The sequence below is a fragment of the Romboutsia ilealis genome (assembly GCF_900015215.1).
GTDB classification, from domain to species: domain Bacteria; phylum Bacillota; class Clostridia; order Peptostreptococcales; family Peptostreptococcaceae; genus Romboutsia; species Romboutsia ilealis.
On record NZ_LN555523.1, the window covers coordinates 403,700 to 519,042 of the forward strand.

A 115,343-nucleotide genomic window follows, 5' to 3' on the forward strand; every position below is an offset into this window, starting at 1 on the left:
TGTTGAATATATGTCCATTAGTAGGCTAATGGATATTTGTGAAAATGCATCAAATAGATTAGCATTTATAACAAATGGTAGATACAATTTAGAATTTGATAAGAAATTAAATTTTATAGTACGAGATAATTTTAATAATAGAGCTATAAGAACAATTGACACATTGTCTGGTGGAGAACTATTTTTAACTTCACTAGCTTTAGCGATAGGGTTTTCATCGCAAATACAGCTAAAAGGAAATTCAATATTAGAGGTCTTATTTTTAGATGAAGGATTTGGAACATTAGATGATAAAACATTAAAACAAACGATAAAGTCATTAGAAGAAATATATAGTAAGAATTTAAGTATTGGAATAATAAGTCATATTAAAGATCTAAAAGAATACATTCCAGCTAAATTAATTGTAACATCTCCTACAGAGAAAGAAGGGTCTAAAATTAAATTAGAATATAATTAAAAAAAGTGGCGTCTACAAGGGGAGTTTGTAGACGCCATATATACTTATTAGGGGGAGAGATATATAATTTCCGCTCTCAATAATAAGTATTAACAAATTATTATTTTATATACATTATAATAAAAAAAACCACCTACGGGGGGGGAAGATAGGTGGTTTAAAATATTGGGAGAATTTTTATTTATATCCGATCACTAAAATATTTACAGGAGTTTTATTTGAAGTTTTGGTTATTAAGAGAAACCTTTAATAAGCTTCTCTTAATATAAGATATGTATATTAATGAAAAATGTGACATATTTCAAGATAAAAAAAGATTTATTGTATATATTTGTCTAAATTTATCATAGATTTAAATTTATCAAAACCTATAGAATCAATATATGAACCTAGGCGTTGTTTACTATTTGCATTACTTGAATATACATTAACTATTTCGTCTACTAATTCTAAAACCTTATCATCAGGAACATTCATTATAAGCCTATCACCAAGTCTAGGAATTGTTCCGCCTTTTCCTCCGACAAATACCGTCCATCCTTTAGGTGTTCCCATTAAACCAATATCACGTGTATGATTATCAGAACAACTATTTGGGCATCCGCTAACACCTATTTTTAATTTATTGGGAAGGTCCATACCGTGGTATCTATCATCAAGCTTTAAGCCCATCGATACAGAATCTTTAAATCCTCTTTTACAAAAAGTTGTTCCAGGACAAGTTTTTATACTTCTTACACATAAACCAATTGCAGCACCAGGCTTCATGCCTAAGTCTTTCCAAGCGCTATCTATATCATCTTCTTTTAGTCCTACTAGAGCTATACGTTGTGCGGCTGTAATTTTTATTGCAGAAACATTATATTTATCTGCAACATCAGCAAGTTTTCTAAGTTGGTCTGATGTAATTATCCCAGCAGGTATATGGGGTGCTATAGCATAGGTTTCTTTATCTCGCTGTAGTACAGCACCTTTTTCAAGTAAATCTTTCATAAAGATACCTCCTTATTTACATATGATAATATTATATGAAAATATTGCATATTTTATCCAAGATAAAATAAACTATGATTATATTAATTTATAAATTAGAATATATATTTATATAAAAGTAAAAATATAATATAAGAAATTATAGGAGTTTATATTATTTACCAAATACAGTTAAGTATGATATAATCTATTACAATTAAAATAAAAAATTAGGAGTGTGGTAAAGGTTGGATTCGACCGGTATTTTGATTCAAACTATAGTGTTAGTGATACTGCTTATAGGATCAGGTTTTTTCTCTGCATCAGAAACATCACTAATGTCATTAAGTAAAATAAGAATAAGGCATATGCAAGAAGAGGGTGTTAAGGGAGCTAAGCTAGTTGCAAGCTTAATAGAAGACTCGAATAAATTATTAAGTACTATATTAATTGGAAATAACGTTGTAAATATAGCAGCTACATCTATATCAACATCTTTATTTATGGCATTGCTTGGAAATCAAGGTGTAGCTGTAGCTACTGCAGTCATGACAGTTTTAGTATTATTATTTGGAGAAATAACGCCTAAAACTATTGCTGCTAATAATTCTGAAAAAGTTGCTATCTTTGTATCAAGACCAATAAAGGTAATTATATTTATATTAAGACCTGTAGTATGGGTATTTAATCTAGTTACAGGAGTAATATTTAAAATATTAGGTATAAAAGATAAGAGTAGTCAACCATATATAACTGAAGAAGAATTAAAAACTATGGTAAATGTAAGTCATGAAGAAGGTGTTCTTGAAATAGAAGAAAGAGAAATAATCAACAATGTATTCCAATTTGGTGATATGCAAGCTAAAGAAGCTATGGTACAACGATTAGATATGATAGCTATAAATAGCGAAGATAAATATGAAGAAATAATAGAGATGTTTAAAAATGAAAAGTTTAGTAGGATGCCTGTATATAACGAATCAATAGATGATATAATAGGTATTTTAAATGTAAAAGATATAATATTTTTAAGTGATGAAGATATAAAAAGCTTCAATATAAAAGACTATATAAGAGAACCATTCTTCACATATGAATTTAAGAAAATAACACAATTACTTGAAGAGATGAAAATAGAAAAAAGTCAAATGGCTATAGTTGTAGATGAGTATGGAGGAACATCAGGGCTTATAACTATAGAAGACTTAGTTGAAGTAATAGTTGGGGATATAGAAGATGAATATGATGAGGAAGAAGAAGAAATACAAGTAATAAAAGAAGATGAATATATTGTAGAAGGAAGTATAAAAATTACAGATGTAAATGAGCTTATAGGTGTAAGATTAGAATCAGAAGAATTTGATTCTATAGGTGGATATATAATAGGACATCTAAGACGTTTACCTGAAGAAAATGAAGTAATTGAGGTAGATAATATAAAATTCTGTATAGAAAGTCTAGATAAAAATAGAATAAAAAAGGTAAGAATTTTCACATAAAATAAAACACTGTATAGTGTTTTATTTTTTTACGCTTAAGGATATTATAATACTTAAAAAAATGTGGATAAATTCTGAATGTAAGTAATATCAATAAACTATTTTTGAGTGTAAAAAAGATTTTAAAATGCTTGCCCCACAGTGGATCAAGTATGGGACGAATTTATCGGCTGCATAAAAAATATCGTCCACACGTGGCTTAAAGTGTTTTGCTTACACGTCGATCAGACGAAGCAAATTTGTTATTTTTAAGAATTATTACTTGATAATAAATAATATAAATAGACTTGATTATTAAAACAGTAAATAATATACATGAGATATTAAAACCAAATATACTTTAATATAGTATTATAATATAATGGTTATAATAAGACGTATATACAAATTTAACAATAGATATAAAGGAAGGGTTGAATATGAGAGAAAAGGTAGTTGAAAGATTTTTAAAATATGTTACTTTTGATACAACTGCAAATCCGAATAACTCAAATTGTCCATCAAGCGAAGGGCAAAGAGTATTTGCTAATTATTTAGTAGAGGAACTTAAATCTCTAGGATTAGAAGATGCACATATTGATGAAAATAGTTATGTTATGGCAACATTAAAAGGCAATACAGAAGGCGTAGAGACTATAGGATTTATATCACATTTAGATACTGCACCAGATATTACTGGTAAAAATGTTAAACCTAAGATAATAAAAAATTATGATGGTGAGGATATAGTTTTAAACGAAGAATTAAATATAACAACATCACCTAAAGATTATCCCGATTTGAAGAAATTTATAGGTGAAGATTTAATTGTTACAGATGGTACAACATTACTAGGTGCAGATGATAAGGCTGGTATATCTGAAATAGTTACTGCAATAGAGTATTTAGTAAATAATCCAGAAATAAAACATGGGGATATAAAAATTGGATTTACGCCAGATGAGGAAATAGGTAGAGGTGCAGACTTATTTAATGTTGAAAAATTTGGTGCAAAGTATGCATATACCATTGATGGTGGAATAATGGGAGAGCTTCAATATGAAAACTTCAACGCAGCAGGAGCTACAATAACTATACAAGGAAGAAATGTACATCCAGGTGCGGCAAAAAATAAGATGATAAATGCTTTACATATAGCCGCAGAAATATCACAAATGTTTCCTCAGAGTGAGAGACCAGAAACTACAGCGGGATATGAAGGATTCTATCATCTGAATGATATAAATGGAAATGTTGAAAATGCAACTATGATTTATATAATAAGAGATCATAGTAAGGAAAAATTTGAACATAGAAAGCAATATATGAAAGATGCTATATCTAAAATAAATGAAAAATATGATGGAAGAATTACTTTAGAACTAAATGATCAATACTATAATATGAAGGAAAAAGTAGAACCTGTTAAGTTTATTGTTGATATAGCAGAGGAAGCTATGAAAGAATGTGATATAACTCCGATAATAGTGCCAATTAGAGGTGGTACAGATGGAGCGAGACTATCATTTATGGGGTTACCGTGTCCAAATATATTTACAGGAGGGCTTAATTTTCATAGTAAAAATGAGTGTATTCCAATAATTGCATTAGAAAAGTGTTCAAATTTAATAGTTAAAATAGCACAAAAATATGCGCAAAGGTAAAAAATATATCAAATTTAAATAAAAAGCAGTCCTACATAGGGCTGTTTTTTTATTTAAATTTAATATTATATTCAGATAAATTGTAACAATTTGTCTAAATAAATAATATATATTATTAAGTAGATAAATTATCTACTTAATTAAATCCCCCTGGAGGCGAATAACATATATGCCAAAACCAAAAGTTGAAACAAGAAGAGTATCCCCATCATCAAATAAACTAGATAATGAAAAGAGAAGACATCTTAAAGAAAAAAGAGAAAAAAGAAAAAAAATGAAAGATGATAAATATTACAAAGAACCAAAACATAAAAATAAAGAAGATATAGATTTAGAGGCTAATATGGATTCACAATCAAAATTAAAAGCAATGCTAGAAGCTGAATTAGAAGCGAAAGCAAAAGCAGAAGCAAACGCAGATGCATGTGCCGAAGCAGATGCTGATGCTGATGCAGACGCAGAAGCTGAAGCCGAAGCAGATGCAGAAGCAGATGCAGAAGCAGAAGCAGACGCATGTGCCGAAGCAGATGCAGATGCCGAAGCCGAAGCAGAAGCTGACGCAAATGCCGAAGCAGAAGCTGAAGCCGACGCAGATGCCGAAGTAGACGCTGATGCCGACGCATATGCAGAAGCAGAAGCAGATGCAGATGCCGAAGCAGAAGCAGAAGCAGAAGCAGACGCTGAAGCAGAAGCAGAAGCAGATGCAGAAGTAGACGCAGAAGCCGAAGCAGACGCATGTGCCGAAGCAGATGCAGATGCCGAAGCCGAAGCAGAAGCTGACGCAAATGCCGAAGCAGAAGCTGAAGCCGACGCAGATGCCGAAGTAGACGCTGATGCCGACGCATGTGCAGAAGCAGAAGCCGAAGCAGATGCAGATGCCGAAGCAGAAGCAGAAGCAGACGCTGAAGCAGACGCTGAAGCCGAAGCAGATGCAGAAGTAGACGCCGAAGCAGATGCAGAAGCAGAAGCCGAAGCCGAAGCTGATGCCGACGCAGATGCCGAAGTAGACGCAGATGCCGACGCATGTGCAGAAGCAGAAGCAGAAGCAGATGCCGAAGCCGAAGCCGAAGCTGATGCAGACGCAGAAGCCGAAGCCGAAGCCGAAGCCGAAGCAGAAGCAGATGCTGATGCAGAAGCAGAAGCAGAAGCAGATGCTGATGCCGAAGCAGAAGCAGAAGCAGATGCCGAAGCTGATGCAGACGCAGAAGCAGAAGCCGAAGCAGATGCCGAAGTAGACGCAGATGCCGACGCATGTGCTGAAGCCGACGCAGAAGCAGAAGCAGAAGCCGACGCTGATGCTGAAGCCGATGCCGAAGCAGAAGCAGACGCATGTGCAGAAGCAGAAGCCGACGCAGATGCAGACGCCGAAGCCGAAGCAGAAGCAGAAGCAGACGCTGATGCAGACGCAGATGCTGAAGCAGACGCTGATGCTGAAGCAGAAGCCGACGCATGTGCAGAAGCAGAAGCCGAAGCAAACGCAGAAGCAGATACAGATGTAGACACTGATGTAGATACAGATGCAGATGCAACAGCTACATCAAATGCTAATAACGATAACCAATCAAATGCAACTAATAACATTGGACCAATAACTGTTCATACTCCTATAAATATTTATGTTACTTGCGGTTGCTGTGGTAAGAAACATAAATGTAAAATAGATAAAATGAATGGAGACTGTGACGAAGAAGATGAAGAAGACGACGATTAATAATATATTAAAGGAGTATAAATATTATGAAACAAACAAATCATTCGCACAATAGTAAAAGTTCCAATGATAGTAAACATTCTCATGTTAATAAGCCGGCTAAAGATAAAAAGAAAATAGTTAAATATAAACCAGTAAATAATAGCAAAAGTAGTAAAGATAGTAAGAGTAGCAGTGATAGTAAAAGTAGTAAAGATAGTAAGAGTGTCCATGATATAAAAACTTCAGATGATTAACAATAAAATAAGGAGTGGTAAGTATACCACTCCTTAAAATTTTCATATATTAGTCAAGGTTTATTATATCTTTAGTATTAATATCTATTAAATTGAAATTCATATCGATTTCGTCTTCACTTTGAATAATATCTATTATAGCTACAGAATGAGTACCATCTTTAGGGATAGAAGTACTTCCAGGGTTTAGAACTACTAAATTTTCATCAAGATACAATTCTTTAACATGCGTATGCCCAAGGATAAGTATATCAGCTCCCATACTCTTAGCCTTATTAATAGTATCTTCTTTAGAATCTGTATAACCATGAGTAGTAACTATTCTAGTTTCACCAAATTGACTCATAACATAAGGACTTTGAATAGGATGATTTATTACCATTTGATCTACATCAGCATCGCAGTTACCTCTAGCTATGATTATATTATCTAATGAATTTATTTTAGAAATTAAACCTTTTGGATTATATCCTTCGGGTATATCATTTCTAGGGCCATGATAAAGTACATCTCCACCATGGATTAAAACATCGCAATCAGATAATGCATCTAATGCTTTTTCAAAATAAGTTAAGCTTCCATGAGTATCACTCATTACTCCAATTTTCATATGTATTTCCTCCAAGATATTATAAAAATTTTTCTGAAACTCTACTCCAAAATTCATAATCTGACATTCTAAGTAGTTTTATTTTTAAATCAGAGATAGATATATCTATATTAGACATCTGATTAAATCTATATTCAATTCCATCTAATACTATTAGTATAGAGTCTTCAAATCTATATTCAGGTATTATTTTTATTATAGACTCACTAGAAAAAATTATGCTAGATGTAAAGCATCTATATGCATTGGTATTTATAGGATAAAGTGGTGTAAGTTGCATTAGATTTAAACTAGGATCTACTATACTTCCACCAGCTGCATAGTTATAAGCTGTAGAGCCAGTTGGGGTAGATATAATCATTCCATCACCACTAAAATTTTGTATATGCTTGCCATTAACGTTTAAACTAAGATGTATAGTTCTAGATTTATCTCCTTTTACTACAACCTCATTCACGGCATACATATTAGAGTTACAATTATTAGTACATATATTAGCTTTAAGTAAAGATATATCTTGCACTAAAAAATTATTATTTTTATAAGATTTAATAAAATTATCTATATGGTTAGGTGATATTTCTGGGAAAAAACCAAGATGACCAGTATTTATTCCTATTATGGGAGTTTGGGTAAAGTCAAAATCATGAACGGTTTTTAAAAATGAACCATCCCCCCCAATTGATATTATAAGTTCGGCATCTTCATAAAACTCATATGTTACTTCAAATCCAGCGTTGATTAATTTTTCTGTTAGTATTTTTTTAGTCTCAATAGATTTATTTACTTGATTTGAGTTTATAGTTATAATTCTTCTCATCTCTGCACCCCTTTATACTTTGTATTATAGCATAATTTAGAAAGGCAATTAGTTACTTTATATTTAAAATAGGTACTATTATATAAATATAATTTTTATATACAAAAAATCCTTATCTATTTTCAAAAAATAGTATAAAATAGATAATGTTATTATTAATGAAGGCAGGTGTAAATTTGTTTAAAAAAGAAGATCAAAAATACAACCTTATATCGTATACAAATGAAGAAGAATTAACTCTAAAGGAAGTTTTATTAGATAAATTAAGTTTTTCTGTAAGATCAATATCGAAGATGAAACGAGAACAGAGTGTATTTGTAAATGGAGTTTTTAAAAAGCCAAGTACAAAGCTTAAAAAAGGTGATTTGATAGAAGTAAAGATAGAAGAGGAAATGGCAAACTTTGAGCCACAAAATTTAAATTTAAATATATTATATGATGATTTCGATATAATAATGGTTAATAAACCACCTTTTATGGTAGTACATCCAACAAAAAGCCATTTTGATAATACAATAGCAAATGGAATTACATATTATATTAATGAAAAGAATGAAAATGTAAAAGTAAGATTTGTAAATAGATTAGATATGAATACTTCAGGTCTTGTTATAGTTGCTAAAAATGCTTATGCACATCATACATTATCTGTTGATATGGGAAATAATGATGTTGAAAAAAAATATATAACAGTAGTTAAAGGTATAGTAGAAAATGATGAAGGAACTATAAATGAACCGATATATAGACCAACAGAAGATAGTGTAAAGAGAGTAGTTGATGAAAGGGGACAAGCATCAATAACACATTATAAAGTTTTAGAGAGGCTAAATGATGCAACTGTATTAGAAGTAAAATTAGAAACAGGCAGAACTCATCAGATAAGAGTACATATGTCATATATTGGTCATGGTATAATTGGAGATGAGCTATATGGATATGTAGATGAAAGTCTTATAAATAGACAAGCTTTACATGCGTATAGTTTATCATTTAATCAACCTAGAACTAAGGAAAATTTAGAGTTTAAAGCAGAGTTACCAAGTGATATAAAAGATTTAATTGAAAAGCTAAGAAAAAATAATTAATTTGAGGTGGGAATTATGATAATACATAAATTTATTGTACATGTTTTAGATAAGAATAGCGATGTACCAATATTAAATGATTTTGAGGGAAAAATTAATCCAGAAGTAGATAAGTTTTTTCAAAAAATTATAAAAAGGGTTGTAAAAGATGATGACTTAAGAAAAGGTGTTTTTAAAAATTATAATGACAATATAGTTAGAAATTGTTGTGAACAAATTATATATGACGAAAATACTTTCTTAGAAAATTCAAAAGAAATAGCAGCATATTTATTTGATATTATGAAAATAAATTCAGAGTTGGAATCTTGCGATTTAGCTATTTGTTTATATACAGTAAAGGACGAAAAATATGTAGCTATATTAAAGTTAGATTATAAAAAATTATATACTCACTCTATAGAATTCATTGATGAAAAATTTAATATACAAATGGTTGCTAATGAAATAGGTATACCAGAGACTGGAAGACAAAAGCAATGTGCATTAATTGGTGTAAGCGGAATGAATGATGAATTTCAGTTAAGGCTTTTAGATAAAGATGCTGAAAAGGCAGAAATAGAATCTAAGTTTATAACAGAATTTTTAAATGCACAAAGGGTTGATGATGATAAATATAAGACTAAAGTATTTAAAAATACAGCTGAAAATTGGATAACGAATGCTTTAAGTGAGGACATAAAGCAAGCAGAGGAAGTAAGAAGTTTATTAAATTATACATTAAAAGAAAAACATGAAATTGATTTAAATGAATTTGTAGAGAACTCTATAAAAGATGATGAACTTAAAGAAAGCTTTAAAGAACATATGGAAGATAAAGGTTTAGATGAAAGTTTTAGTATAGATAAAAAATGGGTTGAGAAAAAGCTTAAAAAAAGAGGTATTAAAACAGATAATGGATTTGATATAAAGGCAGACTTAACAGATTTTGAAGATCCAATGAAATACAGTGTAAGGCAAAATCTAGATGGAAGTGTAGATATAGTTATAAAGAATGTAAGATTCTATGAGGAAAAATAAATTTAAGGTAAGCATTAATATGAAAATATTAATGCTTATTTTTACGCTTAAGGATATTATAATATTTTAAAAAATGTGGATAACTTCTGAATGTAAGTAATATCAATAAATTGGTTTTGAGCGTAAAAAAGATTTTGAAATACTTCGCCCATGCAGTAGCTCAAGCAACGGACGAAGTCGTTGGCGACATGAAGTGTTTCGCCGACACGTCGCTCAAGCGAAGCGAATTTTTTATGTATATATATGATAAAAATTAATATAAATATGATTTAAAATAGCACTAAGGACTTAAAATATATGTAGCAAAATTTTTTATACAAGCACTAAAATATAAATTTGTTCATATATATTATCAATAAACAAATTGTCTACATATCAAGGGGGAGTATATATGGATCAATTAAAGGAGATGTTTAGGGGATTTGACTTCTTTGGCGATAACCCTACGTTAGTATTTCTTATATTAGGGCTGGTTGTTTTATTAATACTTGGCAACGGAGATTTAGGATGTTTTTTTGAGCAAAATAACTCACTAGTTTGGATTATAGCTATAGTATTTATATTATTTTTATTTAATAATAACAATGATGATTGTTATTGTTAATAATAAATAAAACCGAGAATTAATCTCGGTTTTATTTATTGTTTTCTATGAATTTACATATATCACCTATAGTTTTAAAGTGTTCAGCTTCTTCATCTGGTATTTCTATACCAAATTCATCTTCAAGGGCCATTATAACTTCAACTGCGTCTAAAGAATCAGCCTCTAAATCTTCTGTTAAAGAAGTTTCTAAAGTTATAGTATCTACATCATCTATAGATAATTGTTCTGAAATTATTGATCTTACTTTTTCAAACATATTATCCTCCTATAAGTAAATTGATAATTTTAATTGTAGTTTAATATAAGTTTGATAATTTTTCAATATACATTTAAATAAAAAAGTAATAAAGTTATAAAATATGAATATAAATTTAGTATGTAAATTATAACTTAGGAGGAAAATTTATGAAGTACGTAGGGTTATTAATATCATCAATTGTAGTATTTTTAGTCATATTAACAAATCTTTATTATAATTCTATAACACTAGATATGCAAAAGATAAAAGACTATATAGTAGAAAGTAATATAATTTTAGAAGATGTAGTTAAGAAAAAAGAGCAGGTAATGGATAAAAAAGATGAATATGTAACTAGATTAATTAATTTAAAAAAAGGGATAGAAAATTCTAAAACTTCATTTTTAGTAAAAAATTATAAAGAATATAAGATAAAGTCTATAGAAGGATTGATAAATAGTATTTCAAAATCAGATTTAAAATATTTAGAAGAAGTAGAAAAGTATAATAATTTATCAGATGAAGAATTAGATAAAATTTTAAATAAGAATTTAATTGAGGTAACTTCTCTACCAATTAATACATATATTTAACTTAGGAGTAAGCTCAAGGGAGGGAATGTCATGGCAAAGCTAGAAGATACGATATCCCGATTTTTAGGAGGAAAAGATGGTATATTTGGTAATGGATTATTAATAATAATAGTTATAGTTTTTTTACTAATATGTACAGATATACTAGATAATTTTTTTGAAGATGATAGTATGTGGATTTGGATAATATTAATAATTTTATTACTCTTTAATTTTGATGATAGTTGCTATTAATCAATTTGTAAAAAGAAATCTATATGATTTCTTTTTTTTATGCAAAAATATCTGATCTAAAAAGTAATAAAATGTAACAATTTAATGCATAAATACATATTATTTATTAAATAGGTAATAAAAATAATTGCCTATAAATAAAAAAGGGGGCATAAAGATGTCAGAACAACAAGGTATTCAACGTTTCTTTGGGGGATGTGGATGTGGATTTGGAGGAGGTGGATTAATAATAGTATTAATCATAGCAGCTATACTTTTACTAGGAGATGATTTAATAGAATGGTTATTCTGTGATGATATGGCTCTAATATGGATAGTATTATTAATTTTACTTTTAACTAACTTTGGATTTGATGGTGGTTGCTGTTAATTTATATTTTTTTAAGAGGCTAATTTTAGCCTCTTAAAAAAATATAAAAAAATATAAAAAAACAATAACACTTTATAAAGATTTACATAGTATATAATTAGGAGGGTGAAAAGCCCTGTTGGCAGCTAGGTTTTATCTAACTTGTATATATATTCAAGGAGGGGATCTTTGTGAGTGATAAACTAAGTAGAATATTCGGTGGAGACGGATTCTTTGGTGGAGGAGCATGGTGGATAATAGTATTATTTTTCTTATTCCTAGCTTTCCAAGAATGCTGGAGTGAAATATGTATAACAGACTGGATACCGTTCTTAATATTATTACTAATTGTATGCTCATGCGGAGGTATGGATGGAGATTGTGGATGCTTAGATAATGGTTTTGATTGCTAATAAGTTGTATAGTACAAAGAAAAAGGATGCAAAATTGCATCCTTTTTCTTTGTACTATATAATTTTTAATCTATAAAAAATAAAAAAACTAATAAATTTAATATCACAAATTACTTTAATTGCATATTATATGTTAAGAGCGAAAGCTCAACATAAAATATCATCAGGAGGTAGCAAAATGTTAGAAAGATTATTTGGTGGAGATGGATTCTTTGGAGCAGGAGCATGGTGGATAATAGTATTATTCTTCTTATTCTTAGCATTTGGAGATAGTTGGGTAGACATAGATATAATGGCATGGATACCATTTTTAATAGTATTATTAATACTTTGCAGTTGTGGAGCATGCTTTGAGTAGAAAACAAACTTTAGTGTAACACTATAAACACTAAAAGCATAAAATTCTTATATATCTTAAAAAATTATAAGATAAACAAATAAAGGGGGATTTTTATCATGTTAGATAGATTATTTGGTGGATGTGAGGGATTCTTTGGTACAGGATGGTGGATAATAATATTATTCTTCCTATTCTTAGCATTTGGAGAGAGTTGGGTAGATATAGATATAATGGCATGGATACCATTTTTAATATTATTATTAATAACTTGTTCTTGTGGTGGATTATTTGATGATGGATGTTGCTAGAAATAATTAGTTATTGTAAGAAGTACTGGTTTTATACCAGTACTTTTTATTTAGATTGTATAAATTTATACAATAAAATGTATAATTAAGTTAAAGAAGATTTTACAAATAGAAATAAGTGTGTTTACACAATTATATAAGAATAGTATAATTAAAATTTAAATGGAGTATATCGAATCGAAAAATAAATAGTACTATGTAAGGAGTGTCTAAGTATGAAAAACACGATAACTATAAAAGATGTAGCGAAAAAGGCAGGTGTATCTATATCTACAGTATCTAGAGTAATAAATGATTCAAAACCTGTAACGGATGAAGTTAAACAAAAAGTTTTAGATGTAATAAAAGAAACAGGATATATACCAAATCCATTAGCAAGAAGTTTAGTAACTAAAAGAAGTCAATTAATAGGAGTAATAGTACCAGAGGTTTCAGATTCTTTTGTAAATGAAATATTAAATGGAATAGAAGAAGTAGCTAAGATGTATGACTATGAAATACTATTAGCAAATACTTATTCAGATAAAGAACAAGAATTAAAAAGTATAAATTTACTTAGAGCAAAGCAAGTAGAAGGTATTGTTATGGTATGTTGGAAGGTAGAAGAAGATCATATAAATTATATTCAAAACTGTGGTATACCAGCAACATATATAAGTAAAACTGCAAGAGACTATGATATATATACTGTAAGTACAAGTAATAAAGAGGCAACATATGATATGACTAAATATCTTATAGATAAAGGTCATGAAGATATTGCATTTATAATGACAAGTAAAGATGATACTGTTTTAGAAAGAGAAAGACTTTCAGGTTATGAACAAGCATTAAATGAAAGAAATATAAAACTAGATGAAAGCCTAATAAAGTATGGTGGAACTACATATGAAGCAGGATATGAAAGTATGAAAGAATTATTAGATGAAGGAATAGTGCCTCAAGCGGCGTTTGTAACAGGAGATGAAGCGGCAATAGGAGCTATAAATGCAGCTTGTGATAGAGGATATAAAGTTCCTGAAGATATATCAGTTGCAGGATTCAATGACGTAAAAATAGCTAAAATGTATAGACCTAAGTTAACAACAGTATATCAACCATTATACGATATGGGAGCTGTTGCAATAAGAATGGTTATAAAATTAATAAATAAAGAACCTTTAGAAAGTAAAAAAATAGAATTACCTTATAAAATTATAGAAAGAGAAAGTGTAATAACTAGAAAATAAATAAAAAGACAAACTATGCAATTTTATAGTTTGTCTTTTTTATTGTACTAAATAAAAAAATCAAGAATATATTTTTATAAAGATTTAGTAATTAAAGTTTAATATATAACAGTTAATATATGAACATATAAAAATAATAATTGAGGGTGATGGATATGAATAGAGTTTTTATTAATGGAAATAACTTGACGATTGAAGATGTTGTTAATGTTTGTAGAAATAATTATGAAGTGATAATTACTGAAGAAGCTATAATAAATGTAAAAAAATCTAGAGAATTAGTAGACAAGCTAGTAGATGAAGGAAAGATTTCATATGGAATAACTACAGGATTTGGAAGATTTTCTGATGTAGCAATATCTAGAGAAGACTCTAAGCTACTTCAAGAAAATTTGATAATAAGTCATTCCTGCGGAGTAGGCAATCCTTTAAGTGAAGATACTGTAAGAGCAATTATGTTGCTTAGAGTAAATAATTTAGCTAAAGGATATTCAGGGATTAGATTAGAAACATTACAAACTTTAGTTGATATGATAAATAAAGGAGTACATCCAATAATACCTGAAAAAGGTTCACTAGGTGCATCAGGTGACTTAGCGCCTTTATCTCATATGGTTTTAACTATGATTGGAGAAGGTGAAGCTATATATAAAGGTGAAAGAATGCCTTCTAAATGGGCTATGGAAAAATCAGGTATAAGTATTATGGATAGCTTATCTTCAAAAGAAGGTTTAGCACTTATAAACGGAACGCAAGTTATGACGGCAATAGGACTTTTGGCTACATATGATGCAATGAATTTACTTAAAACAGCAGATATAGCATATTGTCTTACTATGGAAGCTTTAAATGGAATTACTTGCGCTATGGATGAAAGAGTTCATAAGGTAAGGCCACATCAAGGCCAAATTAATACTGCTAAAAACATATTAGATATATTAAAAGGTAGTGAAATGACAAGTAAGCAAGGTGAAATTAGAGTACAAGATGCATATTCTTTAAGATGTACACCTCAAATACATGGTGCAAGTAAAGATGCAATAGAATATGTAATGAATAAAATAAATATAGAAATCAATTCAGTAACAGACAACCCAATTATATTTGCAAATGAAGAAGAGATTATATCAGGAGGAAATTTCCATGGTCAACCAATAGCATTAAGTTTTGATTTTTTAGGTATAGCTTTATCAGAGATTGCAAATATATCAGAAAGAAGATTAGAAAAGTTAGTAAACCCAGCCTTAAATCATGGATTACCAGCATTTTTAGTAAATCATGGGGGGCTAAATTCAGGTTTTATGATAGTACAATATAGTGCAGCATCTTTAGTATCAGAAAATAAAGTTTTAACACACCCAGCAAGTGTAGATTCAATACCATCATCAGCAAATCAAGAAGATCATGTATCTATGGGGACAATAGCTGCTAGAAAAGCAAGAGATATAATGGAGAATGCTCGTAAAGTAATAGCTATGGAGATACTAAGTGCAACTCAAGCTATAGATTTAAGAGGAAAGAAAAGACTAGGAATTGGTACAGAGGCTGCATATAGTGTAGTTAGGGAACATACTTCTTTTGTAGATAAGGATAGAATTATGTATATAGATATAAATACTATAGAAGATGTAATAAAGAAAAATCTATTAGTTGAAGCTGTTGAAAATGCATTGGAAAAAGAATTGTTACTCAATTAAATTATAAATTACATATAAGTTATTAGAAATTAGATTTTTAAAATTTAATTATATAGATATTAGGGAGATGAGATTAATAGATGGTAAGAGAATTAAACTTTTTAAATGAAGAAATAGAAAATTGCATGAGTATAAAAATAACCAATATACCAAAAGAAATACCGAAATTTAAAGAAGGAATAAGAAGAGCTCCTAAAAGAGAATCTAAACTATCTAAATCAGATATTAAATTAGCATTAAAAAATGCATTAAGATATATACCAGAGGAGCATCATGAAGAGTTAGCACATGAATTTTTAGATGAACTTATGGATACAGGCAGAATATATGGATATAGGTTTAGACCAGAAGGAAATATAAAAGGAAAGACAATTAATGATTATGAGGGGAAGTGTATAGAAGCTAGGGCTTTTCAGGTTATGATAGACAATAATCTAGACTTTGATATAGCCCTTTATCCTTATGAACTTGTTACATATGGCGAAACAGGTCAAGTATTTCAAAATTGGATGCAGTATGTATTAGTAAAAGAATACTTAAAAATGCTAACAGAAGATCAGACATTAGTAATACAATCAGGGCATCCATTAGGAATTTTTAGATCAAAGCCAGATGCACCAAGAGTAATTCTTACTAATGGTCTTATGGTTGGAATGTTTGATAATCAAGAAGATTATAAAAGGGCATCAGCTATTGGAGTATCTAACTATGGGCAGATGACAGCAGGAGGATGGATGTATATTGGCCCACAAGGTATAGTTCATGGAACTTATTCTACATTATTAAATGCAGGTAGATTAATGCTTAATATAGACAAAGATTCAGATTTAAGAGGAAAGTTATTTGTAACTTCAGGACTTGGTGGAATGAGTGGAGCTCAAGGTAAGGCCGTTGAGATTGCTGGTGGAGTAGGTATAATAGCTGAAGTTGATTATTCAAGAATTGAAACTAGATACACTCAAGGTTGGGTAAGCAAAGTAGTCAATACTTGCAAAGAAGCTTTTGAAGTAGCTTATGAATGTATAGGAAATAATTCTCCATGTGCAATAGCTTATCATGGTAACATAGTAGATTTATTAGAATATGCAGTCAAAAATAATATACATATAGATTTATTATCAGACCAAACATCTTGTCATGCAGTTTATGATGGGGGATATTGCCCTCAAGGCATAACGTTTGAAGAGAGAACAAGATTATTATCTGAGGATAAAGAAGAATTTATTAAACTTGTTGACAAAACATTAAGAAAACATTTTGGATTAATAAAAGAACTTCATAGTAGAGGTGTATATTTCTTTGATTATGGAAATAGTTTTATGAAAGCTATATATGATGCAGGATGTATAGAAATATCAAAAAATGGTGTAGATGAAAAGGAAGGATTTATATTCCCGTCTTATGTTGAAGATATATTAGGTCCACAATTATTTGATTATGGATATGGACCATTCAGATGGGTTTGCTTATCAGGAAAAGAAGAAGATTTAGAGAAAACTGATAAGGCTGCTATGGAAATAATAAATCCTAATAGAAGGTATCAAGATAGAGATAATTGGATTTGGATAAGAGATGCAAAGAAGAATAAACTAGTAGTTGGAACACAAGCTAGAATACTTTATCAAGATGCACTAGGAAGAACAAATATTGCTCTTAAATTTAATGATATGGTTCGACGTGGTGAAATCGGTCCTGTAATGTTAGGTAGAGATCATCATGATGTATCAGGAACGGATTCTCCATTTAGAGAAACATCAAATATAAAGGATGGAAGTAATATAATGGCTGATATGGCTACTCATTGTTTTGCAGGAAATTGTGCAAGGGGGATGAGTTTAGTTGCTCTTCATAATGGAGGAGGAGTTGGAATTGGTAAATCTATAAATGGTGGGTTTGGAATGGTTTTAGATGGATCTCAAAGAGTTGATGACATACTTAGAACTTCTATGCCATGGGATGTTATGAATGGAGTTGCTAGACGCGCTTGGGCTAGAAATGAAAATTCCATAACAACAGCTATGGAATACAATAAAATGTGTCAAGGAAAAGACCACATAACACTTCCGTATATAGTCGATGAAAGTTTAATAGAGAAATTAGTAGGTGATGAAAATTAATTAATTTTATACAGAAGAAGATTATAATTAATAATATTTTAAATAAATTATAATCTTCAATAATTTTAATCATAATTTTTAGGAGGTTTAAATATGCCTATAGTTCAATGTGTACCAAATTTTAGTGAAGGAAGAGATTTAGAAAAGATAGAAAAAATAGTTCAGCCATTAAGATGTAAAGAAGGTGTAAAGCTACTTAATTATGAAGGAGATAAAAATTATAACAGATTAGTTGTAACAGTAATAGGAGAACCTAAAAAAGTAAAAGATGCAGTTTTAGAATCTATAGGTGTAGCTGCAGAGTTAATAGATATGAATAATCACAAAGGTCAACATCCAAGATTCGGTGCTACTGATGTTTGTCCATTTATACCTATAAAGGATATGACTATGGATGATGCTATAAATCTAGCAAGGGAACTAGGAAAAGAAGTATCAGAAAGGTATGGCATACCGGTGTTTTTATATGAAAATGCTGCGACAAAACCAGAGAGAGAAAATTTAGCTACTGTAAGAAAAGGAGAGTATGAAGGTTTAGATGAAAAATTTAGCGATAGTAACTGGGCACCTGATTTTGGTGAAGCAAAAAAACATAGTACAGCAGGGGCTATAGCAATAGGAGCTAGAAGGCCTCTTATAGCTTATAATATAAACCTTGATACAAAAAATATAGAAATAGCATCTAAGATTGCTAAAACAATAAGACACTCTAGTGGAGGATACAGATTTATAAAAGCAGGAGCGGTTGAAGTATCAGAAAGAAATATGACTCAAGTGACTATGAATTTAACTGATTACACTAAAACTAGTATGTATAGAGCATTTGAGGCTGTAAAAATGGAAGCTAGGAGATATGGTGTAAACGTAATGGGAAGTGAAATTGTTGGAATTTGCCCAATGGAAGCACTTATAGATGTTTCAGCATATTATTTAGGATTAGAAAATTTTGATTTAAGTAATGTTTTAGAAACTAACTTAATGGAGTAAAAATATGAAAGTAGATTTAGTGATTAAAAATATAGGCAAATTAGCAACGATGAGAAGTGGAAAAAATCCTAAGGTCAGAGAACAAATGAATGAGATTGAAATATTAGAAAATGCATATGTAGCAATTGGCGATGGAAAATTTGTTGATATAGGGCAAGGAGAGTCTTATAAAAAAATAATTAATCAAAATTCTAAAATAGATGATGCTGATGGACTTTTAGTAACTCCAGGTCTTATAGATGCCCATACACACTTAGTACATGGAGGTTCTAGAGAGAATGAGTTTTCTAAGAAAATTTCAGGGGTTCCATATATAGATATATTAAAACAAGGTGGAGGAATACTTAGTACTGTAAAATCTACTAGAGAATCAGCTTTTGAAGAGTTATACCATAAAGCTAGAAAAAGTTTAGATAGGATGTTAGAGCTAGGTGTAACTACTATAGAATCTAAAAGTGGATATGGATTAGATATGGATACAGAGATAAAGCAATTACAAGTTTCACATAAATTAAGTAAGGATCATCCAATTGATTTAGTTCATACTTTTTTGGGAGCTCATGCTATTCCAGTTGAATATAAAGGTAATAGTGAAAAGTATATAGAAATATTAGTAAATGAAATTATGCCTAAGATTAAAGAGTTAGAGCTGGCGGAATTTTGTGATGTATTTTGTGAAGAAGGAGTATTTTCAATAACCGAAAGTGAGGCTATATTGTCAAAGGCTAAAGAAATTGGATACAAATTAAAAATTCATGCAGATGAGATTGAATCATTGGGGGGAGCTGAATTATCAGCAAGATTAAATTGTATATCATCAGATCATCTTATGGCAGCTAGTGAAGAAGGTATAAAAATGATGGCTAAGAATAATGTTATAGCAAATTTACTTCCAGCTACTTCTTTTAATTTAAATAAATCATATGCAAATGCTAGAAAAATGATAGATTTAGGGGTGCCTATAGCATTATCTAGTGACTATAATCCAGGTAGTTGCCCAAGTGAAAATTTACAATTTGTAATGCAATTAGGTTGTATCGGACTTAAAATGACACCTTATGAAGTTTTAAATGCAGTTACAATAAATGCAGCATATGCTGTAGACAGACAGGATGAAATTGGGTCTATAGAAGTAGGTAAAAAGGCAGATTTAGTAGTATTTGATGCACCAAATATAGAGTACTTGATGTATCACTTTGGTGTAAATCATGCCAATAAAGTATATAAAGATGGCATTTTGGTGGTTGATGATAAAAAGGTATTATAAAAATAAATTTTATAAATTGAAAATTTAGTAAAATTATTAGGAGGAAAGTATGAAATTAGTAGATATGACTATATGTGAATTCTCTGATGAAGTAGACTCTAAATCTCCAGCTCCAGGAGGAGGATCTGTATCAGCATTAGCTGCAAATATAGGAGTGGGGCTCTCTAGAATGATGGCACATTTAAGTTTTGGAAAGCAAAAGTATGAAAGTCTAGATAAGAGTATCAGAGTTGAGTTTTTAAATAGATTTAATCAACTATCAGATATAAGGCAGGAGTTAGTAGATCTTATAGACAAAGATACAGAATCTTTCAATGAATTTATGAAAGCTATAAAGCTTCCTAAAAATACAAAGGAACAAATAAATTATAGAAATAATGCAATACAAGATGCTACTTTATTTTCTATAGATATTCCATTTAAAACCGCAAAAAAATCTTTAAAAGCATTAAATATAATAGATTATATACTTGAGTATGGAAATCAAAATACTATTACAGATCTGGGTGTAGGTGTACTTATGTTATATACAGGTGTAGAGGGCGCAGTACTAAATGTAAAGGGAAACTTAAAGTTACTAGAAAATCAAGAGTTAAAAGAATATTATAATAAAGAGTGCCAATCTATATTAAATCAAGCTATTTTAATTAAAGATAGTATATTATCAACTATACATAATAAATTGTAATAAAAAAGCTAGAGTCTATACTCTAGCTTTTTTTATTATTCACTTTTAGGAACTCTTTTTACCTTTTTAACAACTTTCTTTGTTTTCTTATGTGTATTTGTTTCGTTGGAATTATCACTAGGTGAAGATTGAACATGTTTTGTTGATTTAGTTTTCTTAACTTTTTTTGTATTAGAAGAAGGTGTATCTGAATCATTTGATGGATTATGCTTTTTAGATTTACCTTTCTTGTTTTCTATTTTATCTTTAACTTCAGCATCATATATTTTATCCATAACAGAGTCTAATTTCTTTCTTTGCTCTTCGTTTAAAAAAGCTTTTAATTTAGAAACTACTTGTTCTTTTCCTTCAAGAGTTTTGCCTATTTTAACAAGTTCATCCATTAGTTCTCCTTCAGACTTGCCTTTATATCCATCTGCTATTTTTTCTATCTTGTCTTTGTCTATATTTTTTTCTTTAGCCATTTTTTCTAGGATTTCTGTATCTACTTTTTTCATAAATTTACCCCTTTCTTATAATATAAATTAAATTCTATTCATATTATTTATATATAGAAATAATTTTGAAGTGGTGAAAGATAATTTAATTAAATAAAATTTCTTATAGATAATGTATATGCACTTAGTTAAAAAAAAAGTAACACTAAGATTAAATAAAACATACTTATATATGAGGGAGAAGATAATTTAAGGGGTGACTATGCTTGAATAATCTACTATTGATAATAGGAATGATTGCACTGAGTAATGGAAATATATCTTTAGGTAATTTACCTTTATTTGATAATAAAAACAATCCTAAAGGAGAAAATAGCGATAATAAACGGACTAGAGAAAAAAAAATAAGAGATAACCCAAGAAAAAGAATTAAGAAAAAAATTTCAACTAATAATAGAAGTGAGTTGTTTAAATTTAATATGAATGATATAAATAGGGGTATGAAAATGATGGATTTAAGCGATGAAGATTTAGAACGTGGCATGGAAATCATAACAAGGACTAAAAAGTATATGTCACCAGATGAAAGAAAAATATTAATAAAAATTGAAAGTTTATTAGATTTAGTAAAAGGGATAAAAAAACTTAGTAACATTGAATTTGACGATTATGAAGAAACAAACTTTTTTAGGAGTATGGATGAAGAAGATAAAAAAAATATGATGATAAAAGAAATTTTAGAAGTATTTCCAGAAAAGAGAAAAGATTCTCTTGATAAAGCTATAGATATGAAAAAGAAAATAGATTTATTTGCAGAATTATTCTTACCTGATGATTTTGGAGAAGGTGGATTTAGTTTAAGTTCACTAGTTAATATAAATAATTTAGGAAGTATGAATAATCTTAAATTATTAGGTAGTCTTTTGAGAAGTGATGATGATAAAACATATGAAGAATATGATTGTGATGACGAAGAGTATGACGATGATGATTATGAAGATGAATACGAAGACGATGATGAATAAAATGACATCTATAGTAAATACATAAGTAAAAAGGGAGAAAAAAATGGGAAAATATAATAAAATTGCATTAATTGTCATACGAAACTACTTTAAAAATATTGTTTTTTATTATATAATAAGAATATAAAATCCTGAAGCATTCGATACGGCTTATTTAAATTCAACCGACAAATGTTGAACGGGAGACCGTGTCTACTAAAATATAACATGCCTGTATTTATATAGGAAGTTAAAAGTTAGTAGTAGGTCACCCACCTGGGAGTATCTCGGGTATGAATTTATTGGGCCAACGGTGTTTTGGGATTTTTTTAGTGTTGCGAATATTGCAACACTAAATATTTAAAAACCTATAATAGCTATATCATCATTAACAGTAAAAATGGATGTTAAATTATATGATAAGTCGCCAGAGTAGTTCGATAAAAAATTAGATCTACAAAAATCTTCATCTATACTAGTATCATCTATTTCATGTTCACTCCATGTTTTTCCTAAATCATTTGATATAGAAGTATATAATTTATTATAATTTACCCACATTAAATAAATAGTTGATTTTTGCTTAACTAGACTAGGATATATACAAGTTGATGGTCCAGATACATAAATAGATCTACCTATATCTAACTTATTTTCATTTAAGTAGCCATTCATATACTTTACAGCATATCCATTATCTATGCACTCACAGAATGTTAAATGATAAAAGTTCATACTGTCTTTTAAAACAGATAAATATAATTTGTTTTTATTAGAGTTAGTAATTTGACAAGGATTGGTCCATGATAAAGTGCTAGAATTAAATCTAGAGAAAAATACTTCTTCGCATCCATTTACAAGATTGAAATAAAATACTACAGGAGAGTTTTGAATCCATAAAACTGTAAAATTATCTAATACTATATGATTGATAAAATCAATTTTATTTTCTATCCAAATGCCATTATTATAATAGTGGTGGAATAAAGCACAAGTGTTTGTTGAATTATTATTATAAACATAGTAAAAAATGTGTATAGAATTATTTACTACATTTATATGAGGAAATATAATATCAAATTTTTTAGAGTTATAAGTTAGAATATCTTTTTTAGAAATAATAGAAGAATCTTTAGGAATATGCATCATTTTTAGACCATTATCTTTATATATACCATATATATCATTATTATCTAAACAAAAGGAGCAATTTGTAAAGTCCAATCCCTTTAGTTTATCAAAGATGTCACTTGAAATTAAATTGTTATCTTTATCATAATGATCAATTTTTATATTATCGTTTACATAGAATTTGAAAATTTCTTTATTAGATCTCCTTACAATTGTAGAACACTTATTAATGAAACTCATAAAAATCCTCCTTATAAAAGTTTTTATAATAAATATATATTGGATATAAAAATTTTTATTCTAGTTATATCGGTAGACTACTTGTTTAAGTAACAAATATCAATTTATATGCATATTATTAAGTAAGCAACAAAAGCTGCTTGGTTTTAGAATTCATTTAAGGGGAGGACAATGAAAAATGCAAGACCTTAAAAAAAATAAAAGAAAAATGAATCAATCAATGTTACAACATGAAGCTAAAGAAGACTTAAATGAAGAGTTACAAGGAGATATAGCTAGATCTTGTAAACAAAAAGGATGTGACTGTAATAAACATAACGAGGAGCATGAATTTGAATGCGATTGTGTATGTAAGCCAAAACATAATCATAAACATGATGAAGAGTGTAAACCTTGTGAAGTAGAATCTGATGAGTGTGTAGATAATGTATGTGGTGAAGAATGCTGTACACCTTTAGCATCACATAAATTCTCAACAGCAAATAGTGTACCACTTGCTATAGAAACAAATAGAATATTTGATAGTATAAAATTTCAAGTATTTACAGATGCAGATGCTCCTAATGGAGAAGATTTATTCTTTGAATATGAAGTTGTATCAGTTAATGGTCCTATTCCAAGATCAGGAGTTGTAAATGTAAATATAGATAAAGTATGTATGAACTATACAGATGTAATAATACAACCTGGATGTACAACTTTAGAAGATCATATAGTAAGAGCTATAAAAGAAGCTGAAAAAGAGCCTTGCGAGCAAGAAAATCTTTGTCCAGAATTTGGAGATATAGATGGAGAATTCTGCAAAACTTCTTTTGAATATAATGTTTGTGGAAACCAAAACAGAGAATGTTCTTCTAAAGGAAAAGGTGAAAGAGCAGCATATAAAGAAAAAGGATTAAAGGTTATAGTTAAAAACTTAGTATTAGAATTAAGAGGTAAATGTGGATGTACAGATGTTACAGTACTTGCATATCCAGCAAGAAGAACAGGTAATGGTGATTTAGAGTTAGTTAATAAAGTAGTATTTAATTTTAATACTTTGACAGCTCCTATGTGTGTACCAGCAAATGGAACATCATTTACACTAAGACAAAATTTCCAAACTGCCTTAACTGTTGATTGCATAGGAAAAACATTATTAAAATTAGTAGATGAAAATTGTTGTGAATGCTACTATGATTTCTGCATACCAAATGGAATAGACTTAATACTTTGCTTAGAAGAAACAGTTAGTATTTTAGTAAGTGAACAAATAGTAGTATTAGCATATCCAAATGCAGTAGAACCAAGAATAGTAGATACTTTTGCTAAAGTTTGTGATTTTACAAATAATACAGGAAATAACGACAACGATAATCATGGAAAGAAAAAAGGATGCAATTGCATGAGATAAATATATAGATAAAAGAGGCTATTTTATATAGCCTCTTTTTGATTGATTATAATTTATATTTTATACTATAGCAGTATTCAAATATATCGCTTTTTATATTAGATGAAGTATTTTTTTCATTTAGAGATATTTGATTACTACGAAGTAATGGAGTACTTGTTATCCATTTTCTAGATATACTATTAAATATTATAACATTATCGCATATATCTCTAGATAAAACATCTAGAGTTTTATATTGAAATATTATGTTTGATAATTCATCTATATTTAATTTATATATAGATGAGCTATCTTTAAAAACTTTATCAATTGTATGTCTAAACATATTATAATTTGAGATATTAAAATTTAGGTGTGAGATTTTAAATAAGTTATCATCTAAAGGATATTTCTCAACTACAAAAATATTAAAATAATCATTTAATATATAAAGTCTCATATCTTTAATATTTCTAGCACTATTAAAGCACTTACGTATTATATTTTTTTTCCATACACCATCATTATTGAAAAAATGAATAACTCTACCAATACTATCAATAGCTAATATATGAATATTGTTATCTTTATCGATATTAGCTGAGTAAGCATAAATATTATTAGCTAATCTTTCTGCACTTTCGTTTATATTTTTTATATATAGGAAATTTCTATCTGTGTATATATAAAAAGGTTTAATATTAGTACTCATTTTAACCTCCTAATATTTGAGAATTTAAAAGCTCTATAAAGAACTATAGTATGTAATAAAGATGCTAACATTGCTGTTAATGTTGTAGAATAGACGTATCCATTTATATTTATGCTTGGTATAGGAAGCAGTATATATAGGCAAGCTAATTGGATTAACATAGTAGATATTGTAATTATGCTCGCTTGAACTTCCTTTCTAAGTGCATGAAGTATTCCAGATAAAGTTTGATTTAAAGAAGTAAATAAAGGTAATAAAAACATGGATTTTAAATATATACCAGCTGATTTATTCTTAAATACTAATAAACATAATTTATCTCCGAAGAAATAAAACATAATGGAACATAATCCGCCAACAAACAAAGTTAACAATATGGAATAAGCTATTTTTAACTTTATAGTTTTATAATTTTTTAAAGTAACTTCTTGTGAAATACTAGGAATTAGATTAACAACTAAAGCTGAGCCTAGCGTAAATGGTAGAGATACAAAAGGGATAACCATTCCACTTATTACTCCGTATATACTTAAAGATTGATAATAACTAAGTCCAGATAATGCTAATCTTGATGGTACTATAATAGAGCTGATAGAATTTATTAATATGTTGGACATACGATTACAAGTTATTGGAACTGACATTTTTAATGTTTCTATAGATGAGTTATAGAAATCTTTAATACTTATTGTATATTTATTAGATAGATTTGAATTTTTATATAGACAACAAGTTATAAATAATATGTTAGCAACTTCGCCTATGGATATTCCTAATAAAGCTATATAGCAATTCAAGTAATCCTTCTTTATATGATTAATAAGAATATATACAAATAAGATTCTAAATACTTGTTCTATAACTTGACCTATAGCAGGAACTGTAGCATCTTTTAAACCATAGTAATATCCCCTTAGTATATTAGATATGGTTATTACTACTACAGCTGGACATATTCCCAAAACTAGTAAATACAAATTACTATCATTTAAAAGTCGAAAAGATAAATACTTAGCATTAAAAGATATAATTAAAGAAATAAATAAAGCGATAAAAAATGCTACGTATAATGTTGATATAAATAATACATTTTTACTATGTTTATCTTTAGTAGCATTTTTGTTAGCTACAAGACAACTTAATGTAGTAGGAATACCCGTGGTAGTTAAAGCAATTGATACCATTAAAAAGTTGAATAATACATGATAAATACCTAATCCAGATTCACCAATCACTCTAGATAGAAATATTTTATATATAAATCCAAGAATCCTGACTATGAAGTTAGATACAAATAATATACTGGTAGATAATATGAGATTAGGAACTCTCAATAAATCACCCCCTCATGTTTAAATATATTCATAAGGGGGTGAAAAAATAATTATATCTTTATAAATTGTGGATTCATTTTATCAAATGAACATACATATTTAAATCCAATACTTTTTAGATAAGAATAAATATAATCAAAATTATATGCTATTTGAGCAGGATTATGAGAATCAGATCCAGTAGTTATAATTTCACCACCTAATTCTTTATACATATTTAATATATGTCTAGAAGGTGTTAAATCAGGTAAATTGTATCGATAGCAAGATGTATTAATTTCTATTCCTTTACCATCATATATAGCTTGTTTCAATATTGATTCGATTATATCATTAAATGGTTTATCATCAAGTATTTTGCTATAGTTGCCATATCTTTTTACTAAGTCTAAATGTCCTAATACCGAATAATTTTTATAAACCTTTATAATATCATATAATTCTTTATAATAATATTCATAGGCTTCATGCTGACTCTTATCTAAAAAGAAATCTCCAAAGTATAACTCTGAACGATTTATAGCATGTTGAGAACATATTACAAAATCAAAAGGATATTTATTTATATCATTATTGCATTTATCAATTATTTGTTTTTGTAATCCTATCTCAATTCCTTTCTTTATAGAAATATTATTTTTATATTTATTTTGAAGAAATTGTATTTTATCGAAGTATTTATTATAATCTATGCCCCCGTCATTATCTGAGTCAAGATCGTAGTCAACATGATCAGTAAAGCAAATTTCTTTAAGACCAAGTTCTATAGATTTTTTTATCATATCTTCCATATCCGCTTTGCTATCATTAGAAAAGTTAGAATGCATGTGGTAGTCATAAAACATAAATATTTCCCCTTTTTATAGAAATTTTGGTATTATATATACATACTATATTAACAAATATAAATATAGCCATCAATAAATTAATGTATACGTAAGTGGTGATAAGATGGAAAGATATAATATAAAGTTTAATGATAAAACTAAAAAATATCTACAAATATATAATCATATAAAAGATATGATATTAAAAAAAGAACTTAAAGATCATGAAAAACTAAAACCGATAAGAAAGTTATCTAAATTTATTGGAGTAAACAATACCACTGTAGTAAAGGCATATGAACTTTTAGAAAATGAAGGATATATATATAAGGTTATTGGTAGTGGAACATTTGTATCATCAAAGAATAGAAATGAGGATATTAAAATTAAAAAAGATGGAATAATACATTTTGATAATGGAAATCCATCAACTGATATTTTTCCAATAGAGGATTTTAAAAAAGCTATAAACATAGCCTTAAATAAAGAAGGCTCATCGATGTTTGAATATGATGATGGTCTTGGGTTTGAAAAATTAAGAGTTAAGATGGTTGAATATCTAAAGTCTCTCTATATATATACTAATAAAGAAAATATACAAATAATATCAGGAGCACAACAAGGTATTGATATAGTATGCAAAGGACTTATAAATTACTCTGATGTTGTGTTTATAGAAGAACCTACATATAATGGAGCGATACAAGTTTTTAAGAGTAGAGGAGCTAAAGTAGTATCTATTCCTATGCTAAATGATGGGATAGATATCGGAATACTTAAGTTAAAACTTGAGAAAATAAAGCCAAGATTAATGTATATTATGCCTAATTTCCAAAATCCAACAGGGATATCGTACTCTACATATAAAAAGAAAAAAATGATAGAATTAGCACAAAAATATGATTTTTATATATTAGAAGATGATTTTATAAGTGATTTTAAATTTGAATCTAAAGATAATAGACCTCTTAGAAGTTATGATGATAAAAATAGAGTAATATATATAAAAAGTTTTTCTAAAATATTTATGCCAGGAATCAGGATGGGTATAGTTGAAATACCTAATGAACTGTTAAATACTATTTTATGGGCAAAATATTCATCGGATATATCTACCCCAGGCTTAATACAAAAGTCTATGTATTATTATTTAGAAAACTTTAGTTTAGAAACATATTTAAAAGGTGTAGAAGAAGTATATACGAGAAAATACTTATTTGCAAAAGAATTAATAAATAATAAGCTATGTAATAAGTTAAAAATGAAATCTCTAGACGGAGGCATGAATTTTTTTCTGGAATTACCAAGAGGATATTCTTCTCGTGAATTTACTAGGTATATGTTAAATAAAGGTGTGGCCATATTGCCAGGAACTTATTTTTTTGATAATTTGATAGATGATAGGTTTTTTAGAATAAATATAGCCAACCCAAGTATACAAGAAATAGAAAAGGGAATATCTATAATAAGTGATAATATAGATGATTTTCTAAAAAATTATAAATATAAACTAAATGACAAAAGTGATATATTATTTTACTAAATAACTAAAGAAAGGAGAATACTCAAAGTAGTTTGAGTATAATTAAAACATGTTTGATCAAAATAAATTAGATAGAATAAACGAATTAGCAAAGAAAAATAAATTAGAGGGATTAAGTACTGAAGAACTAGCAGAAAGAGAAGTTTTAAGAAAAGAGTACTTAGATCATTTTAGATCTCATTTTAAATCAAGATTAGAGAATATTAAAGTAGTTTCTCCAGAGGAATATGAACAAGAAATGAAGAATAAAAAGAATTAAACATAAAATCAGGAGGGGTAGTATGAAGTTAAAGTACGAAGCAAAAAATGCTTGGGAATTCGAAAGAGAAAATAATAGACTAGATGATGTAATGGACTACTCAAAAGGATATATGCAATTCTTAAATGTTGGAAAAACAGAGAGAACATCAGCTAGAGAAATTGTAAGAATGGCTAAAGAAAATGGATATATATCAATAGATGAAGCTATTAATAATGGGAAGATAAGCCCAGGAGATAAAATCTATGCAGTTAATAAAGATAAAGCAGTTGCTTTATTTATAATAGGTAAAAATAAATTAGAAAATGGTATGAAAATAATAGGAGGACATATAGATTCTCCAAGAATAGATTTAAAACCACATCCATTATATCAAGAATCAAATTTAGGATTTTTTAAGACACATTACTATGGTGGAATAAAAAAATATCAATGGTCTACAATACCACTTGCTATACATGGTTTAGTAATATTAAATGATGGCCAAAAAGTAGACATTTGTATTGGAGAAGATGAAACTGATCCAGTATTTTGTATAACTGATTTATTACCACATTTAGCACAAAATCAAATGCAAAAGAAGCTTGCAGATGGTATAACAGGAGAGCAACTTAATCTACTAATTGGTAGTATACCATTAGAAGGTTCAGAAAAAGAAGCTATAGAGGAAAATATATTAAAAATACTAAATAGTAAATATGGAATTATAGAAGAAGATTTATTAAGCGCTGAGATAGAAATAGTACCAGCTGGAAAGGCCCGTGATTTAGGCCTTGATAGATCTATGATATTAGCTTATGGACATGATGATAGAGTTTGCTCATATGGTGCAGTAAAGGCTTTAATGGATACTAAAGATCCTGAATATTGTGCAGTTGCTTTATGTGTAGATAAAGAAGAAGTTGGATCTCAAGGAAATACAGGAATGCATTCAAGATTTTTTGAAAATACAGTAGCTGAACTTATAGAACTAGAAGGAGAGCATTCAGAGTTAAAGGTAAGAAGAGCTATGGCAAATTCGAAAGTATTATCTGCCGATGTTTCAGCTGGATATGATCCAAATTATCCTGAAGTATATGACAAAAGAAATTCTGCGTATATGGGACATGGATTAGTTTTAAGTAAGTATACAGGTTCTAGAGGTAAAGGTGGTTGTAATGATGCTAATGCTGAATTTATGGCTGAAGTAAGAAGAATATTTAATCAAGATAATGTAGTATGGCAAACTGCTGAACTTGGAAAGGTTGACCAAGGTGGTGGTGGAACAATAGCATATATACTAGCAAACTACGGTGCAGAAGTTATAGACTGTGGGATAGGAGTATTAAATATGCATTCACCTTATGAAGTAGTTTCAAAGGTAGATATGTATGAAATGTATAAAGGATATAAAGCATTTTTCAATATAAATCTATAATATAGAAAGAGAAATAGACTTTTTTAGTCTATTTCTTTTTCTATATCAAAATATTCACACAAGCTATTTAAGAATTTATTTTCTAGAGGGCTGAATGCTTTTTTCTTAGAATAAATAAAATAAAATTTTCTAGAAAAATCAATACTTTTTACTCTATAAAATTTTATTTTATTACTTTTTATATAGTCTTTTGCTGAATTGTATGAAACAAAAGAAACACCAAGTCCTATTTTAACCATCTCTTTTATGGTTTCATTAGATTCAACGTATGCAAGTATATCTAAATTATTAATATTAAATTTATGTTCTTTCAGTATATTAATAGTTAAATTTCTAGTTCCTGATCCTTCTTTTCTCATTATAAAATTAAGTTTATTTAGTTCATTTATATCTATATATCCATTATCATTATCTATATTTAAATCAATAGGTGCTATAAGAATTAATTCGTCACTTATTAAGTCTATAGATTTTATTTTAGGATTAGAAGTTTTATAACCTACAAATCCAAAGCTTATTCTTCCATTTAAAATTTCAGATATGGCATATTGAGAATCATAATGACTTATACTAAATTTTACATTTGGATATTGATTATGAAATGATTTAATAAAATTTGGAAGAATATAAGTTTCAGGTATCGAGCTAGATGCAATATCAATTAAACCTTCTATTTTACCAGAATGTTCTTTTATATCATATATAGCTTTTTTACAATTATTTAATATAGAAATTGCATTTTCTAAGAGTATTTCTCCGGACTTAGTTAATGTTATACATTTATTATTTCTATTAAATAAAATTGCATCTAATTCTTTTTCTAAATTTTGTATATGTGAACTTACTGTAGGTTGTGTTAAAAATAGTTCTCGAGCAGCCTTTGAAAAACTTTTGTACTTAGCGACAGTTACGAAGGCTTCAAGTTGTTTAACGTCCATTAGCAATCCTCCTTTAAATTATTTGTAGATATCATTAAATTTATAATCTGAGTTAATATTACATCTTATTTACAAAAACATTACAAATTGTGCTTATATATTTATAAAATTTCCATAGATAGTATATAATCTATTATATAGTAATAAATTAAATTAAAGGTAAATTAAATTTTTAAATAATTAATAAGGGGGGATACTATGAACATAAGAAAAGTATTAACAATTAGCCTTATTTCATTTGCCTTTTTTGTTACTGGATGTAGTAGTAAAGATATAGGTTCTGTACAATCAATAGCAGATGAAGCTACTCATCAAAGAACTATGACTAAGGTACAAAATAATGTAAGTGAAATAATTGGGAAAGATTATAAATATGTATTAGAGAATATGGGGCGTCCATACTGTACGACTTATTATATTGATATAGATAAAGTGAAAAATATAAGTAATATAGAAGAACTTAATAGCATAGAAAATATTAGACTGATATATCCAAAAGAAACTAATGTGGACGAGTCAGAAAACAGTGCTTTATATATGCAACTTGATAATTATATAGTAAAGGAAGTTCAAACTTATGAGCTTTTATCTAAAGATGAAAAAGAAGATATTAAATCAAGCGTAGATATAATAGTAGATAGATATAGTGAAGAACCTAGTTTTTCATCAGATAAATTTGAAAATATAAATTTGGATAAATATGTAGGAGAAGATATAGAATTATTTTTAAAAGATATAGGATATATTACATCAAATTTTGAGATTTATGATAATAAAAGAGAAAAAAATATAAAAGTATATTTATTAAATCAAATAAACTCTTTAAATAATAAAATTATGTTAGTATATAACAACTCTGATAAGATAGAAGATATTAAAATCGTGAAAATTAGTGAAGGTTTAGATTTAATAAATGATTTTTCGTTTTTTAAATAATCTGAAAGTAGTTTATTAATAGAAAATAATGTAATTGTTAAAAAAGAATATGAATCAAAACTTTGGATAAATTAATCTTAATAAAGATTTAGAGGAGGATTAATTTTATCATGGATAATAATAAAAATAGACTTAAAGATAGACCTAAATCAAAATCAGAGATGAGAAAAATGTACTTTGAACATGGTTCTGAATTAGGTATAGAAAATGGATTACACATAGGAGCTAAAGATAGTGGGTCCAATAAAACAAAAACACAAAAGTTTTATCATAAAGTAAAAAAAGATGATTAATAGTAAAAAAGAGATTATACTATTTTAAGTATAGTCTCTTTTTAATTATAATATTAATAGATTTCAAGAAATTGATATAATTATAAATAATTAGTTTTATATTAGTTAAATATGATGATTAAAAGGTAGGTAGTATAATGTTTAAAGAAGTACTTATAAGTGGAGCTATTATATTACTTAGTGGATATAGATATTATATTCATAAATTAGAAGATATAGAGTGTGTAAGCTATGAAGTAAAAAATAGCAAAATACCAAAAGTATTTGATAATTTTAAAATAGTTCAAATAAGTGATTTACACAATAGAAGTTTTGGAGTAGACAATAATATTTTATTAGAAAAAATAGATACATTAAATCCAGATATAGTATGTATAACTGGAGATTTGATTGATGGTGCAAATGAGGATTTTAGTATCGCACTAAATTTAATAGATGTTTTAAGTAGAAAATATCCAGTATATCATATAATTGGGAATCATGAACAGAAAGTAATGATGAATAAATATAAAGAATTATATAAGGAGTATTTTAAACAACTATATAATAAAAATATTATCAACCTAGAGAATGAAATAGTTAAAATAGAAAGAGGTAGTACATGTATAAACATATATGGCTTAGTGATTCCATATATGTACTATCCATATTTATTTAATAGAAATTACAAAAATAAGAACTTGGATTTTAATAAATATGATGTAGAAAAAAGATTAGGAAAAATAGATAATAAAGAATATAATATATTATTAGTACATACACCATTTTTCTTTGAAGGATATTCAAAGTGGGGAGCTGACTTAGTATTAGCTGGACATGTGCATGGAGGTATAATTAGGATTCCAATCAAAGGAGGTTTACTTTCTCCAAATAGAGAGTTCTTTCCTAAGTATGATTTAGGAGAATATAGCATAGATAAATCTACCATGATATTAAGCAAGGGGTTAGGTGGATCAAAGGTATTACCTAGAGTGAATTGTAAACCAGAAATAGTTGAAATAACTTTAAAATGCAAATAAACACTATCTATAAATAGATAGTGCTTATAGTGGTGCCGGATGTGGGACTCGAACCCACACTCTATAACTAGAAACGGATTTTGAGTCCGTCGTGTCTGCCATTCCACCAATCCGGCATATTCTATATAAATATTATAACACTATGATAAAATACTAGCAATATATATTGGTATTAATATTCATAATATGTTATGGTAATATTAAATAATATATATTGGTATATAATAGCTATAATTAAATTATATAAACAATAGGAGTGATAAATTTGGATAAAACGTTAGTTATAATAGATGGAAATTCGATAATAAATAGAGCATTTTATGCTTTACCAGAAATGAGTAATAAAGAAGGATTAAAAACTAATGCAATATATGGTTTTACTAATATGCTTCTTAAAATAATAGATACATATAATCCTACACACATAAGTGTTGCTTTTGATAGAAAAGCGCCCACATTTAGGCATATAGAATTTAAGGAATATAAAGCAGGAAGAAAGAAAATGCCTGATGAATTAAGAGAGCAGTTTGAACCGTTAAAAAATCTATTAGATAAGTTTAATATACATAGGTTGGAAATTGATGGATACGAAGCAGATGATATAATAGGTACAGTTTCTAAAATAGCAGAAGATAATGGATTTAAAGTATATATAGTTACAGGAGATAAAGATGCTATACAACTTGCATCCAATAAAACAACAACTTTAATAACTAAAAAGGGAGTAGGGGAAGTTGAAGAATATGATTATGATTCAGTTATTGAAAAATATGAAATGACGCCGACTCAGTTTATAGATTTAAAAGGTCTTATGGGAGACAAATCAGATAATATACCAGGTGTTCCAGGAATAGGAGAAAAAACAGGTATAAAGCTTATAAAAGAGTTTTCTAGTATAGAAGGTATATTTGATAATATAGAAAGTATAAAAGGAAGTACAAAAAAGAAGCTAGAAGAAAATAAAGAACTAGCAATAATGAGTAAAAAATTAGCTACTATTATAAGAAATGTTCCTGTAGAATTTAAGCTAGAAGAGTTAGAGTATGGAAATTATAATACAGATGATGTTTTAGAGATATTTAAATATTTAGGATTTACAAGTTTAATTCCAAGGCTGGGAAATTTAGATGAGAACAGAGAATCAGTTAATGAAGTTAATTTAGAAGTATCAAAGCTAGAGGATATAGATGAATTTATAAATAAGATAAAAGAAAATAATGAATTAATAATAAAGACAGTAACAAGAGAAGGTAACATATTAGATAAAAGGATAATGTATATATTTTTAAGTTTTGATGGTAAAAAAGTATATTATATAGAAGAAAATGATATACATAAGCTAGAATCAATATTTACAAGTAATGAAATAAAGAAATTAGGATATAATCTAAAAGATGACTATATAGCGTTTAGACCATATGGAATAAAATTAGAAAATATATATTTTGATATAACAATTGCGGAGTATTTAATTGATTCAATGTCATCTACATCATATGAATGTAGTGCAATAGCTATGAAATACTTAACTAAAAAGGTAAAAACAAAGGAAGAATTATTAGGTAAAGGTGTAAAAGCTAAAAAATATCAGGATTTAGATTTTGAAGAACTAAGTATACATATATCGCAGATAATTGATACTGTAAAAAATGTTATGCCAGTAATGGAAGAAAACTTAAAAGAAAGTGATATGGATGGATTACTGTATCATGTAGAAATGCCTTTAGTTGAAGTATTAGCAGATATGGAGTATGAAGGAATGAAGGTAGATAAAGAAAAACTAAATGAATTAGGTTTACAATTTAAAGAAATAATAAAAAAACTTGAAAGTGAAATATATGAAATATCTGGAGAAGAATTTAATATAAACTCTCCTAAACAGTTAGGAGTAATATTATTCGAAAAATTAGGTCTTCCAGTAATTAAGAAGACTAAGACAGGGTACTCAACTAATGCAGAAGTATTGGACAAACTAAAAGACCAAAGTCCTATAATTGATAAAATTACAGAGTATAGACAAATAGTAAAACTAAATTCAACTTATGTAGAAGGATTATTATCTATAATAAATCCTATAGATGGAAGAATACATTCATCATTTAATCAAACGATAACGACAACAGGACGAATTTCTTCAACGGAACCTAATCTACAAAATATACCTGTTAAGCTTGAGATGGGAAGAAATATAAGAAAAGTATTTATATCAGATAAAGGATGTAAACTTGTAGATGCTGATTATTCTCAAGTGGAACTTAGAGTACTTGCTCATATGAGTCAAGATGAGACTATGATAGATGCATTTAAGCATAATGAAGATATACATACTAAAACAGCATCTCAGGTATTTAATGTTAGTATGGATGAGGTAACTAGTAAGCAAAGAAGTGATGCAAAGGCCGTGAACTTTGGAATCGTTTATGGAAAAAGTGATTTTGGATTATCAGAAGACTTACATATACCAGTAAAGCAAGCAAAAGAGTATATAGAAAATTACTTTAATAAATACAATAAGATAAAGGAATTTATGGATAATATTATAGATAATGCTAGTGATAGTGGATATGTTACAACAATATTGAATAGAAGAAGATATATACCAGAGATAAAATCTAGTAATTTTATGTTAAGAAATGCAGGAAAAAGAGCGGCGATGAATGCACCTATACAAGGGAGTGCAGCTGATATAATAAAGATAGCTATGATAAATGTATACAAAAAATTAGAGAAAAATAATTTAAAATCGAAGCTTATACTTCAAGTTCATGACGAACTTATAGTAGAAGCTATAGATAGCGAAATAGAAATAGTTAAAAAAATAGTTAAAGATGAAATGGAAAACGCAGTATGTTTAGATGTAAACTTAGATGTAGATTTAAATATAGGCGATTCTTGGTATGATACAAAGTAGGTGTTTTATGATTATATTAGGATTAACAGGAAGCATAGGATGTGGAAAAAGTAGTCTATCTAATATATTAAAAGATAATAATATAAATATAATAGATGCAGATCTAATATCTAGAAAGATTTTTGAAGATAAAAAACTTTTAGCTTTAGTATTTGAACATTTTGGTGATAGTATAAAAAATAAAGATGGAAGTTTAAATAGAAAAGCTTTAGGAAATATAGTGTTTAATGATGATGATAATAAGCTTGTAGAGTTAAATAACTTAACACATCCTAAAATTAAGGAAAAAGTGCTAAAAGAAATAGAAAAAGTTAAATTATATAATAAAGATATAGTAGTAATAGATGCACCTTTATTAATAGAAGGTGGATATTTGGAAATAGTTGATAAAGTAGTAGTTATAACTTGCAATGAGGATATTCAAATAAAAAGAATTCAACAAAGGGATAATTGTAGTAAAGAAGAAGCTTTAAGTAGGATAAGCTCTCAAATGAGTCAAAAAGATAAAGTAAAGTATGCAGATTATGTACTAGACAATTCTGGGGACTTAAAAGAACTTAAAGAGAAAACACATGAATTTTTATTATATATGAAGGAGAACTGGTGTGGCTAAGAAAAAAATATTTTTTGTTTTAGCTATTATTATAATACTATTTACATCATTACTTATAGAAAAGGATATTATTAATAAAATATTATACCCTAGAAAGTATTCTGAATATGTTGAAATATATTCCGAGGAATTTGAATTAGATGAAAATTTAGTATATAGTGTTATTAAGGTTGAAAGCAAGTTTAGAAAAGATGCTGTATCTCATAAAGGCGCTAAAGGACTTATGCAAATAAGTGACATAACTAGAGAATGGGCAAAAGAAGAAATGAATTTAGGAAGTATAGATATATTTGACCCTGAGACCAATATAAAAATAGGTTGTTGGTATTTAAATAAGTTATATAAAGAATTTGGAAGATTAGATTTAGTTGTAGCAGCGTATAATGGAGGTTCAGGGAATGTTAATAAATGGCTAAATGATTATAGCTATAGTAAAGACGGAAAATCGTTAGATTCAATACCATTTGAAGAGACTTCAATGTATGTAAAGAAAATAACTAAGAATTATAAAATGTACAACAAGTTATATAGCAAGGAAGGTTAAATCAATGAATAAGATAAAAATTATGACTGTTATTCTAGTTATTGTAACTAGCTTAGTTGGATGTAGTATGGAAGAACAAAGTGGAGAAGTTTTAGAAAACAAACCTAGTGCAATAACTTCTAAAACTATAAATTTAACTATGATGAAACCTGAAACTATAAATCCGATAACTAATAAAAATAAATCAATCGGTTATATAATGAACTTAATATATGATAGTTTATTTACTATAGACGAAAATTATGATACGGTTCCACAGCTAGTAGAAGAATACAAAATAGAAAATGATGGTATGGTTATAAATATTAAACTAAAAGATATTAAATGGCATGATGGAACTATATTAACTTCTAGTGATGTAAAGTTTACTGTAGATCTAATTAAGCAACATATTGATAGTCCATATAATGCATTAGTTGAAAATATATCATCTATATCAATAATTAATAATAAAGAGTTTAGTATAAATTTTAAGGATAAATATGCTTTTTCTATAGATACATTAATATTTCCTATAGTATCAGAAAAACAACTAGAGAATAATAATGATATAAATAATTATAAAAATAATTTAGTAGGAAATGGGGCATATAAAATAAAAAGTTATGAGGAAAGAAAAAGTCTATCATTAATTATTAATGATAGTTATTATAATCAACTGCCATCAAATGCAAAAAATATAGAAGTTGAAATTGTACCAGATGAGGAAGCGCAAGTATCTATGGTTATATCGTTAGATAGTGATATAGCTAAAATTTCATTAGATGACTTAAGTCAATTCTATGAAAAAGAATTTAAAACAACTACATATGAAAGTAGAGATTATGAGTGTTTACTTTTTAATTATGAGAATGAAGTTTTTAAAGACCTAAATTTTAGAAAAGCTATAGTAAGTTCGATTAACAAGAAGAAGATACTTGAGGAAGGTTATATAAATAATGCGACTTTAGTAGATTTCCCGCTTAATTCTAAGTCAAAATATTATGATAAAGATATAAAGAGTTTAGAGTATAGTAAAGAAAATGCTAAAAAATATCTATCACAAGTAACTTTTGAGACGAATAAAAATATTACTAATGTAAATGAGAATCCAAAGGACACTGATAAAGATGCAGTAGAAGATGTTAATAAATCCAATTTAAAAACAAATAATGAAACAGCTACAAAAGATGATAAAGAGAAAGATATAAAGGAACAAATATCAAAATTAAATTTAAAAATAATAGTAAATAAAGATAATTCTGAAAGAAAAAAATCAGCTTATATAATAAGTGAGGATTTAAAAGATATAGGTATAAAAAATACAATTGAAGAGTTATCAAGTGAAGATATGAGTAAAGCTTTAAATGAGAAAAATTATGACTTAGCATTAGTTGGATGGGAGTTATCTTTAGCACCAGACGCTACTAATATACTTGAGAGTATAGGATATGAAGATGAAAGATTAACTAATTACATTAATTCATTACAAAATGCAACTACAGAATCTCAAATAAGTGATATATATAAATCGATTCAAAAATATGTAAATGAAAATGCATTATTTATGAGTTTAGTTATTAGAGATGATTATATAGTAAATAATAGGAGAATAGAAGGCAAAATAAGTCCTAATAGTTTTGATATATATGAAGGTATTACTAATTTAGATATAGCCAAATAAGTATAAAGGTATCTAATAATTTTATTAGATACCTTTATATTAATATTATATAAAAATATTGAATAATTATCATAAGTTAACTATTCTTATAGTATACTTAAAATCTGCGGAAATGGCGGAATAGGTAGACGCACTATCTTGAGGGGGTAGCGAGTATGTACTTGTGCGGGTTCGACTCCCGCTTTCCGCACCAATATGTTGCTTAAGCGAAGCGAATTTTATATTTTATAATAATTAAAAATCTTATTGATAATATTTAAACTAGAAATAATCGTTATATTTTTAATTTTAACATATATTTAATAAATATTATGATATAATATACCTATATAGGGTATAGGAGGTATATTAATATGAAAAAGAAACTATTAATAGATGGAATGAGTTGTAATCACTGTGTAAATCACTTAAATACCGCTCTTACAGAAGATATAAAAGGAGTTGAAGTTATCGAAATTAGCTTAGAGAACAAATATGCAATAATTGATATGAACGATAATGTAGATACAACTGAATTGAAAGAAGTTATAAACGAATTAGATTTTGAATTAAAAGATATAATAGAATGTTAAAAATAAAGACATCCAAATTAATGGATGTCTTTATTTTTATAAAAAAAGACTTCTATTGGGGGAAAATAGAAGTCTAATGGGGGGAGATTGAGTATGTTTGATTTTACATTAATATTATCTCCATGTTTAATTTATATATACATATAAATTAAACAAATATATAAATTATTTTGATACAGATTTAAAGTTGTTCAAGCATTTAACGCACATTTGAAAATTTATTGAATATAATATAAATAATCAGGGGGGGAGTATCTTGGAAGAGAGGGTATATAAAGAAAATTTAAAAAAAATGATACTAGAAATGGCTCAAGAAGAAATTAGTAATTACTCATCTCAAAAGGGTGTTCAAAAATATTTTGAAGGTAATATAGATAAAATTATAAATGAAAATATAAAAAGCTACTTAGAAGATATAAGTGTAAATAAGATATATTCAAAAATATTGAAAAGAGGTTCTAGTCAAGAAAATATTCAATCTGTGGCTAAAGTAATAAAATCAGAGGAATTGTTTAAATCAAAAAACGAATTGCTTAAATTTGCTAAATATTTAGGAATTAATGTTCATGCAAAAAGTTCATATACTCAAACTTTAAAAAGAATATCTAATTATATATATTCAAATAGAAAAGAATACTCTGAAAAATACGTATCTTATAGAAGAGGTAATGAAGAATATATATTAGAACCAGAAAAGATAAAGCTAGACTTGATAGAAAGTTATAAATCTAAAACAAGAAATGATATGAAATCTATAGCTAGATTGCTAGATATAAATGTAGAAGATGAGGAAGGTGCTGAGGATATAAGACGAAAAGTTATAAATTATATTATGAAAGAAAAACTTACAAAGAAAAAATAAAATCAGAAAATTAAAGATACTTATATAAGTGTCTTTAATTTTTTTTATTCGCATATAATATAAATGAGAGGCAGAAGGAGTTGATATGCTATAAAAAGGGAAAAATTTATTATAATAATTTTGATAATAATTATAATGTCAATATCTTTAATTATAGAGATAAAGTTATTTCCTCCTAGAAGGGAAATTAATATAATAAGTTATAATATACATAGTGGACTTAATAAGAATATGTTTCCTACTCTTTTTGATACGATTGATTTTTTAAAACAATCTGATGCAGATATAATCTGCCTACAGGAAGTGAATGAATCTGCTAGAGCTGGGTTTCAAGTAAGTAGTTTTAAAGAAGAGTTAAAGATGAATTCTCATTTTGGAGCAAATGTTGTAGATTTAGGATTTAATTATGGACTTGTTACGTATTCAAAATATCCAATTAAGGGTGAAGAACATATATATTTAAGTAGTTTTCGTGAGCAACGAGGTATGTTACATACTGTATTAAAAGTTGATTATCAAAAATTACATATAATAAATGTACATTTAGGCTTAGATAATGAAGAACGAGAAATACAAATGAGGGAGTTAGTAGATTTTATAAAAAAATTAGGTGATGAACCTTATATGGTAGTAGGAGATTTTAATCAAGGTGAAGTAACTGTAGATGATGATATATTAAGAGACGTTGCAAAAGAATTAGGAAAAGCAAATATTTTAACTTTCCCAACAGGACTAGATAGAATAGATTATATATTTGTATCATCGGGTATAGAAGTCATAGATTATGATGTTTTTATAAAAGATATGTCAGATCACTATCCTATATTTGCAAGAATAAAAATATAATGACATTAAATTTATATTCATAAATATTAGACAAGTTAAATATACATTAGTAAGAAGATTTTTAGGGGGGAGTTAACTAATGAGTAAAAGAAGAACGATATACAAAGGATTTAATAAAAGAAGAAAAAATAGGATAATAAAGATATATATAATTGGTGCAAGTATATGTCTAATATGTGGGTATGGGTTTATGCAATTTAAAAATAGCAAAATATTTAATAGTATAAAAGAAAATGTTGCATCTATTGAGTTGAAATTACCATTTTTTAATTCAAAAAAATCAGATAATAATAGATTAGAAACTTTTGAGTATAATGATATATCTAAAGAAATAGATGAGATTAAAAAAGAGAATGATGAAGTCAATGAGGATGTGAAAGTTGCAACAGTAAAAGGTTGGAATGTATATACAATACAAGTAGCATCAGTTGAAGATAAAAATGAAATAAGTGAAATAGAAGCGGTATTAAGTAAAGAAAAAGTACCTTTTTCTACTATAGAGATAGATGGAGTAAATAAAGTTCAGACATATGTATCATTTGATAAAGAAAGCATAAGAAATTATTTAGAAAGTATAAGAACGTTATATCCAGATGCGTTTTTAGCAGAAGTAAAAATGCCTGTTTTATCTTTAGAATATACTAGTAAATATTCATATTTAGAAACAATATCAGAACAGTTAAGTAGTCTTATAGATAACTTTGAATTAGAATCTAAATTGTGGACTAATAGCAAGGATAATTTAAATTTAAAAGAGTATAATACTATATTAACTAATAGAAAAACTATGGTTGAAAATATAGAAAAAGAAGTTGAACAAATTGATTATGAAGGAGCAGATGTATTTAAATCTAATTTAATTACATATCTAAATAATGTAGATAAAAATATTGAAGAAGCTTCTAAGTCTGCAAATGAACAAAAGTATAATATAAGTGAGGGTATATTTCTAAATAACTTGCAAGGTTATTTAGCTTTTATAAATTCTATTTAGTAAATTCAAAAGGTTGTTTATACAACCTTTTTTGCTTTAGAATAAATAACTAAAATTTGATAAAAAGCAAAACATGTTAGATTTTGGTTGATACTATAGTATAATAAAAATAAATAGAATAATTATTTATTTTATAGATAGGGGAGAAAAATGAAGTTTTTAACTTTTAAGGGAGGGATACATACTCCATATAATAAAGAGTACTCAGAAAAAAAGCTATAGAAAAAGCAGAAAGTCCAAAAGTAGTATATATACCTCTTCAACAGCATATAGGTGTGCCAGCTAAGGCCATTGTTAAAGTTGGGGATGAAGTTAAGTTAGGCCAAAAAATAGAGGAGCAACAAGGTTTTGTATCTTGTAACATTCATTCATCTGTATCAGGTAAAGCTATAGGAATTAAAGAACATGAATTACCTGGTGGAAGAGGTATTTGTATATTAATTGAAAATGACTTTAAAGATGAAATTCATGAAAACGTTATACCGATTAAAAACGTAGAAAATTTAACTAAAGAAGAAATAGTAAATATAGTTAAAGAAGCTGGAATTGTTGGTATGGGTGGAGCCACATTTTCAACTCATGTTAAGATATCTCCACATCCAGACAAGAATATAGATACTGTTATATTAAATGGAGCTGAATGTGAGTCATATTTAACAGCTGACTATAGGCTTATGTTAGAAAATCCTGAAGATGTAGTTTATGGATTATATATACTTATGAAGGCGTTAGATGTAAAAAAATGTTACATAGGTATAGAGGTAAATAAGCCAGATGCTATAGAATCTATAGAAAAAGAAGTTAAAAAATATGACAATATTGAAGTTGCAAGGCTTGAAATAAAATATCCTCAAGGAGCTGAAAAGCAACTTATATATGCATGTACAAAGAGAGAAGTTCAATCAGGAAGACTTCCTATGGATGCAGGTGTTGTTGTAAATAACGTTGCAACAGCAGCACAAATCGCAAAAACTATAAAAACAGGCATGCCTTTAGTTGAAAGGATAACTACAGTAACAGGTAGCTGTATAACTGAGCCTAAAAACTTAGTAACTAGAGTGGGGACTTTAGTATCTGAAATAATAGAACAATGTGGAGGTTTCAAAGAAGGTAAAACTGTTGGAAAAATTATAATGGGTGGACCAATGATGGGGATTGCACAGTATACAATAGACATTCCTACGAATAAAGGTGCGTCAGGAATATTATGTTTAGATGAGCAGGAGGCAAAAACTCCGAAATCACAAAATTGCTTAAGGTGTAGAAAATGTCTAGATGTATGCCCTGCATTTTTACAACCATTATTCATAAGCGCTCATTCATTAAGAAATGATTATGAAAGTGCAGAAAGTTATAGAGCTTTAGATTGTATTGAATGTGGATCATGTTCATTTATATGTCCGGCAAGGAGGCCGTTACTTCAATCAATAAGAAATGCAAAAAGAGAAATAATAGCAAATACAAAAACAAATTGCTAATAAATAGGTTAAATTAGGGGGAAAATGATGGAAAATAAACTGATAGTATCATCGTCTCCTCATGTGAGAAGTAATCAAGATACATCATATATAATGAAACAAGTTGTAATAGCAACTTTTGTTACTATGGTAGGTATGTTACTTAAGGCATATATACCAGCATTAGGTGACGCATTAGGTTTATTTATACCTTTAATAGTTGTTAACTGCTTAATACTAGCTCGTGCAGAGAGTTTCGCATCTAAAAACACTCCTATAAAATCAGCAGTAGATGGAATTGGAATGGGCTTAGGATTTACATTAGCATTAACAGCTTTAGGGGTAGTAAGAGAAATATTAGGTAATGGTACTTTATTTGGAATGGGTTTATTTGGTGCATCTTACCAACCGGCGCTATTATTTATACTACCTCCAGGAGCGTTCTTATCATTAGGATTTTTACTTGCAGGGTTTAATAAGTTAAAAAATAAAAAGGCATAGGGGGAAGAAATAATGAATTTAATACTTTTATTTTTAAGTATAGTACTTGTAAATAATGTTATAACTTCTCAGTTTATGGGGATATGTCCTTTCTTAGGTGTATCTAAAAAGGTTGATACGGCTATAGGTATGGGGGCTGCCGTTACATTTGTTTTAACTCTAGCTTCTTTTATAACATACTTTGTTCAAAAATTATTAGAAATAACAAATAATCAATTTTTACAAACAATAGCATTTATATTAGTGATAGCATCTATAGTTCAATTTGTTGAGATGGTTATACAAAAGACAAGCCCATCGTTATATCAAGCGTTAGGGGTATTTTTACCTCTTATAACTACAAACTGTGCAGTTTTAGGTATAGCACTTGTTAACGTTCAAAATAACTATAATTTAGTAGAAACAATGGTAAATGGATTTGGAGCAGGAATAGGATTTACGTTATCTATAGTTTTGTTTGCTGGAATAAGGGAAAGACTAGAACTAGCGGATATACCAGAAAGTTTTAAGGGATTTCCAGCAACTATGATAGCGGCTAGTTTAATGTCAATAGCTTTTTTAGGATTTTCGGGTCTTATAAATCTATAAATTAGGGGGTGAATGTAGTGTCGATATTAAGTTCTGTTTTAGTTTTAGGGGCATTAGGGCTGATATTTGGTATGGTTTTAGCATATGCTTCTAAAAAATTTGCAGTAGAAGTAGATGAAAGAGTAGAAGCTATTCTTGAAATACTTCCTGGAGCTAACTGCGGTGGATGTGGATTTCCAGGTTGCACAGGACTTGCAAATGCAATTGTAGAAGGGTATGCTGACTTAAATTCTTGTCCTGTAGGTGGATCGGATTGTGCATCTAAAATAGGAGAAATAATGGGTATATCCTCTGAAAGTGAAGAAAGGCAAGTAGCTAAAGTATTATGTAAGGGAAATTGTCAAAGTGCTAAAAATAAATATGAATATGAAGGGATACAAGATTGTAAATCTGCGAGTATGCTAAATTCAGGTCCAAAGGATTGTAGGTTTGGATGTTTAGGACTTGGAACTTGTAAGGAGTACTGTAAGTTTGATGCTATTTCTATAATAGATGGACTAGCTATAATAGATGAAGAAAAATGTGTAATGTGTGGTAAATGTATAGAAGTTTGCCCTAAATCTATAATAGGTAGAAAACCAGCTAGTAAAAAGGTAGTAGTTGAATGTAGTAGCAAAGATTTTGGTAAAACTGTTAAAGAAAAATGTAGTGCAGGATGTATAGGTTGTGGATTATGTCAAAAATCTTGTCTATTTGGAGCTATTGAATTTGAAAATAAAATAGCTAAGATAAATTATAAAAAATGTGTTGAGTGTATGGAGTGTGTAAGAAAGTGCCCTGCTAAGGTAATAAAGGGAGATATTAGCAAGAAACAAAAGGTAGCAATAAATAAAGAACTTTGTGTTGGATGTACAATTTGCAAAAAACAATGTAAATTTGATGCGATACAAGGTGAATTGAAAGAAAATCATATTGTCGATGAATCTAGATGTGTAGGCTGTCATTTATGTATACAAAAATGTCCTAAAAAAGCTATTAAAACTATATAATATGGATAAAATAAAGGTATGATTTTTCATATCTTTATTTTTTTGTTGTTAACAAATTTTAAATATTACTAAAATGTAACTAATTTTTATTGTTAATTAGCTATATACTATATATAAACGTTCGACATTTGTGTTGAAATTTTTACAATATAATGATAGACTTAATAGGTACAAATTATAAGTACTATAATGAGGTGAATCAATGAATATAATCTTGGCATCAGCCTCTCCTAGAAGAAAAGAAATTTTAGAAAATGCTAGTGTTAAATTTGAGGTAATGGCAAGTTCCATAGAAGAATTAACATTAGATGGTGAGTCTCCTTGTCAAATGGTCATGAGGCTTGCGTTTGAAAAAGGAATGGATATAGCGTCGAGACAAAAAAACGATTTGATTATAAGTGCAGATACTATTGTTGTAATAGACAACACTGTATTAGGAAAGCCTGAAAATGAGATAGAAGCAAGGAAAATGATAACAAGCTTATCTGGTAGAACTCATCAGGTTATAACAGGAATTAGCTTAATAAATTTAGATAACAATAAAAAGATAATAGACTATGTAATTAGTAATGTTAAATTTAAAAATCTATCTGAAGAAGATATAAATGATTATATAAGAACTAAGGAATCTTTAGATAAAGCAGGAGCTTATGGAATACAAGGATATGGGGCACTATTAGTAGATGAAATTCAAGGTGACTATTTCAATATAGTAGGATTACCTATATCTAGATTAAGTGATTTATTAAAAAAACATTTTAACATAAATCTTTTTATGGAGGGCGATGTATCTGAATAAAACTTTTAATGCAAATATGACAGTTAAAGAGATGGCATTAGAAGAAAGACCTAGAGAAAAAATGCTTGCACAAGGTGAAAAAAGTTTGTCTAATGCAGAGTTATTAGCAATTATTCTTAGAACAGGAACGAAGCAGAAAAATGTAATTGACTTAGCAAATTACATAATAAATAAAGATTCTCAAGGAATAAGGTATCTACAAGATATAACTATTGAACAATTATGTGAAATAGATGGCGTAGGATTAACCAAGGCAACTATGATAAAAGCATCATTAGAGCTAGGCAGAAGAGTCGCAAGTTTTAAACCTAATAAGTATAAGGTTAAAAATCCTTGGGACATATATAAATATTATATGGATAGTTTAAGGTATCTAAAAAAAGAAGTTTTTAAGGTAGTTCTTTTAAATACAAAAAATGAAATAATAACCGATGTTGATGTATCCGTAGGAACTTTAAATTCATCATTGGTACATCCGAGGGAAGTTTTTATAGAAGCAATAAAAAGAAGTTCAAATAAAATTATCTTAATACATAATCACCCATCTGGAAGTATAGAACCTTCCCTAGAGGATAAAAATATAACTAAAAGACTTATTAGATGTGGAGAAATAATAGGAATAGAAGTTATAGATCATATAATAATTGGAGATGGAATGTATTTTAGCTTTAAAGAAAATATGGTGATTTAATTTGAAAAAATAGGAAGGATAATAATTATGACTAAAGAAAAGAAAGAAAAAAAAGAGAAAAAAGGATTAATGTCTATGTTTGGATTTAAAAAAATGACAAAAGACATGGGGATAGATTTAGGAACAGCTAATACTTTAGTTTATATAAAAGGACAAGGGATAGTAGTAAGAGAACCATCTGTTGTTGCAATAAGAGATGACAGTAAGGAAGTTTTAGCAGTTGGTGAAGAAGCTAAAAAAATGATAGGTAGAACACCAGGTAATATAGTAGCTATAAGACCTATGAAAGATGGAGTTATAGCTGATTTTGATGTGACTGAATCTATGCTTAGATACTTCATACAAAAAGCAGCTGCTAAAAAAGGTGTTATAACACCAAGAATAGCTATATGTGTTCCTTATGGAGTTACGGAAGTAGAAAAAAGAGCGATAGAAGAAGCAGCAAGACAAGCAGGTGCTAGAGATGCTTATCTTATAGAAGAACCAATGGCGGCGGCTATAGGTGCTGGCCTTAAAGTGGAAGAACCAGAAGGTAATATGGTTGTAGATATCGGTGGAGGTACTACTGAAATAGCTATAATATCTTTAGGTGGTATCGTTACAGCTAAATCAATAAGAATCGGTGGGGATGAATTTGATGAATCTATAGTTAGTTATGTTAAAAAAGAATATAATTTAGCTATAGGTGAGAGAACAGCTGAAGATGTAAAAATAAGCATAGGATCTACTTTTAAGGATGATCAAGAACAAAATATGCAAATAAGAGGTAGAGATTTAATATCAGGATTACCTAAAACAATAGAAATAAGTTCAGCAGAAGTAAGAGATGCATTAAAAGAGCCTATAAACTCAATAATAGATGCAATAAAATCAACTTTAGAAAAGACACCACCAGAATTAGCATCAGATATAATGGAGAACGGAATAATGTTAACAGGAGGGGGAGCATTACTTAGAGGTCTAGATAAACTGGTTAAGCAAGAAACTGGTATGCCAGTACAAATAGCTGAGAATCCTCTAGATTGTGTTGCTTTAGGAACAGGTAAGTCAGTAGAAGATCAAGAAATATTTGAAAAAGTATTAATGATGAATGCTAGAAAGTAATTAAAAGTTGGTGATATCTTTGAGATTCGATAAGAACAAAAAAGAAAAAAAGATTAATTTAAAAGTGATAGCAACCGGTGTAGTTGCTATCACTTTAATTGGAATTGTAGGAATATCTATAGGTAGATATTCAGGAAATAATCCTATAGGAGATAAGTTTGTTTTAGATATAATAGAACCTATAGGAAAGAATTTAAACAATGGGTTTACATTTTTAAAAGATAATATTAAAGACATAATAAACTATAAAAATAACTCTAAAAAGGTTGATAGTTTACAAGATGAAAATGAAAAATTAAAAGAAGAGATAATAGCATTAAATAATCAATTAGATGATGTTCAATCTCTTGATAGTCTAAAAAAAGCTTTAAACTATATAGATGAAAAATACCAAGCAAAAAGTATTTCAGCAAGTGTAGTTGGAAAAAATGATGGAAATTGGTATGATTCATTTATTATAGGTGCTGGCAAAAATCAAGGTGTTAAAGAAGAAAGTATAGTTACAAATGGAAATGGTTTGGTAGGAATTGTATATGAAGTTTCTGATAACTATAGTAAAGCTATATCTTTATTAGATACAAAGTCATCTGTAAGTTTTAAGTTATTAAAAGACTCTAATTTTAAGGGTGTTATAACTCAAAACTCTACGTTAGATGATAAAGAAAATTATAAAAATAAAGGTTACCTATGTGGATATATGTTTGATAGTTCATATAATGTATTGCCTGGTGATGTAATAACAACATCTGGTCTAGGGCTTTATCCTGAAGGAATACCTATAGGAGAAGTTGATAAAGTTATAGATGATAAAAATAAATCTATGAAATATGTAGTAGTTAAGCCGTATGTAAACTTTAAAAATATAGATGATGTTATTATTATTGAACCAAGGAATATAGGGTAAAGGTGTTATAATTATGAAGAAGATTTTACTTTGTTTTTTAGGGATTTTGCTAGCAATAGTTGAAATTAGTATCACTAATTACATAGACATATTTAATGTGAGTTTTAACTTACTTACAATTTACATAACTATAATATCACTTTACTTGGACGAGACAGATGTGAGTATAATAGGTGCTATAATAGGTCTTGTAAAAGATATGAACGTAGGTGGAATATTTGGTGTTAATGCGTTAATCTTATTTACAATAGGATATGGAATTAGCTTTTTAAAAAATAAAATATATAAAGAAAGCAATATAACTATATTTGCATTAGTATTTATAGCTAGTTTGTTTGATTCTATGGTAAATATAGCCACAGCAATACCAGTTTATAATACTTATGGAATATTAAATTTAGTTATAAAAGGCATAATCACTATTCCTTTGATTAACTCAATTTTGAGTGTATTACTATATAACCTATTTAAAACATCGATACTTAAACTTAAAGAAGATTAGTTGGTGATTGAATGGAAGAAAAGAAAAAAGTAGATAGATTATCTATAATAAAGAATCTTATATTAGTAGCTTTTGTAGTTATATTAGTAAAGATATTATATATGACGACTTTTAAATATGAACATTATACTGAGTTAGCTGAGAATAAAACTTATAAGCAACTTTTAATAAAAGCACCTAGAGGTGAAATAAGAGATAGATATGGAAGGCTACTTGCAGGAAATAAAAACTTATTTACAGTTCAAGTATCAGGAGATGGAATAAAAAGAAAAGACTCAAACGGAAAGTCTATGGCGAATGATATATGTTTAAAACTTATAAATTTATTAGAAAAAAATAATGAAGAGTACACAGATGAGTTTCCTATATATATAAAAGATGGAAAGTACTACTATACATTTGATAAAAATATAAGAGAATATAAGAATGATAAGGATAATAATATACCTCAAGAGCTAGATGCTAAAGAAAGTTTTTATTATTTGGTTGACAAGTTAATATCTGAAGGTGTACTTACTCAAGATGATAGAAATTTAGAGCCTAGTAAGCTTCAAAAAAAATTAAATGAAAATGGATATTATCCGCCTATTCTAGTTAGTAAATGGCTATTTACAGAAGAAAAGAATAAACAAGATTGGTTAGAAAGTTATGGCATAACAGATGCCAATATAACTGCAAAAAAAGCGTTTAATAAAATAAGAAATAGCAAGAGTTATCAGATAGATAAAAGCTTAAGTGATTTAGATGCAAGAAAAATATTAGTAGTAAGAGATCTTATAAAGTCTCAAGGATATTCTCAATATAATCCAGTAACTATAGCAAAAGATATAAGTCAAGAGACAATATCACAACTTGAAGAAAGTGCTATAGAATTACCAGGGGTGTCAGTGGCAGTAGAACCAGTAAGATATTATCCAAATACAACTTTAGCATCTCATATATTAGGAAATATGGGTAAAATGCCATCTGGACAAGAAGATATGTATCTTAACAGAGAAGAAGGGAAAACTTATTCTAAAGGAGACATCGTAGGTATATCTGGAATAGAAAAAAGCTATGAAGAACAACTACGTGGAGTTGATGGATACCAAAAAGTACAGGTTGATGCATTAGGAAGGATAACTAAGGAATTAGAAGTATCAGAGCCACAGTCGGGAGATAATGTATATCTTAGTATAGATAAAGATTTGCAAGAAGATACAGAAAATGCACTAAAAGGAGTATTACAAGCACTTAAAGTTGGAGGAACGTATAAAAGTAAATATGGAGATAAAACCTTAAATGCAGCACCAAATGCTGAGTCAGGTGCGGTTGTAGCTATAGATGCTAAAACAGGTGATGTTTTATCTATGGCAAGTTATCCAAATTATGATCCAAATAAATTTGTTAATGGGATATCATATGAAGATTATAACGCATTACAGCCTGAAAATAAAAATGATGTTTTAGCGGCAAATCCACAAGTTAACTTAGCTACACAAGGAGTATTCCAACCTGGTTCAACATTTAAGATGGTAACAGGAATGGCAGCTATAGATAATGGATTAAGTCCAAATTATGCAATACAAGATACTGGAGTAATAAGATTAGGTGGACCATCGAGTAGACCATTTGCTGACCTAATATGGCACAAGTCTAGAAGCAATCATGGATACACAGACTTATATAAAGCAATACAAGAATCTTGTAATGTATACTTCTACACAATAGGATCTGGAAAAAATTACATAGGCGGAAAAGATCCAAGCGTTAAAGTTGGAGCAGAAGGTATAATAGAATATGCTAAGAAATTTGGACTTGATGATTATACTGGATTAATTGAAGAAATATCTGAAAGAAAAGGTAGTGTTCCTAATATGGAAGCTAAGCTTGAAACTACAAAAACTTTATTAAGAGAGTATCTTACAAAAGAAATGGCAAATGATTTTACAGATATAAGTAAATCTAAAGATTCTAAAGAATACGAAAAAAGAATAGAAGAAATAGTTTCTTGGGCAGATGAAACAAAAACTGTAGGTAGAGTAGAAGCTATAAAAAGACTTACTGAAATGAAAGTCAAAGAAGATAGAGTTGAAACTTTAGCAGACGAGATAGTATTTAGTTATTTAAATTTTGCAAAATGGAGTACTGCAGATACATTTAATATATCTATAGGTCAAGGTGAAAACCAATATACACCTGCTCAGATGGCAAGATATGTCGCAGCTATTGGTAACGGAGGAAATTTAGTAGAGTTATCAGTAGTAGATAGGGTTATATCAAATGATTATAATAATGTAGATATAGATGAAAATAAAGTAGAAAAAATAGATTTCAATAATCCTGAAAAATTAAAAGATTTAATAGAAGGTATGAAAAGAGTTTGTACACAAGGTTCAGGAAAAGGAATATTTGGTCCAAGTTATCCAATAAGTGTGGCAGCTAAAACTGGAACTGCAGAAAAAAGTGGTAAAATACCTACAGAAAATGAAGTTGAGTATTTAAAGAGTCATATGTCATCTTATGGAGTTTCTACAGATGAAGCGGTTAGCCTTGCTGAAAAAATGAAGAAAGAAAGAGAAAGAGAGCTAACAGAAGAAAGAATAAAGGAAATAGAAGAAGAGTTAGAAAGAAAAGATTTAAAAGAAGAAGAAAGAAAGTCTTTAGAAGAAGAATTAGAAGATGGTGTAAATGTTAAATTAGAAAATAATGATAAAGTAAATGCATCATATTTAAGAAAGGCAATAAAGGAATTAAATCCTAATATGAATGATGAAAAAATAGATATATATAAAAGTAGTTATGAGCCATTTGCTTGGGCCGTAGCAGTTGCTCCAGCAGATGACCCTGAGATAGCAGTAGTTGCTATGATTCCGCAAGGAGAAAGTAGTAGTAATGCAATGTTACTTATTAGAGAAGTATTAGGTTCATATTTTGATTTAGGTAATAATAAAGACGAAAAAGATAATAAAAATGATGAAAATACTGATACAATAGAAAAAGAAAACATAAATTTTGTATCACAAATGAAAAAATAAAAAGGAATTAGGGATTTTTTAAAGAATATATAACAATGATATATCATTCTGGAGGTTGTTATGTCTTTGAATGAATTTACAACTAGTGAATTAGTAGAATTTAAGGGTAGCAAAAAAGGTATAATTGTAAATATCAAAAGGAAGGCGACTTTTGATGAAATAAAAAGTAGTATAATAGATAAATTAGAATCATCTATTGGATTTTTTAATGGAGCAAAGATTTGTTCTATAAGATGTGAGTATTTAAGTGATATACAGATTTTAATGTTAAAAGATAATATATCATCTAAATTTGATGTAGAGTTTATTGAAGATTACAATAAAAAAGAAGTTATAAGTTTTCAAACTAAATATGTAACGAATTTAAGATCAGGTGAAAATATTGAGTTTGATGGAGATGTAATTGTAATGACTGATATGAAATCTGGATCACAGGTAAGTGCTACAGGCAATGTTGTCGTTATGGGAGATATAAGTTCTGGTTCTAGAGTAGTAGCAAATGGAAATGTTATCGTTATGGGCTCTGTAGCTGGATTTATACATGCTGGAGCAAATGGAAATAAGAATGCATATGTAGTTGCAGGAAATTTAAATCCTAAAGTATTGCAAATATCTAGGAATTTTGCTGAAGCACCAGATGATGAAAGCTATGAAGAGAATAAAAATAATATACCAGAAATAGCATTTGTGAGTAATGATATAATTGTTATAGAGAGTTACTTACCGAAAACGATAAAATAAAGAAGTATTAATTATACAGGGGGTAGTGTTATGAGTGAAGTTATAGTTATAACATCAGGTAAAGGTGGAGTTGGAAAAACTACTACCGCAGCTAACTTAGGAACTGCACTAAGCTTAGAAAATAAAAAGACAGTTATAGTAGATGCAGATATTGGTCTTAGAAACTTAGATGTAGTTATGGGACTTGAAAATAGAATAGTTTATGATATAGTTGATGTTGTTGAAGGTACATGCAGATTAAAACAAGCATTAATAAAAGATAAGAGATTTGAAAATTTATACCTATTACCTGCAGCTCAAACTAGAGATAAAAATGCAGTTACAGTTGAACAAATGAGTGATTTATGTAATAAACTTAGAGAATCATTTGATTATATAATAATAGACTGCCCAGCAGGTATAGAGCAAGGATTTAAAAATGCTATAGCAGGAGCAGATAGAGCTATAGTTGTTACAAATCCAGAAGTATCAGCAGTTAGAGATGCGGATAGAATAATAGGATTATTAGAAGCTAATGAAATAAATGATATAAGATTAGTAATAAATAGAATAAGACACGATATGGTAAGACGTGGCGATATGATGAATAAAGAAGACATTATAGAAATACTAGCTATTAAATTATTAGGTTTAGTACCTGACGATGAAAGTATAATAGTTTCGACTAATAAAGGAGAGCCTGCTATACTTGATAATAAGTCTCTCGCTGGACAAGCATATAAGAATATAGCAAGAAGGATATTAGGAGATGAAGTACCAATGTTAGAATTACAAGAAGAAGCTAATATCTTTACTAAAATAAAGAAAATATTTGGTATGGCTAAATAGTAAAGGAGGATATATCTATGTTAGATTTATTTAAAGTTTTTTCTAATGAATCTAAAACTAGCAAATCTGTAGCGAAAGAAAGATTAAAACTAGTTTTAGTACATGATAGAGTTGATTGTTCTCCTAAGCTTTTAGATTTGATAAAAACAGATATTCTTAAAGTTATAGCTAATTATGCTGAAATAGAAGAAGACGGCCTTGAAATAAAAATGTCAAAGTCTAGAGGGGAAAATGGTGATCTGCCGGTATCTGCATTAGTTGCAAATATACCACTAAGAAATATAAAAGAGAGAAAAATGTAAGGGTAAAGGGGGATTATTATCCCCCTTTATGTTTTTTATTGATTTTAGAAAGACGGTGAGAATATGGCTGAACGTAAATCGATGATTAAATTGATAAAACAACTAGATTGGAAGCTTATAATTATAGTGCTTTGTATATTTTCTTTTGGATTATTAATACTAAGTAGTGCGACTCATGCAAATGAGACAGGTAACTACTTCCAACTTTATAAGCAAGGTTCTGCTTTTGGTTTAGGAGTGTTAATGATAATAGGAATACTAATGTTTGACTATAATTTTTTAGGCAAATATTATAAAGGTTTATATGTTATTAGTTTAATTTTACTGGGTGTTGTTTTGATACCTGGCATAGGTGCTGAAAGAGGAGGGGCAAGGTCTTGGCTAAATTTAGGACCTTTAGATTTTCAGACATCTGAATTAGTTAAACTAACTTTTATATTAAGTTATGCTAAAATAGTAGAGTCTAAGAAGGATAAATTAAATACCTTAAAAGAGATAATACCTGTTGTTATTTATGCAATACCTTTTATAGGTTTGTTATTTGCACAACCAGATTTAGGTACGGCTATAGTATTTTGTTGTATAATTGCGGGGATGTTGTTTACTGCAGGTCTTAATATAAAGCTAATAAAAAGAGTTATCATTATAGCTATAGTGTCGTTGCCAATAATGTATATGATGATGGCATCGCACCAAAAAGAAAGAATAGAAGCATTCTTACATCCAGATGATCCTACATATAAGGGAAACTATCAAGTTATACAGTCTATGATAGCTATAGGCTCTGGAGGTTTAACTGGTAAGGGCTTATATAATGGAACTCAAAACCAAGAAGGTTTTTTACCAGTACAAGAAAGTGATTTTATATTTGCTGTTATAGGAGAAGAATTAGGTGTAATAGGAATGTTTGTTGTAATATTACTTTATACATTATTCTTGATTAGAATGATAATACTTGCAAGAGAAGCTAAAGATTTTTATGGAACTCTTATAGTGATCGGTGTTATGAGTATGTTTGCTTATCAAATTATACAAAATATTGGTATGACTGTAGCTGTAATTCCTGTAACTGGAGTAACACTTCCATTTATAAGTTATGGGGGTAGCTCTTTGCTTACATCATTAGCAAATTTAGGATTAGTATTAAATGTTGGTATGAGAAGGAAAAAAATAAACTTTTAAAATCGGAGGAGAGAATATGAATATAGCATTAATAGCACATGATGAAATGAAAGATACAATGATAGGTTTCTGTATAGCATATGAAAGAATACTAAAAAAGTATGGTTTATATGGTACTGGCACAACAGGAAAGAGAATAATGGATGAAACAGATCTTAATGTAAATAGATTGGCATCTGGACCACTAGGTGGTGATCAGCAAATAGGAGCGCTAATAGTATCTCAAGATATAGATTTAGTTATATTTTTAAGAGATCCACTTACAGCACAAGCACATGAACCTGATATACAAGCGCTTATAAGATTATGTGATGTATATCATGTGCCTATAGCTACAAACTTAGCTTCAGCTGAAATATTTATTAATGCATTGAATAGAGGGGAACTTTCTTGGAGGGAAGTTAGAAAAACTACTAGCCAAAGAGTTTAATTTTAATAAAATACCGATTGAAATTTATATAAAAAAGCATCTGTAATTACAGATGCTTTTTTATATATTATTTTATTAACTTAGCAAATTCTTTACCAAAGTTTACACATTCCTGAAGCGTTTCTTCTGAAGGGAAGAATTTCTTTTTCATAGAAGGTACAGGCATTTTAAAGGCCATAGATTTTATTAAGGTTTCAGCCATAGTTATACCTTCACCACTCCAACCATAAGAACCGAAAACTCCACCTATTTTACCTACATTAGCCATAGGATCTATGACAGAGAATAAATCCCACATTGGCTTAACCATAGTTTTATTAATTGTTGGAGAACCTAATAAGATTACTTTAGACATAACTACTGCGTCATGCATTTCTTTTAAACTCATATTTTCTAAGTCATATAAAGTAACCTTACATCCTTCTTCAAGTAAGCCTTTTTCTATATTTTTAGCCATAACTAAAGTATTAGTATATGCAGATAAATAGAATACAGCAACTTGGTTTTGATTAGTACTATTAACTACTTCTGTAGACCAATCTAAATATCTTTTAACTTGAGCCATAGGATCTTTAGTAAGCATTGGTCCATGTGATGTTAATATAGTATCAAAGTCTAATTTTAAATCAACAACTTTATTGATAGCATTTAGTACATGTTTAGCAAAAGGCTTAACTATACAATCGTAATAGTGTTTAGCTGATTTTAAATAATCTTCACTTTCAACTGCATCAGCATCAACATTTGCAAAATGACAGCCAAAAGCATCACAAGTAAATAATGTTTTATCTTCTTCAACGTAAGTAAACATAGTATCAGCCCAATGTAAGAAAGGAGCAGTTATAAACTTAAGATTTCTTTTACCTATGTTTAAAACTTCACCATCAGTTATAACATGGCATTTGAATGGTTTGTTTATTTGTTCGTCTAAGTACATTTTAGCTGCTTTAGTGCAGAATACTTCTATGTTTGGATTTAAATCTAATATATATTTTAAGCTACCAGCATGGTCCGGCTCAGTGTGGTGTATAACTACATAATCTATATCAGCCACATCCGTAACCTTAGATATATTATTTAAAAATTCATCTTTAAAGTTTGGCTTAACAGTATCGAATAAAACAGTTTTTTCATCCTTTATTATATAAGCATTATAAGTTGTACCAAACTCAGTTTCCATTATGATATCAAAAACTTCTAAATCTTTATCAACAACACCTGTAAAGTAAATATCTTTTTTTACTTCAAATATATCACTCATAAAAAATCCTCCTAAAAATTAACTATATATATTAATATGTACCCATTTAATATAATTTAAAACAAAATAATACTTAAGTAATGTGTTTTATAGTTAAAATCATATGTATAAGTAAAAAGTTTAATTTATATATAAAAGAGATTATTCCTTTATAAATTTTAACAAAATATTAATATTTTTATTCTCTAATTTTGGAGACAATTTTTAATATTACGTTTATTCTTTATACTCATTAGTATAATTTTGTTATAGACTTCATCAACTACTATAAAAATGGTAGTAAATAATCTTTTTAAATTTTATGATAAATGGATATAATATTTATTAAGTTTTGATATCTAGCAAGGATTCATTAGATAAATAGTTATAAATTTAAATTAATAAATTGTTAAATTTTTAATTATAAAAAATTAATTAGGACAATTAGTTAGTTGAATATAAAAATAAAATTGAAAAATTATATTGAAATAAATAAAGTTTTGATACATAATATCATATCGTGTATAATAATATTTATGTTTTAAAATAATACGATTATCGGAGGTTTTAAGATACATGAATAAGGTAGACTTAAAGAAAATTTTAAAGAAGGTTGAAAAGCCTGCTAGGTATCTTGGAAATGAAATAAATTCTATACATAAGGATACATCAGATGAAAATTTAATAAGATATGCTCAATGTTTTCCAGACTTATATGAAGTTGGTATGAGTCACTTAGGAAGTCATATACTATATGATGTAATCAATAGAGAGGAAAAAATATTCTGCGAGAGAGTATTTGCACCTGCTATTGATATGGAAAATATGATGAGAGAAAAAAATATTCCTTTATTTGCTTTAGAGTCGAGAGAACCTATAACTAATTTTGATGTTATAGCATTCTCGCTTCAATATGAACTTTCATATACAAATATATTAAATATGCTAGATTTAGCAAATGTACCTATACTTAGAACGGAAAGAAAATTAGATGATCCATTTATATTGGTTGGAGGGCCATGTGCATATAATGTAGAGCCTATGGCTGATTTTGTTGATATAGTTGTATTAGGTGAAGGTGAAGAAGTAAATGTAGAAATACTAAATGCTTATAAAAAATGGAAGAAAAATAAAACGACTAGAGAAGATTTCTTATATCAAATATCTTCAATAGAAGGTGTTTATATACCTAGCTTCTATGATGTTACTTACAATGACGATAATACAGTTAAAGAAGTTGTACCAAATAGAGAAAATATACCGTCTAAACCTCATAAGAGAATAATAAAAGATGTTGAAAATGTACCGTATCCAGAAAAATTAATAGTTCCATTTATAGATACAGTTCATAACAGAGTTGTACTTGAGTTATTTAGAGGATGTACAAGAGGATGTAGATTCTGTCAAGCTGGTATGATATATAGACCGATAAGAGAAAAAAGTGTAGATAGATTAAAAGAGATAGTAGACAAGTTAGTAAAGAGTACAGGTTATGATGAGATATCTTTATCATCATTAAGTACTAGTGATTATTCTAAGTTATCAGAGTTAACTGATTACTTAGTTGATGAGTATACATCTAATAATATCGGAATATCATTACCATCTCTTAGACTAGATAACTTCTCTATGGAAATCGCAGAAAAAATACAACAAGTAAGAAAATCAGGATTAACTTTTGCACCTGAAGCTGGAACACAAAGACTTAGAGATGTTATAAATAAAGGTGTAAGTGAACAAGATTTACAAAATGCAACTAAAAAAGCATTTGAAATGGGATGGAATAGTGTAAAGCTATACTTCATGATTGGTTTACCAACAGAAACTTATGACGATTTAGATGGAATTGCGAAACTTGCATATGATGTAATTGATACTTACAGAGAAGTTCATAATGGTAAGTTAAAAAAGAGTTTTGGAGTTACAGTAAGTACATCAACATTTGTACCTAAACCATTTACACCATTCCAATGGCATGGACAAGATACAACTGAAGAAGTTGTTGAAAAACAAAGACATTTAATTAAAAAATTAAAAAATAAAGATATAAAATATAACTATCATGATTCTAAAACTAGTTTAATGGAAGCAGTAATAGCTAGAGGAGATAGAAGAATAGGTAAAGTTATATATGACGCATTTAAAGCAGGAGCTAAATTTGATGGATGGTCAGAGTACTTCAATTTAGATACTTGGAAAGAAGCTATGGAAAAGAATAATCTTTCAATAGATTTTTATGCAAATAGAGAAAGAAGTTATGATGAAGTATTCCCATGGGATCATATAGATGTAGGAGTTAGCAAGAAATTCTTAGTAAGAGAAAATGAAAAAGCTAAAAATGACACAGTTACTCCAGATTGTAGACATAAATGTAATGCATGTGGTATAAATGCACATGATATAGGAAGGGGGATGTGTTAGTTATGAAAATAATAAGAACGAAATTTAATAAAGAAGGAGATATGATTTATATATCTCATCTAGATTTACAACAATTACTACAAAGAGCATTTAGAAGAGCTGAAATAGCCTTAGTTCATTCGCAAGGATTTAACCCGCATCCTAAGATAAGTTACGGAAATGCTTTAGCTCTTGGGACGGAAAGTCAAGGAGAATATGTTGATGTTGAAATAGAAGAAGACTTAAGTATAGAAGAATATTTAAACAGAATGAATGCACAATTACCAGAAGGTATAAAATTCATAAAAGCTGAAGAAATAGATAAGCAAGAGCCATCTTTAGCTTCTGTTATAGAGTATGGTGAATATATATTTACAATAGAAACAGAAAAGACTTTAACTAAAGAATTTGTAAAAAGTAAAATATTAGAGTTTATGTCTCAAGATGAAATAATAATAACTAAAAAGAATAAAAAAGGAAAAATTGTAGAATCTGATATAAGACCTATGATTAGAAATTTTGACTTATTAGATATACAAGATGATGTATTAACGCTAGAGGCAACAATAGCTACTGGTTCTAAGGCTAATTTAAATACTAATATATTTATACCTAAAATATTAGATTTATTAGAGCTAGAGATGGATCCTTTAGATGTAGATATATTAAGAAGAGATTTATATAAATTACAGGATGGTCAATTAGTATCTCCTATGTAAAAAAAGGTGGTTTAAGCCACCTTTTTTTAATTATAATAAGATATATAAAAGCAGTAATTTAAGGAGAAATAAATGAAAAAGATCATAGTAGAATGTTTAGTTTCATCTCATAAAACAGCAATATTAGAAGATGATAAATTAATAGAATTATTAATAGAAGATAATAAAAATTCTAAAAAGGTATCAAATATATATAGGGGTATAGTAAAAAAAGTAATTCCAGGTATACAGGCATGTTTTGTAGACGTGGGATTTGAAAAGTTAGCGTATTTGCAATTAGATAAAGATAGCAATATAAAAGCTGGCCAAGATATATTAGTGCAAGTAAATAAAGAGGAAGTAGGAACTAAAGGAGCTAAATTAAATACTGAGATAAGTTTAGCCGGTAGATATTTAGTTTATATTCCTACTAATGATAGAATTACAATATCTAATAAGATATCTGATGAAAAAGAAAGGTTTAGATTAAAAAAAATTGCTAAAAGTGCAAGCGAAGGTGCTAAGGGTCTGATAATAAGGACAGAAGCTGTAGGTTGTACAAAAGAAGACTTAGAAGCAGATATAAATGAGTTAAAGGAAAGATATAAAGAGATACTTAAAGAATATAAATTGGGAATAGGACCAAAACTTCTATATAAAGAATTAGATTTTTCATCTAAGTATATAAAGGATAATGTAAATGAGGATATTGAGAAGATAGTTACAAATGATAAATGTAAGTATGATGAATTAAAAAATATACTAAAATCTATAAAAAGAGAGTATATAGAAAAATTGGAGCTAGAAGAAAATAAAGATATATTTGATTTATATAGAGTAGAAAATCAAATTGAAAAAGCTCTAAATAAAAAGGTATGGCTTAAAAGTGGAGGATATTTAATAATAGATAAAACTGAGGCACTTACTGTAATAGATGTTAATACAGGTAGATTTACTGGAAATTTAAAACTTGAGGAAACAGTGTACCAAACTAATATAGAGGCAGCAATTGAAGTTTGTCGCCAACTTAAATTAAGAGATATAGGTGGAATAGTAATAGTTGATTTTATAGATATGCACAAAGTAAAGTATAAGCAAGAAATAATAAATATATTAAATGAAGAATTTAAAAAAGATAAAAGAAAAACCGAAGTATTAGGAATGACAAGGTTAGGACTAGTGGAGATTACAAGGCGAAGAGAGAGAGATTCTATAGATAAATACTATTTAGAAGAATGTTATATTTGCGAAGGTAAAGGGGCAATAAAATCTATAAGTTTTACTTTAGATAATATAGAAAAAGAGATAATAAGAATTAGTACCCATACATCATATAAAGATGTAACTATAGAATTGAATAGTAGAAATTTAGAACTTATAAAAATGAATTTTATGTATATAATAGAAAATATATCTAAAAAATATGAAATTAAAATAAGATTATGTGAAAATAATAAAATAAATTATGAAAAAATAAATATAATTTATAATAGTTAGTTGACATATGACAAATGTTATAGTAATATTAATAACTGTAATGCCGCACAGAAAAGGTTGAAAACTTCTTAAGTGAAGTACCTATATGGCGAGTTTTGAGACCGAGGAGGTGTATTTAATGTACGCTATAGTTAAAACAGGTGGAAAGCAATATAAAGTTGCTGAAGGTGATGTATTATTCGTTGAAAAGTTAGAAGGTAATGCAGGTGATGTAGTTACTTTAAACGAAGTATTAGCTTGTACTAAAGATGGTGAGTTAGTAGTTGGAGCTCCTACAGTAGAAGGTGCTTCTGTTCAAGCGAAAGTTGTTGAACAAGGTAAAGCTAAGAAAGTTATAGTTTTCAAGTATAAAGCTAAGAAAGACTACAGAAGAAAGCAAGGACATCGTCAACCATACACTAAGATAGTTATCGAAAAGATAAACGCTTAATAATGGTTAAGTAATGATAAAAGTTAAATATTATTACGATGATGACTTTTCAATAAAAGGCTTTTGTCTAAAAGGTCATGCAGATTTCGCTGAAATAGGATATGACATAGTATGTTCTGCGGTTACATCTAATGCAATTGCAGTTATAAACTCATTAGACAAGCTTGCAAAAGTTGAATTTGAGACAGTTATAGGTAAAGAAGGCCATATAGAATGTATCGTAAAAGATGAATATCTAGAGGATTCTAAATTACTACTAAATCATTTTCAATTAGCTATTGAAGAAATTAAAAGGGAATATCCCAAAAATATAAAAATCTTAAAAAAGTAGGGGGTGACTCCATATGTTAAACATGAACTTACAGTTACTTGCATCTAAGAAAGGGGTAGGGTCTTCTAAAAACGGTAGAGATTCTATATCTAAGAGATTAGGTGTTAAGAGATTTGACGGACAAGTAGTAACTGCTGGTAGTATAATAGTAAGACAAAGAGGTACTAAGATACATCCAGGAACTAACGTAGGTAAAGGTGGAGATGATACTTTATTTGCATTAGTTGACGGTGCTGTTAAATTCGAAAGAAAAGATAAGAAAAGAAAAAAAGTTAGTGTATACCCAGTATCAATAGCTGAGTAATACTAAATAAAAGGAGTGTTGATACACTCCTTTTTCTTGTAAATAGATATTTATAGAATGCTATATATCTGTTTTGGAAAAAATAAATAAAAAAGTTTAACCAAGTAGGTGATTAATTTGTTTATAGATAAAGCTAGAATTTTTGTAAAGTCAGGAAATGGCGGAAATGGTGCGGTATCATTTAGAAGAGAGAAATATGTTCCAGCTGGTGGTCCAGATGGAGGAGATGGCGGAAATGGAGCTAGCGTAATATTTGAAGTTGATTTAGGTTTAAGAACATTAATGGATTTCAAATATCAAAGAAAATATATAGCAGAACATGGCGAAGATGGTAGCAAAAAAAGAAAAGCAGGAAGAAATGGAGAAGATTTAATTCTTAAAGTTCCTCCTGGAACAATAATAAGAGATGAGGCTACAGGACTTGTTATAGCAGATTTAAAAGAAGAAGGAGATAGAGCTGTAGTTGCGAGAGGTGGTAGAGGTGGAAAAGGAAACCAACACTTTGCTAATGCAGTTAGACAAGCTCCTGCTTTTGCTAGATCAGGTAGTGATGGTGTTGAAAAATGGGTAGTGTTAGAACTTAAAATGATAGCTGATGTTGGTCTTTTAGGATTCCCTAACGTAGGTAAGTCAACATTTTTATCTGTAGTAACTAAAGCTAAACCAAAGATAGCTAACTACCACTTTACGACTCTAACTCCGAACTTAGGTGTTGTTCAAACGAAATTTGGAGAGAGTTTTGTTTTAGCTGATATACCAGGTCTTATAGAGGGTGCTGCAGAAGGTGTAGGTTTAGGACATGACTTCTTAAGACATGTTGAAAGAACTAAAGTTTTAATACATATAGTTGATATATCAGGTTTAGAAGGTAGAGATGCCTTAGAAGATTTTGATAAAATTAATGATGAATTAAAACTATATAATGAAAAATTATCAACAAGACCACAAGTTGTAGTTGCTAATAAGATGGATATACTAGAAGATGAAAGTGTATTTGATGAATTTAAAAATGAATTAGAAAAAAGAGGATACAAAGTATTTAAAATGTCTGCAGCAACACGTCAAGGTGTAGATGATGTAATAGCTTATGTATCTGAATTATTAAGAGAAGCTGAAGAAATAGAGTTAGTTTCAGAAGAAGAAATGTTTAGACCTGAACTTGATGAACAACAAGATGAAGGTTTACAAATAGATATAGAAGATGGAGTATATGTTGTAACTGGTAAATCTTTAAGAAGAATTATGTATTCTGTTAACTTTGATGATATGGAATCTCTTCAATATTTCCAAAAAGCCATGGAAAGTCAAGGTGTATTCGATAGATTAAGAGAAATGGGAATAGAAGATGGAGATACAGTTAGAATTTACGAAATAGAATTTGAATTCTATAATTAATATATATGAGGTGACATAATGTTAAAAGGTAAGCAAAGAGCGTATTTAAGATCAATAGCAAATACTTTAAAGCCTTCAACTCAAATAGGTAAAGATGGAGTTACTGAAAGCTTTTTAGAACAATTAGATGATATGTTAAGAAAAAGAGAGATAGTTAAAGTAACAATACTTGAAACAGCAGGTCTTGAAACTAAAGAAACTGCTAATGCTATATGTGAAGCTTTAAGAGCTGAGTTTGTTCAAGCTATAGGGTCTAAGTTTACTTTATACAAAAGAAATACAGAAAATCCACAAATAGTATTCCCAGGACATGAACAAGCTAAGGCTAAAGTAAAGGCTGAGAATGTTACTAAAAAAGGAAAAGCTACAAAAAGATCGGTTAGATAATGTTTTAAGCATCTGTAAATATACAGATGCTTTTTTATGTTTAAAGAGATAATATAAAATTAATAATTATAAATTTAAATCATTTATAATATATTAGATAAATAAATTATTATTTAATTATTTAAAAAGTGTGTATATTATATAAATAATAACTATTTATTAATTATATAGAATAATGCAAAAATAAACTAATAAGTTATAGATTTTATAAAATAAAAGTGTTAATATAATAACGAGTTTATAGATAAAAATACTTTTAGAAATAATGTGTTTTTTAGGGAGGAGAATTATAATGAGAGTAATTATAGTAGGTGCAGTTGCAGCAGGAATGAGCGCAGCAGCTAAGTTAAAAAGAATGCAACCTAAATATGATGTTGTAGTATATGAAAAAACAGATGTAGTATCATTTGGTGCATGTGGACTTCCATATTTTGTTGGAGGATTCTTTGATGATGCTAGCAATATGATAGCAAGAAGCCCAGAAAAATTTAGAGAGACAGGAATAAATTTAAATGTATTTCATGAAGTGGTTAAGGTTGATACAAAGGCTAAAAAGATTACAGTAAGAAATTTAGAAACGAACACTGAGTTTGAAGATTCTTATGATAAATTAATGATAGCAACAGGAGCAAGTAGTATAATACCTCCTATAAAAAATGTTAAGTTAGATAATGTTTCAACATTAAAGACTATGGAAGATGGAATAAAAGTAAAAGAATTATTAAATAAAGAAGAAAATCAAAAAATAGCTATAATAGGTGCAGGATTTATAGGACTTGAAGCTGTTGAAGCTGCTAAGCATTTAGGTAAAGAAGTAAGAGTATTCCAATCAGATGGAAGAGTTCTTGCACAAGTATTTGATAAAGAAATAACTGATGTATTAGAAGAAGAAATAAAAAAACATAATGTAGATTTAAGATTAGAAGAACTTGTATCTGAATTAGTTGGAGAAACAAAGGTAGAAAAGATTATAACAAACAAAGGCGAATATGAAGCTGATGTAGTTATTATAGCAACAGGAGTAAGACCAAATACTGCATTTTTAAAAGATACATCTATAGAAATGTTACCAAATGGAGCTATAATAGTTGATGAATTTGGTAGAACTTCAGTAGAAGATATATATGCAGCTGGAGATTGTGCTACTATACAAAATATAGTGACAGGTAAAGATTCATATGTACCTCTTGCTACAGGAGCTAATAAATTAGGAAGAATAGTTGGTGAAAACTTAGCAGGAGCAAATAACTCATTTCAAGGGTCATTAGGTTCAAGTTGTATAAAAGTTATGGATATGGAAGCAGCTTCAACTGGTATGACTGAATCACAAGCTCAAAACTTAGGAATAAACTATAAGGCTAAATTTATATCAGATTTTAATCAAACAAACTACTATCCAGGTAGAGATAAAATATATGTAAAGCTTGTTTACGATGCTGAGACTAAGATTATATTAGGTGGACAAGTTGCTGGATTTAAAGATTCAGTTCAAAGATGTAATGTAATAGCAGCAGCTATATTTGGTAAATTAACAACGAATCAATTAGGAATGTTAGATTTATGTTATGCGCCACCATTTGCTAGAACATGGGATGTATTGAATGTATCTGGAAATGTATGTAAATAGTTAATATTAAATATTAACTAAAATAAAAAGGATGTAGCTTACTTTTATAAAAATTAAGCTACATCCTTTTTTATATAATTAATTTTCAAAATTTAAATTAACACTATATCTATCTTTTCCAACTATAGTATTTTCAAATACATCAGTAGCGTTTTTTATATATAGATTAGGATCTTCTAGAGAAGGACTAAAGTGAGTTAAAAGTAATGCTTTAACATTACCAAGTCTTGCCAAATTGGCAGCCTCTCTAAATGTCATATGCTTATTTTTAACAGCTTTAGATATATCTAAATCATCTCCATACATAGCTTCACATATAAATAGGTCACTATTATTTATAAATTTAGGAATTGAGAAGATTGGTCTTGTATCTGTAATAAAACTAATTTTTACTCCTTTTCGATTATCACCTAAAACCATATCTGGAGAATACTCAATATTTTCAAAAATTATATTTTTTCCACTTTGAAGTTTTTGCCATAATAATTTAGGAACATTGTTTTGAATAGCTTTTTCTATATTAAACTTAGGTGTTCTCTTAAAGTATAAGCTATATCCTAGGCATTCACTTGAATGATCTAGCTCTAAAGTAGAAATTTCTATATCTTTTAATATATCGTTAACTAAAGAGAATGTGCCCTTAGGATTCTCAACAACGATTATTTTATATGGTAAGTATTCTATTAAAGTTTTCATCGCATTTATTATTTCACAAATACCCTTAGGCCCAACTATAGTTAAATCATCAACTCTAGAGCTGTTTCCTATAGTAGATAAAAGTCCCATAAGACCGTAAAAATGATCACCATGAAGATGAGTTATACATATTAGATCTATGTTTTTAAACCCACAATTTTTCATTCTCATAGAGACTTGAGTACCTTCACCACAATCAATAAGTATTTTTCTACCCTTATAATTTATAAATAATGAAGATAAGAATCTATTAGGCATTGGCATATTGCCTCCACAACCTAGCAAAACTAAATCTATCATAAAAATACTCCTTTTATTTAAGACTATCTTGTTTGTAAAGTTTAGTTACATTATATATACCAAGTAAAAAACTTAAGATACCCACAACTAGTTTCATTTATTACCTCCCTACTTAATATTCATATTCATCAAAATTTAAAATTTTATTTAAAACAGATTTTATAGTATCATAACTAAATCCTTTATAAGCGAGATGTTGAGAAAGTTTTTGATATACTTTTCTTTTGTCTTCGTTTTTTATTCTATCATAACGCTTTTTAGCTAGATACATGGCATTTTCAAATTCAACATTAGAATCAATATTAGATATAGCATGAGATATATCTTCAGAATCTATTCCTTTATGGTAAAGATTTTGTTTTATTTTATTTTTACCACATTTATTTAAGTTAATATTAGTATTTACTATTTTTTGAGCTAATAATTTATCATCAATAAATTTATTATTTCTTAAGAAATCTAATACTTTTTCAATAGTACTTTCTTCAAAATCAGAAGAGAGTTTTTCTTTTATTTTTTTCTCTGATTGATCAGCTTTAGATAATATATTTAAGGCTTTATTTTTAGCTTTAATATACATATCATCATCGAGTAGAGATTTTAAATTTTCTTTATTTATCTCCATACCTTTTTTTAAATTAAATGTATAAACAAGCTCAGTAAATACAGACATAAAAAATTCATCATTAATATAAATATTTACTCTATCCGTATTTTTCTTTTGTGCTTCTATTTTTGTAATTATAGCCATTATATTTCTCCTTAATTATACATAATAATATGATTATACACTAAAAACCAATTTATTATATTTAATAAATAAAAAATAATGATACAATAATAATATAATTTAACAAAGGAGATAAACTATGGGAATTGATAATATAGTTGATGAGTCTTTTATAATTAATCAAAAGAAGTTAAAGAAATTCGGAGATAAATGTAATAATGTAAAGATAGGTATAATGGGTGGAACCTTTGACCCCATACATTATGCGCATTTGGCTACGGCTGAATTTATAAGAGATAATTATAAATTAGATAAAATATTATTTATACCATCAGGAAATCCACCTCATAAAAAAGGAAATATAACTAATAAAAATGATAGGTATAATATGGTGTTATTATCTACTATTAATAATGATGATTTTATAGTTTCTGATATAGAAATAAAAAGAGAAAAAAGTACTTATACAATAGATACATTAAAAGATTTAAAACAAAAATATAAAAATATAGAGATATATTTTATAACTGGATCAGATGCTATATGCGACATAGAAACTTGGAAGGATGTTGAGGGGAATTTTAAACTAGCAAACTTTATAGCAGCAACAAGACCAGGAATAAGTCTATTAAAAGCTAATGAAAAAATAAAAGACCTAAAAGATAAGTATGATGCAAATATAGAAAGTGTGTATGTGCCATCTTTAGATATATCATCAACATATATAAGAGAACAATTAAATAAACATAAAACAATTAGATATTTAGTACCTGAATTAGTACAAGAATATATATACAACAAGAAATTATATAGTAGTGGAGAGTAATATATGAATTTAGAATTAATTAATAATAAGATAAAAGAAATGTTACCAGAAAAAAGATACAGACATTCATTAAATGTGGCAAATTGTGCAGTAAAGTTAAGTGAAATTTATGGATGTGATAAAGAAAAAGCTTATATAGCGGCAATAGCACATGACTGTGCGAAGTATTTAAACAAAGAAGAGGTAAAGCATTATGTAGATAAATATAAAATAGTTCTAGATGAATTAGAAAAAGATAATTTAGCTTTATCTCATAGTTTGATAGGGTCATATATAGCAAAATATGAATTTGGAATAAATGATAAAGATATAATAAATGCAATAAAGTATCATACTACAGGTAAAGAAGATATGAATTTAATAGAAAAAATAATATATATTGCAGATTTAATAGAGGAAGATAGAGATTTTCCTGGAGTAGAAGTATTGAGAGATTTAGTTTATAATAAACAATTAGATAAAGCTTTACTTATTTCGTTTAATAATACGATAAAACTTGTAATAGATAACAATCAGTTAATACATAATAGAACAGTAAATGCAAGAAACTACCTTATAAAAAATAAAATTTTATAAATTTATAACATAAAAATAAATTTAATATATTATAACATAAAAATACAATGGTTTATTTACATATTATTTATGGTATAATAATTAAATGTGTTTATAATCATGAAAGGAAGGAAATAATATGACAGTCGAAAATATTACAAAAGTTATATATGATGCAATAGATGATAAACTAGGGAAAGATATAGCAATATTAAACATAGGAGCTGTATCTAGCTTATGTGATTACTTTGTAATAGCTACAGCATCTTCTCAAAGACAAGTAAAAGCTATAGCTGATAATGTAGAAGATGAATTAACTAAGCTTGGTATAGAAGCCAGAGGTAAAGAAGGATATGATAGCCAAGTTTGGGTTTTACTTGATTACGGTGATGTTATGGTTCATATATTTAATGAAGAAAATAGAGATTTCTATAACTTAGAAAAACTATGGAAAGATGCTCCATATGTTGATGTTGACAACTTAGCTTAATGATGTTAACATTATAATTAAAATTTTAAATTATTAAATAGACTAGAGTAGTAAAAGAATATATTTTTTCAGAGAGCTAGTGGTGCTGAGAACTAGTAAAATATATCTTTGAACTTGCTAGGCAAAATCTATTTAGCCGTAGTTGGCATAAAAACTATCTAAGAGAGCCTTATCTTTAGGCTAATTAGGGTGGTACCGCGAAGATAATCCTCGTCCCTAAACATTGCGTTTAGTGATTGAGGATTTTTTTATATTATTAACTTAGGAGGAAATTTTGATGAACGTTTATAAGCCAAATGAAATTGAGTCAAAGTGGCAAAAAACTTGGGAAAAAAATGAACAATATAAAACAGATACTAATGATAATACAAAGCCTAAGTATTATGCATTAGAAATGTTCCCTTATCCATCAGGAAAATTACATATGGGACATGTTAGAAACTACTCTATAGGTGATGTAGTTGCGAGATTTAAGAAAATGCAAGGGTACAATGTTCTACATCCAATGGGATGGGATTCATTTGGACTTCCGGCAGAAAATGCGGCTATAAAGCATGGAATACATCCAGACAAATGGACTATGGAAAATATAGCGGACATGAGAGAGCAATTAAAAACTTTAGGTCTTAGTTTTGACTGGGATAGAGAAATAGCTACATCTACACCAGAATACTATAAGTTCACTCAACAAATATTCTTAAAAATGTTAGAACATGGATTAGCATATAAGAAAAAATCTTTCGTAAACTGGTGTCCATCTTGTGAAACAGTTCTTGCTAATGAGCAAGTTGTACAAGGTGCATGTGAGAGATGTGACTCTGTAGTAGTAAAGAAAGACTTAGAACAATGGTATTTTAAAACTACTCATTTTGCAGAAGAATTATTACAAGATATAGATACTTTAGATGGATGGCCAGAAAAAGTTAAAACTATGCAAAGAAACTGGATAGGAAAAAGTACTGGTGCTGAAATAACTTTCGATATAGATGGAAGTGACAAATCTATAACTGTATTTACAACTAGACCAGATACTGTATATGGAGTTTCTTACATGGTTTTAGCTCCAGAGCATTCATTAGTTAAAGAACTAGTTGCTGGAACAGAATATGAAGAAGCAGTAGATGCATTTGTTCAAAAGATGCATACTATGACTGAAATAGAAAGAACTTCAAGTGATGTTGAAAAAGAAGGAATGTTCATAGGTAAATATGTTGTAAATCCATTAACAGGTAAAAAAGTTCCTTTATGGATAGCTAACTACGTACTTGTTGATTATGGAACAGGTGCAGTTATGGCAGTGCCAGCTCATGATGAAAGAGATGCTGATTTTGCAGCTAAATATAACTTAGAAGTAGTAACTGTAATAGATGAAGATAATAAAATGATAAACTCAGCAGAATTTGATGGAATGGACGCTGATAAAGCATTTGATGCTATAATAGAAAAGATAGAAGAAATAGGAAGAGGAAAGAAAACAGTTAATTACAGATTAAGAGACTGGTTACTTTCTAGACAAAGATACTGGGGATGTCCAATACCTGTAGTATATTGTGATGAATGTGGTATAGTTCCAGAAAAGAAAGAAAACTTACCAATATTATTACCAACAGATGTAGAGTTTACAGGAAAGGGTGAATCACCACTTACAACATCAAAAACATTTATGAATACAACTTGTCCATGTTGTGGAAAACCAGCTAGAAGAGAAGCTGATACGATGGATACATTCGTAGATTCTTCTTGGTACTTCTTAAGATATATAGATCCTAAAAATACTGAAGAACCATTTAGCAAAGATGCAGTTAATAATTGGATGCCAGTTGACCAATATATAGGTGGAGTAGAGCATGCCATATTACATCTTCTTTATTCAAGATTCTTTGTAAAGGCATTTAATTCTATGGGAATGTTAGATTTTAAAGAGCCTTTTAAAAACTTATTAACTCAAGGTATGGTTTTAAAAGATGGTGCTAAGATGAGTAAGTCTAAAGGAAATGTCGTAGCTCCATCAGAAATAATAGCAGAATATGGAGTTGATACTGCTAGATTATTCGTATTATTTGCAGCACCACCAGAAAGAGACTTAGAATGGTCAGATCAAGGTGTTGAAGGATGTTTTAGATTCTTAAATAGAGTATATAGATTAGTAGATGAATTATCAGATATAGCTAAATCTAATGTTGAGTCAAAAGAATTAACTAAAGAAGATAAAGCCATGAGATATACTATACATGCAACTTTAAAGAAAGTTACTGAAGATCTAAACGAAAAGTTCGGATTTAATACTGCTATATCTGCGCTAATGGAACTAATAAATGAAATGTATAAATATAAAGAATTAGATTCTAGAAATGAAGCAGTTATAAAAGAAGGTATAGAAACTATAGTAACTATACTTGCTCCATTTGCACCTCATATAGGTGAAGAGTTATGGGCTATGATAGGTAAAGAAGGAAGTATATTTGATATATCTTGGCCAAAATATGATGAAACAGCTTTAGTTAAAGATGAAGTTGAAATAGTTGTTCAAATAAATGGAAAAGTAAGAGGAAAATTAAGTGTTGCTGCTAATATATCTAGAGAAGAAATGGAAAAGGTAGCAATGGAAGATGAAAAAATAAAAGCATTAGTTGAAGGAAAATCTATAGTTAAAGTAGTTGCAGTACCTAAGAAATTAGTTAATATAGTTGTTAAATAATAAATTAAGTGAAAGCTCTTTACATGTTTATATATGTAAAGGGCTTTTTTACGCTTAAGGATATTATAATACTTAAAAAATGTGGATAAATTCTGAATGTAAGTAATATCAACAAATTGGTTTTGAGCGTAAAAAAGATTTTGAGCAACGGACGAAGTCGTTGGCGACATGAGCAAAGCGAATTTTTTATTTTGAAAGTAAAATTAAAGTAAGTTGATAGAAAATTATAATTTTTCGAAAGAAAAAATATTTAAAAAATAAAAAATTAATGTTGATTTTTGTAAAAAAAAGTTATAAAATTAAATTGTTAATAAAGAAACAAAAAAACGTTTACGGGGAGTGTATAAAATGATGAAGGTTACTTTACAAGACATAAAAGATGCAAAAGAAACTATAAAGGATATAGTAAAGAAAACTGATATATTAGAAAGTGCAAAGCTTAGTGCTATGACTGGGGCAAATGTTTTCTATAAGTGTGAAAATCTTCAAAAAACAGGTTCTTTCAAAGTAAGAGGAGCTTGTAATAAAATAGCAAACTTAACTGATGAAGAGAAGGCAAACGGTGTTATAGCTTCAAGTGCTGGAAATCATGCACAAGGTGTTGCATTAGGTGCTCAAATGACAGGAATAAAGGCTACAATAGTAATGCCAGCTACTGCACCTTTAGCAAAGGTTACGGCAACTAAAGGATATGGAGCTGAAGTTGTATTAAATGGCTTAGTTTATGATGATGCTTACGCAAAAGCAGTTGAGTTACAAAAAGAAACTGGAGCAACTTTCTTACATCCATTTAATGATAAATATGTAATATCAGGACAAGGAACAATAGGTCTTGAAATACTTGAACAATTAGATGGAAAAGTTGATACTATACTTTGTCCAATAGGTGGAGGGGGAATAATAGCTGGTATAGCAGTAGCAGCTAAAGGGATAAATCCTAATATAAAAATAGTAGGTGTTCAAACTGCAAATATACCTTCAATGCATGAGTCTATGAAAAATGGTGAAGTTACAACAGCATTCAAATCTACTACAATAGCTGATGGTATAGCTGTTAAAACACCTGGTGATGTAACTTTTGAGATAATAAATGAATTAGTTGATGAAGTAATAGTAGTTGAGGAAGATGAAATAGCACAAGGTATGTTATTCTTAATGGAAAATCAAAAAGTTGTAGCTGAAGGAGCTGGTGCTGTAAGTACTGCTGCATTATTAAGTGGAAAATATGTACCTCAAAAAGGTGAGAATGTAGTTTGTGTAATATCTGGAGGAAATGTTGATGTTAATACATTATACAGAGTTATAGGAACTGCTTTAACTAAAGAAGCTAGAAGATATGCATTTAACACAGTAATACAAGATAAGCCAGGTGGACTTGCTGAATTAACTAAAATAATAAGTGAACATGATGCTAACATATTAAACGCTAATTTAACAAGATCATCTATGGGTGGAGCAACAGGTACTCTTACGGCAGAAATGGTACTTGAAACTTTAAACCAAGATCATATAGATAGATTAAAAGCTGACATATTGAAAGCTGAATTTGATATTGTAGAAGTGTAATTTAAATAAAATATAAATAAAAGTTAGCTTTAAATTATAAAGTTAACTTTTATTTATGAGTAATAAAAAAATATATATACAATAAAACTTATATAATAGTATAATATAAAAGAAAATGTGTAATATACATATATATATATTCTAGGAGGAATTTTAATATGAAACATCAAGTAATACATACAGATAATGCACCTAAAGCTATAGGACCATATTCTCAAGCTGTTAAAGCTGGAAATATGTTATTTGTATCAGGACAAGTTCCATTTGTACCTGAAACTATGGAAATAGTAGAAGGAGATGTAAAAGCACAAACTGCTCAATCTTTAAAAAACGTTCAAGCTATATTAGCTGAAGCTGGGCTTGATTTTTCTCATGTAGTAAAATCTACAGTATTCATAAAAGATATGAATGAATTTGCTCAAATAAATGAAGTATATGCTGAGTTCTTTGGTGAAAACAAACCAGCTAGAGCTTGTGTAGAAGTTGCAAGACTTCCAAAAGACGTTAAAGTTGAAATAGAAGTAATTGCTGTAATATAATTTATTTTATAAAAATGACCAGTATACTACTGGTCATTTTTAGTAAGATTTCAATATTTTCTTATTACAAATATATAATAGTATTAAAGGAATACATTTCTACAAAAAATATTTAGATTTTAAGAAAATAAGATTCCATAAAGTCGAATTTTAGTATATAATAATAATACAAGATAACTATATAAAAAAATTAAAATAAACTTTAATTAAACAATTTAAAATAGTTTTATCGACATATATTTATGTGTATATATTGTAATAATAAATAATACTTAAATAAATGTAATATTTAATTTTAAGTTCAATTCAATATACAACTAGATGAGGAGAGGTAATATAATGGCTAAAGATTATAGTGTATTTGATATAGTAGGTCCTAATATGATAGGTCCATCAAGTTCCCATACTGCAGGAGCTGCAAGACTTGGAAAGAGTGCTTCTAAAATAGCAGGAAAACCAGTAAAGGAAGTAAACTTCTTACTTCATGGATCATTTGCAGAAACTTATAAAGGTCATGGTACTGATAAAGCATTAGTCGGTGGTATATTAGGATTTAATCCAGATGATGCTAGAATAAAGGATTCTTTTGAATTAGCAAAAGAACAAGGAGTTAAGTTTGAATTCATAAAAACTGACTTAGGAGAAAACGTTCATCCTAATACTGTTAAAATGGAAATGATACTAGAAGATGGTTCAAAATCAAGCGTAATGGGTGCTTCTATAGGTGGAGGTAACATAAAGCTTACTGAAATGGATGGATTGGCACTTGACTTTAATGGAGCGAGAAGTGCTATAGTAATAGAGATAAAAGATATACCAGGTGCAATAGCATTTATAACGGGATTACTTGGACATAATAATAAAAACATAGCAACTATATCTACTAATAAACCAGAGAAGTCAGAATATACGTTCTTAACAATAGAAACAGATGATGAATTAGAGCCAAGTTTAATAGAACAATTAAAGAAATTTGAAGTAGTAGCTAAAGTAGTAGTTTTAGATAAATTCTAATAAGTGAGGAGAGACAAAAATGAAATATAATTTCACAAGTGGAGCAGAGTTATTAGAAAAATGTAAAGAATTAAATATGACTATACACGAGTTATGTGTAGAAAGAGAAGCAGAGCTTACTGGAATGTCGAAAGAAGAAGTAAGAGACAAAATGAGAGTAAGTTTAAATATAATGAAAAATGCTGTTGAAAAAGCAGTTCAAGAAGATATAAAATCTATGGGTGGTCTTATAGGTGGAGAAGCTAAGAAGTTAACTAACTTCAGAAATTCATCTGCAAAGACTGTTTGTGGAGAATTAATGAATAAAGCTATGGCGGCTGCAATGGGTACTATGGAAGTAAATGCTTCTATGGGACTTATAGTTGCTGCACCAACAGCTGGTTCTTGTGGTATACTTCCAGGAGCAATAGTTACAATAGGTAAAGAATATGATATAGATGATGAAACTATGATAGATGCATTATTTACAGCATCAGCTATAGGAGTTATAATAACTAGAAATGCAACTGTTTCGGGTGCTGAAGGTGGATGTCAAGCTGAAACTGGAGCTGCTGCTGCAATGGCATCAGCTGGGATAGTTGAAATGATGGGAGGAAGCCAAGAGCAAGCTGTACATGCTGCATCTCATTGTTTACAAAATGTTATGGGATTAGTATGTGACCCAATAGCAGGTCTTGTTGAAGTACCTTGCCAAGGAAGAAATGCTATAGGTGTTGCAAATGCTTTAATATCAGCAGAATTATGTTTAGCTGGTATATTAAACATAATACCATTTGATGAAACTGTAGCTGCTATGTATAAAGTAGGTAAGACTCTTCCAATGGAATTAAGAGAAACTGCATTAGGTGTAGTTGCTGCAACTTGTACAGGATGTTCTTTAACTAATAAAATATTTGGATAATGTTATATAGCTGGTAATGATTCCATTACCAGCTTTTTTAATTATAAGTAAATTGTATTGATTAAAAATCTATAGTAAATTTGTGAATTAAAGTAATATTAATATATTTATAAAAATGAAAAGAGTATTAGTGATAAGGTGATATCTTTGATGTTATTTTTTTATCAAAATTTATTATGATTCTTATAGATGAAAATATTTTTCTTGGATCAGTGATGATAATAGTAGCATTAATATTAATACCTATAGAGATAATTTTTTAATATAATAGACTTTGATAACTCTAAGGATGAATATTATAATAAGGAATAGGTTTAATGATTACATGAGTGATTGGAATATAGATTTAAATAAAAATTTCATGCTTGTATGTAGATATATTAAATCCGATAAATTACAATATTAAATATGAAAAGATTAGGGATTTGAAAATATTAAAAGCTATTGATTAATCAATAGCTTTTAATATTTTCTACGTCTTCTATTTTTAGAGTACGTACTATTCTTTTTTTCCTTTTTCTTTCTATTAACTTTACGTATAATAAATACTATAAAAACTAATATAATAATAAGTAAAATTATTTTTAATACATTATATAAAAGTTTATTTTCTTTAAAAAAAGCAAATATACTAGTGACATCATTTTTAGCAACTAAATCAATACTCTTTTCTAGTTTCTTATTTTTATAGACTTCTAAAGTACCTACTTTATCACCTTCTTTTATAGGTAGCTTAATATTATCTAATTTAGTTTTTATTGAATAGTCACCAGCATTGCTATTATTAGATAATGCAACACTATAATTAGTTTCTGGTTGATAAATTAATTTTTTTTCTTTACTTAAAAATACTTTTTTATTTTTAATAAAGTCATCTTTGTCAACAATCTCCTTAACATAGAAATTGTCAAAACCATAGTCTAGTAATGTTCTAGAATCAAGATATAAATCATCAACAGTAGACTTAAAAACGGCAGAAATAACTCTTATATTATTTTTAACACCAGTAGATAAAAGACATTTTCCTGCTGCATCAGTATACCCTGTTTTTATACCATCAACAACATCATACTTAATATCTATTTCTTGACCTTTATAGTTCATTTTAGATCTTGACGTTAGAAACTGATTAGTATTTTCAAAGTATCTTTCGTAAGGATAAGCTTCTGTAGCGGGATATTTAACAGATTTAGTGTTAACTATATCTCTAAATATTTTGTTATCCATAGCCTTTCTAGCCATAAGAGCCATATCGTAAGCTGTAGTATAATGATTTTCATCTGGTAATCCATGAGGGTTGTTAAAATGAGTATTTTCAGCTCCTATAGATTTAGCTTCATCATTCATCATATTTACAAAGTTCTCTACAGATCCACCTACATATTTAGCTAAAACCATAGCTACATCATTAGATGAATGTATCAGTAATGCATCTAATAATTCTTTTACTGTAAATGCTTCACCTTCTTTTAGGTACATGCTTGACCCATCAACAATAGGTAAATCTTTTATCTCAACTACTTGATTTAAATCGTTAACATGTTTTAAAACCACATAAGCTGTCCATGCTTTAGTAGTTGAAGCTGGATAGAGCTTGCTATGCCCATTTTTATTATACAAAACTTGCCCTGTTTCGTAGTCCATTAATACTGCATATTCAGCAGTTAAGTTTGGTTCACTATCCGCAAATGATAAATTATTTGTATTAAAAACGGGCAAGAAGGTTATAAGAAGTGTAAGTAGAAATGAAAAAATTTTTTTCATGAAATAACCTCCAAAATAAAATATTATATTTTAGTATAACATATTTTGGTCAATAATCAAAATATAGAGAGGTGATAAAATGAAAAAATGTAAAATAATAATATTTATAATGATATTACTATTTAGTATATATAAAATAATAGATAACAAAAATTTAGATATAAAAGATAATGTTTATATAGTTAGTCAAAGTGAAGTTCGCGAAGAAGAATCTATATCTAATAATATATCTGATGAAAAAGATAACCAAGGAAAAGAACAGATAAAAATAGAAAACACAAACAAAAAAACTATAACTGTATTTATTAGCGGGGAGGTAAAAAATCCTGGAGTTGTTGCTATAGATGCTGAAAAGAGATTATCAGATGCAGTTAATGAATTAGGTGGAACCACAGAAAATGCAGATTTGAATAAAGTGAATTTAGCAATGAAACTTAAAGATGAATCTCATTATATAATACCTAAAATAGGTGATAATTCAGAAAGTCATAACAAAGAAACATTTGAAAATAATATAGAAAATGATTTAAATAATAAAAATAATTTAATAAATATAAATGCGGCAAGTATACAAGAGTTAGATGCACTTCCTGGAGTTGGAGAGGCTACTGCTAATAAAATAGTAAACTATAGAGAAGAGAAAGGAAAGTTTAATTCAATAGAAGAAATAAAAAATGTAAATGGTATAGGCGATAAAAAGTATGAAGAATTGAAAACTCTAATAAGTATAGAGTAATAGAGCATAATTATGATAAATATTGCTAATAAAGTATAAAAAATATGTTATTATAAGTAATATATAAATTAGGTAGAGGAGAGATAATAGTGGAAAATTTAAAAAGACTAACAGAAATGACGACATCAGGTGGTTGAGCGGCCAAAATTGGGCCAGAGGTTCTGGCTTCAGTATTATCACAACTTCCTAAAAATAAAAATAACAATAATTTGCTAGTAGGTTTAGATACTGCAGATGATGCAGCGGTTTATAAACTAAATGATGAAACAGCATTAATTCAAACTTTAGACTTTTTTACTCCAATGATAGATGACCCTTATATATTTGGACAGATAGCAGCTGCTAATTCATTGTCAGATGTATATGCTATGGGAGGAAAGCCTATAGTTGCAATGAATATAGTGTGCTTTCCATCATGTCATGATATGAATATATTAGCAGAAATTTTAAAAGGCGGATTTGATAAAGTCAAAGAAAGTGGCGCTCTTTTAGTAGGTGGTCACACTGTAGATGATAAAGAGCCTAAATACGGTCTTTCGGTATCAGGAATTGTTCATCCTGAAAAGGTATTATCAAATGCAACATCTAGAGTTGGTGATAAATTAATTTTAACGAAACCTATAGGTGTAGGTATATTAAACACAGCGATGAAAGAAAATCTTGTTTCAAAAGAAATTTCTGATAAAGTTATAGAAGTTATGGTACACTTAAATAAATATGCAGCTAAGAGTTTTGACTATATAAAAGTGAATTCTGTAACGGATATAACAGGATTTGGTTTACTTGGTCATGCTTTAGAAATGGCTAAAGCATCAAATGTTAGTATTGAAATAAACTCAAAAGATGTGCCTATACTAGATGGAGCTATTGATATGGCGAATATGGGAATTATTCCAGTGGGAATGTATAGAAATAAAGAATATGTTTCGAAAGATGTAAATATCATAGATGTAGATACAGCAATAGAAGATATTTTATATGACCCTCAAACATCAGGTGGGCTTTTAATATCAGTAGAAGAAGAATTAGCAGATAAGTTAATTGAAGATATGAAATTAAATGGATCTATAGAAGCCAAAATAATAGGAAGTGTAAAAAAGAAAGAAGATAAATATATTACGGTTATATAATAACCGTATTTTTATATGTAAAGGCAATATATTTTATAAATAGCAAATAAGTTAAACTAAATTTTATATTTTAAATTTAGTTTAACTTATTAATATTAGGTAAATTATAAAATACGGATGATAAATACAAATATAGAAAGAGTGATCATATTGGATAAAAGGCAATTATTTTCTAAACTACCTTCAGTAGATGAGATTTTAGGAAATAGTAAAATAGTAAATATTATTTCTGAATACCCGAGAGATTTAGTAATAGAAGGTATTAGAGAAGCTATAGATATTAATAGAAAAAGTATAGTGAACTTAAAAGAAAATATAAATGCTTTTGATGTTTCTATTGATAATATAGTAAATGATGTAATAAATAGAGTTCGGATAAAATATGAATTATCGTTAAAAAAAGTTATAAATGCTACTGGTGTAGTTATACATACCAATTTAGGTAGATCTTTACTTAGTCAAAGCATAAAAAATGAAGTGCTAAATACAGCATTTAGATATTCTAACTTAGAATATGATATAGATAAGGGAAAGAGAGGCTCTAGATACTCTCATTTAACAGAAACTATAAAAAGAATTACAAATGCAGAAGATGTTTTAGTAGTTAATAATAATGCAGCAGCAGTTCTTCTTGTTTTGAGTACTTTAGCTAAAGATAAAGAAGCAATAGTTTCAAGAGGAGAACTTGTTGAAGTTGGAGGTTCTTTTAGAATACCAAGTATAATGGAACTTAGTGGAGCTAAACTAGTAGAAGTAGGTGCTACGAATAAAACTCATCTAAATGATTATGAGGAAGCTATAAATGAAGAAACGGCTATTTTAATGAAGGTTCACACTAGCAACTATAAAATATTAGGATTTACAGAAAGTGTTGAAATAAAGGAATTAAAAAAGCTAGGTGAAAAATACAATTTACCTGTTATAGAAGATTTAGGTAGCGGGACATTTATAGATTTATCTAAATACGGATTATCTTATGAACCAACAGTATTAGACTCTTTAAAAAATGGAGCAGATATAGTTACATTTAGTGGAGATAAAATGCTTGGAGGACCTCAGGCTGGTATAATAGTTGGAAAAAAAGAGTACATCGATAAAATGAAAAAAAATCAGCTTACAAGGGCCTTAAGAGTAGATAAGCTTACTATTTGTGCACTTGAGGCAACATTTAGAATGTATTTAGATGAAGAAAAAGCAATAAATGAAATACCAACTCTTAAAATGTTAACTTATAAGATATCGGAGTTAGATCAAAAAGCTAAGAGTTTATATGACAAAATTATTGATAAAAATATAGATGCTAATGTCTTTATAGAAGATGGATTATCCCAAGTAGGTGGAGGATCTATGCCATTAGAAACAATACAAACAAAAGTAATAGCTATAGCTCCTAAAAATATGAGTGTGTCATCTTTAGAGGAGAAATTGAGATTAAGTGATTCACATATAATAGCAAGAATATATGATAATAAATATATATTAGATGTAAGAACTATATTTGAAGAAGAATTTGAAATCATAGCTAATGAATTAAAAAAGGCTTTAAATTAATAACCTTACTAGGGGGCAGTATATGAAAAATGTAATAATAGGAACAGCGGGTCATATAGACCATGGAAAGACAACTTTAATAAAGGCACTTACTGGAAGAGAGACAGATACCCTAGAAGAAGAAAAAAGAAGGGGCATATCTATAAATCTTGGATTTACATATTTTGATTTACCAAGCAATAAAAGAGCAGGTATAGTTGATGTACCAGGTCATGAAAAATTTATAAAAAATATGTTAGCAGGAGCAGCTGGAATAGATATTGTACTATTTGTAGTAGCTAGCGATGAAGGTGTTATGCCACAGACTATTGAACACTTGGATATATTATCTTTTTTAAATATAAAAAAAGGAATTATAGTACTTACAAAATGTGATGTAGTTGATAATGAGTTTATAGAGCTTGTTAAGGAAGATATCAGAGAAAAAACTAAAGGTACTTTCTTAGAAAATTCAGAAATTGTAGAAGTAGATTCTATATCAAAAAATGGAGTAAGTGAGCTTATAAAAAAAATAGATGATATAAGCAATGAAATAGATGATAAAAATGAAAATTCACCAGCTAGGCTTAATATAGATAGAGTATTTTCTATAAAAGGATTTGGTACAGTTGTTACAGGAACATTACTAGAAGGAAAAATAAGTATAGATGATGATTTAATTATTTATCCTAATAAATTAAAAACAAAGATAAGAAGTATACAAGTTCATGGACAAGATGTTAAAACTGCATATGCAGGTCAAAGGACAGCTATAAATATAGCTAATATAAAAGTTGAAGAATTAAAAAGAGGAGATGTTTTAGCATCACCAAACTCTTTAGAAGAATCTATGATGCTAGATGTTAAACTATCTTTAGTTAAACACACTAATAAAAATTTAAAACATTGGGATAGATTGAGGCTTTATCATGGGGCTAGAGAAATATTGTGCAGGGTTGTACCATTAGATAAAGATATTACTAAGTCGGGAGAAAGCTGTTATGCTCAACTTAGATTAGAAGAAAGTATAGTAGCTAAAAAATTAGACAGTTTCGTACTTAGAAATTATTCACCGCTTGAAACCATAGGTGGTGGGGTTATTATAGATACGAAGCCTAAGAAACATAAAAAGTTTGATGAAAATGTTATAAGCTCTCTTAAAATGAAAGAAAAGGGAGAACTTGAAGTTATATTAGAAGAGTATCTTAAAAATAATTTAAAATCATATAAAACACTAAAGGATATAATGAGTTATACTGGAGAAAATGAAGAGCTTATTATAAATGCAATAAATAAGTTAATAAAAGAAAATAAAGTTGCAAACATCAATAATATATATATACATATAAATCAATATGAAAATTTAAAAAAATTAATAGTAGAACTTTTAACTATATATCATAAAAAGCATAGGCTTAGGAATGGTGTATTGAAGGAAGAAGTAAGGTCTAAGATTGAAAGTAAATTTAATACAAAAGAAATGGACATACTACTTAATAAATTACAAAATGAAAAAATTATAAAGATAGATGAAAATTTAATATCAATTTATGATTTTGAAGTAACATTAAATGATAAGCAAAAAGAAATAAAAGATAACATACAGAAAAAATTAAAATTGCCTGAAACATTAACTGTATTAAACATAAAGGATATATGTGAAAATAAATACTATGAAGAAGTTTTAGAGTATATGATAGGAAAAGATGTAGAAAAATTAGATGATACATATATAATGGATAAAGAAATTTATGAAGAAATAAAGATAAACTTAATAAAGTATTTAGAAGAATTTGGAGAGATAACACTAGGTCAATATAGAGATATGTTAAATTCAAGTAGAAAGAATTGCATGATTATATTAGAAAATTTTGATAGAAATAAAATAACCAAAAGAGATGATAATAAAAGAACTTTATACAATAAATAAGAGAAAGGTGATATTATGGTCAAGCTAGGTAATGATTGGGATGAGATTTTATCTGATGAATTTAAAAAAACATACTACTTAGAATTAAGAGAATTTCTAAAAGAAGAGTATAGGAATAAAACAATATATCCAAATATGAATAATATATTTGAAGCTTTAAAGCATACGTCTTATAAAGATACAAAAGTATTGATATTAGGGCAAGATCCATATCATGGTGAAAATCAAGCTCATGGATTGGCATTTTCAGTACGACTTAATGTAGCGATACCTCCATCACTATTAAATATATATAAAGAATTAAAAAGTGATATAGGATGCTTTATACCTAATAATGGATATCTGATACCTTGGGCTGATCAAGGAGTACTACTTCTTAATACTGCATTAACAGTAAGGGCACATGAGGCTAATTCTCATAAGGGAAGAGGATGGGAAATTTTTACTGATAGAATTATAGAATTATTAAGTGAAAGAAAAGACCCTGTAATATTTGTTTTATGGGGGTCAAATGCGAGGAAGAAAGCAGAACTTATAGATACCAATAGACACTATATTTTAGAAGCTCCTCATCCAAGTCCATTATCTGCGAGAAGAGGATTTTTTGGGTGTAAACATTTTTCTAAAATAAATGAAATATTAATTGAATTAGGGAAAAAGCCTATTGATTGGCAAATTAATAATATATAAATAAAATAAATATAAAAAAGCATAGCTTAAGCTATGCTTTTTTATATTTATTTTATAATTAAATTCATTAATTTTACACACTATAATAAGTTAATGAAAATGGGTTAAACGCTAAACAAGCATAGTTATGCTTTTTTGTCAAGTTGACAAAAAGTATCAAAAAAGTTACAATCCATACATGACATAAAATACAACGAATTTATATATATAAATAAATTAGAGAAGGAGAGTATTATGATTATAAAAAATAATAAGATATTAAAAGTCTCGGCCATGGCAGCCGTATTGTCTATAGGATTATTATCAGGAGGTTACACCTTGGCGAATAAAAAGATAACATTAGTAGTTAAAGGAATGGAAACGGAAATATCAACTTTAAAATCTAATGTTGAAGAGGTATTAGCAGAACAAAATATTAAATATGATAAAGATGACATAATCAGTTTACCTTTAGATAAAAAGATTTCAGATGGTGACAAAATAGAGGTTATAGAGGTTACAGAAAAGACTATAAAGGAAAATAAAGAAATTCCTTTTGAAGTTAATATTGTAGAAGATAAGAATATATTAAAGGGTGAAACTAAAGTTGAAGTAGAAGGTCAGCCAGGAAACAATGAACTATTATATAAGATTACTTATCATAATGGTAAACAAGTGGAAAAGAAATTTATTGAAGAAGTTGTTTTAACAGAGCCTGTAGATAAGGTTATAAAAAAAGGGACTAAAGTAGAACTTCAAGTTGCGTCATCAAGAGGTGAGAGTATAAGAGCTAACTCTACATCTTATAGTAATAACTCATCAAAGGGTAATTCATCAAGTTCTAATTCAAATAGAAAGCATATTTCTGTTGTTGCAACAGCATATACTGGGAATTCTATAACATCGACAGGAATAAATCCTAAGTGGGGAACTATAGCTGTAGACCCTAGTGTTATACCTTACGGAACAAAGGTTTATATACCTCAATTTGATAAAATATTTATAGCAGAAGATTGCGGTAGTGCAATAAAAGGTAATAAAATAGATATATATATGAATGATGAAGAAGCGGTTAAAAACTGGGGAAGAAAAAGAATAGATATTTATATAGTTGGGTAGAGTAATGGGCTTTCTCTAAAAGAGATAAGCCTTTTTAATTTTATAAAATAGTTGAAATTGGAAAATATATATGATATTATATACAAACATAAGATTATATATGGGAGTGGATGGGTGCTGGTGTGTCCTCTAGTCTTCAAAACTAGTATGAGGAGTTAATAGCTTCTTAGGTGGGTTCGATTCCCACGCATTCCCGCCAGTGAAAAGAACTCAATTGAGTTCTTTTTTATATATAATAATATAATATTTATATAAGTAAGTATTTAGATAAATTTTGAATTTTATATACGAAAATATAAAATAGACTTAAATAGGAAAATATAAGTTAAGATAAATATGATTTTAGGAGAGATAATAATGGAAAAAAACTTCACGACAAGAACTAGCCTAATAATAGGTGATGAAGGTATAAACAAACTTAAGGACTCTCATGTAATAGTATTTGGAGTTGGAGGAGTAGGTAGCTTTGCAGCAGAAGCTATAGCAAGAGCTGGGGTAGGTAACTTAACTATAGTTGACTTTGATGATGTGGATATAACTAATATCAATAGACAATTACCGGCATTACACTCAACTGTTGGCCAGTATAAAGTTGATGTTATGAAAGATAGAATACTAGATATTAATCCAGATATAAATATAAAAGCGATAAGAGAAGTATACAATAAAGAGACAAGTGAAAGTATATTATGTGAAAATTACGATTATGTAGTTGATGCTATAGATATGGTAACATCTAAGATACACTTAATAGAGACTTGTAAAAATAAAGGTCTAGATATAATAAGTTCTATGGGTATGGGTAATAAATTAGATCCTACTAAAATAGAGGTTACAGATATACATAAAACTACGATATGTCCATTAGCAAGAGTTATGAGAAAAGAATTAAAAGATAGAAAAATAAAAAAATTAAAAGTAGTTTATTCTACAGAGCAGCCTAAAGAGTTAAAAAAGAAAATATTAAATGGCAAAAAAGTTACACCTGGTAGTGTATCTTTCGTTCCTTCTGTTGGAGGGCTTATAATAGCATCTGTTGTCATAAATGATTTATTAAATAAGAAGTAGATTAAAACTACTTCTTATTTAATTTATAGTCTTTAGTTGTAAAAATAGTGTCACCATCGCTATAAAATACAATATTACCTAAAATATCTGTTCTATAAGTTAAGACATTATTTTTTTCTAGAGTATCTAAAGTGCTTTTATGAGGATGGCCATATTGATTTTTATAACCGCAGGATATGACTGCTACATCTGGACTTACTTCTTCTACAAATTCAGAAGTGGTAGAAGAGCTACTTCCATGATGTCCTACTTTAAGAAAATCTATATCATTAAGTTCATAAGAATTTATAATATTTAATTCATTGTTAGCTTCAGCATCTCCTGTAAATAGAAAGGATTTATTTTTATAATCTAATCTAAATACTATAGAGTTAAGATTATTTTCTTCTTGAATATAAGAAGGTGCAAGTACTTCTAAATTTATATTATCCTCTATATTAATAAAATCTCCGCTGCTTAGACCTTGTAAATTTAAGTTTTTATTTAAACATGAATTGATTAAATTTTGATAGGATACTGTATCAGATTCATAATTAGGCGCATATATATTTGATACATTAAATTTATCTATTATATTATCTAGACCACCAATATGATCAGAGTCAAAGTGTGTAGCTATTATATAATCTATATTTTCTACATTCTGTTTTTTTAAATAGCTAGATATTATATGATGGCTATTATCATCACCACCATCAATTAAAATATTTTTAGAGCTAGGGGTTTGTATCAATATACTATCTCCTTGTCCAACATCTATAGTATGTATAGATAAATAGTTATTTTTGCCAGATGGAATTAAAAGTGATATTATAATAATTATTAGAATATAAGTTAAAAATAAATTTTTCAATAAATTACCTCCATTTATTATATGTTTATAAGTAAATAATATGGGTAACATAAATTAGTAATGTAAACTATCTTATATTCTAAACAATAAAGTATAAGATAATTCAAAGGATAATGATAAAATATTAACTTTTAAGATTATAGTATAATTTTTATATATTAATTATTAGTAAGTATATATAAATGTAAGAAAGGATTAGAGATTATATATGAAATTTAAAGAAATAACTATAGATTCAATAAAAGAACTACAGCCATATTTTGATTTAGTTGATTATGAGGCTTGTGAATATTGTTTTACTACATTATATATGTGGCAACATGTATATAAAACAGGATATGTTATATGTGATGATTTCGCAGTTATAATGGCAGAATACGAGGGGAATAGTTTTTCTATATTACCTTTAGCTAAAAAAGAAAAGTTGCCAAAAGCTATAGATTTTACTATAAAATACTTCAAAGAAAGTAACAAAAAAATATGTTTCAGAGGTATAACTAAAGAAGTGGTAGGGATTTTACAAGATAATTATCCAGGTGAATTTGAATATATAGAGGAAAGAGATTTATTTGATTATGTATATGATGGTGAAAGCTTAAGAACTTTAGGGGGAAGAAAAAACCAAAAAAAGAGAAATCATATAAATGCATTTTTAAAAGACTATGAAGGTAGATATGAGTATAGACTTCTTGATGAAGGAGACTTTACATATTGTTTAAATCTACTAAAAGAGTGGACTGTAAATAAAGAAGAAAATAATGAATTTGATGAAGGTATGGATGATGAGTCTGTAGGAATTAAGAAGATATTTAATAATTATGAGTACTTAAAAGATAGATTAAAGATAGCAGGTATATATGTAGATGGTAAATTAGAGGCATTTACTATGGGTGAACTTATAAATTCTAACATGGCATTAATTCATATAGAAAAAGCTAATCCAAATATAAGGGGATTATATCCATACATAAATCAGCAATTTATATTAAATGAATTTGAGAATGTAGAGTTTGTAAATAGAGAAGAAGACTTAGGAATACCTGGGCTTAGAAAAGCGAAACTTTCTTATCATCCTGTTAAATTTGTTGAGAAATACACTGTTAGGGAGAACTAATATGAATATGAGATATGCTAAAGAAGAAGAAATAGATGATATTAAAGAAATATGGAATTATTGTTTTAATGATGAAGATAGCTTTGTTAATTACTATTTCAATAATAAATACAATAATAATAATACAATCGTAGCATGTGAAGATGAAGATATTGTATCTTCTCTTCAATTAAACCAATATAAAATAAAGTTAGATGATAAAGAATATGAAACATCATACGTTGTGGGGGTGTCTACATTTCCACAAGTAAGGGGAAGAGGGTATATGAAAAGAATTATGGAATACTCTCTTAATGAACTTTATAAAAAAAATCAAATAGTATCAATACTTATGCCTATTGATTATAGATTATATAGAAAGTATGGATATGAACATTGCTATGATCAATTAGAATACTATATAAATATAGAAGATTTAAAGAATTTTAATTTATTAGGTAGAATGTATAAAGCCAATGAGGAGCATATCGACGATTTAATTGATATAAATAATTTATTTTTAGAAGATGTAAATGGTAATGTAGTTAGAAATAAGGAATATTATGTAAATTTATTCAAAGAAGTTGAAAGCGAAAATGGTCATATATATGTTTATAAAGATGGATCATATAAAGGGTATATAATATATTTCTTAAATGGAGATAATATGTTTGTTAGGGAATTGTTTTATAAAGATTTAGATTCATTAAAATCTATTTTAAAATTTATTTATAACCATAATACTCAATGCAAGAAAGTGACTATATCAGCGCCTATAAATGATAAAATAAGGTTTGTTTTAGAAAATCCTAAAACTATAGATATTAAAGTAAAACCATTTATGATGGGTAGAGTTATAAATGTAGAAGATTATCTTAATGGATTAAAAATTAATAGTGATATAGAGTTAAGTGCAAACGTATTTATAGAAGATAAATTTATAAAAGAGAATAATGGAACTTTTAATATAAAGATAAAAGATAAAAAAGTTAAAGCTCAAAAGATAAAAGGTGAATGTAATTTATATATGAGTATTAATACTTTTACTCAATTAGCATTTTCCTATATAGATATAAAAGAAGCTATGATTTTAAATAATATAAATAAAAATGCAAAAAATAAAGAAGCAATACATTTATTTGAATTATTGTTTAAGAAAAAAGAAAACTATATAAATGAGTATGTTTAAAGGATATCAAATTTGATATCCTTTATTTTGTTTAAAAATTGATTGTTTTGAAGATACTTAAAGTAAATTGCTTTTGGAGGAATTATGAGAAGACCGTTTTTAATAATTTTTATTATATTATTAATAGTATCATTTATATACACTAATATTAATACAATTAATACAGGTTGTGATAATGAAGATATAGAAGTTATAGGGATAGTAAAGCATAAAAAAGAAAAAGAAAGATATAATGAATACACAGTTGGAAAATTTGTTGTTAGAGATTATACTAAACATAAAACAATTAAAGTGGGTAGTGAAATAAAACTAACAGGAGAATTTAAGGATTTAAATAAAATGTCATATGAAAGCTTTGACTATGGAAGATATCTAAGGAGTGCTGGTTATAAAGGGTTAATTTACTTAAAAGACTATAGTACATTAGGGAGTAACCTCATGTATGAGTATATTTATAAAGTAAAATCTTATATAAGTAATACAATAAGATATTTATATAAAACAAATTCAGACTTTATAAATTCTATAATGTTAGGACAAAAAGACGATTTATCACAAAATGAGAAATTAATATTTACTAGAACTGGTACTAGCCATATTATAGCAATTTCAGGGCTTCATACGGGCATACTTTCAGGATTGATAATATTTATGATGGGAAGAATAAATAAGATTTATAAATTAGTAATTCTATCTATTATGATGTTTCTTTACTCAATTATGGTTGGGAATTCACCTTCAATAATAAGGTCTATAATGTTTATGATATCACTGTATTTGAGTTTTTTCTTAGATAGGAAGATAGATAAAATATCAACATTATCCTTTGTAGGTATATTATTTGTAATAAATAATCCATACATAATATATAATGTAAGTTTTCAATTGTCTTTTCTTGCAACATTGTCTATAATATATTTCTATGATTATATAAATAATAAATTAAATATAAAAATAATTTCATTAACTTTATCTGCAAATATATTAACAATACCAATAATATACTATAATTTCAAAGGTATACCTTTAGCTTCTATATTTAGTAATATAATTATAGTTCCATTTGTAGGTATTATTATATATTTGGCTATGTTGAGTTTAATATTGTTTAAAATAAATATATATATATCAAATATAGTGGTGTATATCAATAGATTTATCTTAGAAACTATATATGTATTATTAGAAAAAATAAGTAATTTAGATTTTGCTTATATTATTGTAGAAGAGCCTAAATTATACTATGTAATTATTTATTATACGGTAGTATTTTTATATATGATTTATAAAGAAGCAAAAACTATAAAGGAGCAATCACATGAACTACAAGGATATTATAAATGATATAAAAAATAGAAACATAAAAAATACTTACCTTTTTTATGGGAAAGAATATTATTTAATAGAAAATGCTATAAAAGAGATTAAATTAACTTTAAATGATGGAATGATAGATTTTAACTTAGATATTATAGATGGGAGAGAAATTACGTTAGATCAACTTATAAGTTCTATAGAGACGCTTCCATTTATGGATGATAGAAAGATAGTTATATTAAAAGATTTTGAATTATTAAAAGGGAAAAAGAAAAATTTTAGTGATGAAGATGAAAAATATTTTGCAGAATATATAGATAATATACCTCAAACTACTACATTAGTATTTGTAGTATATGGAGATATAGATAAACGAAAATCATTAGTTAAAAAGATAAGTGAAAATGGAATAGTATTTAACTGTGACAAATTATCAGATATGGATTTATTTAAATGGGTAAAGAAAAGATTTGATAAGAATAATGTAATAATAGACAATGCTCAAATTATGTACTTTATAAATAGTGAAGGGTATTTAGACAAAAGTAGTGAAAAAACTTTATCTGATTTAGAAAATGAAATAAATAAAATTAGTTCATTTGTTGGTAAGGAAAATAAAGTAACAAATGATATAATAGATCAACTTTCTCAAAAAAAAGTAGAAAATGATATATTTAAACTTATTGATTATATAGGACAGAAAAATTCATCTGATGCCATGAAAATTTTAAATGATATGATTTATGAAGGAGAGTCTGTATTTGGTATATTTTCTATGATAGCAAGACAGTTTAAAGTTATTATGCAAGTTAGACAATTACAAATACAAGGTCATACTTCTAAAAGTATAGCAGAAAGACTTAAATTACATCCATTCGTTGTAGGTAAAGCATTAAAACAAACTAAAAATTTTTCTGATGAAGTTATAGTAGATATATTAAATTCTATACTAGAAAGTGATTTTAAAATAAAAAATGGATTAGTAAGAGATACATTGTCTATAGAAATGCTAATAAGTAAATATTGTAAAAAAGGAAGTTAAAAAATCTTAGTAAATAAATACTAAGATTTTTTTGATTTAACCGATATATATAAAATAAAAACCCTTGATATTATCAAGGGTTAGTATCTATTCATAAGAAACGGATAATTAAGCGTTCATTCCGTTTAATTTTTGAGCTAACTTAGCAACTTTTCTAGATGCTGCATTTTTGTGTATAGTTCCTTTAGAAGCTACTTGATATATTTTCTTTTGAGCAAATTGGAACTTAGCAACAGCCTCTTCTCTGTTTCCAGCTGCAACAGCTTCTTCGAATCTTCTTATTGCAGTTTTTAATTGAGATTTTCTAGCTCTATTTAAAGCAGTTTTCTTTTCGATAACTCTTATTCTTTTCTTAGCAGATTTTATGTTTGCCACGTGGTTCACCCCCTCGTTTATTTTATTATATTCATCGTCAACATATTAGATTTTAACAGAAATAAAATCAAAAATCAAGGATAAATATTTATAAGTTTTATTATTATTTCTTTTTTTATTTTAAGTTATATATTACATAAAGATAGTATACAACGTGAGAGTTAAATATTCAATAAATTACAAATTTACATGTTATTGTTATAAAATACTAAAATTTGTTAAGAATTATAATTAGTATTTAACTAATACATGGAGGGTAAATATGTTTAATATAAGAACAGACTTAGCACTAGAAGCAAAAGAAATATATGAAAATGATCAAAAATCAACAGAAATACCTGGAGTAAAGATAGAAAATAAAGATTTAGAAAACTGTAAAGTAACGATAGTTGAGGTTATAGATGAACAAGGATCTAAAATAATGAATAAGGGTATAGGAAAATATGTTACATTAGAAAGTAATCTTATGAAATTTGATGATGATGAATCTCGAGAAGAAATGATTACATATTTGAAAGATGAATTAGTAGAAATACTAGGAGAGGATAAGACTAAAAAAACTTTAGTAATAGGACTTGGTAACTGGAATATAACATCAGATGCATTAGGGCCGAAGAGTGTATCTAAAACATTAGTTACAAGACATATATTTAAAAATTACAATAAAGACTACGATGATGATTTTACAGAAGTATCTGCTTTAAGCCCAGGTGTTATGGGGATAACTGGTTTAGAAACTAGTGAGACTGTAAAATCAATAGTAGATATGATAAAACCTGACAGGGTAATTGCTATAGATGCATTAGCATCGAGAAAAATGGAAAGAGTAAACTCAACTATACAAATATCTACAGCTGGGATATCTCCAGGTGGAGGGGTTGGAAATAAAAGAAAAGCATTAAATAAAGATTATTTAGGTGTTGATGTAATAGCTATAGGAGTACCGACTGTGGTAGATGCTGCTACATTAACTAGTGATGTATTAGATTTAGCGATAGATAATTTAATGAGCCAATCAAATGAAGGCGAAAATTTCTATAATATGCTAAAACAACTTAAAGAAGATGAGAAGTATCATCTTATAAAAGAGTCTTTAGATCCATATGATAAAAATTTAATAGTAACACCTAAAGACATAGATGAAACTATAGAGAATTTATCGATAATAATAAGCGAAGGATTAAATAGATCTCTCCATCCAGGTAGAATAACCAATTAAGGAGGAAAAATATGTTAAGAAAAGCTAAGAAGATTATAAGTATAGCCTGTATTTTGACTTTTGTTTTACCAATCATATCTTATAGTATAGATAAAGAAGAATTTCTTAAGTTTTTAATAGAGTCATCTTATCCAGAGGCAAGTACAAACAATGATAATTCTAAAGAAGAAAAAGATAAAGAAGATAAAACTGCGAATAATAAAGAAAAAGATTATATAAAAGTTCATATAGGAGAAGAAAATGTTCCTACATTAAACAATAAATCTGATAATAAAGAAAATATATCTGTGGCATCTAGTGAATATAAAAATGACATAAGATTAACTAAAGAAGATCCTACTATGTTAATATATCACTCTCATGCAGGGGAAACTTATTCAGATTCTCCAGAAGGAAATTATCATTCACAAAATAATAGAGATAAATCAGTGCTTGAAGTTGGAACACTGTTAACAGAGCAATTAAGTCAAAAAGGTTGGGGAGTTGCACATAGTACAAAATATCATGATTATCCAGATTTTACAAAATCTTATGCAAGTAGTTTAGAAACTGTAAAATCAATGTTAAATAATCATAAAAATATAAATATAGCTATAGATTTACACAGAGATGGAAGGGATCTTAACACTGATGCTGATATGCAAAAAGAGAATGAAAGAATGACTACAACTTATAACGGTGAAAAAGTAGCTAAATTTTTCTTTGTTGTAGGTATGAAAAATACTAATGTAGATGAAGTACAAGAATTAGCTGAGGATATAACTAAATTTGCTCAAAGTAAATACCCTGAATTGGTTTTACCTATAGTAAAGAAGCAATATGGTAAGTTCAATCAATATATGGCTAAAAATCATATGCTTATAGAAATAGGAAGTAATGGAACTAGTTCAGATGAAGCAAAAGCATCTGTAAAATACGTAGCAGAAATTTTAGATGAATACTTTAAGCAAAATAGATAATAGTCTAGGAGATTAAGTATGAGTAGGCTAGAAAAGAAGATTTACAAGAAATCAAGAAAAAGAAAAATTAAGATTGTATTTAGAGCTTTATTTATTCTAGCTATGACTACAAATTTATTAATATGCATATTTATAATAGATAAAAGTGCAAGAGATATGTTAGGTCCAGATGCTTATCTTTTGAATTCTTTTATATATGATATAAATATGGATGATATTAAAATTAATATTGGCGAAAAAATAAATGAAGTATATAAAGTAAAGGATAAAATAATAAAATTATATAACGATAGTAAAAATAAGACTTAAATATTTAAGTCTTATTTTTACTATGTAAGAACTTTTAAATATTTAATGAATAAATGAACATTATACAAATTAAGGAAGAATTATATAAGAAAAATAAGTTTTTGTTTTTATAACATAACGGTTATTTACATAAAAGGGGATATATTATAAAATAAAAGTTATGATAATAAAAAAGGAGGAACAAAGGTGGACAATAAACAAAGTAGAACTAGAAATTTTAGTATAATAGCACATATAGATCACGGTAAGTCTACCTTAGCTGATAGATTAATACAAAAAACTGGGCTTGTTAGTGAAAGAGAAATGAAAGATCAGTTATTAGATAATATGGATCTTGAAAGAGAAAGAGGAATCACTATAAAGCTTCAAAATATAAGATTAGTATATAAAGCTAAGGATGGAAATGAGTATTTCTTAAATCTTATAGATACTCCAGGCCATGTAGACTTTAACTATGAAGTATCAAGAAGTTTAGCAGCTTGTGAGGGAGCATTACTAGTAGTAGATGCTGCTCAAGGAGTTGAAGCGCAAACGTTAGCTAATGTTTATTTAGCACTAGATCAAGATTTAGAAATTTTACCTGTTATAAATAAAATAGATCTTCCAAGTGCAAGACCTGATGAAATAAAAGCAGAAATAGAAGATATAATAGGACTTGATGCAAGTGAAGCCCCGCTTATATCTGCTAAGAGTGGATTAAATATAGAGGATGTACTAGAGGCTATAGTAGAAAAAGTACCTGCACCAACAGGGGATAAAGAAGCTCCTTTAAAAGCACTAATATTTGACTCTTATTATGATGCATATAAAGGTGTTGTAGCTTACGTTAGAATATTTGAAGGTAGCGTAAAAAAAGGTATGACTATAAAAATGATGAACACTAACAAAAAGTTTGAAGTAACAGAAGTTGGTGTAATGGCTCCAGGACAAAGAGAACTTGATGAATTATCAGCAGGGGATGTTGGGTACATAGCAGCGAGTATAAAAGATATAAGAAGTTGTCAAGTTGGTGATACTATAACAGATGCTAATAATCCAACAGCAGAGCCTATGGCAGGATATAAGAAAGCAACTCCAATGGTTTATTGCGGTATATATCCAGGTGAAGGTGAAAAATATGAAAATGTAAGAGATGCACTTGAGAAAATGCAAATAAATGATGCTGCACTTGAATTTGAAGCTGAAACTTCAGCAGCTTTAGGATTTGGATTTAGATGTGGATTCTTAGGTCTTTTACACATGGAAATAATACAGGAAAGATTAGAAAGAGAATATGATCTTAACTTAGTTACTACAGCTCCATCTGTTATATACAGAGTAACTAAAAATGATGGTGAAGTAGTAATGATACAAAATCCAACTAACTTACCTGAACCAAGTGAAATAAGAATGATAGAAGAGCCTATAGTTAAAGGTGATATCATAGTTCCAAAAGATTATGTAGGTACTGTTATGGAATTATGTCAAGAAAGACGTGGAACTATGATAAATATGGAGTATATAGATGAAAAGAGAGTTATGCTTCATTATGATTTACCTTTAAATGAGGTTGTATATGATTTCTTTGATGCATTAAAATCAAGAACTAGAGGATACGGATCTTTAGATTATGAAGTTAAAGGATATGTTCCTTCAACGCTTGTTAAACTTGATATATTAATAAATAAAGAACAAGTAGATGCGCTTAGCTTTATAGTTCACGAATCTCGTGCTTATTCAAGAGGTAAAGCTATGTGTGAAAAACTTAAAAATGAAATACCAAGACATCAGTTTGCAGTACCTATACAAGCAGCCGTTGGTAATAAGGTAATAGCTAGAGAAACTATAAGTGCACTTAGAAAAGATGTTCTTGCTAAGTGTTACGGGGGAGATATATCTCGTAAGAAGAAACTTCTTGAAAAACAAAAAGAAGGTAAGAAGCGTATGAGACAAATAGGATCTGTTGAAGTTCCACAAAAGGCATTTATGTCAGTATTAAAATTAGATGAATAAAAGATAAAAAGACTTAAGTTTAAAACTTAGGTCTTTTTTATTCTTAAGTAAATTATAATACTTAAAAAATATGAATATATTCTGAATTTAATTAACACCAATAAACTAGTTTTGAGTGTAAAATAGATTTTAAAATACTTTGCCAACACTGCGGCTTAAGCAACGAACGAAGTTGTTGACGATATGAAGTATTTTTGCCGACATGCCGATTAAGCGAAGCTCATTTTTTAGTAAAAATATGATATTAATTATATAAGTAAATTAAATTTTAATTTTTTATCAGAAAGTGGGAATAATAATATCGTAAAACCAGTTAAGTCCTAAATAATATAAATATCATAAGGAGGAGCTTAATGAATAATGAACTTAAAAAAACGTTAGGTTTATCAGCAGCACTTTCAACAGTAATAGGAGTAGTTATAGGTTCAGGAGTGTTTTTTAAACCTCAAGCTATATATACAGCGACTAATGGTGGACCAGGGCTTGGAATGATAGCATGGGTAATAGGAGGTATCATAACAATAACAGCAGGATTAACAGCAGCAGAAGTTTCAGCTGCAATACCAAAGACAGGCGGTATGATGGTATATATTGAAGAAATTTATGGTAAGAAATTAGGTTTCTTAACTGGTTGGATGCAAACTGTACTATTTTTTCCAGGAACTATAGCAGCCTTAGCAGTAATATTTGCAAAACAAATACTTGAATTACTAGGATATAATCCAGATGCAAATATGATTATGGTTTTAGTTATAGCCATAGTAACAATATTATTTATAGCATTTTTAAATACAGTTGGTTCATCTTTAGGAGGTGTAATACAAACTGTGGCTACAGTAGGTAAACTTGTACCATTAATAGTTATAATAATATTTGGGTTTATAAAAGGTAATGGAAATCCTATACTTCAACCTTTAGTTGGACCTGGTGCGACTGTAGGAGGAGCATTAGGACAAGTATTAATAGCAACTTTATTTGCATATGATGGTTGGATAAATGTTGGAGCATTAGCTGGAGAAATGAAAGACCCAGGTAAGGATTTACCAAAAGCAATAGTGGGAGGTATCTCTATAGTAATGGCTGTATATATAGTTATAAACTTAGCTTATCTATGGGTAGCTCCGGCTTCAGAATTAGCAGCAGCTACAGCACCAGCTGCACTTGTTGCAGAAAGAATTTTTGGTAATATAGGAGGTAAAATTGTAACAGTAGGTATATTAATATCAGTGTTTGGAGCGCTTAATGGATATTTATTAACAGGACCAAGGGTAGCTTATACATTAGCAGTTAAAAAAACATTGCCATTTAGTAATGGTTTAGCTAAATTAAATAAAGGTGGAGTACCTTCGAATTCTATTTGGCTAATAGCTATTCTAGCATCGTTATATGCATTAACTGGACAATTTAACCTTTTAACTGACTTAACTGTTTTTACAATATGGATATTCTATGTACTAACATTTATAGGTGTTATTAAACTTCGTAAGGAAAAACCTGATTTAGAAAGACCTTATAAAGTACCTTTATATCCAATTATACCAGCTATAGCAATAATAGGAGGTTTATTTGTTATAATAAATCAATTACTAACAGCTACATTAATTGCTTTAGGAGGTATAATACTAACATTAATAGGTATACCTGTATATTCAATAACAAGTAAAAATAAATAAAATATAAAAGAGGAATTTATATAAATTCCTCTTTTATATTTTTCGTATAATAAAATCATGATGATATTAAATTTATAAATTAAAATATTATAATTTGTTATAATATATGTTTTTGATATAACATTAATATTAGGTATAAGTAAAGTTAAAAAATTAATTTATACATAGTATATAATACATTTTCAAAATATGATTAATTTATAAAGTCGTATAAATATAAAATTTTATGTAAGAATATATAAATATAGTTAATAAAATTGCTGAGAATACAAGAAAATTATACTATATAAAATGTTATAATAATTCTAATAATAAATGAAAATGCTATTGTAAAATTTATTTTATAATAGCTTTAAAATAGATGATAGTATTATGAAAATATTGGTATAATATAAGAGAATAAATGGATAAGGAGAAATAAATGTTAGGATTATATATACATGTTCCGTTTTGTGCACAAAAATGTAACTATTGTGATTTTAACTCTTATAAAATAGAAGAAAAGAATCAGAAGACAGATTATTTAATAAGCATTAGAAAAGAAATGGAATTATATAAAGAAGAATTTAAAAATAAAGAATTTACTAGTGTATTTTTGGGTGGAGGTACCCCTAGTATTCTAACTCCTGAGGAATTAACTACTCTTATGGAAAATATATATAGCAATTTTAATATAGGAAAAGATGCTGAAATAACTATGGAATGTAATCCAGGAACTCTAGATAAAGCAAAATTAAAGGCTATAAAATCCTTAGGAATAAATAGATTAAGTATGGGACTTCAAGTTACTCAAGACCATCACCTAAAGTACATAGGTAGAATACATACATATGAGCAATTTGAAAAAAATTATAAAGATGCAATAGAAGTAGGCATAAATAATATAAATGTCGATTTAATGTATTCACTTCCAAATCAATCATTTGATGAATGGAAAGAAACTTTAAATAAAATAATAAATTTAAATCCGTCACATATATCTGCGTATTCACTTATATTAGAAGAGGGAACTAAATTTTATGATATGTATCTAAATAAAGAGTTTGAACTTAATGATGAAGAAGTTGATATAAATATATATAACTATACAATAGATACCTTATATAAGAATGGATATCATCAATATGAAATATCTAATTATGCAAAAGAAGGATACGAATGTAAGCACAATATAGTTTATTGGAAATGTGATAATTACCTGGGGTTAGGGCCAGGGGCATCAGGTTACATAAATAATTATAGATATAGTAATATTTGTGATATTAAAGGGTATAATAAATGCTTAGAGTATGACAAAAGACCTATAGAAGAAAAAAATATACTAAGTAAAAAAGATGAGATGGAAGAATTTATATTTATGGGGCTAAGAATGAATAAAGGAATTAATTTAGATGAATTTTATAAAAGGTTTAATATAGATTTTAAACATAGATATAATAATATTTTAGATAAATTAAAGAATTTAAATTTAATTATAGAGCAGAATAATAATATAATTTTAACTCAAAGAGGAAGAGAAATATCTAATACTGTATTTGTGGAATTTATAGATTAATTAAAAATTATTGACAACGCTGAAAAATAATGATATATAATATATATAATCTTTTTAGCACTCGGATTTAAAGAGTGCTAACAGCGAGGAGGCATGAAATGAAACTGAACGAAAGAAAACTAAATATCCTCAAAGCTATAGTTAAAGATTATATAGAAACTGCCGAAGCGGTAGGATCTAGAACCATATCTAAAAAACATGATTTAGGAATTAGTGCTGCTACTATAAGAAATGAAATGGCTGATTTAGAAGAATTAGGTTATCTCATACAGCCGCATACTTCTGCAGGGAGAGTTCCGTCAGAAAAAGGATATAAGTTATATGTAGATATGCTTATGAGTAAAAGCGAATTAAGCAATGAAGAAAAAAAATTAATTCAAGATTGCATACAAAATAATGTAAGCCATATAAAAGACTTAATTCAAGAAACATCAAAGTTATTATCTCAATTAACTAATTATACAACAGTAGCTGTAGCTAAAAGTTTAAATAATCAAAATGTTATAAAGTACATACAATTAGTAAGTATAGATGATAATAAAATATTACTGATTGTTGTAACTAATAACGGTGATATTAAAAAGGTCGATTTAACTAGTAATGTTTATTTAGATCAATCTAAATTAAATCTAATATCTGATAATCTAACTAGAAAATTATTAGGTAAAAGTATAGTAGATATAGATGAAAAATTAATTGCATTTATAAAGTATGAAATAGGTGAATATTCTAATTTAATAGATGGACTTATAGATGCTCTTAACTTCAATATGTCGGAAGAAGAATTTGTATTTTCTTTAAATGGTGCAACTAACATATTTAACTATCCAGAATTTAATGACATAATAAAAGCTAAATCATTTTTAAATATGATAGAAAAAAAAGAAACAATAGATAGTATGTTAAAATCAAAAGGAATACAAAAGGATAATGTAAACATAATAATAGGTAGTGATAATGACTTTGAGCTAGCTAAAGAATGTAGTATAGTTACAGCAACATATAATATTGATAAGGACTTAGTAGGGAAGATAAGCTTTATAGGTCCAACAAGAATGGATTATGCAAGGATTTATGCAATAGTAAATTATATTAATTTATTATTTAATCAAAAATAAATTGAGGGGTGCAGTGTATTGGAACATAAGGATACTGTCTTAGAAGAAGAAATAGTTAAAGATGACGCTCAAGAAGAAGTAGTTAAAAATGAAGAAACTACTGAAGAGAGTCAAGAGAATGTAGTTGATATAGAAGAAAAGCTTGAAGAAAAAAATTTAAGAGACGAGATGGATGCTCTTAATGATCAATATAAAAGACTTCAAGCAGAATATGCAAACTACAGAAGAAGAACTCAACAAGAAAAAGAAACTATAGGTATATTTGCTAATGAAAAAATGCTAAATGAATTAATACCTGTTATAGATAGTATGGAAAGAGCATTAGAAGCTTGTACAGATAAAGAAGATACTATGTTTAAAGGTGTAGAGTTAGTTTATAAGCAATTAAAAGATATGATAACAAAATTTGGTTTAGAAGAAATTGAAGCACAAGATGCAGATTTTGATCCTAACTTACATTTAGCGGTAATGCAAGAAAATGTAGATGGAGTTGAACCAAATAAAGTTGTTATGGTACTTCAAAAAGGATATAAACTAGGAAATAAAGTATTAAGAGCAAGTATGGTTAAGGTTTCTTGTTAATTAAATTCAAACTTTATTTTGTAAATATAAACCTTAATTAATTAAAAAAATAAAAATAGTAAATAAATCAATAAATAGATTTATATATAGATATATGTATAGGAGGAAAAGTATTATGTCAAAAGTAATAGGAATAGATTTAGGAACAACTAACTCTTGTGTTGCAGTACTTGAAGGTGGAGAACCACAAGTTATAACAAATGCAGAAGGTATGAGAACTACTCCATCAGTAGTAGCTTTTACTAAAGATGGTGATAGAATAGTAGGAGAACCTGCAAAAAGACAAGCAGTTACAAATGCAGATAGAACAATAATATCTATAAAAACTCACATGGGAACAGATTACAAAGTTGATATAGATGGTAAAGAATATACTCCACAAGAAATATCAGCTATAACTTTACAAAAATTAAAAGCTGATGCTGAAAGCTACTTAGGTCAACCAGTTAAAGAAGCTGTTATAACAGTTCCAGCGTACTTTACAGATGCTCAAAGACAAGCAACTAAAGATGCAGGTAGAATAGCTGGTCTTGATGTTAAGAGAATAATAAATGAACCAACAGCAGCAGCTCTTGCTTACGGTTTAGATAAATTAGATCAAGAAAAGAAAGTATTAGTGTTTGACTTAGGTGGAGGAACATTCGACGTTTCTATACTTGAAATAGGTGATGGAACATTTGAAGTTTTAGCTACTGCAGGTAACAACAGACTTGGTGGAGATGACTTTGACCAAGTATTAATAGATTACTTAGCTGAAGAATTCAAGAAAACTGAAGGTGTTGACTTAAGAAATGATAAAATGGCTCTTCAAAGATTAAAAGAAGCTGCTGAAAAGGCTAAGAAAGAGTTATCATCAACAATGACAACTAACGTAAACTTACCTTTCATAACAGCTACTGCTGAAGGTCCAAAACACTTAACAATAGATATAACTAGAGCTAAATTTGATGAATTAACTGCTCACTTAGTAGAAAAAACTATGGAACCAACAAGAAGAGCATTACAAGATGCTGGTCTTTCTACATCTGATATAGATGATGTATTATTAGTTGGTGGATCAACAAGAATACCAGCTGTTCAAGAAGCTGTTAAGAAGTTTATAGGAAAAGAACCACACAAAGGTATAAACCCAGATGAATGTGTTGCTGCAGGTGCTGCTATACAAGCTGGTGTTTTAACTGGAGAAGTTAATGATTTATTACTTCTTGATGTTACTCCATTATCTTTAGGTATAGAAACTATGGGTAACGTAATGACTAAGATAATAGAAAGAAATACAACAATACCAACTAAGAAATCACAAGTATTCTCAACTGCTGCAGACAACCAAACTGCTGTTGATATACATGTACTTCAAGGTGAAAGAAGTATGTCTTATGACAATACAACTTTAGGTAGATTCCAATTAACTGATATACCACCAGCACCAAGAGGAATACCTCAAATAGAAGTTACTTTCGATATAGATGCTAACGGTATAGTTCATGTTACTGCTAAAGATTTAGGAACTGGAAAAGAACAAAAAGTAACTATAACTTCAGGAACTAACTTAAGTGAAGAAGAAATAGAAAGAAAAGTAAAAGAAGCTGAAATGAATGCTGAAGCTGATAAGCAAAAGAAAGACAAGATAGAAGCATTAAATCAAGCTGACTCTACTATATACCAAACAGAAAAAACATTAAATGAACTTGGTGATAAAGTAAGTGCTGATGATAAATCTCAAATAGAATCTGCAATAGCTGAATTAAAAGCTGTTAAAGAAAGAGAAAATGCTACTGCTGAAGAAATCAAAAAAGCTATGGATGAAGTAATGAATAAGTTCCATAAGATATCTGAGCAAATGTATCAACAAGCTCAAGCTGAGCAACAAGCTAATGCTGGTCAAGAACAAGCTGGACCACAAGATGATAATGTAGTTGATGCTGATTTTACAGAAGTAAATGATGAAAAATAGGTTACAAATATAGACATATTTGTATATAATTAATATATAAGAAAAGAATATCTTTTCATAAGCATCGTATCGTTAATAATGAAATTGAATGCTTAAAATAATGATAATAGCTTGTAGTATTGATATTCTACAAGCTATGTTTTTGTTTAATAGGCGGATATATCCGCAGTTGTAACAAGGATATATCGTTTGCGATATGAAGTGTATCGCCGACACGTCGCTTAAGCGAAGCGAGTTTTTGTAAATTTAAGGTGGTGACAAAATTGAGTACTAAAAGAGATTATTATGAGGTATTAGGTGTAGATAAAAATGCCGATGAACAAACGATAAAAAAGGCATATAGAAAACTAGCTATGAAATACCATCCAGATAGAAATCCAGATAATAAAGAGGCAGAAGAAAAGTTCAAAGAAGTCAATGAAGCATATGAAGTGTTATCAGACGCAACTAAAAGACAAAACTATGATCAATTTGGACATGAAGGTGTAAATGGTCAAGGTGGATTTGGTGGATTCGGAGGTCAAGGTTTTGGCGGTGGCGGATTTGAAGATATGTTTGGAGATATATTCGGAGATATATTTGGAGGAGGTTTTGGTGGTGGTTCAAGACCTAGAAGAAGAGGTCCAGAGCGTGGAGACGATATAAAACAAACTGTAAATATAAGCTTTGAAGAAGCGGCATTTGGTAAAAAAGCATCTATAAAAGTAAATAGAAGTGAAGAGTGTAATGAATGTCATGGTAGCGGAGCAAAACCTGGAACATCTAAAAAAACTTGCCCTACATGTAATGGTCAAGGGGAAGTTAGAACAGTGCAGAGAACTCCATTTGGTAATATAGCAAGTTCAAGAACTTGTTCAACTTGTGGTGGAGAAGGAGAGGTTTTAGAAACTCCATGTACAAAGTGTTCAGGTAAGGGAAGCGTTAGAAAGGTAAAAACCATAGAAGTAGATATACCTGCAGGTATCGATGATGGTCAAATGATAAAGCTATCTGGTCAAGGTGAAGTTGGAAGCAAAGGTGGTCCAAGAGGAGATTTATATATAGTTGTAAATGTAAAACCTCATTCACTGTTTACTAGAGATGGATTTGATATATACTTTGAAATGCCTATAACATTTAGTCAAGCTGCATTAGGTGACGAAATAGAAGTTCCAACATTAGATGGTAAGGTTAAATATACTATACCAGAAGGAACTCAAACAGGAACTGTATTTAGACTAAGAGAAAAAGGAATTCCAAAACTTAGAGGAAACTCTAGGGGGGATCAATATGTAAAAGTTATAGTTGATACTCCTAAGAAACTAAATGAAAAGCAAAAAGAGCTTTTAAGACAATTTGCTGCGGAGTGTGGAGAAGAAGTTCATGAAAAAAAGAGTTCTTTTGGAAAAAAGATAGAAAATTTATTTAAAAAAAAGTAAAGAAAAAGTTCTAGGAGATTATCCTAGAACTTTTTTACGCTTAAGGATATTATAATACTTAAAAAAAATGTGGATAAATTCTGAATGTAAGTAATATCAACAAATTGGTTTTGAGCGTAAAAAAGATTTTGAAATACTTCGCCCACGCAGTGGCTCGAGCAACGGACGAAGTCGTTGGCGACATGAGCGAAGCGAATTTTTTATATAGAAGAAATGGCTATAGCTTGAATTTGAGTAAATATAGCCTGCGATAAATCATTTAGGTCTTCTTGTTTAATTATATTCATGTCTCTTAATGATAAAAATGTTATAAATGAATTTAAAGCTACATTTTCATATATATCAAAATATAAGTTTTTGTTTTCAAAATAATCTTTTTTTCTTATAGATTCATTTATAAGAAATAGCTCATCTATTGTTGAAAACATGACAGCTTTAACTGTAGTAGATTCAATATTAATATTTTTTAGAACTGAAAACTTTTTATAAGAAAAATTATTAAATCCATTTAATATTTTATGTAGTTCATCTTTATTTTTATTTTTTAACTCATTTTTAGTTTGATAAGATAAAAAATCATATTTTTCCTTTATATGATCTAACCTAGAATTATGATAGTTTAATAGTGTTTTTAATTTTCTATTATCTTTTACCTCGTTTTTATCATCTTTAAGATGCCAAGATTTATATTTATTAGATACTTTACTAATATCATCAAATAATTTTAATGATTCAACTCTATACATAACAATCTCCCCCATATGCTTTATTACATTTAACTAATAATAGTATAGATTATTAGTTAAATGTAATAAATATTTAGTTTAATTTGAAAATTTTAGTTGTATTTTCTATCTATGTAATATGTATAGAAGCAAATATTACATAGATAGAAAATACTTTAATCAAAATTATGAATATAAATTTTATTTATACTAATAATAATTATGTATAAATAAACATATTACTTGAGGTGATTTAATGAAAAAATACATATGTACGGTATGTGGATACATACATGAAGGTGATGCACCTCCAAAAACCTGTCCTATTTGTAAAGTAGGAGCAGATAAATTTGAAGAAGTTCAAGGCGAAATGCAATGGGCAGATGAACATAGAATTGGAATAGCAAAAGATATAGATAAAGATATAATAGAAGGTTTAAGAGCAAACTTTGTAGGAGAATGTACTGAAGTTGGTATGTATTTAGCTATGGCTCCCAAAGCCGATAGAGAAGGATATCCAGAAATTGCAGAAGCTTATACAAGAATCGCATATGAAGAAGCAGAACATGCTGCAAAATTTGCAGAGATATTAGGTGAAGTTGTTATGCCTGATACCAAATCTAACTTATCAGCTAGAGTTGAAGCTGAGTTTGGTGCTTGTTCTGGTAAAAAAGAATTAGCAGGGCTCGCTAAAAAGCATAACTTAGATGCTATACATGATACTGTTCATGAAATGTGCAAAGATGAAGCTAGACATGGTAGAGCTTTTAAAGGTCTATTAGATAGATATTTTTCTAAATAAAATATAAAACATATAGGAGGTATAAATATGAATAAAATAAATTGTAATGTTGATAATTGTTCTCATAATAGTACTGGAGTTTGTTATGCAAATCGTATAGATGTAGGAGGTAAAGGTGTAACTGATGCATGCGAAACTTGCTGTGGTTCTTTTCTTGATAAAAGACAATATTCAACTTTGACTAATAATACTAATACAGATGGACCTTGTGATTGTATAGTATGCAGTGCTGAGAAATGTGCTTATAACGATAATAAATTATGTACTGCAGATACTATACAAGTTAATGGGCATGATACAAAAATATATACAGAAACAATATGTTCTACATTTAAGGTAAAATAAATAAAAAAGATAAAATTAAGAGGGTGCTATTAGTTCCCTCTTAATTTTATTTTTTTTATGTTTAAGGATATAATAATATTTTAAAAAATATAGATAACTTAGGAGTGTAACTAATATCAATAAACTAGTTTTGAACGTAAAGATTATTTTAAGTAACGGATGAAGTTGTTGTATATATGAAATAAGTTAATTTTTTATTTACATTAGTATAAAACAAATATATTGGATTTATGTTGAGTAAAATACGTAAATTTTAGTATTATAAAATAATGATAGCAAAAGTATAAAAGAATATTGCTAAAGATAATAATAAATATGATATAATAAAATTTACTTAAAATACGAAATTATAACAAAGGAAGGTATCAGTAGATGAAGTGGACTGAAATAACAATAAAAACGACAACTGAGGCAGTAGAAGCTGTAACAAATATATTATATGAACAAAACGTGGGTGGAGTATCAATAGAAGATCCAAAAGATTTTAAATTCCAAAAGAAAAATGAATATGATTGGGATTTTGTGGAAGAAGAAATATTCAATAGTGGATATGATGGAGTTATAATAAAAACTTACATAACAGAAGAAAGAGATGTAACAGAAGATATAAATTTAATAAAAGAAAAAATAAATGGATTAAAAGAATTTGGTATAGACGTAGGTGATGCTATAGTAGAAATATCTCAAGTTGATGAAGAAGATTGGGCAAATGAATGGAAAAATTACTACAAACCAACAAAAGTAGGTGAAAAAGTTGTAGTTAAACCAACTTGGGAAGAATATGAAGCTAAAGAAGGAGACTTAATAATAGAATTAGACCCAGGTATGGCATTTGGTACAGGTACACATGAAACAACTAGTATGTGTATACAACAATTAGAAAAGTATGTTAAACAAGATTCTAAAGTATTTGATATAGGTTGTGGTAGTGGTATACTTGCTATAGCAGCAGCAAAACTTGGTGCTAATGATGTATTAGCAGTAGATTTAGATGAGGTAGCTGTTAAAGTATCTAAAGAAAATATAGAATTAAATAAAGTAGAAGATAAGGTTAAAGCATTACACGGAAACCTTATGGAAGTTGTAAGCGATAAAGCTGATATAGTTGTAGCAAATATAATAGCAGATATAATAAAAATATTAGCTAAAGATATTAAAAACTTTATGAAAGAGGATGCAGTGTTCATATCATCAGGAATAATACATGCTAAAGTAGATGAGGTTAAAGCCTCTTTAGAGGAAAATGGACTTGAGATTATAGAAGTACAATCTTTAGGTGAATGGAATGCTATAGTTTCTAAAATTAAGTAGGTGATTTTATGGATAGATTTTTCGTACAAAAACAAAATATTAATTTAGAAACTAATACTTGTATTATTGAAGGAGAAGATGTAAAGCATATTTCTAAGGTACTTAGATGCAAAATTGGAGAAGAGTTAGAAATTTGTGATAATGATAATAACGAGTATATATGTGAGATAACTGATATAGATAAGTCTTTTGTAAGCTTAAATATATTAGAAAAAGTTGATATAAAAAGAGAATCAGATTTAAAAATAAAAGTATATCAAGGTCTTCCTAAAGGTCCTAAAATGGAAATGATACTTCAAAAACTTACAGAAGTTGGAGTACATGAAATAGTATTGGTACAAACTAAAAGAAGTGTATCAAAAGTAGATGATAAAAAAGAAGATAAAAAGCTTGAAAGATGGGAACGTATAATATACGAAGCTGCAAAACAAAGTAAAAGAGGCAAAATACCTAAGTTAAGAGGTATTTTAAGTTTTAAAGATGCTTTGGAAGACATGAAAAATAATGATTTAAATATAGCACCTTATGAAAATGAGAGAACAAAATCGATTAAACAAGCAATAAAAGGTGTAAATATAAATACTATGGGTATCTTTGTTGGTCCAGAAGGTGGATTTGAAGAATGTGAAATAGAAGCCATAGAAGAAATTGGTGGGAAATCAGTATCTTTAGGACCTAGAATTTTAAGAACTGAAACGGCATCACTTGTAGCTTCATCTATAGTATTATATGAATTAAGCGACTTAGGAGGCGACGAATAAATGAAAAAAGTAGCTTTTTACACATTAGGATGTAAAGTAAACCAATATGAAACTGAAGCTATGCTTGAGATGTTCAAAAAAGAAGGATATACTCAAGTTGATAGTGAAGATTTTGCAGATGTTTATGTAATAAATACTTGTACAGTAACTCATATGAGTGATAGAAAATCACGTCAATATATAAGAAGAATGAAAAAGAAAAATCCTGATGCTATAATAGCTGTTGTAGGATGCTACTCTCAGGTTTCACCAGAGGAAATACTTGATATAGAAGAAGTAAACTTAGTTATGGGAACTAATGAGAGAAGACAGATAGTAGAAGAAATTAAAAAAATTGACGCAACTAATAAAGTAAGTACAGTTGATGACATAATGAAGGTTAGAGCTTTTGAAGAAATAGAAATAAGTCAAACAAATGGAAGAACTAGAGCATTTATAAAAATACAAGATGGATGTGATAGATTCTGTACTTATTGTATAATACCTTACGCAAGAGGTGGAAAAGTAAGAAGTAGAGATTTAGAAAGCATAGTATCAGAAGTTGAAAAATTAGTTTTAAATGGATATAAAGAGGTTGTTTTAACTGGAATACATGTTGCATCTTATGGAAAAGATGTAAAGGATGAAAACATCAACTTATTAACTGTAATTAAAGCTATAAATGAAATAGATGGAATTGAAAGAATAAGATTAAGTTCAGTTGAACCAGTGTTATTTACAGATGAATTTGTAAGCGAAGTTTCTAAAATGGAAAAGGTATGTCCACATTATCATTTATCGCTACAAAGTGGTTGTGACGATACATTAAAAAGAATGAATAGAAGATATACTACAAAAGAATACAAGGAAATAGTAGATAGATTAAGAAAAAATATTCCTAATGTAGCAATAACTACAGATATAATAGTAGGATTTCCTGGAGAAACTAATGATGAATTCAATAAAACTTATGAATTCTTAAAAGAGATAGGATTGTCACAAATGCATGTGTTTAAGTATTCCCCAAGAAAAGGTACACCAGCAGCTACTATGGAAAATCAAATAGACCCGCAAATGAAACAATTTAGAAGTGATAAACTTTTAAATTTAAACAAAGAAAACTTCAATAAATTTGCAGGTGAATTTATAGGACAAGATGTAGATGTATTATTTGAACAAAGCATAGCAGAAAATACTTACGAAGGATTAACTCCTAACTATATAAGAGTTATAGTTAAAAGTGATAAAGATATACATGGAGAAATATTAAAAGTTAAGTTAACGGATATAAAAGATGAATATGTAGAAGGAACTTTAGTATAATCTTTAAAAATAACTATTTTTAGTTTTTAGTAACAGATATATCCATAGCAATAGTAAGAATATATCGTTGCAAAATAAGTGAAGTAAATTTTTATATAGAAGGAGGTGTATTTGAGTGAGTTGTATATTTTGTAAAATAATAAATGGAGAAATACCATCTAGTAAAGTTTATGAGGATGATAAAGTACTAGCTTTTAATGATATAAATCCAGTTGCGCCATATCATATACTAGTTATACCTAAGAAACATTATGAAAGTATAATTGATATACCAGAAAATGAAATGGACATAGTAACACATATGCATAATGTTATGAACAATATAGCTAGAGATAAAGGTTTTGATAAAACAGGATTTAGAATCATAAATAACTGTGGTCATGATGGTGGACAAGAAGTTAAACATATTCATTATCATGTACTAGCAGGCAAAAAATTACCTTTATACGAAGCTATGGAAAAATAAGCTAGTTAAAAATGGTACCTTCTTAGTGAAAAATACTTGAAAAAAAATAAAATTAGTTTATAATAAACAAAGTGTGAGATTGTAATGCATCTTTTGCAGAATAATCGTTACAGTCCTAAGCATAATTCGCGCTATCGGAGGGAGGGAAAAAGAAATGTCAGAAGTAAGAGTAAGAGAAAATGAAACATTAGACAGCGCTTTAAGAAGATTCAAGCGTCAATGTGCTATGTCTGGCATCATGTCTGAAGTTAGAAAAAGAGAGCACTATGATAAGCCAAGCGTTAGACGTAAGAAGAAAGCAGAAGCAGCAAGAAGAAAAAACGCTAAGAAATAGTAATATATAACAAAGAGGTGAAGGGAATGTCCCTTAAAGAAAAGTTACAAGAAGATCTAAAGTCTTCAATGAAGAACAAAGATACAGTAAGAAAATCTGTAGTAACTTTAATAAGAGCTTCTATAAAGCAATATGAAGTCGACAATAGGGTCGAACTTGATGACGAAGGAATCATAGATATAATATCTAAACAATTAAAGCAACGTAGAGATGCTTTAGATGAATTCGCAAAGGCTAATAGAGAAGACTTAGTAAGTGAAACAGAGGCTGAAATCAAAGTTTTAAAAGAGTACCTACCTCAACAGTTAAGCGAAGAAGAGCTAAATGAAATAGTAAAACTTACTATATCTGAAGTTGGAGCAACTTCGATGAAGGATATGGGAAAAATAATGTCAGTTATAAGACCTAAAGTAAAAGGTAGAGCTGACGGTAAACTAATAAATGAGTTAGTTAAAGCTAACTTACAATAGATTAAAAGCCTAGAGATATCTCTAGGCTTTTTTACTTATAATAAATAAAAGTTGTAATAATAGCATAGTCTTGTACATATTTATTAACTAAACGAGAATTAAAAGAGGGGGAGAAAGAATTGATTATATCAATTAAAGAGGTTAGAAATTTTATAATAAGTATATTAATACCTTTAATAATAGGTTATTTAAGTAGTATTTTAGCAAGTTTATTATCAGGAATATCAATATCTACATATTACTCTCAGTTAATAAAGCCAAGCTTTGCACCACCAAGTTTTATATTTCCTATAGTTTGGACAATATTATATGTATTTATGGGGATATCTGCATATAAGATTTTAAAAAAAGGATATGACTTAACTAAAGTAAAAGATGCAATGTTTTATTACTGGTTACAACTTACTTTAAACTTTATATGGAGTATATTATTTTTTGGACTAGATTTAAGATTTACGGCATTAATTGCTTTAGTATTGTTAATAATAGTTATTTCGATTATGATGTATAAATTTTCTAAGATAGATAAAAAAGCAATGTATCTTAATATACCGTATTTAATATGGTTGTTTTATGCTTTATTTTTAAATTACTTTATATGGATTATAAATAGATAAGTTTAAAATTTTAAATATGATAAATTAGGATTATTTAATTTATATAATAAAAAATACTGAGAATAAATCCTCAGTATTTTTAAATATTAGGGTATTATGAAACTATTATAATCAGAAATATTTTAAATCAAATATATCTCTTGAATAATTCTGGAGTTAACATCTATAGATATATAAAGACATTTTTCTATACTTCTATTATTATAATTATATTTAAATTTATACGATTCAATATCATTACCATAATATGATGAGCTTATATAATTTTCATCACAAAATAAATTATTAAACTCTCCTTTAAATTTTTCTTTTAAATACATATCAACAGCTATTTTGCTATCTATTTTATTTAAAGGTGGAGATATATTTAGGGTGTCATCATTAAATTGATATATATAGAATACAATTAAAGATTTATCATATATGCGTACTTTAAAACTGCTATTATTAGATTTAAAGAAGAATTGATAAAACTTGTTTTCGGGATTACTTTCAAAAAATACTTCATAGTATTCATCAGTGATTAAGTTTTCAACTAAGTAATAGTCAAAGAATATATATATAGCTTCTATACAAATATCTCTAATTAATTCAATTTTATTTTCTTTATGAGAAAAATCTACATTATGAGAGCTTAAGATATTAAAAAATGTAAATAAATGATTATTAGAGTCTAAGTTTAAAATATCAGTTTTTTCACTTTTTAAATCAAAAGAAGTATTAGATGATAAGGGACAAAAGCAGTGAATATAAGAAATTAAATCAAAATAACTATTATATAAACCTTGAAATAATTTGTTATAACAAGAATTAGAATATAGTTTTTTTAATATATCAACTCTAGTTAATACATTTAGACTATATTCTAAAAGTGTATTTAAATTATTCTGAGCATTTCTATCTAATTTTATACTGGGGGTATCTTTAATTAATAGTTCATCGTTATAAGTAAGTTTGTATAAATGGCATATAACTTTTATATTTTTTAAATTTTCTTTTTTTAGATTATTAAAAAAGTTTAGATGTTTGTATATATTAGATGCCATTATTGCATTAATTAAGAAATCTATGCATATACATTCTTGAACTATAAATATTAAGTCATTTTTCATATAACCATCCTTTCTGAAAGTTTTATAATATTTATTCTATTCTTAGATAGATTAGAAGTTTACATATATATCTTAGGCATTTATAGTATAGGAACTAAATTTAGCATGTATAAGATGGATTTAAAGTTTATGAACTAAAACAATATAGTTAATATATACTATGTGAAAAATTTAGAAGGTTAATATAAGGATTAAAGATGTATTTGGGAGGTGTGTAGATGTTAGAGATATCAAGTGACTTACAGGTTA

At 28.0% G+C, this 115,343-nt stretch carries 114 protein-coding genes, 3 tRNA genes, 1 other RNA gene, 3 pseudogenes and 1 other annotated feature (2 of these 122 running past the window's edge); of the genes and pseudogenes, 102 read left to right on the forward strand and 19 right to left on the reverse strand.

The genetic code is table 11. The features are described 5' to 3' along the window. Window positions 1-460, forward strand: partial view of an SbcC/MukB-like Walker B domain-containing protein gene (locus CRIB_RS01790; RefSeq protein WP_180702852.1) — the 3' portion only. 3,065 nt of this gene lie to the left of the window's left edge; 460 of the gene's 3,525 nt are visible here — the last part of the coding sequence; its start codon lies beyond the left edge, outside the window; its stop codon occupies window positions 458-460. A 318-nt stretch (window positions 461-778) separates the two neighbouring features. On the opposite strand, the gene CRIB_RS01795 is transcribed toward CRIB_RS01790, so the two are convergent. After that, window positions 779-1,453, reverse strand: a complete 675-nt coding sequence (locus tag CRIB_RS01795; protein WP_180702853.1) for a nitrite/sulfite reductase domain-containing protein — start codon at window positions 1,451-1,453, stop codon at window positions 779-781. A gap of 227 nt (window positions 1,454-1,680) precedes the next feature. On the opposite strand from CRIB_RS01795, the gene CRIB_RS01800 reads away from it, so the two are divergent. The 4 genes from CRIB_RS01800 to CRIB_RS01815 all read left to right on the forward strand — a co-directional run bounded on the left by CRIB_RS01800 (window position 1,681) and on the right by CRIB_RS01815 (window position 6,521). Beyond that, complete coding sequence (locus tag CRIB_RS01800; protein ID WP_180702854.1) at window positions 1,681-2,931, forward strand: HlyC/CorC family transporter; 1,251 nt, start codon at window positions 1,681-1,683, stop codon at window positions 2,929-2,931. A 419-nt stretch (window positions 2,932-3,350) separates the two neighbouring features. Beyond that, window positions 3,351-4,574 carry a peptidase T gene (gene pepT, locus CRIB_RS01805; RefSeq protein WP_180702855.1) on the forward strand — a complete coding sequence of 408 codons (1,224 nt, stop codon included), beginning with the start codon at window positions 3,351-3,353 and terminating at the stop codon, window positions 4,572-4,574. A gap of 169 nt (window positions 4,575-4,743) precedes the next feature. After that, the gene (locus tag CRIB_RS01810) at window positions 4,744-6,285 is read left to right on the forward strand and encodes a hypothetical protein (RefSeq protein WP_180702856.1); all 1,542 of its coding nucleotides are present in this window, start codon (window positions 4,744-4,746) and stop codon (window positions 6,283-6,285) included. 26 nt (window positions 6,286-6,311) lie between these two features. Beyond that, a complete protein-coding gene (locus CRIB_RS01815) occupies window positions 6,312-6,521 on the forward strand; it encodes a hypothetical protein (RefSeq protein WP_180702857.1) in 210 nt (69 codons plus the stop codon). A gap of 49 nt (window positions 6,522-6,570) precedes the next feature. On the opposite strand, the gene yfcE is transcribed toward CRIB_RS01815, so the two are convergent. After that, a complete protein-coding gene (gene yfcE, locus CRIB_RS01820) occupies window positions 6,571-7,131 on the reverse strand; it encodes a phosphodiesterase (protein ID WP_180702858.1) in 561 nt (186 codons plus the stop codon). Window positions 7,132-7,150: 19 nt separating this feature from the next. Further along, window positions 7,151-7,951 carry an NAD(+)/NADH kinase gene (locus CRIB_RS01825; RefSeq protein ID WP_180702859.1) on the reverse strand — a complete coding sequence of 267 codons (801 nt, stop codon included), beginning with the start codon at window positions 7,949-7,951 and terminating at the stop codon, window positions 7,151-7,153. Window positions 7,952-8,127: 176 nt separating this feature from the next. On the opposite strand from CRIB_RS01825, the gene CRIB_RS01830 reads away from it, so the two are divergent. From CRIB_RS01830 to CRIB_RS01840, 3 genes are all read left to right on the forward strand, one after another. Then, on the forward strand, window positions 8,128-9,039 hold the full coding sequence (locus tag CRIB_RS01830; protein WP_180702860.1) for an RluA family pseudouridine synthase: 912 nt from the start codon (window positions 8,128-8,130) through the stop codon (window positions 9,037-9,039). Window positions 9,040-9,054: 15 nt separating this feature from the next. Next, a complete protein-coding gene (locus CRIB_RS01835; protein WP_180702861.1) occupies window positions 9,055-10,059 on the forward strand; it encodes a nucleoid-associated protein in 1,005 nt (334 codons plus the stop codon). A gap of 391 nt (window positions 10,060-10,450) precedes the next feature. Continuing rightward, window positions 10,451-10,663 (forward strand): hypothetical protein, encoded by a 213-nt coding sequence (locus CRIB_RS01840; protein ID WP_180702862.1) that lies wholly within the window; start codon window positions 10,451-10,453, stop codon window positions 10,661-10,663. A gap of 31 nt (window positions 10,664-10,694) precedes the next feature. Here CRIB_RS01840 and acpP read toward each other — a convergent pair whose 3' ends face one another. Beyond that, window positions 10,695-10,922 carry an acyl carrier protein gene (acpP, locus tag CRIB_RS01845; protein ID WP_180702863.1) on the reverse strand — a complete coding sequence of 76 codons (228 nt, stop codon included), beginning with the start codon at window positions 10,920-10,922 and terminating at the stop codon, window positions 10,695-10,697. 149 nt (window positions 10,923-11,071) lie between these two features. On the opposite strand from acpP, the gene CRIB_RS01850 reads away from it, so the two are divergent. The 12 genes from CRIB_RS01850 (at window position 11,072) to CRIB_RS01905 (ending at window position 21,126) form a co-directional block, all read left to right on the forward strand. After that, window positions 11,072-11,497 carry a hypothetical protein gene (locus tag CRIB_RS01850; protein WP_180702864.1) on the forward strand — a complete coding sequence of 142 codons (426 nt, stop codon included), beginning with the start codon at window positions 11,072-11,074 and terminating at the stop codon, window positions 11,495-11,497. 30 nt (window positions 11,498-11,527) lie between these two features. Next, entirely contained in the window at window positions 11,528-11,731 is a 204-nt protein-coding gene (locus tag CRIB_RS01855) for a hypothetical protein (RefSeq protein WP_180702865.1), read from the forward strand. A 157-nt stretch (window positions 11,732-11,888) separates the two neighbouring features. After that, window positions 11,889-12,101, forward strand: coding sequence for a hypothetical protein (locus tag CRIB_RS01860; RefSeq protein WP_180702866.1), 213 nt, complete (start codon window positions 11,889-11,891; stop codon window positions 12,099-12,101). Window positions 12,102-12,271: 170 nt separating this feature from the next. Then, on the forward strand, window positions 12,272-12,493 hold the full coding sequence (locus CRIB_RS01865; RefSeq protein ID WP_180702867.1) for a hypothetical protein: 222 nt from the start codon (window positions 12,272-12,274) through the stop codon (window positions 12,491-12,493). Window positions 12,494-12,671: 178 nt separating this feature from the next. Next, window positions 12,672-12,851, forward strand: a complete 180-nt coding sequence (locus tag CRIB_RS01870) for a hypothetical protein (protein WP_180702868.1) — start codon at window positions 12,672-12,674, stop codon at window positions 12,849-12,851. Between the two features lie 98 nt (window positions 12,852-12,949). Further along, a complete protein-coding gene (locus tag CRIB_RS01875) occupies window positions 12,950-13,141 on the forward strand; it encodes a hypothetical protein (RefSeq protein ID WP_180702869.1) in 192 nt (63 codons plus the stop codon). Between the two features lie 215 nt (window positions 13,142-13,356). Next, window positions 13,357-14,370 carry a LacI family DNA-binding transcriptional regulator gene (locus tag CRIB_RS01880; protein ID WP_180702870.1) on the forward strand — a complete coding sequence of 338 codons (1,014 nt, stop codon included), beginning with the start codon at window positions 13,357-13,359 and terminating at the stop codon, window positions 14,368-14,370. A gap of 155 nt (window positions 14,371-14,525) precedes the next feature. After that, window positions 14,526-16,067 (forward strand): histidine ammonia-lyase, encoded by a 1,542-nt coding sequence (hutH, locus tag CRIB_RS01885; protein WP_180702871.1) that lies wholly within the window; start codon window positions 14,526-14,528, stop codon window positions 16,065-16,067. An 80-nt stretch (window positions 16,068-16,147) separates the two neighbouring features. Further along, complete coding sequence (locus CRIB_RS01890; RefSeq protein ID WP_180702872.1) at window positions 16,148-18,184, forward strand: urocanate hydratase; 2,037 nt, start codon at window positions 16,148-16,150, stop codon at window positions 18,182-18,184. Between the two features lie 93 nt (window positions 18,185-18,277). Then, window positions 18,278-19,171, forward strand: coding sequence for a glutamate formimidoyltransferase (ftcD, locus tag CRIB_RS01895; protein ID WP_180702873.1), 894 nt, complete (start codon window positions 18,278-18,280; stop codon window positions 19,169-19,171). Window positions 19,172-19,175: 4 nt separating this feature from the next. Continuing rightward, window positions 19,176-20,438 (forward strand): imidazolonepropionase, encoded by a 1,263-nt coding sequence (gene hutI / locus CRIB_RS01900; protein WP_180702874.1) that lies wholly within the window; start codon window positions 19,176-19,178, stop codon window positions 20,436-20,438. Window positions 20,439-20,487: 49 nt separating this feature from the next. Beyond that, window positions 20,488-21,126, forward strand: coding sequence for a cyclodeaminase/cyclohydrolase family protein (locus CRIB_RS01905; protein WP_180702875.1), 639 nt, complete (start codon window positions 20,488-20,490; stop codon window positions 21,124-21,126). A gap of 35 nt (window positions 21,127-21,161) precedes the next feature. On the opposite strand, the gene CRIB_RS01910 is transcribed toward CRIB_RS01905, so the two are convergent. Next, entirely contained in the window at window positions 21,162-21,623 is a 462-nt protein-coding gene (locus tag CRIB_RS01910; protein WP_180702876.1) for a hypothetical protein, read from the reverse strand. A 233-nt stretch (window positions 21,624-21,856) separates the two neighbouring features. On the opposite strand from CRIB_RS01910, the pseudogene CRIB_RS01915 reads away from it, so the two are divergent. Then, a pseudogene (locus tag CRIB_RS01915) lies at window positions 21,857-22,582 on the forward strand (hypothetical protein); the annotation flags it as partial. A gap of 131 nt (window positions 22,583-22,713) precedes the next feature. Continuing rightward, window positions 22,714-22,896: non-coding RNA, 6S RNA (ssrS, locus tag CRIB_RS01920), on the forward strand. A 31-nt stretch (window positions 22,897-22,927) separates the two neighbouring features. Here the strand turns inward: ssrS and CRIB_RS01925 are convergent. Then, window positions 22,928-23,938, reverse strand: a complete 1,011-nt coding sequence (locus tag CRIB_RS01925) for a hypothetical protein (RefSeq protein ID WP_180702877.1) — start codon at window positions 23,936-23,938, stop codon at window positions 22,928-22,930. A 178-nt stretch (window positions 23,939-24,116) separates the two neighbouring features. Between CRIB_RS01925 and CRIB_RS01930 the strand changes: the two genes are divergently transcribed. Next, on the forward strand, window positions 24,117-25,331 hold the full coding sequence (locus tag CRIB_RS01930) for an exosporium morphogenetic protein CdeC (RefSeq protein WP_180702878.1): 1,215 nt from the start codon (window positions 24,117-24,119) through the stop codon (window positions 25,329-25,331). Between the two features lie 46 nt (window positions 25,332-25,377). Here CRIB_RS01930 and CRIB_RS01935 read toward each other — a convergent pair whose 3' ends face one another. Genes CRIB_RS01935 through CRIB_RS01945 form a run of 3 tightly spaced genes read right to left on the reverse strand, consistent with a single transcriptional unit; the run spans window position 25,378 to window position 28,204 of the window. Then, window positions 25,378-26,025 (reverse strand): hypothetical protein, encoded by a 648-nt coding sequence (locus CRIB_RS01935; RefSeq protein ID WP_180702879.1) that lies wholly within the window; start codon window positions 26,023-26,025, stop codon window positions 25,378-25,380. Further along, the gene (locus CRIB_RS01940) at window positions 26,022-27,359 is read right to left on the reverse strand and encodes a polysaccharide biosynthesis protein (RefSeq protein ID WP_180702880.1); all 1,338 of its coding nucleotides are present in this window, start codon (window positions 27,357-27,359) and stop codon (window positions 26,022-26,024) included. Before CRIB_RS01940 ends, CRIB_RS01935 begins: the two co-directional genes overlap by 4 nt. 50 nt (window positions 27,360-27,409) lie before the next feature. Continuing rightward, window positions 27,410-28,204, reverse strand: coding sequence for a histidinol-phosphatase HisJ family protein (locus CRIB_RS01945; protein ID WP_180702881.1), 795 nt, complete (start codon window positions 28,202-28,204; stop codon window positions 27,410-27,412). 106 nt (window positions 28,205-28,310) lie between these two features. Between CRIB_RS01945 and pdxR the strand changes: the two genes are divergently transcribed. From pdxR to CRIB_RS01960, 3 genes are read left to right on the forward strand one after another with little or no spacing between them, the layout of a single operon-like run. Next, complete coding sequence (gene pdxR / locus CRIB_RS01950; protein WP_180702882.1) at window positions 28,311-29,729, forward strand: MocR-like pyridoxine biosynthesis transcription factor PdxR; 1,419 nt, start codon at window positions 28,311-28,313, stop codon at window positions 29,727-29,729. 49 nt (window positions 29,730-29,778) lie between these two features. Then, window positions 29,779-29,988, forward strand: a complete 210-nt coding sequence (locus CRIB_RS01955) for a DUF896 domain-containing protein (RefSeq protein WP_180702883.1) — start codon at window positions 29,779-29,781, stop codon at window positions 29,986-29,988. Window positions 29,989-30,010: 22 nt separating this feature from the next. Further along, window positions 30,011-31,405: an aminopeptidase gene (locus CRIB_RS01960; protein ID WP_180702884.1), complete on the forward strand. Its 1,395-nt coding sequence runs from the start codon at window positions 30,011-30,013 to the stop codon at window positions 31,403-31,405. Window positions 31,406-31,428: 23 nt separating this feature from the next. On the opposite strand, the gene CRIB_RS01965 is transcribed toward CRIB_RS01960, so the two are convergent. After that, on the reverse strand, window positions 31,429-32,343 hold the full coding sequence (locus tag CRIB_RS01965) for a selenium metabolism-associated LysR family transcriptional regulator (RefSeq protein WP_180702885.1): 915 nt from the start codon (window positions 32,341-32,343) through the stop codon (window positions 31,429-31,431). A gap of 198 nt (window positions 32,344-32,541) precedes the next feature. Here CRIB_RS01965 and CRIB_RS01970 point away from each other — a divergent pair, with 198 nt between their 5' ends. The 3 genes from CRIB_RS01970 to CRIB_RS01980 all read left to right on the forward strand — a co-directional run bounded on the left by CRIB_RS01970 (window position 32,542) and on the right by CRIB_RS01980 (window position 34,591). After that, entirely contained in the window at window positions 32,542-33,279 is a 738-nt protein-coding gene (locus CRIB_RS01970) for a hypothetical protein (protein ID WP_180702886.1), read from the forward strand. Between the two features lie 110 nt (window positions 33,280-33,389). Continuing rightward, window positions 33,390-33,572, forward strand: a complete 183-nt coding sequence (locus tag CRIB_RS01975; RefSeq protein WP_180702887.1) for a hypothetical protein — start codon at window positions 33,390-33,392, stop codon at window positions 33,570-33,572. A gap of 137 nt (window positions 33,573-33,709) precedes the next feature. After that, on the forward strand, window positions 33,710-34,591 hold the full coding sequence (locus CRIB_RS01980; RefSeq protein WP_180702888.1) for a metallophosphoesterase: 882 nt from the start codon (window positions 33,710-33,712) through the stop codon (window positions 34,589-34,591). A gap of 30 nt (window positions 34,592-34,621) precedes the next feature. Here the strand turns inward: CRIB_RS01980 and CRIB_RS01985 are convergent. Then, a tRNA-Leu gene (locus tag CRIB_RS01985) sits at window positions 34,622-34,707 on the reverse strand. Window positions 34,708-34,856: 149 nt separating this feature from the next. On the opposite strand from CRIB_RS01985, the gene polA reads away from it, so the two are divergent. The 24 genes and pseudogenes from polA to mgsA all read left to right on the forward strand — a co-directional run bounded on the left by polA (window position 34,857) and on the right by mgsA (window position 57,631). Beyond that, complete coding sequence (polA, locus tag CRIB_RS01990; protein WP_180702889.1) at window positions 34,857-37,502, forward strand: DNA polymerase I; 2,646 nt, start codon at window positions 34,857-34,859, stop codon at window positions 37,500-37,502. A gap of 7 nt (window positions 37,503-37,509) precedes the next feature. Beyond that, window positions 37,510-38,115 (forward strand): dephospho-CoA kinase, encoded by a 606-nt coding sequence (gene coaE, locus CRIB_RS01995; protein WP_180702890.1) that lies wholly within the window; start codon window positions 37,510-37,512, stop codon window positions 38,113-38,115. Then, entirely contained in the window at window positions 38,108-38,659 is a 552-nt protein-coding gene (locus tag CRIB_RS02000) for a lytic transglycosylase domain-containing protein (RefSeq protein WP_180702891.1), read from the forward strand. The genes coaE and CRIB_RS02000 overlap by 8 nt, the downstream gene beginning before the upstream one ends. Window positions 38,660-38,663: 4 nt before the next feature. Next, window positions 38,664-40,322: an ABC transporter substrate-binding protein gene (locus tag CRIB_RS02005; RefSeq protein WP_180702892.1), complete on the forward strand. Its 1,659-nt coding sequence runs from the start codon at window positions 38,664-38,666 to the stop codon at window positions 40,320-40,322. Between the two features lie 106 nt (window positions 40,323-40,428). Continuing rightward, a tRNA-Leu gene (locus CRIB_RS02010) sits at window positions 40,429-40,515 on the forward strand. 160 nt (window positions 40,516-40,675) lie between these two features. Further along, the gene (locus CRIB_RS02015; protein ID WP_180702893.1) at window positions 40,676-40,894 is read left to right on the forward strand and encodes a heavy-metal-associated domain-containing protein; all 219 of its coding nucleotides are present in this window, start codon (window positions 40,676-40,678) and stop codon (window positions 40,892-40,894) included. A gap of 256 nt (window positions 40,895-41,150) precedes the next feature. Further along, window positions 41,151-41,756, forward strand: a complete 606-nt coding sequence (locus CRIB_RS02020) for a hypothetical protein (protein ID WP_180702894.1) — start codon at window positions 41,151-41,153, stop codon at window positions 41,754-41,756. A 135-nt stretch (window positions 41,757-41,891) separates the two neighbouring features. After that, window positions 41,892-42,602, forward strand: a complete 711-nt coding sequence (locus CRIB_RS02025; protein WP_303005394.1) for an endonuclease/exonuclease/phosphatase family protein — start codon at window positions 41,892-41,894, stop codon at window positions 42,600-42,602. A gap of 79 nt (window positions 42,603-42,681) precedes the next feature. Beyond that, window positions 42,682-43,596: a TroA family protein gene (locus tag CRIB_RS02030; RefSeq protein ID WP_180702896.1), complete on the forward strand. Its 915-nt coding sequence runs from the start codon at window positions 42,682-42,684 to the stop codon at window positions 43,594-43,596. 150 nt (window positions 43,597-43,746) lie between these two features. After that, window positions 43,747-45,074, forward strand: a pseudogene (rsxC, locus tag CRIB_RS02035) (electron transport complex subunit RsxC). Window positions 45,075-45,158: 84 nt separating this feature from the next. Then, window positions 45,159-45,554 (forward strand): annotated as a pseudogene (locus tag CRIB_RS02040) (Rnf-Nqr domain containing protein); the annotation flags it as partial. A gap of 12 nt (window positions 45,555-45,566) precedes the next feature. Further along, on the forward strand, window positions 45,567-46,142 hold the full coding sequence (gene rsxA, locus CRIB_RS02045) for an electron transport complex subunit RsxA (protein WP_180702898.1): 576 nt from the start codon (window positions 45,567-45,569) through the stop codon (window positions 46,140-46,142). Window positions 46,143-46,159: 17 nt separating this feature from the next. Then, window positions 46,160-47,131, forward strand: a complete 972-nt coding sequence (locus CRIB_RS02050; protein WP_180702899.1) for an RnfABCDGE type electron transport complex subunit B — start codon at window positions 46,160-46,162, stop codon at window positions 47,129-47,131. Window positions 47,132-47,333: 202 nt separating this feature from the next. Next, entirely contained in the window at window positions 47,334-47,930 is a 597-nt protein-coding gene (locus tag CRIB_RS02055; RefSeq protein ID WP_180702900.1) for a Maf family protein, read from the forward strand. Window positions 47,931-47,961: 31 nt separating this feature from the next. Then, window positions 47,962-48,621: a RadC family protein gene (gene radC, locus CRIB_RS02060; RefSeq protein ID WP_180703634.1), complete on the forward strand. Its 660-nt coding sequence runs from the start codon at window positions 47,962-47,964 to the stop codon at window positions 48,619-48,621. A gap of 93 nt (window positions 48,622-48,714) precedes the next feature. After that, a complete protein-coding gene (locus CRIB_RS02065; RefSeq protein WP_408638565.1) occupies window positions 48,715-49,725 on the forward strand; it encodes a rod shape-determining protein in 1,011 nt (336 codons plus the stop codon). 10 nt (window positions 49,726-49,735) lie between these two features. After that, a complete protein-coding gene (gene mreC, locus CRIB_RS02070) occupies window positions 49,736-50,629 on the forward strand; it encodes a rod shape-determining protein MreC (RefSeq protein ID WP_243633591.1) in 894 nt (297 codons plus the stop codon). A gap of 13 nt (window positions 50,630-50,642) precedes the next feature. Beyond that, on the forward strand, window positions 50,643-51,131 hold the full coding sequence (mreD, locus tag CRIB_RS02075; RefSeq protein WP_180702901.1) for a rod shape-determining protein MreD: 489 nt from the start codon (window positions 50,643-50,645) through the stop codon (window positions 51,129-51,131). Window positions 51,132-51,142: 11 nt separating this feature from the next. Further along, window positions 51,143-54,148 (forward strand): penicillin-binding transpeptidase domain-containing protein, encoded by a 3,006-nt coding sequence (locus CRIB_RS02080; RefSeq protein ID WP_180702902.1) that lies wholly within the window; start codon window positions 51,143-51,145, stop codon window positions 54,146-54,148. 60 nt (window positions 54,149-54,208) lie between these two features. Beyond that, entirely contained in the window at window positions 54,209-54,889 is a 681-nt protein-coding gene (locus CRIB_RS02085) for a septum site-determining protein MinC (RefSeq protein WP_180702903.1), read from the forward strand. 30 nt (window positions 54,890-54,919) lie between these two features. After that, entirely contained in the window at window positions 54,920-55,717 is a 798-nt protein-coding gene (gene minD / locus CRIB_RS02090; protein WP_180702904.1) for a septum site-determining protein MinD, read from the forward strand. A 17-nt stretch (window positions 55,718-55,734) separates the two neighbouring features. Further along, a complete protein-coding gene (gene minE, locus CRIB_RS02095) occupies window positions 55,735-56,019 on the forward strand; it encodes a cell division topological specificity factor MinE (RefSeq protein ID WP_180702905.1) in 285 nt (94 codons plus the stop codon). Window positions 56,020-56,082: 63 nt separating this feature from the next. Further along, complete coding sequence (gene rodA, locus CRIB_RS02100) at window positions 56,083-57,201, forward strand: rod shape-determining protein RodA (protein WP_180702906.1); 1,119 nt, start codon at window positions 56,083-56,085, stop codon at window positions 57,199-57,201. Between the two features lie 16 nt (window positions 57,202-57,217). Then, on the forward strand, window positions 57,218-57,631 hold the full coding sequence (gene mgsA / locus CRIB_RS02105; RefSeq protein WP_180702907.1) for a methylglyoxal synthase: 414 nt from the start codon (window positions 57,218-57,220) through the stop codon (window positions 57,629-57,631). A 67-nt stretch (window positions 57,632-57,698) separates the two neighbouring features. Here mgsA and CRIB_RS02110 read toward each other — a convergent pair whose 3' ends face one another. Further along, window positions 57,699-58,892, reverse strand: coding sequence for an FprA family A-type flavoprotein (locus CRIB_RS02110; RefSeq protein ID WP_180702908.1), 1,194 nt, complete (start codon window positions 58,890-58,892; stop codon window positions 57,699-57,701). A gap of 555 nt (window positions 58,893-59,447) precedes the next feature. Here CRIB_RS02110 and CRIB_RS02115 point away from each other — a divergent pair. From CRIB_RS02115 to CRIB_RS02155, 9 genes are all read left to right on the forward strand, one after another. Beyond that, window positions 59,448-61,292: a TIGR03960 family B12-binding radical SAM protein gene (locus CRIB_RS02115; protein WP_180702909.1), complete on the forward strand. Its 1,845-nt coding sequence runs from the start codon at window positions 59,448-59,450 to the stop codon at window positions 61,290-61,292. A gap of 2 nt (window positions 61,293-61,294) precedes the next feature. Then, a complete protein-coding gene (locus CRIB_RS02120; RefSeq protein ID WP_180702910.1) occupies window positions 61,295-61,990 on the forward strand; it encodes a TIGR03936 family radical SAM-associated protein in 696 nt (231 codons plus the stop codon). Between the two features lie 72 nt (window positions 61,991-62,062). Next, on the forward strand, window positions 62,063-63,466 hold the full coding sequence (locus CRIB_RS02125; protein WP_180702911.1) for an Rne/Rng family ribonuclease: 1,404 nt from the start codon (window positions 62,063-62,065) through the stop codon (window positions 63,464-63,466). 118 nt (window positions 63,467-63,584) lie between these two features. Then, a complete protein-coding gene (gene rplU / locus CRIB_RS02130) occupies window positions 63,585-63,896 on the forward strand; it encodes a 50S ribosomal protein L21 (RefSeq protein WP_071121259.1) in 312 nt (103 codons plus the stop codon). A gap of 13 nt (window positions 63,897-63,909) precedes the next feature. After that, on the forward strand, window positions 63,910-64,227 hold the full coding sequence (locus CRIB_RS02135; protein ID WP_180702912.1) for a ribosomal-processing cysteine protease Prp: 318 nt from the start codon (window positions 63,910-63,912) through the stop codon (window positions 64,225-64,227). A gap of 13 nt (window positions 64,228-64,240) precedes the next feature. Beyond that, window positions 64,241-64,531 (forward strand): 50S ribosomal protein L27, encoded by a 291-nt coding sequence (rpmA, locus tag CRIB_RS02140; protein WP_071121257.1) that lies wholly within the window; start codon window positions 64,241-64,243, stop codon window positions 64,529-64,531. 117 nt (window positions 64,532-64,648) lie between these two features. Beyond that, window positions 64,649-65,926, forward strand: coding sequence for a GTPase ObgE (gene obgE / locus CRIB_RS02145; protein ID WP_180702913.1), 1,278 nt, complete (start codon window positions 64,649-64,651; stop codon window positions 65,924-65,926). An 18-nt stretch (window positions 65,927-65,944) separates the two neighbouring features. Further along, on the forward strand, window positions 65,945-66,313 hold the full coding sequence (locus CRIB_RS02150) for a YhbY family RNA-binding protein (RefSeq protein ID WP_180702914.1): 369 nt from the start codon (window positions 65,945-65,947) through the stop codon (window positions 66,311-66,313). Window positions 66,314-66,605: 292 nt separating this feature from the next. Then, entirely contained in the window at window positions 66,606-67,940 is a 1,335-nt protein-coding gene (locus tag CRIB_RS02155) for a CoA-disulfide reductase (protein ID WP_180702915.1), read from the forward strand. A gap of 78 nt (window positions 67,941-68,018) precedes the next feature. Here CRIB_RS02155 and CRIB_RS02160 read toward each other — a convergent pair whose 3' ends face one another. Both CRIB_RS02160 and recX read right to left on the reverse strand, forming a co-directional pair. Continuing rightward, complete coding sequence (locus CRIB_RS02160) at window positions 68,019-68,936, reverse strand: ribonuclease Z (RefSeq protein ID WP_180702916.1); 918 nt, start codon at window positions 68,934-68,936, stop codon at window positions 68,019-68,021. A gap of 112 nt (window positions 68,937-69,048) precedes the next feature. Continuing rightward, on the reverse strand, window positions 69,049-69,687 hold the full coding sequence (gene recX / locus CRIB_RS02165) for a recombination regulator RecX (protein ID WP_180702917.1): 639 nt from the start codon (window positions 69,685-69,687) through the stop codon (window positions 69,049-69,051). Between the two features lie 118 nt (window positions 69,688-69,805). On the opposite strand from recX, the gene nadD reads away from it, so the two are divergent. From nadD to sdaAA, 8 genes are all read left to right on the forward strand, one after another. Continuing rightward, the gene (gene nadD, locus CRIB_RS02170; RefSeq protein WP_180702918.1) at window positions 69,806-70,492 is read left to right on the forward strand and encodes a nicotinate-nucleotide adenylyltransferase; all 687 of its coding nucleotides are present in this window, start codon (window positions 69,806-69,808) and stop codon (window positions 70,490-70,492) included. A 3-nt stretch (window positions 70,493-70,495) separates the two neighbouring features. Next, a complete protein-coding gene (gene yqeK / locus CRIB_RS02175) occupies window positions 70,496-71,068 on the forward strand; it encodes a bis(5'-nucleosyl)-tetraphosphatase (symmetrical) YqeK (RefSeq protein WP_180702919.1) in 573 nt (190 codons plus the stop codon). 118 nt (window positions 71,069-71,186) lie between these two features. Beyond that, window positions 71,187-71,537 (forward strand): ribosome silencing factor, encoded by a 351-nt coding sequence (rsfS, locus tag CRIB_RS02180; RefSeq protein WP_071121250.1) that lies wholly within the window; start codon window positions 71,187-71,189, stop codon window positions 71,535-71,537. A 27-nt stretch (window positions 71,538-71,564) separates the two neighbouring features. Then, window positions 71,565-71,758: a binding site (T-box leader), on the forward strand. A gap of 56 nt (window positions 71,759-71,814) precedes the next feature. Next, the gene (gene leuS, locus CRIB_RS02185) at window positions 71,815-74,235 is read left to right on the forward strand and encodes a leucine--tRNA ligase (RefSeq protein ID WP_180702920.1); all 2,421 of its coding nucleotides are present in this window, start codon (window positions 71,815-71,817) and stop codon (window positions 74,233-74,235) included. Window positions 74,236-74,583: 348 nt separating this feature from the next. Then, window positions 74,584-75,801 (forward strand): threonine ammonia-lyase, encoded by a 1,218-nt coding sequence (gene ilvA, locus CRIB_RS02190; protein WP_180702921.1) that lies wholly within the window; start codon window positions 74,584-74,586, stop codon window positions 75,799-75,801. A 158-nt stretch (window positions 75,802-75,959) separates the two neighbouring features. Beyond that, entirely contained in the window at window positions 75,960-76,340 is a 381-nt protein-coding gene (locus tag CRIB_RS02195) for a RidA family protein (RefSeq protein ID WP_180702922.1), read from the forward strand. Between the two features lie 339 nt (window positions 76,341-76,679). Further along, window positions 76,680-77,354, forward strand: a complete 675-nt coding sequence (gene sdaAB / locus CRIB_RS02200; RefSeq protein WP_180702923.1) for an L-serine ammonia-lyase, iron-sulfur-dependent subunit beta — start codon at window positions 76,680-76,682, stop codon at window positions 77,352-77,354. A gap of 19 nt (window positions 77,355-77,373) precedes the next feature. Further along, window positions 77,374-78,255: an L-serine ammonia-lyase, iron-sulfur-dependent, subunit alpha gene (sdaAA, locus tag CRIB_RS02205; RefSeq protein WP_180702924.1), complete on the forward strand. Its 882-nt coding sequence runs from the start codon at window positions 77,374-77,376 to the stop codon at window positions 78,253-78,255. A 462-nt stretch (window positions 78,256-78,717) separates the two neighbouring features. On the opposite strand, the gene CRIB_RS02210 is transcribed toward sdaAA, so the two are convergent. Continuing rightward, window positions 78,718-80,019, reverse strand: coding sequence for a D-alanyl-D-alanine carboxypeptidase family protein (locus CRIB_RS02210; RefSeq protein WP_180702925.1), 1,302 nt, complete (start codon window positions 80,017-80,019; stop codon window positions 78,718-78,720). 79 nt (window positions 80,020-80,098) lie between these two features. Between CRIB_RS02210 and CRIB_RS02215 the strand changes: the two genes are divergently transcribed. The 8 genes from CRIB_RS02215 to CRIB_RS02250 all read left to right on the forward strand — a co-directional run bounded on the left by CRIB_RS02215 (window position 80,099) and on the right by CRIB_RS02250 (window position 88,201). Beyond that, window positions 80,099-80,755 (forward strand): DUF655 domain-containing protein, encoded by a 657-nt coding sequence (locus CRIB_RS02215; RefSeq protein ID WP_180702926.1) that lies wholly within the window; start codon window positions 80,099-80,101, stop codon window positions 80,753-80,755. A 116-nt stretch (window positions 80,756-80,871) separates the two neighbouring features. After that, window positions 80,872-81,885: a selenide, water dikinase SelD gene (selD, locus tag CRIB_RS02220; protein ID WP_180703637.1), complete on the forward strand. Its 1,014-nt coding sequence runs from the start codon at window positions 80,872-80,874 to the stop codon at window positions 81,883-81,885. 117 nt (window positions 81,886-82,002) lie between these two features. Continuing rightward, window positions 82,003-83,436, forward strand: coding sequence for an L-seryl-tRNA(Sec) selenium transferase (gene selA / locus CRIB_RS02225; protein WP_180702927.1), 1,434 nt, complete (start codon window positions 82,003-82,005; stop codon window positions 83,434-83,436). A gap of 22 nt (window positions 83,437-83,458) precedes the next feature. Beyond that, entirely contained in the window at window positions 83,459-85,345 is a 1,887-nt protein-coding gene (selB, locus tag CRIB_RS02230) for a selenocysteine-specific translation elongation factor (RefSeq protein WP_180702928.1), read from the forward strand. Between the two features lie 15 nt (window positions 85,346-85,360). Continuing rightward, on the forward strand, window positions 85,361-86,035 hold the full coding sequence (locus tag CRIB_RS02235; protein ID WP_180702929.1) for a uracil-DNA glycosylase: 675 nt from the start codon (window positions 85,361-85,363) through the stop codon (window positions 86,033-86,035). Window positions 86,036-86,269: 234 nt separating this feature from the next. Continuing rightward, window positions 86,270-87,133: a 3D domain-containing protein gene (locus CRIB_RS02240; protein WP_180702930.1), complete on the forward strand. Its 864-nt coding sequence runs from the start codon at window positions 86,270-86,272 to the stop codon at window positions 87,131-87,133. 102 nt (window positions 87,134-87,235) lie between these two features. Then, window positions 87,236-87,332, forward strand: a tRNA-Sec gene (locus CRIB_RS02245). Between the two features lie 158 nt (window positions 87,333-87,490). Next, complete coding sequence (locus CRIB_RS02250; protein WP_180702931.1) at window positions 87,491-88,201, forward strand: tRNA threonylcarbamoyladenosine dehydratase; 711 nt, start codon at window positions 87,491-87,493, stop codon at window positions 88,199-88,201. A gap of 7 nt (window positions 88,202-88,208) precedes the next feature. Here CRIB_RS02250 and CRIB_RS02255 read toward each other — a convergent pair whose 3' ends face one another. After that, window positions 88,209-89,054, reverse strand: a complete 846-nt coding sequence (locus tag CRIB_RS02255) for a ComEC/Rec2 family competence protein (RefSeq protein WP_243633557.1) — start codon at window positions 89,052-89,054, stop codon at window positions 88,209-88,211. A gap of 208 nt (window positions 89,055-89,262) precedes the next feature. Between CRIB_RS02255 and CRIB_RS02260 the strand changes: the two genes are divergently transcribed. From CRIB_RS02260 to holA, 4 genes are all read left to right on the forward strand, one after another. Beyond that, window positions 89,263-90,168 carry a DUF2156 domain-containing protein gene (locus tag CRIB_RS02260; RefSeq protein ID WP_180702933.1) on the forward strand — a complete coding sequence of 302 codons (906 nt, stop codon included), beginning with the start codon at window positions 89,263-89,265 and terminating at the stop codon, window positions 90,166-90,168. Window position 90,169: 1 nt separating this feature from the next. Beyond that, window positions 90,170-91,336, forward strand: coding sequence for a GNAT family N-acetyltransferase (locus CRIB_RS02265; protein WP_180702934.1), 1,167 nt, complete (start codon window positions 90,170-90,172; stop codon window positions 91,334-91,336). 84 nt (window positions 91,337-91,420) lie between these two features. Continuing rightward, a complete protein-coding gene (locus CRIB_RS02270) occupies window positions 91,421-92,680 on the forward strand; it encodes a ComEC/Rec2 family competence protein (protein WP_180702935.1) in 1,260 nt (419 codons plus the stop codon). After that, window positions 92,655-93,695, forward strand: a complete 1,041-nt coding sequence (holA, locus tag CRIB_RS02275) for a DNA polymerase III subunit delta (RefSeq protein WP_180702936.1) — start codon at window positions 92,655-92,657, stop codon at window positions 93,693-93,695. The genes CRIB_RS02270 and holA overlap by 26 nt, the downstream gene beginning before the upstream one ends. A 108-nt stretch (window positions 93,696-93,803) precedes the next feature. Here holA and rpsT read toward each other — a convergent pair whose 3' ends face one another. Continuing rightward, window positions 93,804-94,070 carry a 30S ribosomal protein S20 gene (gene rpsT, locus CRIB_RS02280; protein WP_071121232.1) on the reverse strand — a complete coding sequence of 89 codons (267 nt, stop codon included), beginning with the start codon at window positions 94,068-94,070 and terminating at the stop codon, window positions 93,804-93,806. A gap of 262 nt (window positions 94,071-94,332) precedes the next feature. Here rpsT and gpr point away from each other — a divergent pair, with 262 nt between their 5' ends. From gpr to dnaJ, 10 genes are all read left to right on the forward strand, one after another. Next, window positions 94,333-95,289 carry a GPR endopeptidase gene (gene gpr / locus CRIB_RS02285; protein ID WP_180702937.1) on the forward strand — a complete coding sequence of 319 codons (957 nt, stop codon included), beginning with the start codon at window positions 94,333-94,335 and terminating at the stop codon, window positions 95,287-95,289. 11 nt (window positions 95,290-95,300) lie between these two features. Next, window positions 95,301-96,248 (forward strand): stage II sporulation protein P, encoded by a 948-nt coding sequence (gene spoIIP / locus CRIB_RS02290; RefSeq protein ID WP_180702938.1) that lies wholly within the window; start codon window positions 95,301-95,303, stop codon window positions 96,246-96,248. Window positions 96,249-96,266: 18 nt separating this feature from the next. Continuing rightward, window positions 96,267-96,557 (forward strand): hypothetical protein, encoded by a 291-nt coding sequence (locus tag CRIB_RS02295; protein ID WP_180702939.1) that lies wholly within the window; start codon window positions 96,267-96,269, stop codon window positions 96,555-96,557. Between the two features lie 186 nt (window positions 96,558-96,743). Beyond that, entirely contained in the window at window positions 96,744-98,549 is a 1,806-nt protein-coding gene (gene lepA, locus CRIB_RS02300) for a translation elongation factor 4 (protein WP_180702940.1), read from the forward strand. A gap of 353 nt (window positions 98,550-98,902) precedes the next feature. Further along, entirely contained in the window at window positions 98,903-100,222 is a 1,320-nt protein-coding gene (locus CRIB_RS02305) for an APC family permease (protein ID WP_180702941.1), read from the forward strand. 421 nt (window positions 100,223-100,643) lie between these two features. Then, on the forward strand, window positions 100,644-101,777 hold the full coding sequence (hemW, locus tag CRIB_RS02310) for a radical SAM family heme chaperone HemW (protein WP_180702942.1): 1,134 nt from the start codon (window positions 100,644-100,646) through the stop codon (window positions 101,775-101,777). Between the two features lie 98 nt (window positions 101,778-101,875). Beyond that, entirely contained in the window at window positions 101,876-102,895 is a 1,020-nt protein-coding gene (hrcA, locus tag CRIB_RS02315; RefSeq protein ID WP_180702943.1) for a heat-inducible transcriptional repressor HrcA, read from the forward strand. An 18-nt stretch (window positions 102,896-102,913) separates the two neighbouring features. After that, window positions 102,914-103,477 (forward strand): nucleotide exchange factor GrpE, encoded by a 564-nt coding sequence (grpE, locus tag CRIB_RS02320; RefSeq protein WP_180702944.1) that lies wholly within the window; start codon window positions 102,914-102,916, stop codon window positions 103,475-103,477. 115 nt (window positions 103,478-103,592) lie between these two features. Next, window positions 103,593-105,431 carry a molecular chaperone DnaK gene (gene dnaK / locus CRIB_RS02325; RefSeq protein ID WP_180702945.1) on the forward strand — a complete coding sequence of 613 codons (1,839 nt, stop codon included), beginning with the start codon at window positions 103,593-103,595 and terminating at the stop codon, window positions 105,429-105,431. Window positions 105,432-105,694: 263 nt separating this feature from the next. Next, a complete protein-coding gene (dnaJ, locus tag CRIB_RS02330) occupies window positions 105,695-106,849 on the forward strand; it encodes a molecular chaperone DnaJ (RefSeq protein ID WP_180702946.1) in 1,155 nt (384 codons plus the stop codon). A 200-nt stretch (window positions 106,850-107,049) separates the two neighbouring features. Here dnaJ and CRIB_RS02335 read toward each other — a convergent pair whose 3' ends face one another. Next, window positions 107,050-107,595, reverse strand: a complete 546-nt coding sequence (locus CRIB_RS02335; protein WP_180702947.1) for a hypothetical protein — start codon at window positions 107,593-107,595, stop codon at window positions 107,050-107,052. A gap of 235 nt (window positions 107,596-107,830) precedes the next feature. Between CRIB_RS02335 and CRIB_RS02340 the strand changes: the two genes are divergently transcribed. From CRIB_RS02340 to CRIB_RS02380, 9 genes are all read left to right on the forward strand, one after another. After that, the gene (locus CRIB_RS02340; RefSeq protein ID WP_180702948.1) at window positions 107,831-108,376 is read left to right on the forward strand and encodes an NADH peroxidase; all 546 of its coding nucleotides are present in this window, start codon (window positions 107,831-107,833) and stop codon (window positions 108,374-108,376) included. Window positions 108,377-108,403: 27 nt separating this feature from the next. Next, window positions 108,404-108,721, forward strand: coding sequence for a DUF1540 domain-containing protein (locus CRIB_RS02345; protein ID WP_180702949.1), 318 nt, complete (start codon window positions 108,404-108,406; stop codon window positions 108,719-108,721). Window positions 108,722-109,093: 372 nt separating this feature from the next. Continuing rightward, window positions 109,094-110,032: a 50S ribosomal protein L11 methyltransferase gene (gene prmA, locus CRIB_RS02350; RefSeq protein ID WP_180702950.1), complete on the forward strand. Its 939-nt coding sequence runs from the start codon at window positions 109,094-109,096 to the stop codon at window positions 110,030-110,032. Between the two features lie 8 nt (window positions 110,033-110,040). Then, entirely contained in the window at window positions 110,041-110,793 is a 753-nt protein-coding gene (locus tag CRIB_RS02355) for an RsmE family RNA methyltransferase (RefSeq protein WP_180702951.1), read from the forward strand. Beyond that, window positions 110,794-112,095 carry a tRNA (N(6)-L-threonylcarbamoyladenosine(37)-C(2))-methylthiotransferase MtaB gene (mtaB, locus tag CRIB_RS02360; RefSeq protein WP_180702952.1) on the forward strand — a complete coding sequence of 434 codons (1,302 nt, stop codon included), beginning with the start codon at window positions 110,794-110,796 and terminating at the stop codon, window positions 112,093-112,095. Between the two features lie 115 nt (window positions 112,096-112,210). Further along, on the forward strand, window positions 112,211-112,561 hold the full coding sequence (locus CRIB_RS02365; RefSeq protein WP_180702953.1) for a histidine triad nucleotide-binding protein: 351 nt from the start codon (window positions 112,211-112,213) through the stop codon (window positions 112,559-112,561). A gap of 154 nt (window positions 112,562-112,715) precedes the next feature. After that, window positions 112,716-112,895 (forward strand): 30S ribosomal protein S21, encoded by a 180-nt coding sequence (gene rpsU, locus CRIB_RS02370; protein ID WP_071121214.1) that lies wholly within the window; start codon window positions 112,716-112,718, stop codon window positions 112,893-112,895. 26 nt (window positions 112,896-112,921) lie between these two features. Further along, window positions 112,922-113,365: a GatB/YqeY domain-containing protein gene (locus CRIB_RS02375; protein ID WP_180702954.1), complete on the forward strand. Its 444-nt coding sequence runs from the start codon at window positions 112,922-112,924 to the stop codon at window positions 113,363-113,365. A gap of 119 nt (window positions 113,366-113,484) precedes the next feature. Further along, window positions 113,485-113,982 carry a TspO/MBR family protein gene (locus CRIB_RS02380; RefSeq protein ID WP_180702955.1) on the forward strand — a complete coding sequence of 166 codons (498 nt, stop codon included), beginning with the start codon at window positions 113,485-113,487 and terminating at the stop codon, window positions 113,980-113,982. Between the two features lie 122 nt (window positions 113,983-114,104). On the opposite strand, the gene CRIB_RS02385 is transcribed toward CRIB_RS02380, so the two are convergent. Next, a complete protein-coding gene (locus CRIB_RS02385) occupies window positions 114,105-115,094 on the reverse strand; it encodes a hypothetical protein (RefSeq protein ID WP_180702956.1) in 990 nt (329 codons plus the stop codon). Window positions 115,095-115,312: 218 nt separating this feature from the next. Here CRIB_RS02385 and CRIB_RS02390 point away from each other — a divergent pair, with 218 nt between their 5' ends. Continuing rightward, window positions 115,313-115,343, forward strand: partial view of a YabP/YqfC family sporulation protein gene (locus tag CRIB_RS02390; RefSeq protein ID WP_180702957.1) — the 5' portion only. The gene runs 206 nt beyond the window's last position; only the first 31 of its 237 coding nucleotides appear in the window; its start codon is at window positions 115,313-115,315; its stop codon lies off the right edge, out of view.

Bases quoted from the DNA above. Each gene is read 5' to 3' on its own strand.
- CRIB_RS01855 (WP_180702865.1), top strand. From the start codon at position 11,528: ATGGCAAAGCTAGAAGATACGATATCCCGATTTTTAGGAGGAAAAGAT.
- CRIB_RS02335 (WP_180702947.1), bottom strand. From the start codon at position 107,595: ATGTATAGAGTTGAATCATTAAAATTATTTGATGATATTAGTAAAGTA.
- CRIB_RS02215 (WP_180702926.1), top strand. From the start codon at position 80,099: ATGAAAAAATGTAAAATAATAATATTTATAATGATATTACTATTTAGT.
- ftcD (WP_180702873.1), top strand. From the start codon at position 18,278: ATGCCTATAGTTCAATGTGTACCAAATTTTAGTGAAGGAAGAGATTTA.
- prmA (WP_180702950.1), top strand. From the start codon at position 109,094: ATGAAGTGGACTGAAATAACAATAAAAACGACAACTGAGGCAGTAGAA.
- CRIB_RS02305 (WP_180702941.1), top strand. From the start codon at position 98,903: ATGAATAATGAACTTAAAAAAACGTTAGGTTTATCAGCAGCACTTTCA.
- CRIB_RS02015 (WP_180702893.1), top strand. From the start codon at position 40,676: ATGAAAAAGAAACTATTAATAGATGGAATGAGTTGTAATCACTGTGTA.
- rpsU (WP_071121214.1), top strand. From the start codon at position 112,716: ATGTCAGAAGTAAGAGTAAGAGAAAATGAAACATTAGACAGCGCTTTA.
- mgsA (WP_180702907.1), top strand. From the start codon at position 57,218: ATGAATATAGCATTAATAGCACATGATGAAATGAAAGATACAATGATA.
- CRIB_RS02115 (WP_180702909.1), top strand. From the start codon at position 59,448: ATGAATAAGGTAGACTTAAAGAAAATTTTAAAGAAGGTTGAAAAGCCT.
- CRIB_RS01945 (WP_180702881.1), bottom strand. From the start codon at position 28,204: ATGTTTTATGACTACCACATGCATTCTAACTTTTCTAATGATAGCAAA.
- minD (WP_180702904.1), top strand. From the start codon at position 54,920: ATGAGTGAAGTTATAGTTATAACATCAGGTAAAGGTGGAGTTGGAAAA.
- gpr (WP_180702937.1), top strand. From the start codon at position 94,333: ATGTTTAATATAAGAACAGACTTAGCACTAGAAGCAAAAGAAATATAT.
- selB (WP_180702928.1), top strand. From the start codon at position 83,459: ATGAAAAATGTAATAATAGGAACAGCGGGTCATATAGACCATGGAAAG.
- dnaK (WP_180702945.1), top strand. From the start codon at position 103,593: ATGTCAAAAGTAATAGGAATAGATTTAGGAACAACTAACTCTTGTGTT.
- coaE (WP_180702890.1), top strand. From the start codon at position 37,510: ATGATTATATTAGGATTAACAGGAAGCATAGGATGTGGAAAAAGTAGT.
- holA (WP_180702936.1), top strand. From the start codon at position 92,655: ATGAACTACAAGGATATTATAAATGATATAAAAAATAGAAACATAAAA.
- CRIB_RS02385 (WP_180702956.1), bottom strand. From the start codon at position 115,094: ATGAAAAATGACTTAATATTTATAGTTCAAGAATGTATATGCATAGAT.
- CRIB_RS02375 (WP_180702954.1), top strand. From the start codon at position 112,922: ATGTCCCTTAAAGAAAAGTTACAAGAAGATCTAAAGTCTTCAATGAAG.
- rplU (WP_071121259.1), top strand. From the start codon at position 63,585: ATGTACGCTATAGTTAAAACAGGTGGAAAGCAATATAAAGTTGCTGAA.
- CRIB_RS01795 (WP_180702853.1), bottom strand. From the start codon at position 1,453: ATGAAAGATTTACTTGAAAAAGGTGCTGTACTACAGCGAGATAAAGAA.
- hrcA (WP_180702943.1), top strand. From the start codon at position 101,876: ATGAAACTGAACGAAAGAAAACTAAATATCCTCAAAGCTATAGTTAAA.
- CRIB_RS02195 (WP_180702922.1), top strand. From the start codon at position 75,960: ATGAAACATCAAGTAATACATACAGATAATGCACCTAAAGCTATAGGA.
- CRIB_RS02135 (WP_180702912.1), top strand. From the start codon at position 63,910: ATGATAAAAGTTAAATATTATTACGATGATGACTTTTCAATAAAAGGC.
- CRIB_RS01960 (WP_180702884.1), top strand. From the start codon at position 30,011: ATGAAGTTAAAGTACGAAGCAAAAAATGCTTGGGAATTCGAAAGAGAA.
- CRIB_RS02120 (WP_180702910.1), top strand. From the start codon at position 61,295: ATGAAAATAATAAGAACGAAATTTAATAAAGAAGGAGATATGATTTAT.
- CRIB_RS02260 (WP_180702933.1), top strand. From the start codon at position 89,263: ATGAAATTTAAAGAAATAACTATAGATTCAATAAAAGAACTACAGCCA.
- CRIB_RS02150 (WP_180702914.1), top strand. From the start codon at position 65,945: ATGTTAAAAGGTAAGCAAAGAGCGTATTTAAGATCAATAGCAAATACT.
- CRIB_RS01860 (WP_180702866.1), top strand. From the start codon at position 11,889: ATGTCAGAACAACAAGGTATTCAACGTTTCTTTGGGGGATGTGGATGT.
- hutH (WP_180702871.1), top strand. From the start codon at position 14,526: ATGAATAGAGTTTTTATTAATGGAAATAACTTGACGATTGAAGATGTT.
- CRIB_RS02355 (WP_180702951.1), top strand. From the start codon at position 110,041: ATGGATAGATTTTTCGTACAAAAACAAAATATTAATTTAGAAACTAAT.
- CRIB_RS01850 (WP_180702864.1), top strand. From the start codon at position 11,072: ATGAAGTACGTAGGGTTATTAATATCATCAATTGTAGTATTTTTAGTC.
- CRIB_RS02005 (WP_180702892.1), top strand. From the start codon at position 38,664: ATGAATAAGATAAAAATTATGACTGTTATTCTAGTTATTGTAACTAGC.
- CRIB_RS01975 (WP_180702887.1), top strand. From the start codon at position 33,390: ATGGATAATAATAAAAATAGACTTAAAGATAGACCTAAATCAAAATCA.
- CRIB_RS01955 (WP_180702883.1), top strand. From the start codon at position 29,779: ATGTTTGATCAAAATAAATTAGATAGAATAAACGAATTAGCAAAGAAA.
- CRIB_RS02080 (WP_180702902.1), top strand. From the start codon at position 51,143: ATGGAAGAAAAGAAAAAAGTAGATAGATTATCTATAATAAAGAATCTT.
- CRIB_RS02265 (WP_180702934.1), top strand. From the start codon at position 90,170: ATGAATATGAGATATGCTAAAGAAGAAGAAATAGATGATATTAAAGAA.
- CRIB_RS02155 (WP_180702915.1), top strand. From the start codon at position 66,606: ATGAGAGTAATTATAGTAGGTGCAGTTGCAGCAGGAATGAGCGCAGCA.
- CRIB_RS01825 (WP_180702859.1), bottom strand. From the start codon at position 7,951: ATGAGAAGAATTATAACTATAAACTCAAATCAAGTAAATAAATCTATT.
- CRIB_RS01935 (WP_180702879.1), bottom strand. From the start codon at position 26,025: ATGAGTACTAATATTAAACCTTTTTATATATACACAGATAGAAATTTC.
- CRIB_RS01840 (WP_180702862.1), top strand. From the start codon at position 10,451: ATGGATCAATTAAAGGAGATGTTTAGGGGATTTGACTTCTTTGGCGAT.
- CRIB_RS01965 (WP_180702885.1), bottom strand. From the start codon at position 32,343: ATGGACGTTAAACAACTTGAAGCCTTCGTAACTGTCGCTAAGTACAAA.
- CRIB_RS01930 (WP_180702878.1), top strand. From the start codon at position 24,117: ATGCAAGACCTTAAAAAAAATAAAAGAAAAATGAATCAATCAATGTTA.
- mreD (WP_180702901.1), top strand. From the start codon at position 50,643: ATGAAGAAGATTTTACTTTGTTTTTTAGGGATTTTGCTAGCAATAGTT.
- CRIB_RS01880 (WP_180702870.1), top strand. From the start codon at position 13,357: ATGAAAAACACGATAACTATAAAAGATGTAGCGAAAAAGGCAGGTGTA.
- yqeK (WP_180702919.1), top strand. From the start codon at position 70,496: ATGAATTTAGAATTAATTAATAATAAGATAAAAGAAATGTTACCAGAA.
- CRIB_RS02065 (WP_408638565.1), top strand. From the start codon at position 48,715: ATGACAAAAGACATGGGGATAGATTTAGGAACAGCTAATACTTTAGTT.
- CRIB_RS02340 (WP_180702948.1), top strand. From the start codon at position 107,831: ATGAAAAAATACATATGTACGGTATGTGGATACATACATGAAGGTGAT.
- acpP (WP_180702863.1), bottom strand. From the start codon at position 10,922: ATGTTTGAAAAAGTAAGATCAATAATTTCAGAACAATTATCTATAGAT.
- radC (WP_180703634.1), top strand. From the start codon at position 47,962: ATGGCATTAGAAGAAAGACCTAGAGAAAAAATGCTTGCACAAGGTGAA.
- CRIB_RS02085 (WP_180702903.1), top strand. From the start codon at position 54,209: ATGTCTTTGAATGAATTTACAACTAGTGAATTAGTAGAATTTAAGGGT.
- pdxR (WP_180702882.1), top strand. From the start codon at position 28,311: ATGGAAAGATATAATATAAAGTTTAATGATAAAACTAAAAAATATCTA.
- CRIB_RS01815 (WP_180702857.1), top strand. From the start codon at position 6,312: ATGAAACAAACAAATCATTCGCACAATAGTAAAAGTTCCAATGATAGT.
- ilvA (WP_180702921.1), top strand. From the start codon at position 74,584: ATGATGAAGGTTACTTTACAAGACATAAAAGATGCAAAAGAAACTATA.
- CRIB_RS01925 (WP_180702877.1), bottom strand. From the start codon at position 23,938: ATGAGTTTCATTAATAAGTGTTCTACAATTGTAAGGAGATCTAATAAA.
- CRIB_RS01835 (WP_180702861.1), top strand. From the start codon at position 9,055: ATGATAATACATAAATTTATTGTACATGTTTTAGATAAGAATAGCGAT.
- yfcE (WP_180702858.1), bottom strand. From the start codon at position 7,131: ATGAAAATTGGAGTAATGAGTGATACTCATGGAAGCTTAACTTATTTT.
- CRIB_RS02110 (WP_180702908.1), bottom strand. From the start codon at position 58,892: ATGAGTGATATATTTGAAGTAAAAAAAGATATTTACTTTACAGGTGTT.
- CRIB_RS01905 (WP_180702875.1), top strand. From the start codon at position 20,488: ATGAAATTAGTAGATATGACTATATGTGAATTCTCTGATGAAGTAGAC.
- pepT (WP_180702855.1), top strand. From the start codon at position 3,351: ATGAGAGAAAAGGTAGTTGAAAGATTTTTAAAATATGTTACTTTTGAT.
- CRIB_RS02270 (WP_180702935.1), top strand. From the start codon at position 91,421: ATGAGAAGACCGTTTTTAATAATTTTTATTATATTATTAATAGTATCA.
- CRIB_RS01970 (WP_180702886.1), top strand. From the start codon at position 32,542: ATGAACATAAGAAAAGTATTAACAATTAGCCTTATTTCATTTGCCTTT.
- CRIB_RS02025 (WP_303005394.1), top strand. From the start codon at position 41,892: ATGTCAATATCTTTAATTATAGAGATAAAGTTATTTCCTCCTAGAAGG.
- CRIB_RS01810 (WP_180702856.1), top strand. From the start codon at position 4,744: ATGCCAAAACCAAAAGTTGAAACAAGAAGAGTATCCCCATCATCAAAT.
- sdaAA (WP_180702924.1), top strand. From the start codon at position 77,374: ATGAAATATAATTTCACAAGTGGAGCAGAGTTATTAGAAAAATGTAAA.
- selA (WP_180702927.1), top strand. From the start codon at position 82,003: ATGATAAATACAAATATAGAAAGAGTGATCATATTGGATAAAAGGCAA.
- CRIB_RS02235 (WP_180702929.1), top strand. From the start codon at position 85,361: ATGGTCAAGCTAGGTAATGATTGGGATGAGATTTTATCTGATGAATTT.
- leuS (WP_180702920.1), top strand. From the start codon at position 71,815: ATGAACGTTTATAAGCCAAATGAAATTGAGTCAAAGTGGCAAAAAACT.
- CRIB_RS01875 (WP_180702869.1), top strand. From the start codon at position 12,950: ATGTTAGATAGATTATTTGGTGGATGTGAGGGATTCTTTGGTACAGGA.
- CRIB_RS01890 (WP_180702872.1), top strand. From the start codon at position 16,148: ATGGTAAGAGAATTAAACTTTTTAAATGAAGAAATAGAAAATTGCATG.
- hutI (WP_180702874.1), top strand. From the start codon at position 19,176: ATGAAAGTAGATTTAGTGATTAAAAATATAGGCAAATTAGCAACGATG.
- sdaAB (WP_180702923.1), top strand. From the start codon at position 76,680: ATGGCTAAAGATTATAGTGTATTTGATATAGTAGGTCCTAATATGATA.
- minE (WP_180702905.1), top strand. From the start codon at position 55,735: ATGTTAGATTTATTTAAAGTTTTTTCTAATGAATCTAAAACTAGCAAA.
- CRIB_RS01910 (WP_180702876.1), bottom strand. From the start codon at position 21,623: ATGAAAAAAGTAGATACAGAAATCCTAGAAAAAATGGCTAAAGAAAAA.
- CRIB_RS01980 (WP_180702888.1), top strand. From the start codon at position 33,710: ATGTTTAAAGAAGTACTTATAAGTGGAGCTATTATATTACTTAGTGGA.
- CRIB_RS02250 (WP_180702931.1), top strand. From the start codon at position 87,491: ATGGAAAAAAACTTCACGACAAGAACTAGCCTAATAATAGGTGATGAA.
- rsxA (WP_180702898.1), top strand. From the start codon at position 45,567: ATGAATTTAATACTTTTATTTTTAAGTATAGTACTTGTAAATAATGTT.
- CRIB_RS01870 (WP_180702868.1), top strand. From the start codon at position 12,672: ATGTTAGAAAGATTATTTGGTGGAGATGGATTCTTTGGAGCAGGAGCA.
- CRIB_RS02125 (WP_180702911.1), top strand. From the start codon at position 62,063: ATGAAAAAGATCATAGTAGAATGTTTAGTTTCATCTCATAAAACAGCA.
- rodA (WP_180702906.1), top strand. From the start codon at position 56,083: ATGGCTGAACGTAAATCGATGATTAAATTGATAAAACAACTAGATTGG.
- rpmA (WP_071121257.1), top strand. From the start codon at position 64,241: ATGTTAAACATGAACTTACAGTTACTTGCATCTAAGAAAGGGGTAGGG.
- CRIB_RS02295 (WP_180702939.1), top strand. From the start codon at position 96,267: ATGAGTAGGCTAGAAAAGAAGATTTACAAGAAATCAAGAAAAAGAAAA.
- CRIB_RS02055 (WP_180702900.1), top strand. From the start codon at position 47,334: ATGAATATAATCTTGGCATCAGCCTCTCCTAGAAGAAAAGAAATTTTA.
- recX (WP_180702917.1), bottom strand. From the start codon at position 69,687: ATGGCTATAATTACAAAAATAGAAGCACAAAAGAAAAATACGGATAGA.
- CRIB_RS02160 (WP_180702916.1), bottom strand. From the start codon at position 68,936: ATGATAGATTTAGTTTTGCTAGGTTGTGGAGGCAATATGCCAATGCCT.
- hemW (WP_180702942.1), top strand. From the start codon at position 100,644: ATGTTAGGATTATATATACATGTTCCGTTTTGTGCACAAAAATGTAAC.
- CRIB_RS02030 (WP_180702896.1), top strand. From the start codon at position 42,682: ATGAGTAAAAGAAGAACGATATACAAAGGATTTAATAAAAGAAGAAAA.
- CRIB_RS02345 (WP_180702949.1), top strand. From the start codon at position 108,404: ATGAATAAAATAAATTGTAATGTTGATAATTGTTCTCATAATAGTACT.
- rsfS (WP_071121250.1), top strand. From the start codon at position 71,187: ATGACAGTCGAAAATATTACAAAAGTTATATATGATGCAATAGATGAT.
- mtaB (WP_180702952.1), top strand. From the start codon at position 110,794: ATGAAAAAAGTAGCTTTTTACACATTAGGATGTAAAGTAAACCAATAT.
- CRIB_RS02210 (WP_180702925.1), bottom strand. From the start codon at position 80,019: ATGAAAAAAATTTTTTCATTTCTACTTACACTTCTTATAACCTTCTTG.
- spoIIP (WP_180702938.1), top strand. From the start codon at position 95,301: ATGTTAAGAAAAGCTAAGAAGATTATAAGTATAGCCTGTATTTTGACT.
- nadD (WP_180702918.1), top strand. From the start codon at position 69,806: ATGGGAATTGATAATATAGTTGATGAGTCTTTTATAATTAATCAAAAG.
- CRIB_RS02240 (WP_180702930.1), top strand. From the start codon at position 86,270: ATGATTATAAAAAATAATAAGATATTAAAAGTCTCGGCCATGGCAGCC.